This window comes from Pseudoxanthomonas sp. Root65, assembly GCF_001427635.1.
In the GTDB taxonomy this organism is placed as follows: domain Bacteria; phylum Pseudomonadota; class Gammaproteobacteria; order Xanthomonadales; family Xanthomonadaceae; genus Pseudoxanthomonas_A.
This window is the reverse complement of the sequence record NZ_LMHA01000002.1, coordinates 54,939-167,200: the sequence shown is the minus strand read 5'-3', so window position 1 is coordinate 167,200 and position 112,262 is coordinate 54,939. Positions and strand designations below refer to the sequence as shown.

Here is a 112,262-nt window from a genome sequence, read left to right as displayed (position 1 = left end):
GCGAACAGGTTCCAGCCGCCTTCCGACTTCGGATTCATGTGCAGGAAATAGACCATGTGCACGACCACCTGGACCATGGCGAAGGCCAGGATCACCAGCGTGGTGATGGCGGGCGTGGGCAGCACCTTCGCCATCACCAGCCAGAACGGGATCGCCGTCAGGATGACCGACAGCACGAAGCCGGTCACGTACTCCTTCATGCTGACGTGCGGAATGCCGTCCTCGAGGAAGTCGTCGTGGTCGGAGGGGGAAGAAGGATGGCCCATCACTGCACGCCCATCAGGTAGACGAAGGTGAAGACGCCGATCCAGACGACGTCAAGGAAATGCCAGAACATCGACAGGCAGGCGATGCGGCGCGTGGTGGTCCGGTTCAAGCCCCACTTGCGCACCTGTACGCACAGCACGACCAGCCAGATGACGCCGAACAGCACGTGCAGGCCGTGCGTGCCGACCAAGGTAAAGAACGCCGACAGGAACGCGCTGCGCTGCGGGCCCGCGCCGATGTGGATCAGATGGTGGAACTCGTAGACCTCGATCGACAGGAACGCCAGACCCAGCGCGCCGGTGACCAGCAGCCAGCCGATCGTGCCGCGGGCGTTGCGCTTGAGCATCGCCAGCATGGCGAAGCCGTAGGTGATCGACGAGACCAGCAGGATCGCGGTGTTGATCGCGATCAGGTGCAGGTTGGGGAAGAACAGGTCGCGCCCGGACGGACCGGCGGCGTAGCTGCCCGAGAACACGCCGAAGGTGGCGAACAGGCTGCCGAAGATCATCAGGTCGCTGAGCAGGTAGATCCAGAAGCCCAGCAGCGTGCCGTTCTCGGGATGGTGCCTGCCCTCGGTGTCCAGGAACACCGGCGAGCCGTCGGGTCGGTTCAGGGCGATGGACTCAGACATGGGCGTGCTTCGCAAGACCTTGGTTCAAGAGTGCGCTTTCCAGCTGTTCGGTGCGCGCCTGCTCGGTGCGGGCGACCTCGTCGGCCGGGATGTAGTAGTCGCGATCGCGGTCGAAGCTGTGCCAGATCGCGTAGACGACCGTCGCCAGCAGTGAAACGCCCGCCAGCCACCAGACATGCCAGATCATCGCGAAACCGCACAGCGTGCTCAGCACCGACAGGATCACGCCGGCGCCGGTATTGCGCGGCATGTGGATGGCCTTGAATCCCTCGCGCGGGCGCTGGAAACCGCGCTGCTTCATGTCCGTCCAGGCATCGGTGTCGTGCACGACCGGGGTGAAGGCGAAATTGTAGTCCGGCGGCGGCGACGACGTGGACCATTCCAGCGTACGGCCACCCCACGGATCGCCGGTGTGGTCGCGCAGCTGCTCGCGGCGACGGAAGCTGATGTAGATGCAGTACAGGAACGCGGCGATGCCGATGGCCACCAGCACCGCGCCGAAGGCGGCGATCTGGAACCAGATCTGCAGTGACGGATCCTCGAAGTGGCTCATGCGCCGCGTCACGCCCATCAGACCCAGCACGTACAGGGGGGTGAACGCGAACCAGTAGCCGGACAGCCAGAACCAGAACGAGACCTTGCCCCAGAAGTCGTCCAGCCGGAAGCCGAAGGCCTTCGGGAACCAGTGCGTCATCGCGGCGAACAGGCCGAACACCACGCCGCCGATGATGACGTTGTGGAAGTGCGCGACCAGGAACAGCGAGTTGTGCAGCACGAAGTCCGCCGGCGGCACCGCCAGCAGCACGCCGGTCATGCCGCCCACCACGAAGGTGACCATGAAGCCCATCGTCCACAGCATCGGCACTTCGAAGCGGATGCGGCCCCGGTACATGGTGAAGAGCCAGTTGAAGATCTTCGCGCCCGTCGGGATCGAGATGATCATCGTGGTGATGCCGAAGAACGAATTGACGCTGGCACCCGAGCCCATGGTGAAGAAATGGTGCAGCCACACCAGGTACGACAGCACGGTGATGCAGACCGTGGCGTACACCATCGACGAATAGCCGAACAGACGCTTGCCCGAATACGTGGACACGATCTCGGAGAACACACCGAACAGCGGCAGGATCAGGATGTAGACCTCCGGGTGACCCCAGATCCAGATCAGGTTGACGTACAGCATGGCGTTGCCGCCAAGGTCGGTGGTGAAGAAGTTGGTACCGACATAGCGGTCCAGCGTCATCAGCGCGAGCACCGCGGTCAGCACCGGAAACGACACCACGATCAGCACGTTGGTGCACAGCGCCGTCCAGGTGAACACCGGCATCTTCATCATGCCCATGCCGGGCGCGCGCATTTTCAGGATGGTCACCAGCAGGTTGACGCCCGATAACAACGTGCCGACGCCGGCTATCTGCAATGCCCAGATGTAGTAGTCCAGTCCCACCCCGGGATCCTGGTTGCCCAGGTTGGACAGCGCCAGCCAGCCCGAGGTCGAGAATTCGCCCAGGAACAGCGACAGCATGACCAGCACCGCACCGGCAGTGGTCATCCAGAAGCTGAAGTTGTTGAGGAACGGGAACGCCACGTCGCGCGCGCCGATCTGCAGCGGCACCAGGTAGTTCATCAGGCCGGTGACCAGCGGCATGGCCACGAAGAAGATCATGATCACGCCATGGGCGGTGAAGATCTGGTCGTAGTGGTGCGGCGGCAGGTACCCCATGTTGTCGCCGAAGGCCATCGCCTGGTGCAGGCGCATCATGATGGCGTCGGCGAAGCCGCGCAGCAGCATCACCAGGCCCAGCACCATGTACATGATGCCGATCTTCTTGTGGTCGATGCTGGTGAACCACTCGCGCCACAACCAGCCCCACCGCTTGTACTTCGTGATCACTGCGAGCAGCGCGAGGCCGCCGATGCAGGTGCCGATGAAGGTCGCGGCGATGATCGGGTCGTGCAGCATGGGAATGGCATCCCAGGCCAGGCGACCGGTGATCGGAGAGTGCGTGACGGTGCTGGTGTCGAAAGCCATCGGGCGAATCCGGTGAATCCAGTTGTGCGGCGGCGGGGCGCGTCAGGGCGCCTTCAGGCCGCCAGCGGTGGGAACAGGCGACGTCAGGGTCGCGGCCTGCGCGGTCTCGACGGTGCAGAGATCGGAACGGACGAAGGGGCCGGCGGCGAGGTTGCCGCGACGCGGGCGCTGCAGCGGATCGGCGCTGTCCAGCCCGCGCCCGCCCATCGCGTCGTAGGCCATCATCTGGTCCATGCACAGGCGGTCGGTATCGACGCAGCGATTGACCACGGCATCGAACAGGCCCGGATCGACGGACGCGTACAGGCGCGACGGCTCACGGGCACTGGGCACTTCCAGTTGCAGGTACTCGGCGCGGCTCAGCGCCTTGCCACCGGCGCGGGCTTCCGCGATCCAGCGGTCGAAGCCCTGATCGGACAGCGCATGGAAACGGAAGCGCATGTGCGAGAAACCTTCGCCGCTGTAATGCGACGAAAAGCCCTCGTAGTCGCCTTCCTTGTTCATCACCGCGTGGAGCTTGGTCTCCATCGCCGGCATCGTGTAGATCATGCCCGCCAGCGCCGGCACGTAGAACGCGTTCATCGTCGACGACGAGGTCAGGCGGAAGGTGATCGGGCGATCGACCGGCGCCGCCATCTGGTTGACCGAGGCCACGCCGTATTCCGGATAGACGAACAGCCACTTCCAGTCCAGCGCCACCACCTGCACTTCCAGCGGCTTGACCTCGGCGGGCACCGGGCGCCCTTCGGCGATGCGTCCCAGCGGACGGTACGGGTCCAGCAGGTGCGTGCCGATCCATGTCACCGCGCCCAGCGCGATGATGATCAGCAGCGGCACGCCCCAGATGACAAGTTCCAGCTGCGTGGAATGGTCCCAGTCGGGCTTGTAGGTGGCCTGCGTGTTCGACGCGCGGTAGCGCCAGGCGAACCAGAACGTCAGCGCGATCACCGGGACGATCACGATCAGCATCAGCGCCGTCGCCACCAGGATCAGGTTGCCCTGGCGGGCGGCGATGTCGCCGGCGGGATTGAGGACCTGCAGGTTGCAACCCGACAGCACGGCAGCGGCGGATATCGCCACGACGGCTTGCAGGGCTCTGCGCATGAGGGACATGGACATGGGCGCTTACGGATTGATCGGGATCAATGTAGTGCGCCCGCACGGGGCGGAGTATTGGACGTTTTGTCCTATCGCGACCGCGCGGCCAGTCTGCGACCCTATGGGCGTACCCTTCCCCTGGTCCGATCCGGCAGCCCCGTCCCCATGGCGTCCACCAGCCCCACGACTTCCACCCACGACCACGGCACCAAGGCGCACGCCGATGTCGCCCCGGGCGAAATCGCCGTGGGCGTGGTGATCGGGCGCGCGTCCGAATACTTCGACTTCTTCGTCTTTGGCATCGCCTCGGCGTTGATCTTCCCGGCGGTGTTCTTCCCGTTCGTGGACCGCCTGGAAGGCACGCTGTGGTCGTTCGCGCTGTTCGCGCTGGCGTTCGTCGCGCGGCCGTTCGGCACCATGCTGTCGATGAAGATCCAGGCGCGCTGGGGCCGCGGCCTCAAGCTGACCGTGGCGCTGTTCCTGCTGGGCACGGCCACGGCCGGCATCGCCTTCCTGCCCGGCTACGCCTCGCTGGGTGCGGCGTCGATCGTCCTGCTCGCCCTGCTGCGCGTGCTGCAGGGCCTGGCGCTGGGCGGTTCGTGGGACGGCCTGCCGTCGCTGCTCGCGCTCAATGCGCCGAAGGAGCGCCGCGGCTGGTACGCCATGCTGGGCCAGCTGGGCGCGCCGGTGGGTTTCATCGTCGCTGCCGGCGTGTTCGCGTTCCTGTACGCCAATCTGGAAGAGGCCGACCTGCTGACGTGGGGCTGGCGCTATCCGTTCTTCGTCGCCTTCGCCATCAACGTGGTGGCACTGTTCGCGCGCCTGCGCATCGTGGTGGCCGACGAATACCAGGACAAGATGGGCGAACTGGAACTGGAACCCACGCCGATCCGCGAGCTGTTCCAGGCCAAGGGCCGGCATGTGGTGATCGGCGCATTCGCCGCGCTGGCCAGCTATGCGCTGTTCCATATCGTCACGATCTTCCCGCTGTCGTGGATCCTGCTGTACTCGCAGCAGTCCATCGTCAGCTTCCTGCTGGTGCAGATCCTGGGCGCCTTCATCGCCGCCGGCGCGATCGTGGCGTCGGGCCTGATCGCCGACCGCGTGGGCCGTGCGCGCACGCTGGGCGGCCTGGCGGTCGGCATCGCGATGTTCAGCGGCTTCGCGCCCACGTTGATGGAAGGCGGCCCGGTCGGCCAGGGCGCCTTCATCCTGATCGGCTTCGCCCTGCTCGGCCTGTCGTACGGCCAGGCGGCGGGCGCGGTGACCGCCAACTTCGGCCGCCGTTACCGCTATACCGGTGCGGCGCTGACCTCCGACCTGGCGTGGCTGATCGGCGCCGGCTTCGCCCCGCTGGTGGCGCTGGGCCTGTGCGCCAACTTCGGACTGTCGTGGCTGGGCGCCTACCTGCTGTCCGGCGCGCTGGGCACGCTGGTCGCGCTGGGCATCAACCGCGCCAAGAACTACAAGAGCTGAGCCTCCGCGCCGGCGACCACCGCCTGCACGCGTGGCGCACTACAATCCGGGCATCCCGTCTCCTGGAATGCCGATGCGCCGTCTCCCGTTGCTGGTCGCCTGCCTGCTCGCCCTGCCCGTCGCCCACGCGGCCGAACCGCCGAAGCCGCTGACGTCAAAAGAGATCCTCGACGCGTCGCCCGACGCGGATTGGCGCACGCTGGATCCGGCCAACACGCTGTACATGGACGTGCCCGGTGGTCGGGTGGTGATCGAACTGGCGCCGGCGTTCGCGCCCGAGCACGTGGCCAACATCCGCACGCTGGCGCGCGAAGGCTTCTGGAACGGTTTGGGCATCTACCGCTCGCACGACAACTTCGTGGTGCAGTTCGGCGATGCCGATGCCGAGGACACTGCCAAGGCCAAGTCGCTCGGCACGGCGAAGACCAAGCTGCCGGCTGAGTTCGCACGCAAGAGCGCCGGGGTGACGTTCACCCGTCTGCCGGACGTCGATGGCTGGGCGCCGCAGGTGGGATTCGTCGATGGTTTTCCTGCCGCGCGCGACCCGAAGGCCGGCGAAACCTGGCTGACGCACTGCTACGGCGCGCTGGGCGCCGGCCGCGGCGGCCCGCCCGACAGCAGCAACGGCAGCGAGCTTTACGTGGTTACCGGGCAGTCGCCGCGCCAGCTAGACCGCAACATCACCCTGGTCGGCCGCGTGGTGAAGGGCATGGAACTGCTCAGCGCGATCCCGCGTGGTCCCGAGCCGATGGGCTTCTACGAGAAGCCCGAGCAGCGCACCCCCATCACCGCCGTCCGCCTGGCCAGCGACGTGCCGGAGAACGAGCGCATGCCGCTGCTGGTGCTGCGCACCGACTCGAAGACCTTCGCCGCCGCCACCGAAGCCCGCCGCAACCGCCGCGACGACTGGTACGTACGCACCGCCGGCCATATCGACCTGTGCAACGTGCCGCTGCCGGTGCGTGAGGCGAAGCCTTGAGTCGATGACCCCGCTGTGGGAGCGACGTCAGTCGCGATGGCGCTGTCCTGATCCTGTGATCGCGACTGACGTCGCTCCCACAACAGCCATCGCGCTCACGCCGCCCGCTGGCTCACTGCCACGCTGCCCAGGATCAACGCGCCGGCGGCGAGCATCGCCGGCGTGACCGGTTCGTTGAGGAACAGCCAGGCGAAGCCGGCGCCGAACAGCGGCACCAGGTAGGTCACCGTCGCGGCGCGGGCGGGACCGATGCGCTGGATCAGCCGGTAGTACAGCAGGAAGGCGTAGCCGGTGCAGACCACGCCGATGGCGATGGCGGCGCTCCACGGCCCGGCGCCGATGGCATGGCCGGGCCAGTGCGTCGCCGCGAACGGCAGCACCAGCAACGCCGCGCAGCTGAGCGTGGCAGCCGCGGCGGCCGCGGGCGGAATGCCGGCCAGGTGCTTGCGCACCAGGTTCACGCCCACGCCGTACAGCAGCGCCGCGGTCGCGCCGGCGACGACCGCACCGCCCACGCTCAGTCCGCCGGCCTTGCTGGTCGCCAGCACCACCACGCCGACGAAGCCGACCAGCAGCGCCAGCGAGCGGCGCAGGCCGATCTTCTGGCCGAAGAACAGGAAGCCCACCATCGCCGCGAACAGCACGGTCATCGCATTGCAGATCGCCCCGATGGCGGCCGGCGAGCGCTGCGCCGCCCACGCGAACAGCAGGAACGGTATGGCCGAATTGATCGCACCGATCAAAGCCAGCCGCGGCCACATGCCGGCGCTGAACTGCGCGCGCTCGCGCCATAGGAACGGCAGCAGAACCAGCGCGCCCAGCGCCAGCCGCACCTCGACCAGCGCGAACGGGCCGAACGGGTTGGCGGCGATGCGCATGAACAGGAACGAGCTGCCCCAGATCGCGCCCAGTACCAGCAGCTCCAGCGGCGTGCGCCAGTCGCGCACCACCACCGGCGGCGTCACGGCCATGCTGTCTCCCTGCGCCATCGCGGACTCCTCGTTCGTGCCTGCCGCCATTCTGGAACAAGCCCCCGCTGCCGCAAGCGCGTACGATGCGTGCGAGCCACAAATCTGGCTTGTGCCTGGAGACGCCGTGAGCCTGCGCCCTGCCCTGCTGCCCGCCCTGGGCGTGTTCGCCGCCGCCGCGCGCCACCAGAACTTCGCCCACGCGGCCGAGGAGCTGCACCTCACCGCCAGCGCGGTCAGCCACCACGTACGGAAACTGGAAGGCCTGCTGGGCGTGGTGCTGTTCCATCGCCATGCGCGCGGCGTACAGCTCACCACCGAAGGCAGGCAACTGGCCGACGCCGCCAATGCGGCGCTCGGCGACATCGATGCGGTCGCCTCGCATCTGCGCCTGGCCGGCAGGACCGCCACGCTGCGCATCACCACGCTGCACTCGCTGGCGTACTGCTGGCTGCTGCCGCGCCTGCCACGCTTCTGCGCGCGTCATCCGCATGTCCGCCTGCACGTGGACACCGGCATCGCGCTGACGCGCTTCGACGACGAAGGACCGGAACTCGGCATCCGCCATGGGCCCGGCCACTGGGCCGGGCTGACATCGCACCACCTGATGGACGACGAACTGTTCCCGGTCGCCTCGCCTGCGCTGCCCGGCATCGACGCCATCCAGGAACCGCGCCAGATCGCGCAGCTGCCGCTGGTGACGGACCTCGCCCTGCAGGGCTGGCGCGACTGGTTCCGCGCGGCCGGTGTGCGCGGCCTGCGACTGCCGCCGATGCACAGTTTCAACGACAGCACCGATGCGATGCGCGCCGCCGTCTACGGCGTGGGCGCGGCACTGGCGCGCCGGCATGTCGCCCAGCCTTACCTGCAACGGTACGAACTGGTGCGGTTGCCGGGGCCGGCGCTGAAGGCGCGTTTTTCTTACTACGCGGTGCATCCCGCGCACCGGCCCCCAAGCGCCGCCGCGCAGACCTTCATCGACTGGCTGAAGGAAGAAGCGCGCGACGAGCGGACGCCGTTGCCGCCCATGCCCGACGATTTCCTCGGGCGCGCCGCATTGGCCACGCCCACGACGCCACAACGCCGCGAAAGGCGCTGATCGCTCAGGCGCGGCGTCGCCGCAACCTGCGCCATGCGGCCACCAGCATCGCGAGCACGACCAGGACGGGAATCAGGAACGCCACGGCACGGATCGTCCAGGCGGTGCCGCTGGCGAGCGTCGAGAAGAAATCGCGCACCGCCTGGCGGATTTCGCCACGACCGCTCTCTCCGCCCGGCGTTTCGAAATGCAGCGTCAGCTTCTGCGTCTGGATCCTGCGCTGCTGCTGCGCGGCTTCCTGGTCCGACGCCTCCAACTGCGCCTCCAGCTTCGATACCTGTTGCGACAACGCGATCATGTCCGCCACCGACAGATCGCGGCGCTGCTGGAAGGCCTGCAGACCGGTCAACTCCTTCTGCAGCCGGGAGCGTGTCAGCGCATTGTCGCGCACCGCTTCTGCCAGATCCTCCGCGCGCGTAGTGCGGTCGCCCAGGTCGGCGCCCTCGCTGGCGGCCGCGATCAGCGGTTCGACGCCTGCCGGCACGATCCGGACCGTCAACATGCCGCGCGGTTCGTCGCCTCCGCGCTGGCTGACCTCCAGCACCGTGCAGTCGCCATGCTGCTTGCGCAGGCAAGCCTCCTGCAGCGCCTGCACGCGCGCCGGAATCCGCTCGGCGTCCAGCCGCAACGTGACATCGTGTTCGTAGGCCAGGAACTCGCCTGCGGAGGATTGGATGACCACCGCGGTGCGCGGCCGATGGCCACTTTCCTGCTTGGCACAGCCGGCCAATGCGCTGCCCGCAGCCAGCACCACCATGGCCACTCTCAGCATGCCTGTGAAACTCATGACGCGGCGCCATCGTAGGTGGCGACCTTCAGCGACGACAGGTCCACGCCAGGCAGGCAGCGCACGTTGATGGCCGCCATCTGCGCGCCGGTCGCCGGATGCGCGGCCTCGCCGAACGGGGCGATGCCGCAGGTCGCGCAGAAGCGATGCTGGATGTGGTGCTTGTTGAACGTGTAGGTGGACAGGTCGGCCTCCGGCGTCTTCAGCACCAGCGCTTCGCGCGGCGCGAACCACAGCAGGCCACCGCGACGCCGGCACAGCGAACAGTTGCAGTCGATGACCTCGGCGATGTCGCCCTCGACCTCGAATGCGATGCGGCCGCAATGGCAGCTTCCCTCGTGCTTCATGTCACGGTCCTCCGTCGTCCGGTGCGCCAGCGTATATCGAATGGCAGGGGCATGGGCATGACCTCCGGCCTATCCTGTGCGCTCCGACCCCCTTGCAACGCAACAGGATCCCCATGCGCAAGACCCTGCTCGCCGCCGCCCTGCTGGCTTCGATGACCGCCTGCCAGAAGAGCGAGGCCCCCACCGTCGCCCCCGGTACGGATGCCGCCGCCACCGCCGCGGATACCGCCAAGGCCGATGCCGCGTTCGCCGAGCTGTCCAAGCGGGCCCTGGAAGGCTGGCTGCAGCTGTCGCCGGTCAGCGCCACGCAGATCGGCGAACACGCGTACGACGGCGAACTCGACGACCTGAGCGCCGATGGTCGCCAGAAGAGCTTGGCCTTCAGCAAGAAGACCCTGGGCGAACTGGACGCGATGGACATCGCTGCGCTGTCGCGCGAGAACCAGGTCGACGCCGCCATCCTGCGCAACCAGCTGCAGTACGACATCTGGACCGCCGAGACGCTGCAGAGCTGGGCGTGGGATCCGCAGGTCTACAACAACGTGGCCGGTGGCGCCCTCTATGGCCTGATGGCGCGCGAGTTCGCGCCGCTGCCCGAGCGCCTGAAATCCGCGACCGCGCGCATGCAGAAGATCCCCACGCTGCTGGCGCAGGCGCGCGAAAACCTCGATCCCGCACGCGTGCCGAAGGTGCATGCCGAGACGGTCGCAAAGCAGAACGCCGGCCTCCTCAGCATCGTCGAGACCTTCATCACGCCGAACCTCAAGGACCTGCCCGAGGCCGACCGCGCGCAGGCGCAGGCCGCCATCGAAGGCTTGAAGAACGCCGTCGCCGAGCACCAGGCCTGGCTCGACAAGACCCTGGTGCCCAACGCCAAGGGCGACTTCCGCATCGGCCAGGCGCTGTACGACCAGAAGCTGCAGTTCGCGCTGCTGTCGTCGCTGTCGCGCGCCGACATCAAGCAGCGCGCCGAAGGCGAGCTCAAGCGCGTGCGCGAAGAGATGTACGGCATCGCCCGCACCGTGCTGAAGGACAAGCCCGGCGCGCCGGCGCTGCCGGAAGCACCGACCGCCGACGAGCAGCAGAAGGCGATCGAAGCCGCGCTGGAACTGGCCTATGCCGAGCGACCTGCGCGCGACAAGGTGGTGCCGGATGCCGAAGCCGCATTGGCGCAGGCCACCGAGTTCGTCCGCAAGCACGACCTGGTGACCCTGCCTGATGCGCCGGTCGAGATCATCGAGATGCCGGAGTTCCAGCGTGGCGTCGCCGTCGCCTACTGCGATTCGCCCGGCCCGCTCGACAAGCACCTGAAGACGTTCTACGCCGTCTCGCCGATCCCGGAAGAGTGGGACCAGACGCAGGTCGACTCCTTCCTGCGCGAGTACAACAGCCGGATGATCCACCTGCTGAGCATCCACGAAGGCACGCCGGGCCATTACCTGGAAGGCTGGCACTCGGCCAAGTTCCCGTCCACGCTGCGCGCCGTGCTGCGCTCGGGCATGTTCGCCGAAGGCTGGGCGGTCTACACCGAGAAGATGATGTCCGACGCCGGTTACCTGGACAACGATCCGCTGTTCCACCTGGTGCAGATGAAGTTCTACCTGCGCACGATCGCCAACGCGATCCTCGACCAGGGCGTGCAGGTCGACGGCTGGACGCGCGAACAGGCGATGGACCTGATGGTGCGCCAGACCTTCCAGCAGGAGCGCGAAGCCGCCGGCAAGTGGACGCGCGCGCAACTGACCTCGGCGCAGTTGCCCACCTACTTCGTCGGCGTGCAGGAGCACTTCGACCTGCGCAAGGCCGCCGAAGCCAAGCAGGGCGCGCAGTTCAACCTGAAGGCCTACCACGACCAGGTGCTGTCCTACGGCGCGCCGCCGGTCCGCTTCGTCCGTCAGCTGATGCTGGACGAACCGATCCGATAACCACTGCCGCACGCGGCGTTTGTAGGAGCGGGCCATGCCCGCGATGCTTTTGCCTCATTGATCGAAAAGCATCGCGCCCGAGGGCGCTCCTACAGAAGCGGCGTGTTCGCCACGATCACGCCGTTGGCATCGGCATAGATCCAGTCGCCCGGGGTGACCGAGACGCCCGCGAACGCCACCGGCACATCGACCTCGCCCAGGCCGCGCTTCTCGGTCTTCATCGGATGCGAGGCCAGGGCCTGCACGCCAAGCGGCAGGACGGCCAGCGCCTCCACATCGCGCACGCAGCCGAAGATCAGGAAACCGGCCCAGCCGTGCGTCACCGCGTTCGCCGCGATCTGGTCGCCCAGCAACGCGCGCCGCAGCGAACCGCCACCGTCGACCACGATGACCTGCCCTTCGCCCGGCGTGGCGGCCAGTTCGCGCACGCGCGAGTTGTCGTTGAGGCATTTCACCGTCACTGCCCGGCCGGCGAAGCGCGACTGGCCGCCGAAGCTGCGGAACACCGGCTCGGCCACCTGCACGTCGGGAAACTGGTCGCACAGGTCGGGCGTGGTCCAGGACATGCGGCATCTCCGAGGGCGCGGGTTGACCGCATGGTAACGCGGGCGCGACAGGCACCGGGCTATGCTTGCGGGCATGGACGATCTCTTCGCTGCCGCACCGCCCACCGCAACCGCCGGCATCCGCGTCGGCATCGGCGGCTGGACCTACGCGCCCTGGCGCACCAACTTCTATCCTGCCGGCCTGGTGCAACGGCGCGAGCTGGAATTCGCCAGCCGCCAGCTGACCGCCATCGAGATCAACGGCACCTATTACGGCGCGCAGAAGCCGGCCACCTACGCAAGCTGGCGCGACCAGACGCCGGACGGCTTCGTATTTTCGGCCAAGGCACCCAAGCGCATCATGCAGTCGCGCTCGCTGGCCTCGACGCAGGCGCAGGTGGAGGACTTCGTCGGCGGCATCGCCGAGCTCGGCGCGCGGCTGGGGCCGCTGGTCTGGCAGTTCGAGGCGGGGCGCCGCGTCGATGCGGAGGAACTGGACGCCTTCCTGTCGCTGCTGCCGCGCGAGATCGACGGACGGCCGTTGCGGCACGCGCTGGAGGTACGCGATCCGGCGGCGGTGGATGCCGGTCTGGTCGATCTCGCGCGCCGCCACCAGGTCGCCACCGTGTTCACCGATTCCACGGAGTATCCCTCCTTCGCCGACCTCACCGCCGACTTCGTCTACGCGCGGCTGATGCGTTCGCAGCCCATCGACACCGGCTACCCGCCGAAGGACCTGGCGCTGTGGGCCGAGCGTGCACGTGCGTGGTCGCGGGGCGAGGACATCGCCGCGCTGCCGCACGTGGGCGAACCCGCGCCGGCGCTGCCGCGGCGGGACGTCTTCGTCTACTTCATCAGCAGCGCCAAGGAACGCAATCCTGCCGCGGCAATGGAGCTGATCCGCCGGTTGGGCGGATGATCTCCGCCGTCAGTACCGCAGCGGCCGCTTGAGCAGAACGTAGGCCGCTGCACTCACGCCGATCAGGCAGGTGAAGGCGACATAGTGTGCCGGCGCCATCCGGCCCCACGATGCCGACAGCCAGGCGATCAGCGGCGGCGTCATGCCGCCGAATACCGCGTACGCGACGTTGTACGAGAACGACAGGCCGGAGAAGCGCACCTCGGGCGGGAATGCCGCGACCATCAGCGCCGGCGTCACGCCGGTCACGCCACAGCAGAAGCCGGCCAGCGCGTACCAGGCGACGAAATGATCGTGATGCCCCGACGCCAGCGCGCCATACAGGGCGTATGCCGCCATCCCCAGGCCCAGCGAGCCCAGCAGCAGCGCTAGACCCACGCCGATCCGATCCACCGCCCAGCCCGCCGCCAGGCAGCCGAACACCAACGCCAGCGTTGCCAGGCTGTTGCCACGGAAGGCCGTGGCGGCGTCGATGCCGAACCCCGTCTGCACCAGCGTTGGCGTCAGCAGCACGATCACCACGATGGCCGCGGTCAGCTGCCATGAGGCCAGCATCGACAGCACCACCGCGGGGCGGTGCGCGGCCAGGACCTGCTTCACCGGCAACTGTCGCGCCAGCTGTTTGCGCTCGCGCATCTCGACGAACACCGGCGTTTCCTCCAGCCAACGACGCAGCCACACCGCGACGAAACCGAACACGCCGCCGAGCAGGAACGGCGCGCGCCAGATCCCCGCCTGTACTTCCTCCGTCGTGTAATGCGCGTTGATCCACGCTGCCAGCAGCGAGCCGATCAGGATGCCGGCGGTGAGCCCCGCCGTCAGCGTGGCGCAGGCGATACCGACGCGATGCCGCGGCACGTGTTCGGCCACGAACACCCACGCACCCGGCACCTCGCCGCCCACCGCGATGCCCTGCACCAGCCGCATGGCCAGCAACAGCAGCGGCGCCAGCGCACCGACCTGCGCATGGGTGGGCAGCAGGCCGATCAGCAGGGTGGGCACCGACATCATGAAAACGCTGAGCGTGAACATCCGCTTGCGCCCCAGCCGGTCACCGAAATGCGCCATCACGATGCCGCCCAGCGGCCGTGCCACGTAACCGGCGGCGAAGATGCCGTACACCTGCAGCTGCGCCAGCCACGGCTCGGTCCCGGGCGGAAAGAACAGCGCACCGAGCGCCTTGACGAAGAACACGAACACGACGAAGTCGTAGAACTCCAGCGCGCCACCGAGCGCGGACAGCCCCAGCGTTCTCGCATCGCGACGGTCGAAGGGACGGTGGATCGAAGGGGATGTGCCTCCGGCGGTCATGCGGTGATCCTCCGGGCAGGCACCTGCGCGGCGCGCAGACATCGCATGCCACTCTGTGGCCGTCCAGCTGTCGCGACAGGCATCGTCGTGGGAGCGACGTGAGTCGCGAACGTGGGTCCGCCATGGCGAGACGCGCCTGGCTTCGCAACGACTGCGCCTGAGGCGGCGCTACCGGAACGGCAGGGCGTGCGATCGCGACTCACGTCGCTCCCACAGACGAGGCGCGGCGGCGGCCGAAGATGCGGTCCACACCCACGATGACAAACCCCATCACCACGAACACCGCCATGACGCCCAGCGCATTGAGCCCGACCTGCGACCAGCCCAACTGGCCGACATCGATGAAGGGATACGGGTACTCGCCCAGCCACGCCCCACGCACGAACACCCAGGCCACGTAGGCGAGCGGGAACAGCAACCAGCCGGCGACGTGGCGCCAACGCAAGCCGCCATGCGGCGCGAACGCCAGCCACCACGCCCAGTACGCCAGCGGCACCGCGTAGTGCAGGCCGGTATCGGCCCACCATTGCGCGCCCTGCGGCTGCCACAGGTGGCGCAGGATGAAGAAGTAGATGCTGCCGGTGACGCCGATGTACAACGCGACCGCACCACGCACGCGGGCCTGCGCAAGGAAACCCGTCCTGCCGGCGGCGGCGGTGAAGGCGACCAGCGCCACGGCGATGTTGCTGAGGATGGTGAAGTAGCTGAAGAACCGCACCGTGCCCAGCGCCATGCCGACGTTGTCGCGGGTCAGCTGAAGAATCAGCACGTATTGCAGCACCAGGGCCGACAGCGCCAACGCAGCGACCAGCGCGGCGACGGCTCGGGGTCCGCTGGACAGAGGTGTGGACGGCATCGTGGCATCCCCGGGCATGCGGCAGTGGCGCCAGCTTGCCACGATGGCCGCGTGGTCGGGAGTGGTCCCATCGCGGCGGTGCGACGCTTCGGCGACAATGCGCCCCATGCCGATGACCCCGACCGCCAAGGCCCAGCTGCAGATCCACCTGTGCGTGCTGCTGTGGGGTTTCACTCCGATCCTGGGCAAGCTGATCAGCCTGTCGGCGTTGCCGCTGGTGTGGTGGCGCATGCTGATCGTGGTGGTGGCGCTGGCCTTCCTGCCGCGGGTCTGGCGCGGCCTGCGCGCGATGTCGCCGAAGCTGGTGCTGGCCTACTGCGGCATCGGCGTGATCGTGGCGCTGCACTGGCTGACCTTCTACGGCGCCATCAAACTGTCCAATGCTTCGGTCGCGGTGACCTGCATCGCGCTGGCGCCCGCCTTCACCTCGGTGATCGAACCGTGGCTGACGCGGCGGCCGTTCTCCTGGCGCGAACTGCTGTTCGGGGTCGCCGTGCTGCCGGGCGTGGCGCTGGTGGTCGGTGGCATTCCCGATGGCATGCGGCTGGGCGTGCTGGTGGGCGCGCTGTCGGCGCTGCTGGTGGCGGTGTTCGGCCCGCTCAACAAGCGCCTGATCGACCATGGCGAACCGCTGACGATCACCGGCCTGGAACTCGGCGCGGGCACGCTCCTGCTGACCCTCCTCGCGCCGGTGATGCCGATGCTGTTCCCGGCCTTCGCCGGCGACCTGTTCGTGCTGCCGGGGCTGAAGGACGGCGCGCTGCTGGTGGTGCTGTCGCTGGCCTGCACGCTGCTGCCGTTCGCGCTGTCGCTGGTCGCGCTGAAGCACCTCAGCGCCTACGGCGTGCAACTGGTGACCAACCTGGAACCGGTCTACGCCATCGTGCTGGCCATCGTGCTGCTGGGCGAGCAGCGCGAACTCACGCCGCTGTTCTACCTGGGCGTCGGCATCATCCTCGCCGCGGTGTTCCTGCATCCGCTGGTGCAACGGCCGAAGCGCATCGAGCACCCGGAGATCCTGGGCACCTCCGAGGCCAAGAACGTCGTCGAATGAAACCACGCCTCGCCCTGTTCCCGTCCGTCGCCCTCTTAACGCTCGCACTGCCGTTGGCGTGCGCCGCGGCCACGCCGGTGTACCGCACGTTCGGCGACTGGGTGGTGGCCTGCGACAACGGTGCGCGGTGCGAGGCGATCGGCATGCAGGACGCCTATCCGCAACTCGTGCTCCGATTGGTGCTGGAAGGCGGGCCGACCGCCGAACCCGTCCTGACGCTGGAATCCGACGCGCCGGTGGATCCGCGCGGCCTGCGCCTGGACGGTGGGCGGTTCGCGGCCGCCGCGCTGGTGCGGCCCGGTGAGGGCGTGCAGTCGATCGGCCGCGATGGTGCGCAGGTTCGCGCCTTCCTCGATGCCATCCGCAACGGGGCGCACTTGCAGGCCGGCGCGGGCGAGGACGCACCCACGGCCTCGCTGTCCGGCCTCTCGGCGGCGCTGCTGCTGATCGACGAAACCCAGGGCCGGCTGGATACGGTCACGGCCCTGCGCCGGCGCGGTCCGCTGCCGGCCGCACGCGTGCCTGCGGCTCCCGTGTTGCCGGCGCCCGTACCGCCGGTGCCCGCACCCTCGCTGGGCGAGGACGAGGCACAGGCTCTGATCGCGCGCGTCCGCCTGCAGGCAGCGCCCGAGGTAGCGCGCGAGGACTGCTTCGTCGACGCGGCGGAGGCGTTCGATGCCGCCGGCGCCCTCGATGGGGACGAGGCGCTGGTGATGCTGGAGTGCTGGCGCGGTGCCTACCAGTCGTCCAGCCTGCTGTTCCGCACGCGCCGCGACGGCAGCGGCAAGGCCGTGCGCCTGCGCCTGCCGTTGCCGGTGCAGGTCGAGGGCGAGCGCCGGGTGGTGGACGCCTTCACCAACGTCGATTTCAGTGCCGGCCACCTGTCGCACATGGCGAAGGGGCGCGGCATCGCCGACTGTGGCGAGAGCGCGTCATGGACCTACGACGGCCGCGATTTCCGGCTGCAGCGCTTTCACCTGCTCGACCGCTGCCGCGGCGGCGCACCCGGCGAATGGCCGGCGCTGTGGCGCAGCCGCGGCGACTGAGCCGCACCCGGTTCAGCGCGCGACCAGCACCGGCACGGGGCTCAACGCGATGACCTTCAGCGCGACCGAGCCGACGAACAACTGCTTCAGCGCGCCACGGCCATGCGTGCCGACGACGATCAGATCGGCCTTCGCCGCCTTGGCCTGCTTGACGATGCTTTCGGCAGGCTCGCCCACCACGATCTTCTCCGCGAACGGCAGCTGCGCGCGCTTGAGGGCGGTGCGCGCCTTCTTCATGGCATAGACGCCGTTCTCGGCGTGGTAACGCTCCACGCCGTCGCTGCCCAGTTCCAGTGCGACCGAACGCAGCAGGGGCGGATCGACATACAGCAGGGTGAAGGTGGGCGTCTCCGCCAGCGACTTGCCGAACTCGACCAGGTGCCGCACGGCGGCCAGCCCGATCTCGCTTCCATCCACGGCCAACAGGATCTTCATCGTCGTGCTCCGCGTGCTGGGCGGACACACGATGCGCCGCCGACACGCCGAGCATGCGCCCGCCGGTGGCGGTGCGCATTGATCGGGATCAAGTCAGGCGGCGGCGACCACGCGGTCCCGGCCGCCGCGCTTGGCCTCGTACAGCGCCTGGTCCGCGCGTCGGAACAGGGTCTCCGCCGTATCGTCGCGTCCGCGCGCCGCCAGCCCGATGCTGACCGACACCGGCAGGCCGATCGGCAGCAGTCCCACGCTCTGGCGCATGAATTCGCACTGCAGGCGGGCCTCCTCCAGCGAGGCGCCCGGCATCAGGATGACGAACTCCTCACCGCCATGGCGCGCCGCCAGCCCGCGGCCGGCGGCCTGCGATTTGAGCATGTCCGCGAGCGCGACCAGCACGCGATCGCCTTCGTCGTGCCCATGGATATCGTTGACGGTCTTGAAGTGGTCGACGTCGAGCACCGCGACGGCGAGCGGATCACCGCTTTGCGACGCCTTCCGCAGGGCGGCGTCGAGCGCGGCGGTGAAGGCACGGCGGTTCGGCAGGCCGGTCAACGGATCAGTCTTCGTCTGTTCCGACAGATCGGCGTTCTGCTGCTCCAACTGGTCCTGGTAGTGCTGCATCTGCTGCTCGTACCACGCGCGTTCGTGCAACTGGTGGCGCAGCTGCTTGCTCACGCGGCGCAGCTCCAGCAACTGCACGATCTGCCGCGACAAGGCGTCCAGGGCCTGCAGCTGGAACGGCGCAAGCTCATGCGGCTTGTCGTCCACCACGCACAACGCCCCCAGCGCGAAGCCATCCTGCGTCACCAGCGGCGCACCCGCATAGAAGCGGATGCCGTTGGCCGTGGCCACCAGCGGGTTGTCGGCGAAGCGGTGGTCGCGGGTCGCATCGGGCACGACGGTCGCCGTCGTCGGATCGAGCACCGTGTGCGCGCAGAACGAGGTGTCCAGCGAGGGATCCGGGCTTTCCATGCCCACCTGCGCCTTGAACCATTGGCGGTCGCGGTCGATCAGGGTGACCGCCGCCATCGGCACGCCGCAGATGCCGGCGGCGATGCGCACCAGGTCGTCGAATGCCCGTTCGGGTTCGCTGTCGAGGATGTCGAAGCTGCGCAGCGCGGCGAGACGGGCTTCTTCGTTGTCCGGCTTGGACGGTCGGCTCATGCCATGGTTCAGGAGTCGGGACGGCGGCAGTATGCCCGCGTTCTTCCCGCAGGTAAGCCACGCGACCGCGAACGCCGTCACGCTATCGCCTCACCAGCTCTCCTGCTGCGGCAGCAGGCCGCGCAGTTCCTGATCGGTGAGATTGCGCCAGCGCCCGACCTTCAGGTCGCCCAGCTTGATGTTGTCGATGCGCACGCGGCGCAGTTGAGTGACGCGGTACTCGAACGCCGCCGCCATCAGGCGGATCTGCCGGTTCAGCCCCTGCGTGAGCGTCACGCGGAAGCCGAACTTGGCGATCCGGCTGGTCCTGCATGGCAGCGTCATCTGCCCGTGCACGCGCACGCCGCGCGCCATGCCGCGCAGGAATTCGTCGGTCACCGGCTTGTTCACCGCGACCAGGTACTCCTTCTCGTGCCGGTTTTCCGCACGCAGGATCTGGTTGACGATGTCGCCGTTGCTGGTCAGCAGGATCAGTCCTTCCGAATCCTTGTCGAGGCGGCCGATCGGGAAGATGCGCTGCTCGTGGCCGATGAAGTCGACGATGTTGTCCTTCACCGACGACTCGGTGGTGCAGGTCACGCCGACCGGCTTGTTGAGCACGATGTATACGTGCCTGCGCTTGCCGGCCTTGACCGCGCGTGCCTTGATCGCCTGGCCGTCGACGCGCACCTCGTCGCCCTCGCCCACCACCGCGCCGACGCCGGCGGCGATGCCGTTGACGGTCACGCGGCGCTCGGCGATCAGGCGGTCGGCCTCGCGGCGGGAACAGAAGCCGGTCTCGGCGATGTGCTTGTTGAGGCGGGTGGTCATGCCGCCATTATCCGGGATCGGCGCGGCGGCGTCGCCGTCCTCAGGCCGATTCGGCCAGGGCCGTGCCGGCATGGCCCCAGGTGGCGGTCAGTTCCGACAGCGGGCACGGGACGTGCACGGCATAGCCCTGCACATAGCCGATGCCGAGTTCGCGCAGCGGCGCCATCACCGATGCGCACTCCACCCATTCGGCGATGGTCACCTTGCCCAGTGCCTGGCCCATCTGGCTCATCGACCGCACCAGTGCCAGGTCGGCATCGCCCTGCGACAGGTCGCGGATGAAGGCACCGTCGATCTTCAGGATGTCCACCGCCAGCCGCTTGAGATAGCCGAACGAGGAGAGGCCGCTGCCGAAGTCGTCCAGCGCGATGCGGCACCCTCGTGCGCGGACGGCGCCGATGAAGCGGCAGGCATCGTCCATATTGGCGATCACCGCCGTTTCCGTGATCTCGAAGCACAGGCTGCGGGCCACGGCCGGGTACTGGTCCAGCAGCGCGGTGATGTGGTCCAGGAACGCAGGCTCGGCGATCGACTGCGCCGACACGTTCATGTGGCAGAGCTTCAGCGTGGCCAGGTGGGCCGGATGTTCGGCGAAGTGGCGGAACAGCGCGTCCGCCACATAGCCGTCCACCGCCATGCCCTGCCCGTAGCGCTCCATCGCCGGCAGGAACACGCCGGGCGCATGCAGCTCGCCATCGCGATCGCGCAGGCGCACCAGCACCTCGTATTGCAGGTGATCGGTGCCATCCAGCGCGACGATCCGTTGCGCGTACAGCAGCAGGCGGCCTTCGGCGATGGCCAGTTGCGTGTGCGCGACCCACTCCAGTTCGCGCCGCCGCCGCGACAGGCTGGGATCGGACTCGCGATAGCAGCGGATGCGGTTGCGCCCTTCTTCCTTGGCGACGTAGCACGCCGCGTCCGCCGCGCGCAGCAGCCAGTCCACGTCGACCGCGTCGTCGTTGATCCCGGCCACGCCGATGCTGCAGTTCAGGCCGAACGTGCGGCCACCCCACACGAAGCCGGCATGCGCGAGCGAGGCGTGGATGCGTCCCATCGCCACCTCGGCTTCCTCCAGCACGGTGTCGTGGAGCAGGATGGCGAATTCGTCGCCGCCCAGTCGCCCCAGCCAGTCGCCGCGGCGCAACTGCGTGGACACGGTGGTGGCGAAATGGCGCAGGAAGCGGTCGCCGGCCTCGTGGCCGCAGGTGTCGTTGACCAGCTTGAACTGGTCCAGGTCGATGTAGCACAGCGTGTGCCGCCCCTTCGCCTGCCCGAGCACGCAGTCCAGGCGGCGCGCGATCTCGCGCCGGTTGATCAACCCGGTCAGTTCGTCGTGGCTGGCCTGGTGGGCGATCTCGCAGGCCAGTTCGTGCGCTTCGGAGACATCCTCGGCCAGCACGAAGACCTGGTCTTCCGCCGGCGTGCGGCCGGCCACCATCGAGGCCGTCCAGCGTACCCACCGCACGTCGCCATCCGGACGCACCAGCCGACGTTCGCCCGGTTCCAGCATGCGCAGCCAGTCGATGCCGCCGGCCTCCGTGCGGTGCAGGTCATCGGCATGCATCACCTCGTGAAGGCGGCAGGCGCGCAGGCCGTGCAGCGGCAACGACAGGATCTGCGCCAGCGCTTCGTTGGCCTGGGTGAAGCGGCCGTCGCGGTCCAGCTTGAGCATGCCGACCACCGACTGGTGGAACGCCATGCGGAACTCGCTCTCGGTCTCGCGCACGCGATGCAGGGTGCTGCGCATCACGTGCAGCGCGTAGGCGCACAGCACCAGGAAGACCAGTGCGCTGAGCGCGAGCAGCGTGCGCCGCATGAAGTGCGCGCCATCGGCCAGCGAACGCGAGAAGGCCAGCTCCTTCGGCCGCAGGCGTGCATCGATCTCCAGCAACTGGCGCCGGTAGGCCAGCACGCTGGCGGTATCGAGCGGGCCTCGGGCGATCTCCGCCTCCAGCGTGTCGGCCAGCGCGACCAGTTGGTCGATCTCGATCTCGGCTTCGCGCCACAGGCGCACGGAATCGCGGAAGTACGGCGCCCGGGCCAGCGCGCGGTACATCCAGATCATCCGGTCGATGTCGGCCGGCGCGTTGCCCCCCTGCAGGAAGCCCGCCCGGGCGGTGGCGAGATCCACGGGGCGCTGCTCCAGCGCCAGGCGGCCGGCGCGGTCGCCGAGCGGCACGCGCAAGGCGTCGCGCGCGATATCCAGGTCGGCCTGGCGCCCATGGCCGGCATACCGGTAGAGGCCCAGCACGGCGCGCTGGTGCGCCTTCGACCAGTGGCTCTCGCCGATGATGTAGGCGGTGGCGCCCGCCTGCGTCTCCAGGACGGCGGCGGTCAGCGTGGCGCCCAGCGCGAACAGGACGATCAGCGCCAGCACCCGGGCCGGCAGCCGCCGCAGGCTACGGTCGTCTTGGTCGCGGCCGGAACCGTTCCGGACGCTGGCTTCCCCGTTGTGCACGCTCACTCCTGTCGATCCCGGAAGGAACGGCCCGACACCGGACTTCCCCCTGCTTCATCGGCCCGCCGGACGTCGGCTTGAGGCCGCTGGTCCGGTGTGGACGCGATCCGCCGTCTGCTGGCCGCGCTGCGTCAGTTATCGCCGCCCGGCGCAGCTTCGGCGTCGACCACACGGTCGCGGCCGGCGCGCTTGGCGCGGTACATGGCCTCGTCGGCACGGCGCAGCAGCGATGGCGCGTCGGCGTCTTCCTCCGCCAGCGTGGCCAGCCCGATGCTGGCGGTCACCACCAGGCCGTCGATGCCCAGTCCACTGCCGGCCGCGCTCACCTGCTTGCGCATGGCCTCCAGCCGCGTGCGCGCGGACGCGCCGCCGATGCCCGGCAGCAGCACCAGGAATTCCTCGCCGCCCATGCGGATCACGTCCGCCGGGTCGCGCACGGCGGCGGTCAGCGTCGCCGCCACCGCCACCAGCACGCGGTCGCCGGCTTCGTGCCCGTGCACGTCGTTGATGCGTTTGAACAGGTCGATGTCCAGGAAGCCCACCGCCAGCGTGTCCTCGCCGGCACGCGCATCGCGCATATGCTGCTCCAGCCGCTTCAGGCCGGCGCGACGGTTCGGCAGGCCGGTCAGTTCGTCGGTGTCGGCCAGCGCGCGCATCTCGTCGCGCTGGCGGCGCAGCTGCCCCAGCCGCAGGTTCAGCACGTAGGCGCTGACGGTGAGGAACCAGGTGATGGACAGCTGGATCGCTTCCACGCGGTATTCGATCAGCAGGCAGCTGTCGGCCAGGTCCATCGCCGCCATGGCCAGGAACGGCAGCACCGCGGCGAGCGCGGCCGTCGCGTCGGCGCGGTGGCGGCGCAGCAGCGCCAGGCCCAGCGCGAACACCAGGACGCAGCCGACCACGAAGCCGGTATCCATCGCGATGGCCAGCCGGGACAGGCCCGCAGGCGGCAGCCAGACCGTCGCCAGGCCCAGCGCGCACAGGCCGGCGGTGAGCCACGGCAGCCAGCGCCGGGTGGCGGGCCAGAAGCGCGCGCCGCCCACCAGCAGCCACATCACGTACAGCAGCACCGGCAGGCCCAGGCAGGAAAACGCCACCAGCCAGCGCGATTCCTGGCCGTCGACCGGCAGCCAGGGCTCCGGATAGCCGCTCAGTCCGCTGAGCACCGACTGCCCCAGCACGCTCAACGCGCACAGCAGGGTGTAGCCGAAGAAGGCGCGGTCGCGCGTGCTCAGGAATCCCATCAGCGCCATGAAGGCCAGCGCGATGGCGATGGCCACGCAGGCCGTGCGCACCAGCAGGCGCGCGGTGTCGAACTGCTGCACGGGACTCGGCGCGCCGATCCGCACGGTCGGGATCCAGCCCGGCTTCAGCGGCGTCTCCCAGCCGACCTGGATGGGTTCGCGGTTGCCGGCCGGCGGCACCACCACCATGCCCACGCCCGCGCGGAAGCGCGAATCGCGCGTGCGTGCGTCGTGCATGCGGCCGCAGATCTCGCGGTCGCCGTGGTGCACGCGCACCTCGCCGGCGAAGATGTTGAACACGTTGATGGCCTGCGGCGCGCCCGACCAGCCGCCGGGCGGCGCGGGAATCTCGACCCGTTGGGTCAGTCCGGCCTGCATCGCGGGCGTGCAGTGACGCTGCGGGGCCTGTTCCGACGTGGGGGCGCCGGTGACCAGGTAGTCACGGCCCGGCTGGGGGGTCGCCAGCGCCGGGCACGACAGGGCCACGAGCAGCAGCAGCCACCCCGCGATCCCGCCGATTCGTCCCCCATTCCCCTTCACAGACACTCCGGTACGTCGCCGCTTCCCGACCTCCGGTGTGCTGGCTTGCGTCTACGAAATGCAACTTCCGTGCCACGGCCGGCGCGCTGCCGCCGGAACCCGCATTACGTCCGTCGCCCGCACGCCGGAGCCCTCACTCGCGCGGCGGTCCCTTGCGGTGCGGCTTGCCGGCGGGCTTGCCCGCGCCGAACGGTTTGTCGCCGCGCGGCTTGCCCTTGCCCGCACCCGGCCCGCCGAAGCGGCGCGGCGGTGCGTCGCCACCGCCCTCGCCCGGCTTGTGGATGCGCAGCTGCTGGCCCGACACCCACACCTTCTTCAGGTGCATCAGCACCTCGCGCGGCATGCCTTCGGGCAGGTCCAGCGTGGTGTGGTCGTGCTGGATGTCGATGCGGCCGATGTACCGGCTTTCCAGCCCGGCCTCGTTGGCGATCGCGCCGACGATGTTGGCGGGCTTCACGCCATGGGCATGGCCCACCTCGATGCGGTAGGTCTCCATGCCCACCTCCGGCTTGTCGGTGCGCGGCGGCTTGTCGGCGCGCGGACGGTCGGTGTCGGGGCGCTCGATGCGCGAACGCTCGGGCTTGTCGACGCTGCGCGCCGGGCGCTCGCCGGGGCCGTCCTCGCGGCGGGGCCGCTCGTCGCGCTCGCGGCGCGGTGCGTTGCCGTAGGTTTCGCTGCGTACCGGACGCTGCTCGCGCGGCGTGCGCTCCTGCGACAGCAGCAGCGGCTGATCGCCCTGCAGCAGCTGCGCCAGCGCGGCGGCGATATCGACCGCCGGCACGTTCTGCTCGCGCTCGTAGCGCTCGATCAGCGCGCGGAACTCGCCCGCCTTGCCCGAGGCCAGCATGTCGGTGATGCGCGCCAGGAACTTCTCCACGCGGCGGTCGTTGACCGCTTCCACGCTGGGCAGCTGCATCTCTTCGATCGGCTGGCGGGTGGCGCGCTCGATCGACCGCAGCATGCCCTTCTCGCGCGGGGTGACGAACAGGATCGCGTCGCCGGTGCGGCCGGCACGGCCGGTGCGGCCGATGCGGTGCACGTAACTTTCGGTGTCGTACGGGATGTCGTAGTTCAGCACGTGGCTGATGCGCTCCACGTCGAGGCCGCGCGCGGCCACGTCGGTGGCGACGAGGATGTCGAGCTTGCCGTCCTTGAGCTGCTGGATGGTCTTCTCGCGCGCCGCCTGCTGCATGTCGCCATTGATCGCCGCCGCGGCCAGCCCGCGAGCCTGCAGCTTGTCGGCCAGTTCCTCGGTCGCCGCCTTGGTGCGGGCGAAGACGATCATGCCGTCGAACGGTTCCACTTCCAGGATGCGGGTCAGCGCGTCCAGCTTGTGCATGCCGCTGACCCACCAGTAGCGCTGGCGGATGTTGGCCGAGGTGGTGGTCTTGGAGGCGATGTTCACCTCCACCGGTTCCTTCAGATAGGTCTGCGCGATGCGGCGGATGGCCGGCGGCATGGTCGCGGAAAACAGCGCCACCTGGCGCGTCTCCGGGGTCTTCTTCAACACGGTTTCGACGTCGTCGATGAAGCCCATGCGCAGCATTTCGTCGGCTTCGTCCAGCACCAGCGTGGTCAGGCCGGACAGGTCCAGCGAACCGCGCTCGAGATGGTCGATGACGCGGCCGGGGGTACCCACCACCACATGCACGCCGCGCTTCAGCGCCTGCAGCTGCGGGTAGTAGCTCTGGCCACCGTAGATCGGCAGCACGTGGAAGCCGGGGATCTTGCCGGCGTACTTCTGGAACGCCTCGGCCACCTGGATGGCCAGCTCGCGCGTGGGCGCCAGCACCAGCGCCTGCGGGCCGCCGGCACCCGGCTTGAGGTTGGCCAGCACCGGCAGCGCGAACGCGGCGGTCTTGCCGGTGCCGGTCTGCGCCGTGCCCAGCACGTCGCGGCCGGCCAGCATGGCGGGGATGGTGGCCGCCTGGATCGGCGACGGCGTCTCGTAGCCCACCGCGGTGACGGCGGCCATGACCGTCTCCGGCAGGCCGAGATCGGCGAACAGGAGGGGGGCGGACGAGGGGGATTCGGTGGACATGCGGAGACTCCGGGGGCGTCGCGGAGCCGCACGCCGAGCCGCGTATTGTGCCCCTTCGGGGGCCTCCTGTCGCGTCGCAGCACGCCCGGGCGTTCACATGCAAGGGCGGTGTGATGGTTTCCCCGCGCCGGCGAATCACCTTGCAGACCGCACAATCGACCCGGTGCAGGAATGGAATCGAGCCTTGCCATGACATCCCAGACGGACACGGCCCGCCGTGACGGCTTCCAGACGCTGCTGCAGCACCATCGCGGCATCGTCGCCAAGGTCGCCGGCACCTACGCCTGGCACCCCGACGACCGCGACGACCTGATGCAGGACATCGCCACGCAGCTGTGGAAGGCCTGGCCTGGCTACGATCCCGCCCGCCCCTTCGCCACGTGGATGTACCGGATCGCGCTGAACGTGGCCATCTCGGACGTCCGCAGCCGCACGCGCGGGCCGTCGTCGGAGACCTGGAACGAAGACCACCACGACCTCGCCGACCCGCATGCGCACGATCACGAAGGGCGCCAGCAGGTCGACCTGCTGTACCGCTTCATCCATGCGCAGCCGCCGCTCGACCGCGCCCTGCTGCTGCTCTATCTGGACGACCGCAGTCACCGCGAGATGGCCGATGTGCTGGGCCTGAGCGAGACCAATGTCGCCACCAAGATCAGCCGGCTGAAGCAGCGGCTGCGCAACGAACTCTGACCCCCGACGCCCTCATACGGAACGACGACCATGGAACCCGATGACCTGAAACTCGCCTGGCAGACGCTGTCGCGCCGCCTGGAACGGCACGACGCGCTGCAGGCGCATGTCCTGCTGGAACAGCGCAAGCAGCGCGCCCTGTCCAGCCTGCGCCCGCTGGTGTGGGGGCAGGTGGCGCAGTTGCTGTTCGGCATCCCCTTCATCCTGCTCGCCGGCCTGCTGTGGATCCGCGGCGGGCAGTCGGCCGACGGCCTGCCCTGGACGGTGCTGGTGTCCGGCGTGGTGGTGCAGCTCTACGGCATCGCGACGGTCGCGATGGCGGGGGAAACCCTGCGCCGCATCCGCGAGCTCGACTACGCGCAGCCGATCGTCGAGATCCAGAAGCGGCTGGCCACCGTGCGCCGCACCTACATCCTCAACGGCACGCTGACCGGGCTGCCGTGGTGGTTCATGTGGGTGCCGGTACTTGTGGTGCTGACGGGCCTGGGCGGCGGCGACCTGCTGGCCAGGGCACCCGGCATCGCCTGGATCGGCTTGGGCGTGGGCGCGGTCGGCCTGGCGGCGACGGCCTGGTTCCACCGCTGGTCGCGCAACCCTGCCCGCCCGCGCCTGGCCAAGGCGATGGACGACAGCGTCACCGGCGGCAGCCTGCGGCGTGCGCAGGCGCGGATCGACGAGGTCGCGCGCTTCGAGGCCGAGTGAGCGGGCAGTACACTGCGCGCATGCAACGCATCGACTTCGACCTGGACGCCGGCCACGAGTACGTGGAACTCAACCAACTGCTCAAGCTGGTCGGCATCGCCGACAGCGGCGGCCAGGGCAAGGCCATCGTGGCCAGCGGCGCGGTGACGGTGGATGGCGCGGTGGAACTGCGCAAGACCGCGAAGATCCGCGCCGGCCAGGTGGTGCGCATCGACGACGCCGAGATCCGGATCATCGACGCGCACGGCTGAGCTCGTCCGCCGGCGTCCACCGCACGGCGCGCGACTCACCACCATACGGGCCAGAGCGCAAAAAAGCGTCTTCAGAGAGGCAGGACGCCTCTCTCATCAGACACCGGGCCTCTCCGAAGCGGCACAAAGCCTTTCCAGAGCAGGACAAAGTCTCTCCCGAGCGGGAAAAAGTCTCTCCAGAGCGGGACCCAAGCCTCTTTGAAGAGGCTCAACACCTCTCTGGAGCGGAGTAGAGCGTCTCTCGTGTGCCCCCAAGCCTCCCTGGAGCGGGAGAAAGCCTCTCAGGAGAGGCTGGCAGCGTCTCTCGACACACGCTGAGCCTCTCCAAAGAGGCTTGGCGCCTCTCTCGGCACCTCACGCGCGCGTCGGGCCAGGCCCGGCCGGCGATCCGCCTGCGTTGCCGGCTCACGGCAGCACGCACGTCCGTCGCCGCTTACGGCGACGTGCCGGCCGTCTCGGGCAACACCACCGGTGCCTCGTCACTGTCGGCCATGCGGTCGAACTCGGACAGCGGGCTGTCGGCCGGGCATTCGGCATCCGGGAATCCGAACCGCGTGCGCAGCGCCAGTCCGCAGGCCTGCATCTCGTCCAGCCCCGCGCCGGCGGTCTTGCACTCGCCATCGAAGCTGCGCATGAAGGCATCGCGACGCAGCACGAAATCCTCGCCGCAGCGACGCATCAGCCGCAGCCGGTCCAGGTCGTCCTGCGCGGCGTTGGTGCCGTCCAGCCCGTATTCCTGCAGTTCGTCCTTGCTCAGCAGGCGCAGGCGGCGGTTGGGCACGGTCATCATCAGGTCGGCGATGGCGACCGCCACGCCGTTGCGCTCCAGATAGTCCTTGACGCGTCCGTAGACACCGCGCAGTTCGTCGTTGAGCTCGGCGCGCGTGGTGGCGGTGGAACTCATGCGGATGATGCGGTGCACGCCCACCTTGCCGGAGATCAGACGGTTGTCGCCCGCCCCCAGCACGAACACGCAGGCGCTGTGGCAGATCGAACCCTCGCGTACCCAGATGGTCCAGCCATCCGCCCCGATGACGTCGCCGGCCTTGATCGCATCCTCGACCTGTCCGCCGGCCGAATCGAGGTCTAGGATGCGCTTGTGGATGCCCATGCGGCCGGCGATGTCGGCCACCCGAGCGACCAGGTCGGTGAAATCGGCCGCGATCTTGCCCTGGTAGCGCAAGCGCAGCACGCCGCCCTTCTGGCAGGGCGACAGCGCATCGACCACGCTGAAGAAGGCGAGCGACTCCAGCGGGGCGCCGTCGCCTTCGTCGGTGTTGTACTCGGCTTGGCAGCTGACCCGGGCCTCGCCGGACTGCACGGTTGCGGTCGGCCAGTCGGTCGGCAGCCCTTCCGCCGGCGCCCTGGCCGGCGAGGCCGGCGGACCGGACGACACCGCGCCATCGCCCCGCTCCGCCTGCTGCGCCGGCGTGTCCTGCGCCGGCGACGCGGCCGCCGGGGCTTCGGCCATGGCATCGGATGCGACATCCTGTTCCGACGGACGACAGGCGGCCAGCAGTACGGCGGTCAGCAACACGGCACAAGCGAGAAAAGGAGTGCGGGACAACATCCGGTCGATCACGTCACGACGCCCGGCCGCGAAGGCCGGGCATGAAGGGGAGCGGCCTAGTCTAGGGTCAAACCCGGCGCACGGCCCCACCGTGCGATGAATCCGCCGCGCGCGCCGCTTACAACAGCGCCCACAGCAGCTGCAGCAGGCCCCACAGCGACACGCCCCAGATCACCGTGCGCAGGTAGGGAATGCCGGCGGCATACACCGGCACATAGGCCAGCCTCGCCCAGAAGTAGCACTGCGCCCCCAGCGCCGTGGTGGCATCGCCGCGCTCCAGCACCACGACCGCGAGCGCGGCGGCGGCGAAGAACGGGAACGTCTCCAGGAAGTTGCGCAGCGCGCGGTCGACCCGCGCGGCCACGCCGGTCAGCGGGGGCAACGCGGCATCGCGTGCGCCGACATTCCAGCCGAGGCCGCGCTGCCGCGTCGTCAGGGCCGCGCCGAGCAGCACGTGGACCAGGCCCAGCGCGACGGACCACGCGAGCATCTTCAGTTCGATCGGCATGACGGCACTCCCGGGTGGTGGTGCCTCACTCTAGCGCGGACGTCCACGCATCGGCGGCCCCGCCCCTCCCCGGGACGGCACCAGGCGATCGCGCCGGGTATCGGCGCGGTGCTGGCCGACAGGTCCAGCGTCGTTGATCGCCCATGCCGCGCGCGACGCATCAGGACCGCGGCGTGCGTGTTCAGGCACATGCATGCGTAGCGACCCGCCGATGTGCGGGAAGAGCGACACCGGTCACAGCCCTGCGCAGTGGCGCTGCCGCGCCGGCGCACGCCAACACCGGTGCACCGACCTCGCGTGGCCATGCGCTATCGGTGGACGGGAACGCTTGTGCGGCGCGCGCACTACACGCATTTCGTCCACGCGCCATCGGCGGCCGCTGACGCGATGCCATCCTTGCGCGCGACATACCCACTGCGTTCGAAGAACAACACGACCGTGCTTGCGGCTTGCCGGTGATTTGGGTATCACAGTGCCACGGGGTGTCGGCTCCGCAGGGGAATGCATTGGCAATACACCAGGACCTTCGGCGTCCCGTCCAGTGGGCGCAGCGCTTCGCGGCTGCGTTCGCGTGGCTGCTGGCCGCCGCGTTCATCCTGGTGGACGCCGGCGACGGCCATGTCCTCGACGACAGCGTGCCGGTCGTGGGCGTGCTGGTGGCCATCGCGACCTGGCGCAGCACGCAGCGGCCGGTGCGGCTGGCGGTGGCCGGGCTGCTGAGCGCGCTGCTGCTGATCCACCTGTGGCAGTTCCACGCGTTGGGCACCTGCCTGGTCCTGGCCGCCGCCACGATCATCGCCTGGATGCGGGTCTGCCGCGGTTTCTGGCCCGAGTTCGTGATGCGCGTCTTCGCCGCCGCGCTACTGCTGCTGGCGATACAGCCGGTGCTGGGTGCCCTGCAGGCCGGCGGTGCGGCGGCCGAGATCAGCTGGTCGCTGTCGCTGTCGGCGCTGGCGATGTTCCTGCTGGTGTACACACCCTCGCTGCGTGCCGGCCGCTCGCTGGAGACCAGTACGGAACTGGTGGCCTTCGTGCTGGCGTTCGCGGTGATCGCCCTGGTCGGCTGGCATGTCCCGGGCAGCCTGGTCGGCAAGATGGGCGTGGACTTCCCGCCGATGCGTCCGATCTCGACGCTGTGCGTGGCGCTGGTGGCGCTGGCCCTGCTGCTGCGCCATCGCGGCGAAGAACGTGCGGCCTGGATCGTCCTGTCCGTGGTCACCGTGCCCATGCTGCTCACGTTGCTGCAGACCCTGGGCGACATCACCACGCCGGCCAATGCGCTGCTGCATCGGCTGGGCTGGCTGCCGCGCGCGACCACGCCGCTGATCGGCGGCTACACGGACTATGGCGTGCTGACCGCCTGGGTGGCGGTGGCCTTACTGCCGCAATCGCTGCAGCGCTGGGAGAACCTGCGCTGGGGCGCCACCCGTGGCCTTGGCATCGCGATCGCGTCCGTCGCCGGGATGGCGGCGCTGGGCCTGCTGATCCAGTTGCCGTACCACCGCGAAGGCCTGTCGATCTACCAGGTCTCACTGACAGCGTCGGCACAGCTGGTGGCGCTGGGGCTGGCGCTGGCCGTCGCCGGCGAGAACTCGCTGCGCGAGCGCCTGTTCGGCGTGCTGCCGATGGCGGCGGCGCTGGTGCTGGGCGGCCTGTACTGGAGCGCCGCCACCGCCGACCGCGATGCGATGGCGCGCAACATCATGAAGACGCAGGCCGCGACTGCGACACCGACCTTCGTGCGCGGCATCGAACTGCGCCGCGGCGCCCTGCGCCAGCTGTCGGCCTCGCTGGCCGCTGCGGAGCCTGCTGCCGCGCAAACGCTGTTCGACCACTACGTCGCCGACATGGTGCAGGCATTCGCGGCGTTCCGGGTGGTGCGCAGCGTCGGCGACGGCAGCGAGTTCCGCTGGGTGCTGCCGGGTTTCGAGGCGCCGGTGGCGCCCTCGCCGCCCGTGCCGGTCGCCGATGCCGGCCACCTGCAGGCGGTCGACGGGGGCTGGTGGCTGACCGTCGATACGCCCGGGCGGCGGACGCAGGCGTTCATCGCGCTGGACGATTTCGTGAGGACGCTGAGCAAGGCGGTGCTGTCCGACCGACCGGTGCGGGCCACCGCCGTCGGCATGCCGACGCTGGAACAGGGCGAGCCGCAGGGCGCGCCGCTGTCGATCGAGCGCGTCGTCCTGCCGGGCCACGAGGTGCAGCTCGAACTGTGGGCACCGCCGGCGCTGACCTCGTTCACGCTGCCGCGGGCGCTGATCGTCGGCGGCCTCAGCAGCGGCCTGCTGATCGCGTTCGTGCTGTTCCTGCTCGACATCTCGCGCCGGCGCTCGTCGGAAGCGGCCGAGACCGCGCGCTCGCTGCTGCTGGAAACCGAGCGCCGCCTGGACGCGCAGCGCCGTCTCAACGACGCCGCCGCCCTGGACAGCGCCACCGGCCTGCCCCGCTTCTCGGCGCAGGCCAACCAGATCAACGAGCGGATCGCCCTGCCAACGGCGTACGGCCACAGCCTGGCCATCGTCGACCTGGACGGTTTCGGCATGGTCAACGATTCGTTCGGCCACGACGGCGGCGACGAAGTGCTGCGGCGCATGGGCCAGCGCATCCTGGCGGCCTGCGACGGCCAGGGCAGCGTCTACCGTTACGGCGGCGAGGGCTTCCTCGCCCACTTCCCCGACGTCGACATCGACCAGCTCACGCGGCTGGCCGAAGACATCCGCCGCGCCGTGGGCCAGCCCATCGCGCTGTACTCCACGCATCCGTCGTTCACCGTCACCGCCAGCATCGGCCTGGCGCATGCGCCCGAACACGGCGCCGACCTGCAGACGCTGCTGCGCAGCGCCGACGACGCCCGCCACCTGGCCAAGCGTGCCGGCCGCAACCAGGTGCGGCTCCCATCGGCCAGCGCCCAGCAGGAAGCCAACGACCGCCTGAGCCGCGTCACCGCGCTGCGCGAGGCGGTGGCGCGCGGCCAGTTGCGGCTCGTCTACCAGCCGGTGGTGGCCGGCGATACCTCGCTGCTCAACGGTTTCGAGGCCCTCGCGCGCTGGCGGCATCCGGCATGGGGCGAGGTGCCGCCGTCGGTCTTCATTCCCCTGGCGGAAAGTGCGGGACTGATGGAGGACATCGGTCACTTCGTGCTTGAACAGGCCTGCCAGCAACTGGCGCACTGGCGCGGCATGGGCCTGCGCACGCTGGGGATGGCGGTCAACCTGTCGCCCAGCCAGCTGGGCCAGCCCACGCTCGCGCCGTGGATCGCCGATTGCCTGCAGCGTCACGACCTGCCCGCCGATGCGCTGACGCTGGAACTCACCGAAAGCGTGCTGGTGGAAGACATGGGCGCCGCGCAGCAGATGCTGCAGACCCTGCACGCGCTGGGCGTGCGGCTGGCGCTGGACGATTTCGGCACCGGTTACTCCAGCATGTCCTACCTGCAGCGCCTGCCGCTGGACATCATCAAGATCGACCGCAGCTTCGTGGACGGCATCGCAGCGGAAAGCACCGACCGTGCGATCGCGCGCACCATCCTCGTACTGGCGCACGAAATGGGCCTGCGCACCATCGCCGAGGGCGTGGAGACGGCCGAACAGATGCGCGCGCTGCAGCAGATGGGCTGCGACGAGATGCAGGGCTATTTCTTCGGCCGGCCGATGGAAGTCGACGAAGCCACCTCGCTGGCCCGCGGCGAACTGCGCCAGGCGGCGAGCTGACGCTCAGCCGCGCAGCAGGCCCGCCATCGCGATCGCACTGCCGCTGTCGGGGAACACCCGCGAATCCAGCACCGAGCCGGCAATGCCCAGGTGATCACCCAGCACGCCCTTGAACACGCTGCGCAGGTCCGTCGTCGCGCGCAGGTCGCGGCCTTCGTTGAGCTGCGACGGTGACAGGCCCGGCCAGTCGCCGGCAACGCGACCGCCGGCAACGGCGCCGCCGGCCAGCATCGCCAGCGTCCCGGTGCCGTGATCGGTGCCGCCGGTGCCGTTGACGGCGGCCGTGCGGCCGAACTCGGTCACCACCATCACCACTGTGCGCGACCACTGCGCACCGATGCCCTCGTGGAACTCGCGCAGGCCCTGGTCCAGTTCGGCCAGCTTGCGCGCCAGCACGGGGCCCTGCTGGGCATGCGTATCCCAGCCGCTGTTCTCGACGAAGCCGATGCGCGGGCCGTCGGCCTGCGCCATGAACCGTGCCGCCGCCGCCATCGCCTGCGGCAACCGCGCGACATTGCCGCCGCCCTGCATGCCCTGCGCGGCCACGGCCTGCTGGAACGGATGCGCCAGCTGCGCGTCGGCGGCATACAGCGGCTGCAGGCGCTGCAGCAGGATCGGGTTGACGTCCTCGGGCAGCGGCGGCGACCACGTAGTCGCCTCGGCGGGACCGCGCAGGATCAGCGGCATCACCGCACTGACCGACAGGGCGCGCGACGCCGGCAGCGCGGCCACGCAGCGGTTGAGCCAGCCGCTGGATGCACCACTGGTCGCGGTGCCGTTCTCCAGATTGTCCTGCGCCTCGAAGTGCGAACGCTGGCGATAGGGCGGCGCCACGGCGACGACCGGCAGCCATTCGCGGCGCGCGTGCAGTCCATGGCTGAACGCCAGCGCCGGATGCAGGGCGAAGTCGGCATCCAACCGGCGCGCATCTTTCACCGTCAGCGCGCCGCGCACGTCCGCCAGATGCGGATCGCCGACCGGGATGACGGCATGCATCCCGTCCAGACCGCCGCGCAGCAGCACGACAAGCAAGCGTGTGTCCTGCGCATCGGCGGCGCGCGCCAGCCGCGGCCACAGGCTGAGCGTGGTCGCGGCACCACCGGCCGCGAGGAAATGGCGTCGGGTCAGTTTCACTGTCAACTCCTCCACTGGAAGGCGGGACTGGCGAACAGCAGTGCCAGTCCTTCGCGCGGCGACTCGGCACGGCGCAGCGCCTGCGCGGTGTCCGCATCCAGGTGCGGGCCGAACAGGCCGTCGGCGATGCGCAGCGGATCGGGATCGGCACCGGCCGCGGTCTCGGCCAGCGCCTGCGCAGCCTGGATGCGCTTCCACACCGCGTCGGCGCCACTCCATTCCGCCGCATCGTCGGCGAAGCCGGCCGGCGAGCGCGGCGTGAACGGCGGCTGCCCCAGCCTGCCCAGCAATGCGATCAGGGCACGCGGCTGTTCGCCCGGCAACGTGCCGGTGCCGCGCAGCGCCGACACGACGAAGTCGTCCGGCGTTTTCAGCTTGCGCGCGTCGGCGGTCCAGGCTTCGGGGCTGTCGATCATCGCCGCGTATACGGGACGCAACGCGCCGCCGCTGCGCATCCACGCATCGGCCATGCGATCCACCAGCGCGCGCGGCGGTGCATCGCTGACGAAATGCCGCGCCAGCTTGCCGCAGACGTGGCGCGCGGTGGCAGGGTGCAGTGCCAGGTCGCGCAGGATGGCGCGGCCCTGGGCTTCCCCCGGTGCCGCATAGCGCTGCCCGAGCACCTGGCGTGCGCCGGCGTCGTGCGCATTCGCGCGGAACCGGAACGCCGTGGTGGCGCCCGCGTCCAGATCGCGCGGCAACGGCACGCTCCAGCCGGTGATCGCGCGCGCGAGTTCGCGCACATCGTCCTGCCTGTAGCCGCCGTCGACACCGAGCGTGTGCAGCTCCAGGATCTCGCGCGCCAGGTTCTCGTTGAGGCCCGGGCGCGACGTGTCGTCGTTTTCGCTGTTGCGACGCTGGCGCTGCGCCAGGCGCGACTGCTCGCCCACCGAGCGCACGTTGTCCAGGTAGCGCAGCATCGCGGGATGCTGTTCCACCGCGATCAGCAGGTCGGCGAAGTGGCCCGCCACGTGCGGGCGTATCGCCTCGCGTTCCATCGGCGCGGCGTACAGCGCCGCCGTCCGCTTGTCGGCGGAGACGGCGAAGTGGTTCGACCAGAACCGTACCAGCCGTTCGACGAAATCCTGCTCGGTGGCGGCCGCCTGCCGATAGCGCCAGCCGAGTTCGATCCACTGCGCTCGGCCGAAGCGCTCGCGGAATCCCATCGCGGCATCGCCGTCATTCCTGCGCGCTTCACGCCGCGCGCGCAGGTAGTCGTATTCCTGCCGAAGATAATCCGCACTGCCCGGCAAGCCCGGAGGCGGCACGACCGCGGGCGCATCGAGCTGGGCATGCAGCCAGCGCTGCGGATCGCCGATGCGGTCCAGCGTGCCGGGTCGTGCGCCCAGGCCGAAGCGGTGGGCGGCGCTGAGGGTTTCGCGGCGGATCATCGCGGGCTCCGAGAGACGACATCGGTTTCAACGCACGGCCCGTGCCTGCGTTGACACGCGCGCACGCATCGTCAGCGATGTCGACACGGCTTCATCCGCCTGAATACGCGGCGCTAGCCCTGATGCAGTTGCGCAATGAACGCACGCCCCGCCGGCCCCGGCGGCGCCTCCTTGCGCCATACCGCACGCATCGGCATCTGTGCGTAGCGTGGGTCGGCGTCGGCGAGGTGCACGCGGGCGAGTCGACCGGCCGCGAGGTCTTCTTCGACGATGTGCATCGGCATGTGGCCCCAGCCGAGGCCGGCGCGCAGGAACGCGTGCTTCGCGCCGAGGTCCGCGAGCCGCCACGTCAGCGGCGACTGCACCGCGAAGTCGCGCCCCGTCGTCAACGGCGTGCGGTCGGTGAGTACCAGTTGCACATGCTTGACCAGCGTCCTGGTCGGCACCGCACCGCGTACGCGCGCCATGGCGTGCGAGGGAGCGACCACTGTGACGAACGGCACCGGCGGCAGCGGCTCCACCGCCAGTTCGTCCGGCAGCTCCGGCAGCGAGCCGACCACGCCGATCCGGCAGGTGCCATCGAGCACCGGCTGGATCACGCCGCCCAGCACTTCCACGTACAGGCGCAGCGGCGTGTGCGGGAACGCGGTGCCGCTGTGCGCGGCGGCGCGGGTCAGCGCCTGCATCGGGAACATCACGTCCACCGCCACCGAGAGCTCCGGTTCAAGCCCTTCGGCCACGCTGCGGGCGCGCGCCTTGAAGGTGTCCATGTGCTCGGCCACCGCGCGCGCTTCCACCAGCAGGGCGCGGCCGGCGTCGGTGAGCTGCGGATAGCGGGTGCTGCGGTCGAACAGGCGTACGCCCAGTTGCAGCTCCAGGTTGGCCAGGGTCTGGCTGACCACCGATTGCGCGCGCCGCAGCTTGCGCCCGGCCGCGGAGAAGCTGCCCTGCTCGGCCGCCGCGATGAAGGTGCGCAGCTGGTCGAGGGTGACGGCGTCGAGCATGTATCGCCTCAAACGATGGATTTCATCGAAATATATAGGCTTCCGGGATGCATGGCGACGACCTAACCTGCGCCCCGTACCCGCTGCACCCACCCATTCCCAGGAGTCCACCATGTCCACTGTCACGGCCGTCCCGTCCACCACCCGCCTTCTCGCCCTGCGTGGCGCCGCCGATCTGGCCGGCCGCACGCTGCTCGCCTCGCTATTCGTCATCTCCGGCCTCGGCAAGCTGGCCGCCTACGCCGGCACCGCCGGCTACATGGCGTCCGTCGGCGTCCCCGGCGCGTTGCTGCCGCTGGTCATTGCGCTGGAAGTCCTCGGCGGCCTGGCCATCGTTGCCGGTTACCGCACCCGCATCGTCGCCAGCCTGCTGGCCGCGTTCTCGATCGCCAGTGCGGTGCTGTTCCACAGCAACCTGGGCGATCAGATCCAGCAGATCATGTTCCTGAAGAACATCGCGATCGCCGGCGGCTTCATCCTGCTGGCCGCGCGCGGCGCCGGCGGCTGGAGCGTCGACAACCGCTGATCGCGTTCGTCCTGCTGCACCACGGACGCCGGCCTCGCGCCGGCGTCTTCGTGTTCCGACTCGGCGTGGCCCCGCACGCCGGTACAAGCTCCGCCGTCGTCGCTATGCCAGCGTGCAGGCTGCCCTGCCGCTGGAGTTCCGCATGTCCGGTCGCCTCGTCCCCATCCTGTGCATCGCAGGCCTGCTCGCCTGCGCGGCCGCACCGGCGGCGGCAACGGACATGGCACGGCTGCCGACGACGCCCTTCGCGATGCTGCCTGTCGATGTGCGCCACCCGGAGAGCCTGGCCACCGATCCGGCCAGCGGCGAGGTCTATGCCGGCACCTTCGACGCGCGCGAGCCGGCCACGGTGCGAAAGAACCAGGTGCTGCGCTTCGATGCCGAAGGCCGGCTGCTGGCGCAACGCGATTTCGGCGCGACGCCCCTCACTGGCATCGCGTTCCGCGACGGCAAGCTGTACGTGCTGAACTTCGGCGCATCGAAACTGCAGCGCCTCGATGCGCGGTTCACGGCCGACACGCCGATCGAGGACCTCGCCACCTTCACCGCGTTGACGCCACCCGCACCGCCGGCGCGCCGCATCGACAATCCGGACGGCAGCCAGGACAGCATCCAGTTCGGATCGGCCGGCTTTCCCGCGATCAACGGACTGGTCTTCGACCGGGCCGGGACGCTGTACGTGTCGGACTCCTTCCAGGGCGCAATCTTGCGCATCGCCAGCGCGACGACGTGCCGACCGTGCCGCGTCGAGCTGTTCGCACGCGACCCGCTGCTCGCGACCACCGGTGCATTGCCCTTCGGTGCGAACGGAATGGCCTTCAACGCGGACGAATCGATCCTTTACATCAACAACGCCGGTGACGGCCGCGTACTGCGCTGGCGCATGCCGGCGGGCGCGATCGATGTGCTTGCGGATGGCGTGTACGGCGCCGACGGCCTGCTGTTCCATGACGGACTGCTGTGGGTGTCGGCCAACCAGATCGACACGCTCGTCGCGCTGGACGAACGGGGCCGCGTGCGCCATCGCGCCGGCGATTTCCTCGGCGTGGGCGATGACGGCGCGCCGCGCGGACTGCTGTTTCCCGCCGCGACCGTGGTGCAGGGACGTCGCATGATCGTCGCCAACCTCGCCCTGCCCCTCACCCCCGCGGTCGGCGATGAGTGGGAAGAAGACGTCACGCACTGGAATCTCATGCAGTTCGATCTCCCCGCTCCGCCGCCTATCCCCTGAGGAACATCGCATGCTCAACATCACGCCGTTCGGCTGGTTCCACACCGCCATCAGTCTCGTCTCGCTGTTCGGTGGCCTCTATGCGCTGCTGCGCTACCACGACATCCGCTATGCGACGCCCCTGGGCAAGGCCTACACCTGGTTCACCGTCGCCACCTGCATCACCAGCTTCTTCCTGATGCGCACCGGCAAGCTCAGCGAAGCGCACGGGCTGACCGTGCTGACCCTGATCGTGCTCGCCGTCGCCGTGCTGCTGGGCCGCAACGCCGTGCTCGGCTCGTGGCGGCATGTGGCGGCCTCGCTCGCGTTCACGCTGACCGTGTACTTCCACTTCATTCCGGGTTTCACCGAGACGCTGACCCGCGTGCCGATCGGCGCACCGCTGGTCTCCGGGCCGCAGGATCCGCTGCTGCAGACGCTGGTGGGCGCGACGTTCCTCCTGTTCCTGGTCGGCATGGTGTTGCAGGTGCGGGCATTGCGACGCGGCCGTCCGCCGCTGCCCCATCCCGCGACCTGAGACGGCGGCACCGCGCCGTGCTGGTGTCGCTGCCGACGCTGGATGCCCTGCTGCAAACCTACGCGCCGCACCTCGGCGCCGACGCCACCGGCTACCGGAACCATACGTACCGGGTGGCGAACTTCTACTGGCGACTCTTGCCCGGTGATACGGAGATGCTGCAGAAGCTCGGCATTGCACTGGCCTTCCATGACCTGGGCATCTGGACGGCCGGCACCTTCGACTACCTGCCGCCATCGCGCCAGTTGGCGCGGGAGCACCTGCAGGTCATCGGCCGGCCCGCATGGCAACCGGAAGTGGACGCGATGATCGACCACCATCACAAGATCACGCCCACGCCAGCGGGCATGCAGGCCAGCGTTGAAGCGTTCCGGCGTGCGGACTGGATCGACGTGAGCCTGGGCACGCTGCGCTTCGGTATGCCCTGGGAATTCGTACGCGAGGTGATGTCCGCCTTCCCCGACGCCGGCTTCCATCGCCGGCTGGCCTCGCTGACGCTGCGGCGCCTGTGGCGGCACCCGCTGTCGCCGCTGCCGATGATGCGATGGTGACCCTGCCCCCCGCTGCCGCACGGGCCGACGGGCGGTCATTGACTTATATAGTTAGGAGTCCTAACTTATTCGCCATGATCGATACTCCCTTCCAACGCAGGCAGGCCACACGCGGTCTGGAACAGCTCGCTTCGCTGGTCCGCGCGCAGTCCTGGCGCCAGGACGGCACACCCTCGCTGCCGCCGACCCAGGCCGCGGTGCTGCGCATGTTGCAGGGTATGCAGGACGGGATGCGGGCGCGCCAGATCGCCGAGCGCTTGGGGATCTCGGCCGCGAGCCTCAGCGACTCGCTGAAGGCGCTGGAAGGCAAGCAGTGGATCCGCCGCACGCCCGATCCCGACGATGCGCGCGCCGCACGCGTGAGGCTGACCTCGGCCGGGTCGCGCATGGCCACGCAGCTGCAGCGCCCCGACCAGGGCATGGGCCCGCTGGTGGAATCACTGGGCGACACGGATCTCGGCGCGCTGCTGCGCGTGACCCAGCTGCTGGTCAACGAAGCGCAGGAACAGGGCCTGGCCACCGGCCTGCGGACCTGCCTGGGCTGCGAATACTTCCGTCCCTTCGCCTCGGGCGAGCGCGATGCACCCCACGTCTGCGCGTTCCTCGACAAGGCGTTCGGCGATGCGGAACTGCGCGTGGACTGCGCGGAACAGCGGCCGGCCGCCGACGAACAACGCCACGGAAGCGTGCTGCGCTTCCGTCAACCGACTCCGCCCTAGGCGGAAAAAGATGGGCGGCGCCCGACTGCCATCGGACGCCGCCCGGTACCTCCCACCCACCCTACGAGAGCAAGCAAGAGGAATTCGATTATGCGCCAGAACACTACCCGACGTTTCGCGTTGGCCGCCGCACTCGCGCTGGCCATCGGCGGCGTGCACGCCCACGACGGCAAGGCCCACACCGGCGGCATCCCGTCCGCGGCCAACAAGGCGGTGACCGCCGATTTCGACATCGTGCACACCAAGATCACCACCGAGAAGAACATCGCGACCTTCCACATGGCCGTGTCCGGCAAGGCGGGCAAGAGCACACCCGCCGCGACCGGCAAACTGGCCGGCAGCGATGTCTTTTCCTACGTGTGGCCGACCACCATCGATCCGTACGAGGTCGGCTTCGAGAAAGGCGCCGGCATCCTTGCGATGGCGGTCACCGCGCATCCCGACTTCGACGACACGCCGCTGTACGACGAGAACGGCGACGGCAAGCTAGACAACGACGGCAACCTCTGGCACAGCCACTGGGTCGTGCTGAAGCCCAACGATGTCTGCGGCCCCGGCGCGCTGGCCGTGGTCGACATCCCCGAAGGCAGCAAGCCGCGTCTGCCGAAGACCTGGCCGGGTTTCCCGATCCTGCTCGACAGCCCCGGCTGGAGCCCCACGCTCAACGCCGAGACGGTGGAAGTGAAGGTGCCGTTCGACGACATCGGCGTGGTCACCGCAGGCAGCTTCGACGGCGTCACCGCCGGCCTGCGCGTCAACGCCAGCGTCCACGCGCCGCTGCTGTGCGTGGTCGACGTGTTCAAGGTCGCCTCCGGCAACCTCAGCCTGCCCGGCAAGCCCAACAAGTAGTCCCGCTCCTTCGCACCGGCCCGCTCTCGGGCCGGTCGCGCCCCACGAGAACATCCCCATGAACGCCATTGATCGCCCGGCGCCACCCTGGCAGGTGGACCGCTGGTTCAACACACCCCACGCCATCACCCTGGACGGCCTGCGCGGCAAGGTCGTGGTGCTGGAGGCCTTCCAGATGCTTTGCCCGGGCTGCGTCTCGCATGGCCTGCCCCAGGCCGCGCGCGTGCATGCCACATTCCCGCGCGAGCAGGTCGCCGTCATCGGCCTGCATACCGTGTTCGAACACCATGCGGCGATGACGCCGGTCGCGCTGGAGGCTTTCCTGCATGAATACCGCATCGGCTTTCCCGTCGGCGTGGACCGGCCCGGTACGCACGGCCCGATCCCGCAGACCATGCAGGCCTATGCCATGCGCGGCACGCCGACGCTGACCCTGATCGACGCGCACGGCCGGATCCGCCACCAGCACTTCGGCCAAGTCAGCGACCTGCTGCTGGGCGCGCAGATCGCCTCGCTGGTGCATGAAGCGCAGGCCATCGCAGCCATGGACGAGACGCAGCGCCAGCGCACTGGAGCCGCCGACTGCGACGCAACCGGCTGCGCGCTGCCTGCGTAATCCCGGTTGGCCGGTCCTTCCCGGTCGCGGCGTTCAATGAGAACAGGGGCTTCACGGCGCGTTCGCGCCGCTCAGGGTTGGATTGCACCATGCACCGCTCGACCGCCCCGTTCCCCTTCCTGCACCGCCTGGCCTTTATGGGTCTGGGCATGGCGCTGGCGCTGGTCGGCGGCTCGCTGTTTCCCTGACGCGGGCGACCTTGGGCCGGCTGTACAGGCGGCCGACGGACGAAGACCCGGATCATGCCGGGCGCTCCATCGAAAGCGGCGCCCGACCCTCATCCGCCCGCGCACGTTTCACGACACGGGATCGCGTGCGATGTCTCGCCCCATCATCATCTCGATGACGCGCGCGGAGCCGCCTTCGTGGAAGCCTGTCTGCGGCGCGAAACCGGGCGGGTTGTGGAACGTGCCGAACAGCAGATCGAATACCGGTAGTTCGGAATAGTTGTACCGGTGTGCGCCGCGCGCATGGTGCCAGGAGTGCATCTCGGGACGCTCGATGAACCACCCCAGCCAGCGTGGCGTGCGCACGTTGGTGTGGGTCAGCATCGCCAGCAGCGTCGCCGCCAGCAGGGCGGACGTGGTGGCCTCGGGGCTCAGGCCGACGACCAGCGTCAGGGCAAGGCTGCCGACCGCCGTCCAGCCCAGCGTGTCGGCCGGACTGAACCAGAAGGTGCTGAACGTATCCAGCCGCTCTGCGCTGTGATGCATCTGGTGGCCGAAGCGCCACAGCACGTCGCTGGCATGCAGCGCCCGGTGCCACGCATACGCGAGCGCCTGATAGACCAGCAGTCCGATCAGCCCGCCCAGCGGCCACGCCAGGTGGCTCAGGTCGAACAGGCGCAGGGGCAGCAGGTACTGTGTCCACAGCATCGGCAGGTAGGACGACAACAGGAAGTAGAACACCGCCGCCAGCAGGCCTCGCGTGCGCCAGCGCGCGATGCGCGGCAACGGGCGGGCGGGGGCGATCGCCTCCCACAGCATCAGCACGGCATACATGCCGAAGAAGGCGAACGACAGCGGATGAAGCAGGAGTTCCAGGGGCGATGGCATGGCGGTGATGGCTCTGTTCTACTACGGGGGAGGCGGCACGATACGGGCCGCCCGCGCCCTGCACCGCAGCCATTTCCGCCGCCAACCTGACATTTCCGTCATGCCGCGCCGCGCACGCCCCAGCATTGCCCTGCTCGCAACCCACGGCGCCGCCGCCTCGGTCCTGTACGGCATGTACGACCTGTTCAATTCCGCGGGACGGGACTGGCCCGCGATGGTCGGGCAGCCGCCGGGCGATTCGGTATTCCGTCCGATCGTGGCGGCGCGCGAGACCATGCCCATGCCCGTCGTCAACGGCATCGTGGTGACTCCGGAAGTCGCCCTGCGCGACCTGCCCGCGCCGGACTTCATCTGCATTCCGGACCTGGCGGTGTACCCCGGCGACATCACCCTGCACGACTACCACCAGGAAGCCACGTGGCTGCGGGAATGCCATGCCCGCGGATCGGTGATCGCGGCCGCCTGCACCGGTGCGCTGCTGCTGGCCGACACTGGCCTGCTGGACGGTCGCGATGCCACCACCCACTGGGCGTACTGCGACGCGATGGCCGAGCGGCATCCCAGCGTGAAGGTCCATCCGCAGCGCGTGGTCGTGACCGCCGGGCCCGACCAGCGGCTGGTCATGGGCGGCGGCGGCTCCAGTTGGCAGGACCTTGCCCTGTACCTCATCGCGCGCGTGGCCGGTATCGAATGCGCCATGCAGACCGCGCGCGTGTTCCTGATCGACTGGCACCAGACCGGCCAGCAGCCCTACGCCAGCCTGGCGCGCACGCGCACCAGCTCGGATACCGCGATCACCCATGCACAGGTCTGGATCGCACAGCACTACGACACGCCCGCACCCGTCGCCGGCATGCTGCAGGCCAGCGGACTGGCCGAGCGCACCTTCGCTCGCCGGTTCCAGCAGGCGACGGGCCTGTCGCCGCTCGAGTACGTGCATACGCTGCGGCTGGAAGAAGCCAAGCAGCATCTTGAAGCCGGCGACGATTCGGTCGAGGCCATCGCCCAGGCCGTGGGCTACGAGGATGCCGCGTACTTCAGCCGTCTGTTCCGGCGCAAGGTCGGCCTTTCGCCCGCACAGTACCGGCGGCGCTTCGGCGGCATGCGGCGCATGCTCCAGCAGGCGGGCGCCCCGCCTGCCGGGTGACGGCGAGACCGCGTGCGCCGCTCACGCGCGTCGCAACGACCAGAATCCGATATCGCGGCGCACGCGATAGCCCAGGTGCTCGTACAGCTGCAGCGCACGCGTGTTCTCGCGACTCACGTGCAGGAACGGCTGCACGCCATGGGCCAGCGTCTGGTTGGTCAGCCAGGCCGTCAGGTGTCGTGCGTAGCCGCGACCGGTGAAGTCAGGATGGGTGCAGATCGCACTCATCTCGCGGCTGTCGGCGCTGCCCAGGCGCTCGCCGATCATCGCGGCGAGCCGGCCGTCCTCATAGATGCCGTAATAGCGCCCCAGCTCCACCGTCCGTGAACGGAAGTAATGCGGGTACACGAGTGCCGTCAGTGCCAGTACCTCGTCGCGCTGCGCCGGGCCAAGCGGCACGATCTCCGGACCGCCCGCCGTCGGCAGCGGCGTGTCGCATACCATCTGCGCCAGCGGACGGAACGCCTGCAGCATCCAGCCCGGAGGCGCTGCGGGCGCTACGCCCAGCAGGTACACCGACTCGGCCGGGGCGACCAAGCGTTCGAGCGCCTCGGCGGGTAGCGCGTCGGGTAACGCGACGCCAAGGAAGGGCGCGAAGTCGGCGGGATAGCGCGCCACGTCGCCCACCCGCAGCGCGATGTCGCGGTGGATCGAATCCAGTGCCGACCAGAACGGGTTGTCGAGCGCGGTATGCATGGTGGTCGCAGCCGGAGGGAGTTCCGATTATCCACACCGGCGTCGGCTCGCACAGCACCGTCGTGCATCGGAACGGCGCGCTCCGTATGCTGCGCGCATGACACCATCTCTCGTCCACCGTTTGCCACGCCGCATCCTCGCGATGCTCGGCCTGCTGCTGCTCGCCGGCTGCGTGACCGCGCCGCCCGCACCGACCCGCCCGCCAGCCGACACCCGCGGCGAGATCGTCCGCAGGATGCCGGCCAAGGTCGCCGACCGCGAGCGCTGGGCGGCCGACATCGAAACCGCGTTCGCCGCGCAGCGGATCGAGCCGAACACCGAGAACATCTGCGCGGTGCTGGCCGTCACCGAACAGGAATCCGGCTACGTGGCGAACCCCGCCGTCGCCAACCTGCCGAAGATCGCACGTGGCGAGATCGACCGCCGCGCCGCCGCCCTGCACGTGCCGACGTTCGTCGTCGACGCCGCGCTGGCATTGCGTTCGTCCGATGGCCGCACGTATGCCGAGCGGCTGCGCACGGTGCGCACCGAGCGCGACCTCAGCGACCTCTACCAGGACATGATCGGCAGCGTGCCGCTGGGCAAGCGCCTGTTCGCCGACTTCAATCCGGTGCAGACCGGCGGGCCGATGCAGGTCGGCATTCCCTTCGCCGAATCGAAGGCCGCGGGATATCCGTATCCGATCGAAGGCAGCATCCGCGACGAGGTGTTCACCCGGCGCGGCGGCCTGTACTTCGGCATCGCCCACCTGTTGGGTTACGAAACGCCGTACACGCGCAAGGTGCATCGCTTCGCCGACTACAACGCCGGCTGGTACGCGAGCCGCAATGCGGCGTTCCAGAGCGCGGTCGGCATCGCCACGGGCACCACGCTCGCGCTCGACGGCGACCTGCTGACCCCGGGCGCGCCGCTGGACAAGCCCGGCCAGACCGAACGCGCCGTGCGACGCTTGGCCGATGCGCTGCGCATGGACGATCGCGCCATCCGTGAGGCGCTGGAGCGCGGCAACCGGCTGGACTTCGGCGATACCGATCTCTACGCACGCGTCTATGCATTGGCCGAAGCGCGTGCGGGCACGCCGTTGCCGCGCGCGTCGATCCCGGGCATCAAGCTGGAAAGCCCGAAGATCACCCGTGAACTCACCACCGCCTGGTTCGCCACGCGCGTGGACGAGCGCTACCGCAACTGCCTGCAGCGCTGAACGACCGTCAACCGCCCAGCCCGCCCCACCCGCGTGCGAACGCCTGCCACGGCTGCGTGCCCGGCACCACGTGCATGAGCACGAAGTTGACCACGAACACCAGCGTGACGAAACGGAACACGCCGCGTCCGCGCGCCGCGCCGCGCTCGCACCACATCAGCACCGCGAGCACCGCGAACGTCGCCGCGTAGCCGGCCCATGAAGGATTGAAAGGGATGCCCTCGGGCAGCAGTGCCAGCATCAGGCGCGCCATCGCCGGATCGATCATCACCAGTGCCGTCGCCACCATGTAGCGTGCATGCAACGCCGGATCGCGGCGATGGCGGATCGCAAGGCCCCAGAACACCGCCAGCATCAGCGAGGCGGCCATGCCCAGGTACAGCAGCATCGCCTGCAAGCCGAACATCTCCGGCGGCGCTGCCGCCATGCGCACCTGAGACAGCCACAGCGCCGTCACCAAAATGCCGGGCATCACGCCATAGGAGAGCTGCCCCACCTGGCGATGCAGCGCCATGCGTCGCGTGCGCACCAGCCACGGCTGCACCAGCAGCATCGCCATCCACGCCAGCATCAGGCCGGCATGCAGGTGGGTGACCGCATCGGCCAGGCCGAGCCGACTGAAATACGTCTTCCAGAATCCTGCGGCCGCCAGCGCCACCAGACTCCACATCCACACGCCGCTGCCAAGGCCCCACAGGCCCGGTCGGCGCGGCACCGCACCCGTTGCAGAAACCGCCATCACGCCACCTTCGTCCAGATCGTGGCAGGTTGAACGCCCCGGTCGGCGGCCACCGGCCAGCCGCTTGTCGAATTCCGCGACGCCCGCTCGTCGCGTTCAGGAAGGCGCCATTCCGGCGCCGCATCCCCCGGAGGATTTCCATGCCGTACATCGATGGTTTCGTCGCCGCCGTGCCTACCGCCAACAAGCAGAAGTTCATCGACCATGCGAACCACGGCGATCCCGTGTTCATCGAACAGGGCGCGACGCGCGTGGTCGAATGCTGGGGCGACGACGTGCCCGACGGCAAGGTCACCGACTTCCGCAAGGCCGTGCAGGCCAAGGACGACGAGTCGGTGGTATTCTCGTGGATAGAATGGCCCGACAAGGCCACGCGCGACGCCGGCATGCAGAAGATGATGGACGACCCGCGCATGTCGCCGGAGAACAATCCGATGCCGTTCGACGGCAAGCGGCTGATCTACGGGGGCTTCGTGCCGACGCTGGAACTCGGCGATGCCGCCACGGCGATGTCCTACGTTGACGGCTTCATCATTGCCGCTCCCTCCACAGGCAAGGCGGCCTTCACCGACTACGCCACCACCTTCGACACCATTTTCATGGGCTATGGCGCCACGCGCATCATCGAGGCGTGGGGCGACGACGTGCCCGATGGCAAGGTCACCGACTTCCGCAAGGCGGTGCAGGCGAAGGGCGACGAAACCCCCGCCTTCTCCTGGGTGGAGTGGCCCGACAAGGCCACGCGCGACGCCGGCATGCAGAAGATGATGGAGGACCCGCGCATGGATCCATCGAACAAGGACAACCCGCCGATGCCCTTCGACGGCCAGCGCATGGTGTTCGGCGGTTTCACCCCGGTGGTCGAGCTGCGCGCCTGACCCCTGCGCGCCGGAGGCCATGCGCGGTGGTCTCCGGCGCCGATGGGAAGACGTGTCTGCATCGTGTCTGCATCGTTCCGGACATCGACGCTCAAGATCCCACGCCACGGACGCTGCGCGTGTCCCCGACGCTCCGCGAAGACCTAGACCACGCGCGTTGCGATACGCACGCGCGTGTACATGCGTTTACGCGCGTCGGACGCGGCGCATGCACAATCATGGCGCATCGCGCACCACGCCTGTGCGCCACGGGAAAACCGTATGGAAACAGCGGTGTTCCGGACATAACGCCGATTACTTTTTCGCCACCGCACGTCGGCGTGTGATCGACGCCTCACTTCACGCACTTCGCCGCCGCCTAAGGTGGACGCGGTAACGCGACGCTGTTGCACAACGGCGTTACGCCGGTTACCGATGTGTTTGGGACAGCGCTTCCTTCATTGCGTCCCGCGCACGAGAAGACCCACCACTTCCAACGCACTATTCAGGGGCGAATCGCATGGGCAAGAGAGAGCAGAAGTACGCACGTGTTTCCCGGACGCCGCTGGCGTCCGCAGTAAGAGCCGCCCTGGTCGTCGCCGCGCTGGCCGGCAGTAGCACCGCGCTCGCACAGACCGCCGAGCCGGCCGCCGCACCGACGCCACCACCCGCTGACCAGGCCACCACGCTGGACACGGTGTCCGTGCTGGGCAGTCGCGGGCAGCCGCGCACGGTATCGTCGTCCGCGGTGCCGATCGACATCATCGGGGCGGAGGAATTCCGCAACCAGGGCGCGACCGATGCGCTCGACCAGCTGCGCGTGCTGGTGCCGTCGTTCAACGTCAGCACCATTCCGATCGATGACGCCGCCAGCCTGGTCCGTCCCGCCAACCTGCGCGGACTGCCGCCGGACAACACGCTGGTGCTGGTCAACGGCAAGCGCTTCCATCGTTCCGCGGTGATCACCTTCCTCGGCCATGGCCTGTCCGACGGCTCGCAAGGCCCCGACCTGTCGGTCTTCCCCTCGCTCGCGCTGGAACAGGTGGAAGTGCTGCGCGATGGCGCGGCGGCGCAATACGGATCGGATGCCATCGCCGGCGTGATCAACTTCGGCCTGAAGAAGATCAGCGAAGGCGGCGCGTTCGAGGCGTTCGCCGGCCAGTATTACGAGGGCGACGGCTTCACGACGCAGTATTCGGCGCAGATCGGCCTGCCGCTGACCGAGCGCGGCTACGCCACCCTGACCGCCGAATGGCGCCAGGCCGACGACACCTCGCGCAGCGTGCAGCGCGACGATGCCGCCGCCGCCATCGCCGCCGGCTATCCCGGCGTGCCGGTACCGGCGCAGATCTGGGGCTCGCCGAAGGTGGACGACGACCTCAAGTTCGTCGCCAACCTGGGCATCACCGGCGACAGCGTCGATGTCTACCTGTTCGGCAACTATGCGCAGCGCGAGGTCGACGGCGGCTTCTACTTCCGCGACCCCACCGCACGTTCGGGCGTCTACTCCAACGACGGCGGCGAAACGCTGCTGATCGGCAACACCACCGGCGTCGGCACCTGCCCGACCATCGCCCTGCGCGATGCCAACGGCAACCTGATCCCGTACAGCACGGTCAGTTCGGCCGTCGCGGCACTGCCCTCGAACTGCTTCACCTTCCTGTCGAGCCTGCCGGGCGGCTTCACCCCGCGCTTCGGCGGCAGCCTGGAAGACATGTCGGTGGTCGGTGGCGTCAAGGGCACCTGGGGCAACGACTGGCACTGGGACGCCAGCGTGACGTACGGCCGCAACGACATCGACTTCACCATCTACAACACCGTCAACGCATCGCTCGGTGCCGCGCAACCGGCCGGCCTGCGCTTCAGTCCCGGCGGCAACACGCAGACCGAGAAGGGCGTGAACTTCGACGTCGGCCGCGATATCGAGACGACCTTCACCGCACAGCCGCTGCGCCTGTCCGCCGGTGCGGAGTGGCGCGAGGAAAGCTTCGAGGTCAAGGCCGGCGACGCCGCCTCCACCGGCATCGGCCCGCTGACCCAGCAGGGCTTCGCGTTGGGCTCCAATGGCTTCAACGGCTTCAGTCCGCGCACCGCCGGCGAGTGGGACCGCAGGAACTGGGCAGTCTACCTGGACATGGAGGCGCAGTTCACCGAGCGGCTGCTGCTGGCCGCGGCCGTGCGCCACGAGGACTTCGACGATTTCGGCAGCACCACCAACGGCAAGCTCACCGCGCGCTTCGACGTCTCCGATACCTTCGCCCTGCGCGGCGCGTACAACACCGGCTTCCGTGCGCCCACCCCCGGCCAAGCCAACATCAGCCAGATCAGCACGGCGTTCAACGGCAGCGTGCTGGAAGACATCGCCACGCTGCCGCCGACCAATCCCATCGCCATCCTGAAGGGCGCGCAGGCATTGACGCCCGAAGAGTCGAAGAACCTCTCGCTGGGCATGGTGTGGAGCAGCGGCGACTGGCTGGTCACGCTGGACGGCTACCGCATCGAGGTGGAGGACCGCATCGCGCTGAGCACCAGCTTCGCGCTGACGGCCGCCGAACGCGATGCGCTGGTGGCGTCGGGCAATCCGGAAGCGGCATCGCTGAATTCGGTGACCTACTTCGGCAACGCGTTCGACACCACCACCACGGGCGTGGACCTGGTGACGAGCGTGGAGACCGACCACTTCGGCGGCACCACGACCTACTCGCTGGCGGCGAACTGGAACAAGACAGAAGTGGACCGCTACGACCCCAACTTCATCAACGATGCCCGCGTCTACAAGATCGAGGAATCGCTGCCGAAGACCAAGGGTTACTTCAGTATCAACCACAAGCGCGAGGTGTTCCACGCCAACCTGCGGATGGGTTACTACGGGTCGTGGTACGAGGACCACCTGGACAGCGGCGCCATCAGCATCGACGACGGCGGCCTGCCTATCTATGAGGACAGCCAGGTGATCGTGGATGCCGAGGTCGGCTGGACCTTCCCCTCGGGCCTGTACGTCAATGTCGGTGCGCAGAACCTGTTCGACGAAACCCCGGACGACAATCCCTGGGGTGCCTCGGTGGCCGGTGCCGCCTATCCGGTGCATTCGCCGTACGGCTTCAACGGCGGCTTCTATTACGCCCGCGTGGGCTGGAAGTTCTGACCGATCGATGGAGGCCGGTGTCCTGCCCGGACGCCGGCTTCCCGATCAACCCGGGGTCGCGCCCTGCGCGACCTCGTCCGACGTCTCCGCGACCCGCGCACACTTCTACGCGTAGCCGGAATGGTGGCGTTAGCGCACGTGCCGCGCCGTTCCCAGCGGACACGTGTCCAGGTCCATCGGTGCCGGCGGCATCTTCAGCCGCGGATCGCGCGAGCTCCGCGCAGATCAGGGTCGGCAGGCTGGCCCGGTAGCCTCTCGCCGCCACCCGTTCCGAGAGCGACAGCACTTGCGTCACTGACACGGCGACTCGCGCCGCGTCCCCTGCTTTTCAGGGACTGGAACAGGCCGGTGCGCAGCGTGCCTGGCGGGACCCGGACGGCGCCACGATGGCCGCACGCCGACTCGTCACGCCAACGCATCGCGCGCTCGGGTAAAACGCTCCCCAGAACCCGCCAGCACAGGAGTCCCCATGTCCCTCCACGACCTGCTCCCCGGCAAACTCGGCTTCGGTACCGCGCCGCTCGGCAACATGTTCCGCGACATCCCCGAAGCGGAGGCCCGCGCCACCGTCGACGCCGCTTGGAACGACGGCATCCGCTACTTCGACAACGCCCCCTTCTATGGCGCCGGCCTGGCGGAAATCCGCATGGGCGAGGCGCTCGCCGACAAGCCGCGCGATGCCTACGTCATCAGCACCAAGGTGGGCCGCCTGGTGCTGGACGAGGTGGAAGACGCCGACGCGCGCGATCTCGGCGAGAAGGGCGACGTGTTCAAGCACGGCCGCCCCAACAAGATCGTCAACGACTACACCTACGATGCCACGCTGCGCTCGATCGAGGACAGCCTGAAGCGCCTGAAGACCGACCGCATCGAGATCGCCTGGGTGCACGACGTGGCCCAGGATTTCTATGGCGATGCCTGGCTGTCGATGTTCGAGCAGGCGCGCACCGGCGCGTTCAGGGCGCTGGACCGGCTGCGCGACGAGGGCGTGATCAAGGCCTGGGGCCTGGGCGTGAACCGCGTCGAGCCGATCGAACTGCTGATGGAGCTGGAAGAACCGCGGCCGGATGGCTTCCTGCTCGCCGGCCGCTATACGCTGCTGGACCATGCGCGTGCGCTGCAGCGCCTGATGCCGACGGCGACCGCGCGCGGCCTGGGCATCGTGGTGGGCGGTCCCTACAGTTCCGGTGCGCTGGTCGGCGGGCCGAACTTCGAGTACGCGCCGGCCACGCCGCAGATCCTCGACAAGGTCGCGCGCATCAAGGCGCTTGCGGACCGTTACGGCACCAGCATGAAGGCTGCCGGCCTGCAGTTCGCGCTGGCGAATCCGGCCGTGGCCGCGGTCATTCCCGGCGCGAGCCGGCCCGAACGCATCGCCGAAGACCGCGCCGCGCTGCAGGAACACGTGCCTGTCGATTTCTGGCACGACCTGCGCCGGGAAAACCTGGTGCATCGCGACGCGCCCTTGCCGGGCCTGGACTGAGGCAGCGCGACGGCGCCGCCTTCATGGCGCAGGCGGCTTGCGTGCCGGGATGCGCCGCCGCGGCGCCTGCGCCTCGCGTTCGTCCATCTCGCGCACGCGGCGGCCGGCCTCGCGGATCAGGTCGGGCAGCAGGTGCGCTTCGGGCAGATGTTTCCAGTACTTCTGCGGCATCTCTTGCCGCATCATCCGCGTATTGAGGCGCGCGGGATTGAAGATGTTGGCGTAGTAGGTCCGCCACAGTGCGTCCTCGGCATCGTCGGCCGGCGCATCGGATCGTTGCGCGCCCTCGCCCGCCCACAGGTCGGTGCCGTCCCATTGCACGCTGCGATAGGGCGTGAGGATCGCCCAGCGCATGCCGGCGAAGCGGCGCATGAAGAACGGCGCGACGCGATCGACGATGTAGTGGTCCGGCTCGAACCAGGCGATGTAGGTATTGTCTTCGCCGTCCACCTGTCGGAAGCGCACGAACGCCTTCATCTTGTGCGTGTCGCGGCGCACCGCTTGCGCCCAGCGCGTGGCGCGGTGCACGTCGGCATCGGTGGCGCGGTCCAGCAACGCGCGCTCGCCGTTGCCGATCCGCCACAGCAACCGGTACAGCAAGGCATGCCGGCCAGCATCGCGATGGCATAGCACGGATCCCGCGAACGCCATGAACTCCGCGGGCACCGACAAACCCTGGCGACGGCCGGGTTGATCCGTGACGGCCGCAGCCGCGAGCAGTTCGCCCTGCGCATCGGCCTGCCATTCGACGGATTCCGGCGGCAGTTCCGCTTCCCAGGCATGACGTGCCTGCGCGCGCCAGGCATCGAGATCCCACCCCGGCGTCACCGTCGCGCGGAACATCCCGTGCCTCAGCCGAACAGGTCCGCCTGACGCGGCGCCGGCGCCAGCTCGCGCCGCAGCCGCTCCGTATCGTCCAGGCGCTGGCGAGGGTGGTGGTCGAGCAGCACGACGAACGGCAGCAGTTTCTGCAGCGGCGCCCGCAGGCGCACCAGATCGGCCACACGCAACCGCCCCTGACGCCGCGAATCGACGATACGCTGCACGTTGCGCGCACCCAGGCCCGGTACGCGCAGCAGCATCTCGCGCGGCGCGGTGTTGAGGTCGACCGGGAACCGGTCGGGATGCCGCAGCGCCCACGCCAGCTTCGGATCGATGTCCAGGTCCAGCATGCCGTCCTGCGACCCGCCCTCGTCGACGATTTCCTTCACGTCGAAGCCGTAGAAGCGCAGCAGCCAGTCGGCCTGGTACAGGCGGTGCTCGCGCTGCAGCGGCGGCGCGCGCAAGGGCAGCTGCGTCGAGGCGTCGGGGATGGGACTGAAGGCCGAGTAGTACACGCGCCGCATGCGGAACTGGCGGTACAGCGCGTCGCTGCTGGTCAGGATGGCGCGGTCGTCGGCGGCATCGGCACCGACGATCATCTGCGTGCTCTGCCCTGCCGGCGCGAACTTCGGCGGGCGCTTGCGCTTGGGCTGCTGGGCTTCCTTCTTCTCCGGCTTGGCCGCCTGGATACGCCAGCTCAGTTCGCCCATCGCATCGCGGATGCCCTGCGCCTGCTTCTGCGGCGCCAGCTGCTTCAGGCCGGCTTCCGTCGGAAGTTCGACATTGATGCTCAGGCGGTCGGCGTAGCGGCCGGCGGCGGCGAGCAGTTCCGGCGAGGCCTCGGGAATGGTCTTCAGGTGGATGTAGCCAGCGAAACGATGGTCCTCGCGCAGGCTGCGCGCGACCTCGACCATCTGCTCCATGGTGTAGTCGCCGTTGCGGATGATGCCGCTGGAGAGGAACAGGCCTTCGATGTAGTTGCGCTTGTAGAACTCCAGCGTCAGCCGCACGACTTCGGCGGTGGCGAAGCGGGCCCGCGGCACGTTGCTGGACACGCGGTTGACGCAGTAGGCGCAGTCGTAGATGCAGAAGTTGGTGAGCAGGATTTTCAGCAACGACACGCACCGCCCATCGGGCGTGTACGAATGGCAGATACCCATGCCCTCGGTACTGCCGATGCCGCCCTTGCCCAGCGAATGCCGCTTGCCCGCGCCACTGGACGCACACGAGGCGTCGTATTTGGCCGCATCGGCGAGGATGGCGAGCTTGTCTTTCAGTTGCATGGGGTCATCTTATCGGGCAGTCGCTCAGACGATGAGACGGACGCGTGAAGCCTTCGCCTGGACCAGCGCCGTTGCGGACATCAGGAAGGCAGGGCTGTCCTGATCGCGGCCGAAGAAAGCCATCGGGGACCCGAGTCTGGATGATCTGTCGAGCTTCTACGCCGACGCCAGCGGTTTGGATTCAGCCATTCCGGAGACCTTCACGACCCCTCCGCTGCCGAGCACAAGCCGGAAAGTCCTCAGGGCGCGCAGCCCGCCAGGGATGCGACGGCATGGGCGACCGCCTCATCTTCCGGCACCACCTCGTCGGGCACGACGGCGTCACCGTACGCCTGCCCCGTCCTGTCGACGAAACGCGCGTCGGTCAACTTGAGGCGTGCTCCGCCAGGCAACGGGTACATGCCGTTGCTGGTACTGACACCGAACGTGGGTTATCCGACGCTGCGCGCCTTCGGACGCCCGCGGAACGCAATCGCCACGGCCTCGCCGGAACTGGCCGTCTTTCCGCCCGTGACCACCACGACAGGGGCCGCGGACAGGTCGGGTATCGACACGCCGGGAGACGCGAGTTTCCACGCGTTCTGTCGGCCATCCCGATCGCGGAAGTAGCCGGGCGTCGCGTGACCCAGCAAGGGATACAAGCCGGACAGCATCGGCCACATGCTGCCACCCCGGTTGCCGCGCAGATCGACGACCCAACCGCAGGACGCCTGCCCCGCGCGGGCGGCAATCAGTCCGGCAAGCTCATTCGCGAACGCCGCGGCCGCCGTCTTTTCGGTCCCGGAGAACGCCGGAACCGACACGATGCCCACGCGCTCGCGCACCTCTACGACTGGCGTGAAAGACGGCTTGCCCTCCGAGGAAAACCGCTGGAAGTCCCGTGGCGGCAGCAGGCCGCTGTGGCGGTCACCCAGTTTGGCGAGCACCTGCCCGATCACCGCATAGGCGGCCTCGGCGGTGTGTACCTGCTCCATCTGCCGCGCGATGTCGGCCTGCTCCTCGTGCCATTCGATGCGTTCGGCATTCAGTGCGTGGGCCCGGATCAACCGGACCGCTTCATCCACGATACGGGTCGGCGGCACCTCGTCGTCGGGGGACGCAGGCGCCACGACCAGACGCAGGGCACGGACCGTCATGCGTCCCTTGCCAACCAACAGCGGGCCAACCAGCAACTTGTCGGCATGGGCGGGGACGTAGATCTCGATCTCGCGCAGCTGCGCGTCCGCATTGCCGGACACCGGCGTTCGCTGGCTGTTGGCGAACGACACCGAACCCGACGCAGCGTCTGCACGCAGCCACAGGCCCGCGCTGCCGGCGACGTCTTTCGTACTGATCATGCCCGACAGGCGGACCCGCTTCTGCCGGTAAGGCGCGGCCTCGATGACGGCAGCCGCCCCACCGAAGCCGCTGGTGTCGCCCGGTGTCGATTGCACCGTGAGCGATGCCCCTGCTTCCGAAAGCGCATCGCCGCCACCCTCGAGCACATAGTGCATACGGTCACCGATGCTCGACCATGGCGGCGCGGCCACTGCGGCCGCGGATGCGGTTATCCCGATCAGTACAACCACGCTACGCATCCACCCCCGCCATCCCTGCGCCTTCATCGCCCGCACTCCTTGCTTCGCTGTGCAGACGCTAGGCGATCAGGGCGATTCCGGCAAGACGCCGGCTCGTGCGCCTACAGCTTGAACAGCGGCTGCAGCTTGCGCGCGAACCACCCGGGGAAGCGCAGCGGCGCGTCGAGGGCCGACACGCAGATGCAGGCGGTACCTGGCACGGTGACCGGCTGGTGTTCGACGTCGCTGTCGAGGTCGGCGACGTCGCCCGGTGCGAAGTGGCCCAGCGCGTCGTGATAGGCGCCGCGCAGGATCTGGGTGAGCTCGGTGCCGCCATGGCTGTGCACGGGCATGCTGCGGCCCGGGCCGATCTTCAACAGCAGCAGCGTGCCGGCCTTGGTGTTGGGCGCGCGGATGCAATGCACGCCGGGTGCCATCCAGCGCCACTTGAGCGCGCGGTAGGAGGCGCCGAAGTAGGGATGCAGCGGCGCGGGCAGGCGGTCGTCGTCCTCGTACGGTGCGCCGCGCGGGAGAGGTGCCGACGCCGGTGCGGGCGCCTCGTCCAGACGGTCGAGGATGGATGCGCGCAAGCTGGCCTGCCGCGCCGGATCGGCGACGACGGGCTGCTGCTGTTCGACCAGTTGGCCGCCGAAGCGCTCGGCCTCGTCTACCCTCGCGCGGCAGTGCGCGCAGGTCTCCAGATGGGTGGCGGCCACGATCGCCACTTCGACCGCCAGCGCGCCGGCGGCGTAGCTGACCACGGTGGAAGGATCGAGATGATGGTGCGGGTTCACGATTGACCTCTTACTTGGCCCTGCAGCCGCAGGAAGGCGCGGCGCAGGTGCGACTTCACGGTGCCCAGCGGCATCTGCAGCTCGTCGGCGATTTCCTGGTGGCTCTTGGCTTCGAAGTACGACATGCGCATCAGCCGCGCCTGCACGGCAGGAAGATCCTCGATGCGGCGCTGCAGGTGGGCATGCTCGGCATGGTCCTCGGCCGAGGTGAACGGCCGCGCCAGTTCCTCGTCGCTCGCCGGGCCGCCGTCCTCCAGGATCTGCACCCAGCCCGGCTCGCGCCGCACGCGGTCGATATGCAGGTTGCGGCCGATGCGGAACAGCCAGGTGGACACCGCGCCCTGCTGCGGGTCGTACATGTCGGCCCGCTGCCACAGCCGCAGCAGCGCTTCCTGCGCCAGTTCCTCGGCCACCGCTTCGGGGCTGCCCAAGCCGCGCAGATACAGGCACAGCCGCGGCATGAAGTGGTCGTAGATACGCATGAAGCTGCCACGGCAGCGCTGCCGGGCGACCGCAAGCATGTCGCCGGTCCAGTCGTGGACGTCGCGCGTGACGGGGATGGGCGTGGACACGGGCCGGGCCGCCCGCAGGGGCGACGGTCTCCTTGTGAGGTCGGTGGGCATGGTAAGCCAGGTCCGGTTGCGGCTCGTGATGGCGGCCTCTACGAAGATGACCGGGCTTCGGATGCAGTGTCCCGCCCGGGTGCCGGCGCATCCGTCCGCGGCCGGGCCGCGTATGCCTGCCGGTCTAAATGAATGCGTCCACGCCATGACCGACCGCACGCCGTCCACCCTGCTCCTGTCGGCCGTCCTGACCCTGGCCAGCCCCCTCGCGCTGGCGAACGCGGACATCCTGCGTCAGGAGGCCACGGCCTACGCACGCAAGAGCGAGGCCGTGGTGTACCGCGAGTCGCACTGGCGGTACCGGCAGGATGGCGCGGCCCGGCGCCTGGTGCTCTACCGCTGCCCGGATGGCCGCGCGTTCGCGCGCAAGACCGTGGTGGAACGTGGCGCCGCGCAAGCCCCGGATTTCGACTTCGAGGATGCCCGCGACGGTTACCGGGAAGGCGTCCGCAGCAGCGAGCGGGGACGCGTGGTGTACGTCAGGGAAACGTCCGATGCCCGCACCCGGGAACAGGTGGTGCCGATGCCGGCAGGCGCGGTGATCGATGCCGGCTTCGACGCCAGCGTGCGCCTGCACTGGGACGCGTTGCGTGCAGGGCGCGACGTGACCCAGCCGTTCCTGCTGCCCAGCCGCTTCGCGTTCGTCCCGGTGAAGCTGGACCCCGGGCCGGTGGTGCGCTGGAACGGTACTCCCGCCCAGCGCATGTCGATGAAGCTGGACCGTTGGTACGGCTTCGTCGCCCCGACCATGCAGCTGACCTACGCCAACGCCGACCAGCGCCTGCTGGAATTCGCCGGCATCGCCACGATCCGCGACAGCAAGGGCCGGCACCAGGATGTGCGCATCGTGTTTCCGCAGCCGGCGGCACCCGCCACGACGCAGGCGCTGCAGGCCGCGTTGGCGACGCCGCTGGTACGCGCATGCGCGGGATGACCGGCCGTCACGCATCCAATGCACGACTTGGTCCGTAGTATGGGTCGACGCAATCGAGACCCCCGTGATGCCGGCAAGCGACTCCCCCACCCCTCCGCCGGCGCGGCGCGGCTTTGCCGCGATTCGCCGCTGGTTCGACACGGAGGACGTACAGGACGATGACGCGCAGGCGGCCCGCATCGACTGGTTGCGGGCCTTGCCCTTCATCGGCATGCACCTGGCCTGCGTGGCGGTGCTGTGGGTGGGCGTGTCGCCCATCGCGCTGATCGTCGCACTGGCGCTGTACGCCGTGCGCATGTTCGCCATCACCGGCTTCTACCATCGCTACTTCTCGCACCGCACCTTCCGCACCTCGCGCGTGCTGCAGTTCGTGTTCGCGCTGATCGGCGCGTCCAGCGTGCAGCGCGGACCGCTGTGGTGGGCCGCCCACCACCGCAACCACCATCGCCACGCCGACACGGCGGCCGACCCGCACTCCCCCGGCGTGCATGGCTTCTGGTGGAGCCATGCGGGCTGGTTCCTCACCCGCGGTGGCTTCCGCACGGACTGGTCGCGCATCCCCGACCTGGCACGCTACCCGGAGCTGCGCTGGCTGGACCGCTACGACACCGTGGTGCCGGTGCTGCTGGCCTCCGCCTTGTTCGGCGTAGGCGCGCTGCTGGAACGCGTGGCCCCGCACCTGGGCACCAGCGGTCCGCAACTGCTGGTGTGGGGCTTCTTCGTGTCGACCGTCGTGCTGTTCCATGCGACGGTCACCATCAATTCGCTGGCCCACCGCTTCGGCCGCCGCCGCTTCGACACGCGCGACGACAGCCGCAACAACCTGTGGCTGGCGCTGCTGACCTTCGGCGAGGGCTGGCACAACAACCACCACTTCTTCCCCGGCACCGCACGCCAGGGCTTCCGCTGGTGGGAGATCGACCTCACCTGGTACGGCCTGCGCGCGATGGCGCTGCTGGGGCTGGTGCGCGACCTCAAGCCGGTGCCCGCGTGGGTGTTGGCCAAGGCGAGGCGCTGAGCATGCGCATCGCGGTCATCGGATCGGGCATCGCCGGACTCGCGTCGGCGTGGTGGCTGTCGCAGCGGCACGAGGTGGTGCTGTTCGAGGCGAACGACTACCTCGGCGGGCACACGCATACGCACACGGTCGAACAGGCGGGGCGCGAGTACCGGATCGACAGCGGTTTCATCGTCTTCAATCCGCACCACTATCCGCTGCTGTGCGGGTTGTTCGACGAACTCGGGGTGGCCTCGCAGTCGACCACGATGAGCTTCGCCGTGCACAGCGAGCGCAGCGGCAGGGAGTACAACGCGACCTCGCTGGACACGTTGTTCTGCCAGCGCCGCAACCTGGTGTCGCCGCGCTTCTGGGGCATGTTGCGCGACCTGGCCCGCTTCTACCGCGAGGCGCCCGCCCTGCTGGAGGGCGACGACACCGGTCCGACGCTGGGCGACTACCTGCAGCAGGGCGGCTACGGTGCCGCATTCCGCGACGAGCATCTGGTGCCGATGGCGTCCGCCCTGTGGTCGTCGCCGCCGCAGGGCATCCTGGCGTTTCCGGCGCGCTATCTGGTGCAGTTCATGGCCAACCACCACATGCTGACGCTGGGCGAGCGCTCGCCGTGGCGCGTGGTGACCGGGGGCTCGGCGACCTACGTGGAGGCCTTGCGGCGCCGGTGGCGCGTGCAGGAGCGCGTGGCCACGCCGGTCAGTGCGGTGCTGCGCCAGGCGGAGCAGGTAGAGGTGGTGACGGCCGCCGGCACAGAGCGCTTCGACCAGGTGGTGATGGCCTGCCACAGCGACGACGCGCTGCGCCTGCTGCACGATGCCGACGGCCGCGAACGCGACATCCTCGGCGCGATCCGCTACCAGTCCAACGACACCGTGCTGCATACCGATGCGCGCCTGCTGCCGCGCCGCCGCAAGGCGTGGGCCGCATGGAACGCGCATGTGCCGCGTGACCCATCGGCGCCGTGTACGGTCAGCTACTGCATGAACCTGCTGCAGGGCATCGCGTCGCCGGAGCCGTTCGTGGTAACGCTCAACCGCAGCGACGCAATCGACCCGGCCCGCATCCTGCGCCGCATGCACTACCGCCATCCCGTCTACGACCACGCCATGGTCGCCGCGCAACACCGCAAGGCGGAGATCCAGGGACAGCGGCGCACGTGGTTCGCCGGCGCCTACTGGGGCTGGGGCTTCCATGAGGACGGGATCCGCAGTGCGCATGAACTGGTGAATGAGTTAGAGGCACGGCATGCGGCGATGTCCTTGCGCGAAGACGCGCTGGTGCTGGCATGAGCGCACCGCTCGCCAGCGCCTTGTACGAAGGCTGGGTGCGCCACCGCCGGCACACGCCGCGGCCGCATGCGTTCCGCTACCGCATGGCGCAGCTGTACCTGGACCTGGACGAACTCGACCGCGTGTTCGACCGGCGCTGGCTGTGGTCGGTGGACCGCCGCAACCTGGCCGAATTCCGCCGCAGCGATTACCTGGCGCCGCACGACCGGCCGCTGGCCGAGGCCGTGCGCGACCGCGTCGAGCGCCAGCTCGGTCATCGCCCGCAGGGGCCCGTGCGCCTGCTCACGCACCTGCGCTACGGCGGCTACGTCTTCAACCCGGTGAGTTTCTACTACTGCTTCCGGCCCGACGGCACCACGCTGGACGCGGTGCTCGCCGAAATCACCAACACGCCCTGGCGCGAACGCCACAGCTACGTCTTGCCGGTACGCGATGGCGTGCCGCAGGGCGACGGCTGGGAATGGGGGTTCGACAAGGCCTTCCACGTGTCGCCGTTCCTGCCGATGGACTGCGCTTACCGCTGGCGTTTCGGCACGCCCGACGAGGCGCTGCGTGTGCACATGCAGGTGGATCGCGAGGGACAGCGCGCCTTCGACGCCACGCTGACGCTGCTCAGACGACCCTTGGATGGCGCGTCGCTGGCACGCGTGCTGTGGCGCTATCCGTTGATGACCGCGCAGGTGATCGGCGGCATCCACTGGCAGGCGCTGCGCCTCTGGCTGAAGCGGACACCCGTACACGACCACTCCCCCCTTGCCCGCGAGACCCCATGAACCAGATCGTCGACATTTCCACTGCACCGTCCTACGGCGCGCTCGACCGACTGCTGCGCTCGCAGCTGCTGGCGCGCCTGGATGCGCTGGACCATGGCGTCCTGGTGGTCAGTGATGCGCTGGGCGAGCACCGGTTCGGCAAGTCCGGCGACGGAGCGCTGCCGACCGTCCACCTGTGGATCGACGAGCCGGCGTTCTACCGCGCCGTGGCCGCGCAGGGCAGCGTTGGCGCCGGCGAGGCCTACATCGCCGGTCACTGGCGCTGTGACGACCTGGTCGGCCTGGTACGCCTGCTGGTACGCAACCGTGCCCTGTTGGACGGCATGGAGACCGGCCTGGCGCGGCTGGGTGGCTGGGCGTTGCGCAGCTGGCATGCATTGCGCCGCAATACGCGTGAAGGCAGCCGGCGCAACATCGCCGCGCACTACGATCTGGGCAACGACTTCTTCGCCCTGTTCCTGTCGCCGGACCTGATGTATTCGTCGGCGATGTTCGCCTCGCCGGACGACGACCTGGACACCGCCTCGTACCGCAAGCTGGACGCGGTCTGCCGCAAGCTGGGGCTGTCGCCGGGCGATCGGGTGGTCGAGATCGGTACCGGCTGGGGCGGGTTCGCCCTGCACGCGGCGCGCCATTACGGCGCCCACGTCACCACCACCACGATCTCGCGCGAGCAGCATGCGCTGGCCAGCGCACGCGTGGCCGCCGCCGGCCTGGAGGACCGGGTGACCTTGCTGCTGCAGGACTACCGCGATCTGCAGGGCACGTACGACAAGCTGGTCTCGATCGAGATGATCGAGGCGATCGGCGCGCGGTACCTGGAGACGTTCTTCGGCAAGCTCGGCACGCTGCTGCGTCCGGGCGGACAGGCGCTGCTGCAGGCCATCACCATCGAGGACCACCGCTATGTGCAGGCGCGCGATGCGGTGGACTACATCAAGCGCTTCGTCTTCCCGGGCAGCTTCATTCCCTCGCTCAACGCCATGTACGCCGCCAAGACCCGCGCCAGCGATCTGCAGGTGGTGCACCAGGAAGACTTCGGCCTGTCGTACGCGTACACGCTGCGCGCGTGGCGGCGCCGCTTCATGACCCGCCTGCCCGAGGTGCGCGCACAGGGGTTCGACGAGCGCTTCATCCGCCTGTGGGAGTTCTATCTGGCTTACTGCGAAGGCGGCTTCCTCGAGCGATCCATCGGCGTATCGCACCTGCTGATGGCGCGTCCCGGCCACCCGGAGGCCGCATGAGCGCGCTGCATTCGCTCGGCCTGGTCGCCGTGCTCGCCGCCGCAGTGATGACGCTCGGCTGGTGGTGGCAGCGACGCCACGACAATGCCGGCATCGTCGACGTGCTGTGGTCGGCCTGCGTCGGTGGCAGTGCGGTGCTGCTGGCGGCGCTGGGCGACGGCGCATGGCAGGCGCGGGCGACGCTGGCGGTGCTCGGCGGCGTGTGGGGTGCACGATTGGCCCTGCACCTTTGGCATCGCGTACGCAGCGAGCCGGAAGATGGCCGCTACCGCTACCTGCGCGAGCATTGGCAGGGGCACCAGGGCAAGTTCTTCCTGTTCTTCATGGCGCAGGCGCTGCTGGTGGTGCTATTCGCCCTGCCCTTCGCTGCGGTCGCGCGCAGCCCGGTGGACACGGCGTGGCCGTGGATCGTATTGGCGGTGGCGATCTGGATCGGCAGCGTCGCCGGCGAAGCGATCGCCGACGCCCAACTGGCGCGCTTCCGCGCCAACCCGGCCAACCGCGGCAAGACCTGCCGTGACGGGTTGTGGCGCTATTCGCGCCATCCCAACTACTTCTTCGAGTGGCTGCACTGGTTCGCGTACATCGCGCTCGCGGTCGGCTCGCCCTGGGCGTGGCTGTCGTGGTGCGGACCGGTGGTGATGTACGTGTTCCTGCGCTGGATCAGCGGCATCCCCTATACCGAGGCGCAGGCCCTGCGCACGCGCGGCGAGGAGTACCGCGAGTACCAGCGCACCACGCCGATGCTGTTCCCCTGGTTTCCCAAACCCGCCACCAAGGAGGCGACACGATGAACGCAATGGTGGACGAACTGGCGGCCGATCGCGCCGCTCCCGGCCTGCTCGGCCTGGCCGAACGCGGCCTGTTGCCCGATGCGGCGATCCGCGCCGGCATCCGCCAGTTGTGCGCGCAGCGCCTGCGCGACGAGAGCGTGGGCGGCCAGGAAGCGCAGTCGGCCCTGCTCGCGCATCGGCTGCGTGCGCTAAAGCAGGGCGCGCTGGCGGTGCACACGGACGCGGCCAACCGCCAGCACTACGAACTGCCGGCGGACTTCTTCCGCCACTGCCTCGGCCATCGGCTGAAGTACAGCAGTTGCTACTACCCGACCGGCGACGAGACGCTGGACCAGGCCGAAGAGGCGATGCTGGCGCTGTACGGCGAACGCGCCGCGCTGGCCGACGGCCAGGACATCCTGGAACTGGGCTGCGGCTGGGGCTCGCTGACCCTGTGGATGGCCGAGCGTTATCCGAACGCGCGCATCACCGCCGTGTCCAACTCGCACTCGCAGCGCCAGTTCATCGAGGCGCGCTGCAACGAACGCGGCCTGGGCAACGTGCGCGCCATCACCTGCGACGTCAACCAGCTGCAGCTGGAACAGCAGGCCTTCGACCGCTGCGTGTCGGTGGAGATGTTCGAGCATGTCAGCAACCACGCCGCGCTGATGCGGCGCATCCACGACGCGCTGCGGCCGGGCGGCGCGCTGTTCGTGCACATCTTCGTGCATCGCCACCTGATGTATCCGTTCGAGACGCAGGGTGAGGACAACTGGATGGGCCGGCATTTCTTCACCGGCGGCATGATGCCGTCGGCCGACCTGCTGCTGTTCTTCCAGGACCACCTGCACCTGCAGGAGCGCTGGCTGCTGGATGGCACGCACTACCAGCGCACCGCCAACCACTGGCTGGCCCTGCACGATGCCAACCGCGACGCGGTGATGGCCGTGCTGCGCGAGGCCTACGGCGATGCCGCCGCGCTGTGGAACCAGCGCTGGCGCATGTTCTGGATGGCCTGCGCCGAACTGTTCGGCTATCGCAACGGCCAGGAATGGCTGGTGGCGCATTACCGCTTCCAGCGTCCGGCCCGGGAGCACTGACATGCGTACCCTGCCTCTCCTTGCGCTAGCGCTGGTCATCGCGACCACCGCCGCCTGTCGTTCCGGCAACGTCAAACCCTCCATCCCTACCGCGGCGCCGGTGGACGTGGACCGCTTCATGGGCGACTGGTACGTCATCGCGCACATCCCGTCCTTCCCGGAGCGCGAGGCCTACAAGGCGGTGGAGTCCTACGCCAGGCTGCCGGATGGCCGCATCCAGACCACGTTCCGCTTCCGCAAGGGCGCGCTGGACGGGCCGGAGAAGACCATGCACCCGGTCGGTACGGTCAAGCCCGATGGCGGCGGCGCGGTGTGGGACATGCAGTTCGTCTGGCCGATCCAGGCCGAGTACGTGATCGCCTGGATCGATGCCGACTACCAGCAAACCATCGTCGGCCGCAGCAAGCGCGACTACGTGTGGCTGATGGCGCGCACGCCGCAGATCCCCGAAGCCGACTACCAGGCGCGCGTGCGCCAGATCCAGGCGCTGGGTTACGACGTGTCGAAGATCCGCCGCGTGCCGCACTGAGGGCGCGCGGGCGCGGTCAGGGTTTCGCGGGCGCCGCAGGTTTCGACGCGTCGCCCGCGACCACGGGATACCCCAGGCTGACCCAGCCCTGGATGCCTTCCCACAGCACGGCGGTGTTTTCGAAGCCTCCTTCCTCGCGCAGCCGCTTCACCACCGAATCGGCCGCCGCGCGCGGGCACTCGCAGTAGGCGACGATCCACGTGCCATCGCGCGGCAGCGCCGCGAAAGCCTCCTCCCGGCTGTAGTACGGCACCGGCACCGCGCCTTCGATGTGCGCCATCTGCCACATCGAGGCCACGCGTGTGTCCAGCAGCACCATGCGGCGCCCGGCCTTCAATTCGCGATCGAGCACCGCTGCGCTGACGTAGCGGTCATCCTTCAGCGCACCGAAGTCCGGTGCGCTGCCCTTCTTGTTGATGACGTAGTCACCGGCAGCGGGCGGTGTGCGCAGCGCCTGCTTGCCGGCCGTCCAGCCGGTGCTGCGGCTGCGCAGGAACGCGGTGACGTCATCGATCTGCGCCTCGCTGAGTACGTTGCCGAACGCCGGCATGGGCGTGCCCTGCCGCCCCTGCACGATGGCGTGCCGCAGGAAGCGGTCCGGCGTCAGCGCCAGCATGGTGGGGTTGGCCAGCGCCGTGCCGGTGCCGCCTTCGCCTTTCGCGCCGTGGCAGCTCGCGCAGTTCCGCTGGTAGACCACCGCACCGTTGGCGACGTCGCCGGCCACGCGATCGAAGGCCGCGCCGCGTTCACTGGCCAGTGGCTGCACACCCGCTTCCCGGCGCAGCCAGCGCACCATGTCGACGATCTGCGCACGCGTCATCGGCCCGCCGACTTCATCGACATAGCCGCCCATCGGCGTGCCGGGCCGGCCGTAGGCGATGGCTTCACCGATGATCACCGGCATGCCGGACTCCAGCAGCGAACGCGAACGCAGCGACGGCGCATGGTCGTTGGCGTGGCCCTCGCGATCGCGGCCATGGCACAGCGCGCAATAGCGCTGGTAGTGATCGCCGGCCTGTTTCGCCGCCTGCTCGCTGAGGGCCTGCGCCGGTCGTGGCGTCGCCGGTGCGGGCGCCTGCGCGGCGCTCGCACCGGCAAATCCGCCCAGCAGCAAGAGGGTCATCCAGGCGAAGCGGCGTGGCGTCATGGCGATTCCTCGGCGGAGCGGGCGGGCGGGCTGGATCAACGATACCCGCGCGAGAGCCTGCCCGCACGGGACCGTCATCGATGGAAGGCATCGCGCAGGACGAGGCGCTGCTGCGCGAAGCAGGCTTCGTCGACATCGAGATGTTCTATGCCGCCTTCACGTTCCGCGGCGGGGTGATGCGCAACCCGCGCTGATCCTGCGGCCCGGCGGGCGAGGACGCTTACGGCGCCGAAAGCATCCCGGGTTCGCTCGGCTCACCCGGGATTTGCCGGCACTACAATCCCGCCTGCTCAGGTCGGCGCGAAACCGCGCGTCGCCTTCTTCTCGCTCTTCTCCGCCCGCTTTTCCTTCATGGTCTTCGCGGGTTTCTTCTTCGTCTCTTTCTTCTTGTCCAGGCCCTTGGCCATCACATGCACTCCCATGGTCGTTGCGACCGCGGGCAGCATGACACATCCCGGGCCGCCGCTCCGCCACAAGCTCCCCCAGCCCGTGGGCCGGCGCGTCTCAGGTGCCGGGCTCTACAATGCGCGGCACGTGTTCGAAACACTCGATCAGCAGTTCGGTCAGCACGCGCACCTTCCCGAACGGGTGCTGGCCGGGTGGACGGACCACGTAGATGCCGGCCGGCGCAGGCGGATGACGCAGCAAGACCGGCACGAGCGCGCCCGACGCAACGTGCTCGTGGATCAGGCCATCCGGCAGCATCGCGATGCCAAGACCCGCCAGCGCGGCCGCCACCAGTGCGGTGCCGTTGTCGGCCTTGAAGCGGCCACGCGGGTGCACGCTGACGACCTGCTCGCCGTCCATCAACCGCCAGGATTCCGTGCCCTGCATGACGGCCTCGTGCGCCAGCAGTTGCTGCAGCGTTTCCGGAGCGCCGTGCGCCTCGATGTAGTCGGGGCTGGCGACGAGGGCGCCATGGATCGGTCCCACCCGCCGCGCCAGCAGGCTGGAGTCCTGCAGATAGCCAAGCCGGATTGCGCAGTCGAAGCCTTCCGCGATCAGGTCGACGAAGCGGTCGCTGTAGACGGTGTGGATATGCAGTCGCGGGTGACGCTTGGCCATCTTCGCGAGTACCGGTGCGAAATGCGTCGGACCGAAGGACAGCGGCACCGAGACCCGCAGCCGGCCACGCAGGTCGTCGGCCGGCAGGATCGCCTCCTTGGCCAGATCGATTTCGGCACAGGCGCGGGCGGCATGGTCGCGCAACGTGGCGCCGGCTTCGGTCAGCATCGCGCCCCGGGTGTTGCGCGCGAGCAACTGGACGCCGAGTTCCGCCTCCAGCCGGGCCAGGCGTCGGCTGACGATCGACTTGGAGACGCCCAGCCTGCGGGCGGCGGGCGACACCCCGCCGGCAACGGCGACCTCGACGAATGTCCGCAGCTCTTCGATATCCACGATGGCGTTCCCGGTTGCGCGACATAGCGTGCCACAGGGCGGTTCAAGCACGCGTTCCCCGTTCGGCGACACAGCGTGGCACGTCCGGCCGCTACCGCGGCCCGCGGACGGATGACAAGGTGGCCTTTCCCGCGAGGCACCGCCCGGTGCCGCTGCGCCCGAACCCTTCTCCACCGCAAAGGAAACACCGATGACCTTCCGTAACGGCCTCGCGTCCCTGCTTCGTCCCGAAGACTCCGTGCTCGTCCTGATCGACCACCAGCCGTACCAGCTGACCAACCTCAACAGCCACGACCCGCAAGCGGTGGTCAACAATGCGACGGCGCTGGCGAAGCTGGGCAAGGCCTTCGAGGTACCGACCATCCTGACCAGCGTGATCGCCGAGCGCGGCGGGCTGATCTTCCCTCAGATCACCGATGTGTTCCCGGACCAGGAGGTGATCGACCGCACCCTCATCAACACCTGGGAAGACCCGAAGGTGGTGGACGTGGTGAAGGCGACCGGGCGCAAGCAGCTGATCATCGCCGGCCTGTGGACGGAGGTGTGCGTGGCGATGCCGACGATCCAGGCGCTGGGCGAAGGCTGGGACGCCACCGTGATCACCGACGCCTGCGGCGCAGTCTCGGTCGAAGCGCATCAGGTCGCGATCCAGCGCATGATCGCGGCAGGCGCCAACATGATGACGTGGATGGCGCTGGGCGCCGAGTGGCAGCGCGACTGGGCGCGCACTGCGCATGCGGGTCAGCTGACGGAGATCCTGAAGCAGCACGCCGCCGGCAGCGGCATCGCCTATCTGTGGGAGCAGCAACTGCTCAACACGCCGGTGCCCGCCAGCGCAGGCTGACCGACGCGGCGCATCATGGTGTCGCGGTGCATGGCAACGCGCCGCGATGCGGCTTCCCCTTCCTCGCAAGAACGCTTTCCGCACCGGCGGTAACGCTGGCGCGGGCAGCGCCACACCTTCAAGACAGGATCCGATCGATGACGCTGGATGAGTTTCCCGTGGGCCTGGCGATGGACGTTTCCTATCCGGAGTTCCGCGTCAGCCTGACGCTGCTGTCCACCACGCGCCTGAGGTTCGAGATCGGGGAAGGACCGTTCGCCCGGACCGAGGAGGTCGACACGCACGTGGTTCCACTGGGCAACGGCCTGTTCGCGGTCAGCTGGCAGGAGCAGAGCGGTGCCACGGTCACCAACGTGCAGGACTACGATCGCGGCCTGGTCCATTCCAGCGCCACATTGCCCGATGGCCGCTTCCTGCGGATGACCGGCACCTGCGTGGTCACCCGGCCGGCGGACCGTACGTCCGACGAGCGTCCGCATCGCAACAAGGCGCTGGTGACGGATGCGATGACCTCGCTGTTCCAGCGGCACGATGCGTCTTCGGTGGATCGCCTGTACGCGGAGAACTACATCCAGCACAACCCCGGCATCCCGCAGGGACGCGACGCATTGCGCGTGCTCGTCGAAGGGCTGTCACCGGACGTCCGTTACGAGCCCGGCCTGGTCATCGCCGAGGGCGCCTTCGTCGCCATCCACGGACGCATCCATGGCTGGGCGGAAAAACCGCAGGTGGTGGTCGACCTCTTCCGCATCGAGCACGGCAGGCTCGCCGAGCATTGGGACGTGCTGCAGGATGAAGCGCTTCCAGACAGCGTCATGGGCGGCGTCTCGATGTTCGATCCGGAGGAACGCGCGCGGAAGGTCTGAGGCCGAGACGGACGCCGCGCGGCGGTGCGAAACGCGGATGCCGGCGTTTCTTGGTTCGAGTGGCACGCACGATGCAGCATGGCTGATAGGGCACCCCGCGCGAGGTCTTCCCGCGGGGATGCGCCAGCGCCTGACGTATCGCCGCCGGGGGCCGCGCGGGCCACATCCTCAACGCACGCAGTAGCGCTCGTGCCGGGAAAGCGAACGCTGGTTCCCCATGGAACCACCCGCATGGCCCCACTCCACAGGATCGATCAGCACGTCGGCGGCTGCGCGAGCACTGGCAACGCCGCGCGCGGGCTGGTCGTCCGGGGCGGCACGCCAGGCGCGACGCACCGCTTGGAACAGCCACTGAGCGCGCACGAGAGCATTGAGGTTCACAGCCCAGCTACGCAGGCGGTTCAGCGTGCGCGTGACACCTGCCGTTACATTAGGCGTCGGTACGGAAACCGGGCTGCCTGTTGCCTGCGCAATGGCCGGGATAGCGGCGGGTCCTACCACGGTGGGCACGCGTGGCTGGCTTCCGTTCACCCTGACGCGGCAGTTCTTGCCCTTGTAGATCACCAGCCCGACCTTCCAGATGGGCGTCACAACATCGAAGCAGCCATCGCCATTGATGTCGGCGACGGCCAAGGGCCCCGGGCGACCAAGATTGGTCGCCGGAAGAGGAAACTTCACTTCAGGCTCCAATCCGGAACCCGAGCCTACCGACAAGCCCACCGCCTTGCCGTAACTAGTCACGACATCGTTGCGACCATCATTGTTCATGTCGATGATCAGCGAATCGAAGCCGTTCGAGTAGGCGAGATGATTCTTCGACGGTAGCGCCAACGTCGAGGAACGTTGCAGCAGCAGCTTCATGCCGACCGTATAAAGCACGCTGACAACCGCGTCAGCACGCCCATCCTGATCTAGATCGCCCGTCGCCACGCCTGCCAAGCGGTCATCCAGTAAAAGGCTTGGTGGGAGCACTCCACCCTGCCCATCGTTGACCAGCATGTACAGTGAGAAGCCTGCATCCAGGATGTCGGGCCAACCATCTCCGGTGACATCGGCGACCGCAAGCGTCCGCCGTTCGCTGGTCCTGAGCGGTGCCAGATCGATCTCCTGGCGTCTCACGCTTCCACCGATACCGTCGCCATAAGCGATCGTCAGCATCTCGCGTCCCCCGCCGGCATCATGTACGGCCAGGACATCGTGCTTACCATCGCGGTTGAGATCGGCCGTAACCATCGCCTGGTCGGCCTTCAGGGCGCCGCCGGATGCGAACGGCAACAGCGCGAAACTCGATGCGCGATTCCCGCGGATCCAGCTGGTGCCTTCGGCATGCCCCAACACCGCGTCATCAACGCCGTCGCTGTTGAGGTCCGCCAACGCCAACCAGCCGCCCTTGTCCGCAGGTCCACGTGGGTAATCGAACTCGATGGAAGCGGCGAACGAACGATCAGGGTTCTGCATCTGGATCCTGAGCTTGAACTCGTTTCCTGCATCCGGTTCGTACCATGGGCTGGCAGACGTCGTGGAAATGATGTCGCGTCGTCCATCGCCGTTGATGTCGGCCACGAGCACGCCCGCGGACGGTCCCGGCAGTGGGAGACTGTATGACTCCTCCAGCATCGAGACCGCGGTCGGCGCGATGATCGGCGGCTGCGGCGAGACCTTCCTAACACGATGGTTCAACTGGTCGCTGATGTACTGGTTCCCGTCGGCATCGATCGCTATGTCGACAGGTTGCTGCAGACCCGCCTCGTCGGCCGGTCCGCCATCGCCGGCGCTCCCCCAATCCCCGGAGGTGCTTCCGTAAAGTCCGGCCACTTTCCGCACGTATCCCTCCGGACTGTACATCCGAACCAGGTGTTCCAACTCGACGACGTAGAGGTTGCCCGCCTTGTCTAAGGCGAGGCCGGAGGCGCGAGTGAAACGGACGCGGGGTGCGACCGGATCATGGGAAAAATCTCCACCTCCAAGGTGCAACCTGATTCGACCGTCCGGATGGATCTTCATGACCTGCCCGAACGAGATGACGTAGACGTTGCCGTGATTATCCGCGACCGCCGCACCCGGGTTGCCCAACCCGGTACTGAGGGCGGCCGCACCATCCACGAAATCGAATGTGCCGTTGCCCGCAATGGTCGAGATGATCCCCTGCGGCGTGATCCTGCGCAGGCGCCTGTTTTGGTAGTCAGTGACCAGCAGGTTGCCGCCGTTATCCACCGCAAGCGCGGTGGGCGTGTAAAGTTGCGCAAGCTTGGCGTCACCGCCATCACCGCTGAAACCGGGATTGTAGGCGAGGCCTGCAATGACGCTGATGGTGCCATTGGGCACGACCTTGTAGATCCTGTGCGCTCCCGTATCCGAGATGTACAGATTGCCCGCCTTGTCCAGCGCGATGCCGCCGATGAGCATGCCGCTCTGGGATGCCTGCGAGCCGTCCCCGGTGTAGACCGAACCACCGGTGCCGGCGTAGGTCGAAATGATCCCGGCGGGCGTCACCCGGCGGACACTATTGGCTGCGACCACATAGAGATTGCCCTGCTCGTCCAGGGCGACATCGCCCGGGCGACTCAGTCTCGCCAACGTGGCGGGACCGCCATTGCCATAGGGGTCGGACGGCCTGTCATAACCTGTGCCGGCGTAGGTTGTGATGATGGGGATGGCCGGTACCGTCGCGCTGGCAATGCTGGCACCCACCAGAAGCAGCGTTGACTGAAGCAGGCGCTTCACCCACCGCCGTCCATGCCGGCGCATGCCGGCCCCCTTCCCTGCTGTCATGTCGCCCCCTGGGTGGATCGGCCCCATGACGTTGCATCATGGCCGTTAGGCCGAGCTTAGACCAGAAGGTCACAGGGGAACAATCGACTGGAATCCCTCACACCATCGGCAGCTTCAACCCCTGCTCCTTGGCGCACTGCACGGCGATGTCGTAGCCGGCGTCGGCATGGCGCATGACGCCGGTGCCGGGGTCGTTCCACAGCACACGGGCGATGCGCTGGTCGGCTTGCTCGGTGCCGTCGCAGACGATGACCACGCCGGAGTGCTGCGAATAGCCCATGCCCACGCCGCCACCGTGGTGCAACGACACCCAGGTGGCGCCGCCGGCGACGTTCAACATCGCGTTGAGCAGCGGCCAGTCGCTGACCGCGTCGCTGCCGTCCTTCATCGCTTCGGTCTCGCGGTTCGGCGAAGCCACGCTGCCGGAATCGAGGTGATCGCGACCGATCACCACCGGTGCCTTCAGTTCGCCGTTGCGGACCATCTCGTTGAATGCCAGGCCGAGTTTGTGGCGCAGGCCCAGGCCGACCCAGCAGATGCGTGCCGGCAGGCCCTGGAAGCTGATGCGCTCGCGCGCCATGTCCAACCAGCGGTGCAGGTGCGCGTCGTCGGGAATCAGTTCCTTGACCTTGGCATCGGTCTTGTAGATGTCCTCGGGATCGCCGCTCAGCGCGACCCAGCGGAACGGGCCCACGCCGCGGCAGAACAGCGGACGCACGTAGGCGGGCACGAAGCCGGGGAAGTCGAACGCGTTCTTCAACCCCTGGTCGAACGCCATCTGGCGGATGTTGTTACCGTAGTCGAACGTCGGCACGCCGCTCTGCTGGAACGCGAGCATCGCCTCCACGTGCACGCGCATGGACTGCTTGGCGGCGTCGCGCACGCGCTCGGGTTCGACTTTCTGTTCGGCCAGCCACTGTTCCACCGTCCAGCCGATCGGCAGGTAGCCGTGCACCGGGTCGTGCGCGCTGGTCTGGTCGGTGACGGCATCGGGACGCACGCCGCGCTTCACCAGTTCCGGCAGGATCTCGGCCGCGTTGCCGAGCAGCGCGATGGATTTGGCTTCACCCGCCGCGGTGTACTTCGCGATGCGCGCGAGCGCGTCGTCGAGGTCGGTGGCCTGTTCGTCCACGTAGCGCGTGCGCAGGCGCATGTCGATGCTGGACTGGCGGCATTCGATGTTGAGCGAACTGGCACCGGCCAGCGCAGCCGCCAGGGGCTGCGCGCCACCCATGCCGCCGAGGCCGGCGGTGAGGATCCACTTGCCAGTCAGGTTGCCGCCGTAGTGCTGGCGGCCCATCTCGACGAAGGTTTCGTACGTACCCTGCACGATGCCCTGGCTGCCGATGTAGATCCACGAGCCGGCGGTCATCTGGCCGTACATCGCCAGGCCTTTCTTGTCGAGCTCGTTGAAGTGTTCCCATGTGGCCCAGTGCGGCACCAGGTTGGAGTTGGCGATCAGCACGCGTGGCGCATCGGGATGCGTGGGGAACACGCCGACCGGCTTGCCGGACTGCACCAGCAGCGTCTCGTTGTCGTCGAGCTCGCGCAGCGATTCGAGGATGGCGTCGTAGCAGGCCCAATCGCGCGCGGCGCGGCCAATGCCGCCGTAGACCACCAGCGAGGTGGGATCTTCCGCCACTTCCGCGTCCAGGTTGTTCTGCAGCATCCGGTACGGCGCCTCGCTGAGCCAGGACTTGCAGGAGAGCGTGGCACCGCGCGGGGCGCGGATGACGCGGGACGGGTCGTGGCGGGGATCGGACATGGCGGATTCCAGATGCAGATGTGCCGCCATTATCGACGGCGGCGGCAGTCCGGTGCGAGCCGGGGCGATGCTGCAGTGCGCGATGGCGTGCGTGGCAGAATCCGGGCATGAATGCCTTCCGCACTGCCGTTGTCGCCCTGGTCCTGGCCAGCTTGCCGCTCGCGTCGCCGGCGCGTGCCGAATCGCCCGACCGCGTACTGATCTTCACCAAGACCGCCGGCTTCCGGCACGACGCCATTCCCACCGCCGTGGCGACGCTAAAGACGCTGGCGGCCGACGCCGGCATGGTCGCCGACCACACCGAGGACGCGCAGGCGTTCACCGCCGACAATCTGGCGCGCTACCGCGTGGTGATATTCGCCAGCACCACCGGCGACGTGCTGGACGCAACCCAGCAGGCGGCCATGGAAACGTTCGTGCGCGAGGGCGGCGGCTTCGTCGGCGTGCATGCCGCGGCCGACACCGAATACGACTGGCCGTGGTACGGGCGCCTGGTGGGCGCCTACTTCAGGAATCATCCGCCGGGCCTGCAGTCCACGCACGTCCAGCCCGAACGCGATGGCAAACCGGCGGGCGAACGCTGGCCGGTCACCGACGAACTGTACAACTACCGCGCCAACCCGCGCCCGTGGGTGCGCGTCGTTGCGACGGTGGACGAGCGGGAATACGAGGGCGGACAGATGGGCGACGACCACCCGATCGCGTGGTGCCATGCCTTCGATGGTGGCCGCAGCTGGTACACCGGGCTGGGTCACGACGCGACGGTTTACGACGACGCGAACGTCATCGCGCATCTCCGCCGCGGCCTGGCGTATGCGGCAGGCCGCGCCGATGGGTGCTGAAGGCCCGGCGCCGCTGCGTGCGGCGACCGGGCATGGTTCAGCGGATCAGTAGACCGCCGGATCCAGGGCGCGCAGGGCGTCGCCGATATTGGTGTGGCCGGTGCGGTCGAGATCTTCCTTGCTGTACGAACGGCCGGGCTGACCGGTGCAACGCGACTTGCCGTCGCGCTTGGCGATGCGGCTGCCGGTCTCGCGCACGCAGTTGGCGTCCGACAGGCGCTTTTTCTTGCCTTCCGCGGTGGGCATCTGCGCTTCATCGGCGGGGGTCGCCTGCGGCTCGGCAGCGGGCGGCGTGGCCGGTGCCTGTTCCACGGGGCTTTGGGCCTGCGCGGTAGCCGCGGCCAAGCTGACGGCCAGCGCCAGCATCAGGGAAAGACGTTTCATGGGCGGGCTCCCGGCGGCGAATGTGACCTCACAATACGCCTCCGCCACGCGAGGCGGCACCCCGGGCAAGCCCCGCATTTAGTCCGAACTCAGGCGGCGGGACAGCTGGCGCGATGCCCGTCGTGGAAGCGCTGCACCGCGGCGGCGTCGGCCGGCTGCGGCGTGATGCCGTCGTCGAACAGCACGCGCCAGACGCCGTCGTCACCGCGCTGCCAGACCGAGCCGAAGCGGCCGAGCCGCGCCGCCCCTGTCTTGGGATCCTCGTACAGCGCGGGACCGCTGGAATACGCCGTGCGGCCGTCACCCCCGAGCGTCACGACGGTCGGGTACCAGCGCAGCACCAGGGCGGAGCCGTCGATCAGGCCGGCCCATTCGCGGGTGATCGCCTCGCGGCCCCGGGTGGGCTTGCCGCTGACGCCGAAGACCGCCTGCGGATGCAGGTGCTCGGCGAAGGCCGCCGCGTCATGGTCGGCGACCGAGCGGGCGAAGCTCAGTTCGCGCTGCCAGACCGCGCATTCGGCCTGATGCGGTGTCTGCGCAGGTGCGGCCTGCAGGCTTCCGGCGAACAGCGCCAGGAGCAGTAGAGACGAACGTCGGAAGGAGGCTGTCATGCGGATTGTCCCGGAGTCTGCCAAGCTGTCGCCGTTCTAGAGCGATTCCGTACCCCATGCACCTGCCACTCGTCAGGGGGGCCTGGCTGGCGATGCTGCTGTGCCTGGCCGCCTGCAGTTCCCCCGCGCGGCGCCCCGATGCGGCCACCGCCCCCACCGCCGCACCCACCCTGCTGCTGGTCTCGATCGACGGCCTGCGTGCCGACATTCCGGGCAGCGGCCGCATGCCCACGCTCGATGCGCTGTTCGCGCAGGGCACGCGCGCGGCCTGGGTCAACCCGTCATACCCCACGCTCACCTTCCCCAACCACTACACGCTGGTGACCGGGCTGCGCCCGGACCGGCACGGGATCGTCCACAACGACCTGCACGATCCGCTGCTCGGCCGGTTCGAGTCGAAGAAGGCGTCCGGCCGCGACGGCCGCTTCTGGGGCGGCGAGCCGATCTGGGTGGGCGCGCAGCGCGCGGGCCTGAAGACGGCCACCATGTTCTGGCCGGGCTCCGAGGCGGAAATCGCCGGCCGGCGTCCCGACCACTGGCGCCCGTTCGATGGCGCCATGACGCCTGCGCAACGCGTGGCCGACGTGCTGGCCTGGCTGGACCTGCCGCCGGCGGAACGGCCCCGCTTCATCACCCTGTACCTGGAGCAGTACGACGTGGCCGCGCATGCCGCAGGTACCTTCTCGCCGCAGGCCGAGGAGGCCATGCGGGGGATCGATGCCGCCCTGGCGACCTTGCTGCGAGGCCTGGACGCGCGCGGTATGCGGGCGACGACCAACCTGGTGGTGCTGTCCGACCACGGCATGGCCGATGTGCGCACGTCCGACACCGTCTATCTGGACGACGTGCTGCCCGAAGCGATGTTCTCGTGGTCGTCGCTCGGCCCCGTGGCCCACATCACGCCACGCAGCGGGCACGAAGCTGAGGTTGCGCGGCGCCTGATCGGCCGCCATGACCATTACGCCTGCTGGAACCGTGATGCCCTGCCTGCCGCCTGGCACTACGGCCGCAGCCCGCGCGTGGCGCCCATCGTCTGCCAGTCCGACACCGGCTGGCGCCTGCAGCTGCGTCGCCATCCGTTGCCGAAGCAGGCCCTGAAGGGCGAACACGGCTTCGCGCCGGAGGATCCGCAGATGCGCGCGTTCTTCGTGGCCTCGGGACCGGATTTCGTGGCGGGCGCGCGACTGCCCGCCTTCGACAACGTCGATGTCTACCCGCTGCTGGCCCACCTGCTGCGCATCCCAGCCGCGCCGAACGACGGCACGCTGGACACGTTCAGGCCCGCGCTGACGCCACGGACAGACACCGCGCATTGATGTCCGGAAACGGCGAGTCGGCATGCGGGCCCGGTGCTAGCCTGCGCGCATGTCCCTCGCCGATGCCACCGCCCTGCCCGATCCGCGCATCTGCGAACAGGCGCGGCTGAGTCGCGACGCGCGCTTCGACGGCCTGTTCTTCACCGCCGTCACCAGCACACGTATCTATTGCCGGCCGGTCTGCCCGGCCCCTGCGCCGAAACCGGCCAACATCGTCTATTACCGCCATGCCGCGGCGGCCGAAGCGGCGGGCTTCCGTCCCTGCCTGCGCTGCCGGCCGGAACTGGCGCCCGGCGACGGCGCGTGGCGGCGCGGCGACGACACGGTGGCCCGCGCCTTGAAGCTGATCGAACAGGGCGCGCTGGTCGATGCGCCACTCGCGGCGCTGGCCGACAAGGTGGGCCTGGGCGAACGGCAGCTGCGCCGGCTCTTCAGCGAACGCCTGGGCGCCACGCCGAACGACGTGCACGGTACGCGCCGGTTGCTGTTCGCCAAGCAGTTGCTGACCGAAACCACGCTGCCGATCACGCAGGTGGCGCTGGCCGCCGGCTTCGGCAGCCTGACCCGCTTCAACACCGCCTTCCGCGACGAGTACCGCATGGCGCCGCGCGAACTGCGCAAGCGCGACGTGCCGCCCGCGCACGACGGCGTGACGCTGCGGCTGGGTTACCGGCCGCCGTACGACCTTGCCGCGATGCTGGATTTCCTGCGCGGGCGAGCGCTGCCCGGCGTGGAAGTGGTGGACGAGCGCAGCTACCGGCGCGTGATCGGCACTGCCGAGGCGCCGGGCTGGCTGCGCGTCAGCGCGTGGGGCGACGGCACGCATGCGTTGCGGCTGGAGCTGCAGGGCGCGGCGCCCGTGCAGTTGCTGGGCATCGTGCAACGGCTGCGGCGCATGTTCGACCTGGATGCGGATCCGCATGTCATCGCGCAGGCACTGGGCCACGACGCACGCCTGCGTCCCTTGCTGGACGCGCGCCCTGGGCTGCGGCTGCCGAGCGGCTGGGATGGTTTCGAGATCGCGGTGCGCGCGGTGATCGGCCAGCAGGTGAGCGTGGCCGCCGCGCGCACGCTGACCGCGCGGCTGGCGCAGCGGTACGGAACGCCGCTGGCGATTCCGTTCGATGGACTGACCCATCTGTTCCCGACACCGGACCGGCTGATCGATGTCGACCTCACCACGATCGGCCTGACCCGCGCGCGCGCCGACACGATCCGCGGCCTGTCGCGTGCGCTGCTCGAAGGTCGCGTCGACTTCAACCCCGAACGCACGCTGGAGGATTTCACCGCACGCTGGGTCGCGTTGCCCGGCATAGGCCCATGGACCGCGCACTACATGGCCCTGCGTGCGCTCGGGCATCCGGATGCCTTCCCCGCCGACGACCTGGTGCTGCAGAAAGCCGTGCCGACCGATGGCGTGCGCATGACCGCGAAGGCGCTGACCGCGCGCGCGCAAGCGTGGCGCCCGTGGCGCGCGTACGCCGTGATCCATGTGTGGAAGGGCAGCATGGCGGCAGCCAAACCGCCTGCGGCTGTTGTGGGAGCGACGTAAGTCGCGATGGGCGACCGGTAAGGCTTCATCGCGACTCACGTCGCTGCCACAAGACACATCGCGCACGAATCACCGGTCACCTTCTCCTATCCTTACCCCATGATCCTCTACCGCCACCTCGACAGCCCGGTCGGCACGCTCACGATCGCCGCGACCGACGCCGGCCTGCATGCGATCGAATTCCCGCGCAACCGCCATCCCGCCAAGCGCGATGCGTGGCGGGAGGGCGACCACGCGCTGATCGATCTCGCCGCGCACCAGTTGCGCGAATACTTCGCGGCGCAGCGCCGCACGTTCGACCTGCCACTGGCACCGCGCGGCACCGATTTCCAGCGTTCCGTGTGGATGACGCTGGCCGATATCGGCTACGGCGACACGATCAGCTACGCACAACTGGCGCAACGCGTCGGCAAGCCCACCGCGATGCGCGCGGTCGGCGCGGCGAACGGGCGCAATCCGCTGCCGATCGTGCTGCCCTGCCACCGGGTGATCGGCGCGGATGGCTCGCTGACCGGCTTCGGCGGCGGATTGCCGACCAAGCAGTTCCTGCTTCAGCTGGAAGGCGCGCTGCCGCCATCCCGCGACCTGTTCGGTTGACGCGGCTACATGCCGCGGAAGCGCTGCTGGAACGCAGCGCTGACCGGCAGCACGTCGCTGCGGCCCTTGACGCTGAGCTGGTGGCGGCCGAGCTCGTCCTTGCGCACGCGGTCGATCGCCCGCACCCGTACCAGCACGCCGCGGTGCACCTGCCAGAACACGTCCGGATCCAGCCCGGCCAGCAATTCCTTCAACGGCATGCGGATGATCGCTTCGTCATCGGCGGTCACCACGCGCACGTACTTGTCCTGGGCCTGGAAGAACAGCACATCGTCGATGGAGAGCATGCGCACACTGTCGCCGACACTGGCGGTGATCCAGCGGATCAGGCGGTCGCCCTGCGGCCGAAGGCGCGCTTCCAGATCGTCGACCAGGGCACGCAGGTCCGGCGTGCGCGCATCGGCGAGCCGCGCCTGCACGCGCGCCACCGCCTGTTCCAGCCGCGCATCCTGCACCGGCTTGAGCAGGTAGTCGGCCGCACCTTCCTCGAAGGCGCGGATCGCGTAGTCCTCGTAGGCGGTGGTGAACACGACCAGGCCGCCATGCGCGACCACCTGGCGTGCCACGTCCAGCCCGCTGACGCCGGGCATGCGGATGTCGAGGAAGGCCACCCGCGGCCGATGCCGGGCGACGGCCTCCAGCGCGGACACGCCGTCCTCGCAGACCGCCACCACGTCCAGCGCCGGCCAGGCGGCGCGCAACTGCTGTTGCAGCGCGCGCCGCTGCGGGGCTTCGTCTTCGGCGATCAGCGCGGTGACCGGATTCATGCCGGCGACCCTAGCGGCACCTGGATCTCGGCGCAAACGCCACGACCCTCGGCGCGTGCCGACAGCGAGAACGTCGCCTGTGTTCCATAACGCGCCGCCAGCTGTTCGCGGACGTTCGCCAGGCCGACACCGGTACTCAGGCCCGGGTGCAGGCCGGCGCCGTCGTCGCTGACGCGCACACGCAAGCGCTCGTCGTCCTGCGTGGCCACCACGTCGATGCGCCCGGGGCCGGGCCGCGGCTCGATGCCGTGCTTGATGGCGTTCTCCACCAGCGTGATCAGCAGCGACGGCGGGAAGGACAATGCCCGCACTGCATCGTCGGCCTGCACCGTGTACGCCAGCCGTCCGCCCATCCGTACCTGCATCAACGCCAGGTAGCTCGCGCAGATGTCCATCTGCTGGCCCAGCGTGGCATGCAGACCGCGGTCATCGCGGAGTTTGGGAATGGTGGCGCGCAGGAAATCGACCAGCGCGTCCAGCGTGGCTTCCGCCTGCGCCGGGTCCTGCCGCACCAGCGCCCGCACCGATGCCAGCGTGTTGAACAGGAAGTGTGGCTCCACCTGCGCCTGCAGCACGCCCAGGCGGAGGTCGGCTTCGTGGACACGGCTTTCCAGTGCGCCGAGCGCCAGCACGTGCTGGTGATGGTCCCAGCGCTGGCGTTCGCTGAAATAGGCGCGCAGCGCCAGGCCGCCACCGAACAGGCCATAGACGACCACCAGCCCCGCGAGATTCAGCGCCAGGCCGATCGCCTGAATCAACGGAGCGGGCGTGGGCATCGTGGGCTTCAGCCCCATCGTGGCCAGGCCCGGCGCCACCAGTTGCTGGATGTAGGCCGATGCCATCCGGTCGATGAAGAAGCTCAGAATCATGCCCGCCAGCACGGCCACCACCACCGCCTTGCGTTCGCGCGACACGGGCCAGCCGCGATGGCGCACGGCCGTGGCCAGCGCCGGCCCCAGGGTGGCCATCAGGCTGAAGGCGACGAACTGCGTGGCCGCGACTTTCACTGCGACGCCGGCGTCGTGCACGGCGATGCCGGTGCCCGTACCGATGAAGCCGGCGACCACGGCGATGATGGTGCAGAACAATAGGCTGCGCCCCATCAACCAGCGCCGGCCGAACACCGGGTAGCGGCGATAGCGGCTCAGCACCGAGGTGCCGCCCACCAGCACGTCGGCGGGCAAGGGCTGCGTCAGCCGGTAGTCCGGGGGCATCGTCACTTGCGCTCGCCCCGCAACGTCTGTCCGCCCTGCACCAGCGTCAGCGCGGTCACCTTGCCGGCGGTGTCGCGCTCGAAACGGATCTCCGCGCCCACTGCGTCCATGACGAACACGTCAGGCGCCACCGCCTGCACCGGTAGCGCCGGCTGCCCCGTACCCTGCAGCGTGAGCGCATCGCCCTGCACCTTCACCGTCAGGCCGAAGCCCGGCAGCAACGGATATTCGCCCTCATAGTCGCGCAAGGTCGCGGCATCGACCTCCAGCACAGGCTTGCTGGCGGCGGCATCGATGCGGGTGGCCGGCAACGCCGCGCCCATCTGCATCCACACGAAGGATGTGCCGGCCGCATTGCGCTGCGGCCGCAGCACGGCATCGAAGTCGCGCGGATAGAAATCGCCGGCGCTGTCGTGGCCCATCGCATGCGCACCCTGCCCGGTCGCCTGGATCTCCAGCGCATCGCCGTGGCGGCGCAGCGTCATTTTCATTCCGCTGGCGAGCCGGTACTCGCCCACCAGGTCATCGAGCAATCCAGCCTGCGGCGTGGTCTCGCGGCGTGGCTGGCCAAGCGGAAAACTGGCATCGACCAGATGCAGGCCCAGCGAACCGAGACTGCCGATCGAATTCCACGTGGTATCGGACAGGATCACCACACCACGCCGCTTCTCCTTGTCGAACGACACGAACGACGAGAAGCCACCCGTGCCGCCTTCGTGGACGTGCACCGTGCGATCGCCCACCGGCATCAGCATCCAGTTCATCGCCATCGGCGGTGCGTCGGAGATCTTCTGCTGCGACGCCTGCAAGGCCGGTGAAATGGTGGTCTTCTCCGCGCCGAGCTGGCCCTGTACGTAGCGCACCATATCGTCGAGCGTAGCGCGCACGCCGCCCACGCCCGCAAGGTTGGCCTGGAAATGCCAGGCGGATGCCGGCTGCCTGTTCGGGGTGTGTCCCACCGCGGCGCGCACGCCTGCCGGTGCGTCATCGACATAGGCATGGCGCATGCCGAGCGGTGCGAACAGGCGCTGCTTCAGCAGCGTCTCCATGCCGGTGGCGGCGCGGCGCGCGACCGCATACGACAGAACCATCGAGGCGAAGTTGGAGTACTCGAACGTCGTGCCCGGTGCGGCGGTGAGCGTGACGTCCCCGAGTGAGGCGAGCAGTGCGGCCTCGTCGAGCTTCGCGTAGGGATCGGTCATGTCCGCCGCGCCCATGCGCGAGGGCAACGCAGGCAGGCCGGAGGTGTGCGTGACCACGTGGCGCAACAGGATCGGCTTGCCCTGGTAGTCCGGCAGCGTCGTGCCCGGCGGCAACCAGGCCGACAGGGGATCGTCGAGCGAGCCCTTGCCCTGCACGATCAGGTCTGCCAGCAACGCGGCGGTCATGGTCTTGCTGACCGAGCCGATCTCGAACGCACTGTCGGGGCCGATGCGTGCGGCGTCGCTCGCGTCCGCGCACTGGAAGGTGCGGGCGACCGCGCCGTTCTCGACCACGGCCACGGCCATGCAGGCGCCTGTGCGGTCGCCGTGCAGGCGCTGGCCGACGATGTCGGCGAGCGCGGCGTCGCTCATCGCATGGGCGGAACTGCTGGCGATCGCCAGCGCCAAGGCAAGCGTGTGTGCGTAGGGCATGAGGGTGCTCCGGGTGGGATGGCGAGCAGGCTGCCCCGCTTCGCCAGGCACCGGGCGGGCATCGGATGGAGCCCGCCCGGGCCGCGATGGAACCCCCGATCCGGCCGATGATCCGTCCTGCGGCGGCGGCATCATCCCGGCCCGATCTCAGTCGCGCAGCAGGCGCCGGAGCGTGTCGCCATAGCGGCGCGCGATGGCCTCGCGCTGTACATGCCGTCCGTCGACGACGACCTCGCGACCCGCCACGCGCACCTGCTTGACCAGTGGCCGGTTGCCGGCGAACAGCCAGCGGTCCACCAGGTCCTCCGGCATCGCCCCGGCCAGGGCAGGCGCATCCGCATCCAGCAGCACGCTGTCGTCCGCCGCATGCCGGAAACCGGTGGCGTCCGCTGCGCTGTCCTGCACGCCGCGCAGCAGCGTGTCGCCCACGCTGGGCGAGGACGCCGCCACCGCGATGTTGCGGTGGCGCGTGACCAGGCGCTGCCCGTATTCCAGCCAGCGCAGTTCCTCCACCGGCGACACCGAAACGTGCGAATCCGACCCGATGCCCCAGCGCCCGCCGGCCTGCAGGTGGTCGCGCAACGGGAAAAGACCGTCGCCGAGGTTGGCTTCGGTGGTCGGGCAGATCGCCACGGTCGCACCGCGGGACGCGATGCCATGCGTCTCTTCCCGCGTCAGGTGGGTGGCGTGCACCAGTGTCCAGCGCGCGTCGACGGCGAATTCCCGCAGCAACCACTCGACCGGCCGCGCGTCGCGCACCGCCAGGCAGTCCTGCACTTCGCCCACCTGCTCGGCGATATGGATATGGACAGGCGCATCGGACGGCAGCGCCGCCAGTACCTCGCGCATCGCCGCTTCCGGCACGGCGCGCAGGCTGTGGAACGCGCAGCCGACGCGCAGCGATTCGTCCTGCAACGCACGCAGGCCCTCGAACAGACGGAGGAAATCCTCGACGCCGTGGCCGAAGCGCTGCTGGCGCGCCGACAGTTCGCGCCCGTCAAATCCGCCGGTCATGTACAGCACCGGCAACAGCGTCATGCGGATGCCGGTGTCGCGCGCGGCCGCGATCAACGCCTTCGACATGGCGGCCGGATCGGCGTATGGCGTGCCGTCCGGCTGATGGTGGACGTAATGGAATTCGCAGACCGTGGTGTAACCGGCCTCCAGCATCTCGGCGTAAAGCTGCGTCGCCACGGCGTAGGTGCTGTCCGGATCCATGCGCGCGGCGAAGCGGTACATGATTTCGCGCCAGGTCCAGAAGCTGTCTTCCGGATGCGTCTGCCGTTCCGCCAGGCCGGCCATGGCGCGCTGGAAGGCGTGCGAATGCAGGTTGGCGACGCCCGGTACGGACCAGCCGCCGTCGACAGCGGTGGCCAGGCCTGCGGTGGAATCGGGATTCGACATGGCGATGCTTACGGCCGGCGACAGGGGTGCGTTAGGCTACCGCGTCGCCCTCGCCAAGACACGCCCATGGAAATCTCCAGCACGCCCTTCATCGCGATCGCGATTGCGCTGCTCGCTGTCGCCGTTTCGTTGGCGGTCGTGGCCATCGCCGTGCGGGCGCAGGGGAAGAAGACGCGCTCGGCGGACGGTGGAACGGGCGGCGGCGAAGGAGGCGCCGGCCATCACGGCGATGCGGGCTGCAGTGTGGACAGCGGCGGTTGCGGGGATGGAGGCGGTGGCGGCGGTGGCGGCGGTGGCGACTGACCCGATGGACCGCGGCTGGGACGGCGTGCTGGTGAATGCACGCCTGGCCACCCTGACGGGCGATGCAGGCTATGGCGCCATCGAGGATGGCGCACTCGGCTGGCGCGACGGCGTACTGGTCTTCGCCGGTCCGCGCGATGCGTTGCCGGCGCCGCCCGAAACACTGGCGAGCGAGGTCGTCGACGCCCAGGGCGAATGGGTCACGCCGGGCCTGATCGACTGCCATACGCATGTAGTGTTCGGCGGCGACCGTGCCGGTGAGTTCGAACAGCGCCTGCAGGGCGCCAGTTACGAAGACATCGCACGGTCCGGCGGCGGCATCGTGTCGACGGTGCGCGCCACCCGTGCCGCCAGCGAGGACGACCTGCTCGCGCAATCGCTGCCGCGCGCGCGCGCGCTGCGCGATGACGGCGTAACTACGCTGGAAATCAAGTCCGGCTACGGCCTGAACCTGGACAACGAACGCAAGATGCTGCGCGTGGCGCGCAGGATCGGGGACGTCCTCGGCATCACGGTGCGCACGACGTTCCTCGGTGCACACGCATTACCGCCGGAGTATGCCGGCCGCGCGGACGACTACATTTCCGCCGTCTGCGACTGGCTGCCGATCCTGCACGCGGAAGGCCTGGTGGACGCGGTGGACGCGTTCTGCGAGCGCATCGGCTTCACGGCTACGCAGACACGGCGCGTGTTCGAGACCGCCGGCTCGCTCGCGTTGCCGGTGAAGCTGCACGCGGACCAGCTGAGCGATGGCGGCGGCGCTGCGCTGGTGGCCGGCTTCGGCGGCCTGTCCGCCGACCATGTCGAGTACACCTCGGACACCGGGGTGGCCGCCATGAAGCAGGCCGGAAGCGTGGCGGTGCTGCTGCCGGGCGCATTCCATGTGCTGCGCGAAACGACGCTGCCGCCGCTGAACGCGTTCCGCGCGCACGGCGTGCCGATGGCGGTGGCCACCGACTGCAATCCCGGCACCTCGCCGTTGCAGTCGCTGCGGCTGGCGATGTCGCTGGCCTGCACGCATTTCCGCCTGACCCCGGAGGAAGCGCTGCGCGGCGCCACCGTGCACGCGGCGCAGGCGCTCGGCTTTGCCGATCGCGGGCGCCTGGTCGCGGGACAGCGCGCGGACTTCGTGCGTTGGCGGATCGCCCAGCCCGCCCAGCTGGCGTACTGGCTGGGCGGAGATTTGGTGTCGGCCGTGCACGTGGGCGGGCGCGCGGTCACAACGGCCTAGAAAAACGAAAACCCCGGCCAGAGCCGGGGCTTCGTATTCGCTGCCGGACCGGCCGGCGCGGCTGTCTTACGCCTTGGCGACGGCCTTCTTGGCCACGGCCTTCTTGACCGGCGCCTTCACCACGGCCTTCTTGGCGGTGGCGGTAGCGGCCACGGCAGCCTTGGCGACCGTGCTCTTGCGCGCATTGCCGTAGCTGGACGAATAGCGCTTGCCCTTGGCCGTCTTGCGATCACCCTTGCCCATCGTTGTTCTCCTGATTCAATGAATAATCCGCCCGGATCGGGGCGGTTGCGCGGTGACCTCCGGGTACCGGGGGCTGCTCGCGAGGCCGCAAAGCCTATCACAGCGGGGCCTTGCCGGCTCCTGCCGCGCCGGTTCAGTGGGCGCAGCTGGCGTCGTGGACGTGCCAGTGGTTCAGGCGCAGGTTCAGCAGATGGGCCAGGCCCACCAGCATGCCGCCGACCGACATCACGATGGCGTGGGGTACGACCGATGTGTGCAACGGCGGGTACAGCACGCCCACCCACAACGCCGCCAGCCCGACCAGCAGCATGCCCAGCGCGCGGAACACGCGGTGCCGGCGGTATCCCCAGACCAGACTGAAGGCGCCGAGGATGGTCACGAACACCACGAAGACTTCCTCCAGGCTCTCGCCCAACCAGAGCGACAGACCCAGCGAAGGCGCGAGCGCCAGCAACAGCGGCACGATCGCGCAGTGCACGGCGCAGACCAGGGAGCCGACGGCGCCGAGACGATCGAGGAAATGGCGGAAGGAGCGCTTCATGGGGGCCAAGTATGACTTCCGGGAGGGTTATATTGTCACTGTTGGTATAATATAACATCATTCGTTATCTCCCCATGAGTGACCGCAGCCCCATGCCATCCCCCCGTCGCCCCGCCCCCCGCCTGCTCGCCACCGCACTCGCCCTGGCGCTCGCCTCGCCTGCCGCCTTCGCCCAGACCGACGGCGAAGTGAAAGCCAAGGACCTCGACGCCGTCGTGGTCACCGCCTCGCCCTTGAAGGGCAACGCCGAATCCGTGGCGACCCCGGTGGACGTGCTGTACGGCGAAGACCTGGACAAGGCCAAGGCCGGCACCCTGGGCGAGACCGTCGCCAAGCTGCCAGGCGTGCAGACCACCTACTTCGGGACCGGCGTGGGCCGCCCGATCATCCGTGGCCAGGAAGGCCCGCGCGTGCAGGTGCTCTCCGGCGGCCTTGGTTCGATGGACGCCTCCACCGTCAGCGCCGACCATGCGGTCAGCATCGAACCCTTCCTCGCCGACCAGATCGAAGTGCTGAAGGGCCCGGCGACGCTGCTGTTCGGCAGCGGCGCCATCGGCGGCGCGGTCAACGTGGTGGACGGGCGTCTGGCCGAGTCCATTCCCGACCAGCCGCTGAGCGGGCGCGCGGAAGTGCGCGGCAACACGGTCAACGACGAGCGCACCGGCATGTTCCGCCTCGATGGCGTGAACGGGAACTGGGTGCTGCATGTCGACGGCCTGGTGCGCGACACCGACGACTACGACATCCCCGGCGTCGCCATCCTGCACGACCACGAGGAAGGCGAAGAACACGAGGAGGAACCGCAGCCCGAGGGCACCCTGCCCAACAGTTCGGTGAAGACGCGTGCCGGCGCCGTTGGCGCGACGTATCTCGGCGACCGCGGTTACTTCGGCCTGGCCGCCAGCACCTACCGCAGCAACTACGGCATTCCCGCCGGCGCGCATGAGCATGGCGAGGAAGACCACGATCACGACCACGACGGCGAAGAAGACCACGACCACGAAGCGCACGAGGAAGGTCCCGTGCGCATCGACATGGTGCAGAACCGCCTGGACATGAAGGCGGGCGTGTACAACCCGGTCTCCTTCCTGGAAAGCATCAATCTGCGCGCCGCCTGGAACGATTACGAGCACCTCGAACTGGAAGGCGACGAGGTCGGCACGCGCTTCACCAACGAGGGCTACGACGCACGCCTGGAAGCGGTGCAGAAGACCTGGAACGGCTGGCGCGGCGCGTTCGGCCTGCAGTTCGGCAGCACCGACTTCACCGCCGTCGGCGAAGAAGCCTTCGTGCCCTCCACCGTCACCGACACGCAGGGCCTGTTCGTGCTGCAGCAGAAGGACTTCGGCCCGTGGAAGCTGGAGCTGGGCGGGCGCTATGACCAGGTCAAGCTGAAGCCCGAGGATCGCGCGTCCACCGATTTCGATGCGATCAACCTGTCGGCGGCGGCCATCTGGCGCCTGAGCGACGGCTTCGACCTGCGTTTCGGCCTGGACCGCTCCGAGCGCGCGCCGACCAACGAGGAACTGTTCGCCGGCGGCACGCACGTGGCGACCCAATCCATCGAGATCGGCGACACCACGCTCGACACCGAGAAGGGCGTGCGTGCGGAGATCGGCGCGCACTGGCATACCGACCGCGTGGACCTGAAGCTTGCCGTGTACCAGACCAAGTTCAAGGACTTCATCTACCTCACCGATACCGGCGTGGAAGAAGAGGGTTATCCGGTGCGCCTTTGGACGCAGGACGACGCCACCTTCACCGGCGCCGAGGCCGAAGCGAAGATCCAGCTTGCCGACACCGCCGCCGGCGCATGGGACCTGCGCGTGTATGGCGACTACGTGCGCGCGGAGCTCGATGGCGACGGCATGCGGACGGTCGCGTTCGAGGTACCGCACGGCGACCACACCCACGGCTACGAAGTGGAGATCGCGCAGGGCGGCTACCTGCCGCGCATCTCGCCGATGCGCGTGGGCGCGGACTTGGGCTGGTCGCTGGGCGGCTGGCGCGCCTCGCTGGGCGCGGTGCGCTACAGCAAGCAGGACGACGTGGCGCAGAACGAGGAGTCGAGCGACGGCTACACGCTGGTCGATGCGCACCTGGCCTATCGCTGGGATCGTCCGGCGTCGAGCTGGGAGGTGTTCCTGGACGGCAGCAACCTGACCGACGAGGAAGCGCGCCCGCACACCTCGCTGCTGCGCGACTACGCGCCGCTGCCCGGACGGGGCGTGGCGTTCGGCATCCGCGCCTACTTCTGATCCGGCACTGACGTTCCTCCCCCGGGCGGCTGGCCGGCATGGCAGCCGCCCTTCTTGACAGCCATTATGTGCATATACACATAATTAACCGTATTTCCTTTGCGGCGCGCGCGATGACGCCTTCCTCTTCCACCGCCAGGCCCAGTCTGTGCACCTGCTTCCGCCTCAGGCGCGCCAGCCGTCGGGTGACGCAGGTATACGACCACGAACTCGCGGCCGTGGGACTGAGCCTCAACCAGTACTCGATCCTGCGCCGCAGCGAGCGCGAACTGCGCGTGCTGGGCGAACTGGCCGACGAACTGGGCATGGACCGCACTACGCTCACCCGCAATCTGTCGCCGCTGGTGGACGCGGGCCTGCTGGAAACCGTCCGTGGCCGCGACGCGCGTCGGCGCATGATCGGCCTCACGCCGCCCGGTCGCGACCGCTTGGCCGCCGCGAAACCGTGCTGGCAGCGCGCGCAGGCGACCCTCGATGCAATGCTGGGCCAAGCGGGCATCCAGCGCCTGCACCGCGATCTGGATCATCTCGACGATCTGCTGCGGCAACACCTGGGAGAAGCCGCATGAGCGCCACCGCCTCGGGTTCCGCGCCGCGCATGCACTGGGGCCTGCTGATCGCAGCAGCAGCGACGTTGATGATCACCATGGGCGCGCGCCAGACCACCGGCCTGTTCGTTGCGCCGATCCACCGTGACACCGGCATCGGCATCGCCGCGATCAGTTTCGCGCTGGCGATCGGCCAGTTCACCTGGGGTGCGGTGCAGCCGGTATTCGGCGCCATCGCCGACAAGCGTGGTTCCACCGGCGTGCTCGTGCTCGGCGCGTTGCTGCTGTCGCTGGGCCTGGCGCTGACCCCGCACCTGACCTCGCCGTGGGGCCTGATGTTCACGCTGGGGCTGTTGACGGCGGCCGGTGCGGGCGCCGGCAGCTTCTCCATCCTGATCGGCGCCACCGCACAACAGCTTGCACCGGAAAAGCGCTCGTTCGCGGCCGGCTTCATCAACGCGGGCGGATCGCTGGGACAGTTCGTGTTCGCGCCGCTGGTGCAGGCCGTCATCGCGTTCGCGGGCTGGGCCAGCGCGATGTACACGCTGGCGGTCGCCTCGCTGCTGGCCATTCCGCTGGCTTTCCCGTTGCGCAGGAAGAAAGCGGCAGACGCCACCGCGACCACGGCGACCGCCATCGGCGATATCACCCTGAAGCAGCAGATCGCCGTCGCTCTGCGCGACCGCAGCTACTGGATGCTGCATGTGGGCTTCTTCACCTGCGGCGTGCACATCGCCTTCCTGGTGACGCACCTGCCGGGCGAGATCGCGCTGTGCGGCCTGTCGCCCAGCGTGTCCGCGGCATCGATCGCGCTGATCGGCCTGTTCAACGTGGCGGGCAGTCTGGTCGCCGGCGCGCTGGGACAGCGGATGCGGATGAAGTGGATCCTGGCGGCGATGTACGCCAGCCGCGCGGTGATGATCGCGCTGTACCTGATGGCGCCGCCGACGCCCTTGACGTTCTACGTGTTCGCCGCCGCGCTCGGCTTCACCTGGCTGGCGACGGTGCCGCCAACCGCCGGCCTGGTCGGCAAGCTGTTCGGCCCGCGTTACCTGGGCACGCTGTTCGGACTGACCCTGCTGTCGCACCAGATCGGCGGCTTCTTCGGCGCCTGGCTCGGTGGACTGGCACTGGAGCGCTTCGGCGACTACACATGGATGTGGTACGCCGACATGGCATTGGCGCTGATTGCCGCACTGGCCAACCTGCCGATCAGAGAGTCTTCGCCAAAGGCGCTGCCTGCGGCAGCGTAATGCGAGACTTCGTGGGAGCGACGTAAGTCGCGATGGGCCACCGCGGCCCGTCATCGCGACTTACGTCGCTCCCACATTCAATTCGCCACTCCTCACGCCGCCGCGCAGCGCGCGCACAGTCCATGCACTTCCAGCGTCTGCGCCTGCGGCTGGAAGCCGAGCGCCTTGGCGCGTGCATCGAGTGCGGCGACCACGTCGCGATCCTCCAGCTCCACCGCGCTGTGGCAGCGGTCGCAGATGAGGAACGGCACCGAGTGCTGGGCGCTATTGGGATGGTGGCAGGCGACGAAGGCGTTGACCGATTCGAGTTTGTGCACGAAGCCGTTGGCCATCAGGAAGTCGAGCGCCCGGTACACCGTCGGCGGCGCATCGGCGCCGACGCCCTTGGTGGCGCGTACCCATTCCAGCAGTTCGTAGGCCTTCACCGGCTTGCCGGCTTCGGCGATCAGCTGCAGCACGCGCGCGCGGATCGGCGTCAGCCGCAGACCGCGCTCCTGGCACGCATGTTCCACCGCCGCGACGAACGCCTGCGCGTCGTGGACGTGATGGTGCGGGTCGGTGCAGGCGTGGGCGTTCGACATGGGGCGATCCGGAATCAGGCGGTCGTACTACTCTTGATGAGTGCGGCATCGATGCGTTTCAAGGCTTCGTCACGACCGGCCAGGTAGACGGTCTGCGAAATATCGGGGCTGACCTGCGTGCCGGTGATGGCCACGCGCAGCGGCTGCGCCACCTTGCCCATGCCCAGTTCCAGCGCCGCGGCGGCCTCGTGCAGCGCCGTCGATACGCTTTCGGCACTCCATTCCGCCAGCGCCGCCAGAGACTCGCGAGCTTTCGCCAGCGGGGCCTGGGCCGCCGCGACCAGATGCTTGGCCACGGCCGCATCGTCGTAGGTCGTCAGCGGCTGGTACCAGACCACCGCCTTCTCGGCCATGTCCTTCAGCGTCTGCACGCGGTCACGCAGCGCGACCACCACATCGGCCGGCGCAGGACCTGCGGCGAGATCGACGCCCAGCCTTTCCAACTGGTAGACCAGGTGCGGGGCGATGTCCGTCGGCGCATCGGTCTTGAGGTAATGCTGGTTGACCCAGCCCAGCTTGGCCATGTCCAGGCGCGCTGCCTTGGAGTTCACGTCCTTCACGTCGAACAGGTCGATCAGTTCCTGTCGCGAGAACAGTTCCTGGTCGCCATGCGACCAACCGAGGCGCGCCAGGTAGTTGATCAGCGCATGCGGCAGGTAGCCGGCGTCCTTGTACTGCATCACATCGGCCGCGCCGGTGCGCTTGGACAACTTGGCGCCCTCCTCGTCCAGGATCATCGGCATGTGCGCGAACTTCGGCACCGGCGCGCCTAGCGCTTCGTAGATGTTGATCTGGCGCGGCGTGTTGTTGATGTGGTCGTCGCCGCGGATCACCTCGGTGATGCCCATGTCCCAGTCGTCGACGACCACGGCGAAGTTGTAGGTCGGGTAGCCATCGGGGCGGAAGATCACCATGTCGTCGAGTTCGCTGTTGGCGATCTCGATGCGGCCCTTGATCAGGTCGTCGAAGGCCACCACGCCGTCGAGCGGATTCTTGAAGCGGATGACCCGGTTCGGATCGTCGCGGTGCGGCAGGTTCTGCTCGCGCGCGGCGCCGTTGTAGCGCGGCTTCTCCTGCTTCGCCATGGCGGCTTCGCGCATGGCATCGAGCTCCTCGCGCGTCTCGTAGGCGTAGTAGGCCTTGCCGGCGGCGACGAGCTGCTCGGCGACCTCGCGGTAGCGGTCGACGCGATGGGTCTGGTAGATCGGGCCTTCGTCGTAGTCCAGGCCCAGCCAGGCCATGGCATCGAGGATGGCGTCGATGGCCGCCTGCGTGCTGCGCTCGCGGTCGGTGTCCTCGATGCGCAGGATGAAATCGCCGCCGCGATGGCGCGCTTCCAGCCAGCAGTACAGCGCCGTGCGGGCGCCGCCGATGTGCAGATAGCCGGTGGGACTGGGAGCGAAGCGAGTACGGCAGGTCATGGAGAAGCTCACATGCGGAATCCCGCAATTTTACCCTGCGCGCGACGCATTTCCCCCTTCCCCTTCAAGGGGAAGGCTGGGTGGGGATGGCGTTGCGTCTCGTGAACGATCACACCGACACCATCCCCACCCAGCCCTCCCCTTGAAGGGCAGGGCTTAGAATCCGCCCATGACCACGCTCTTCATCTCCGACCTGCACCTGGACGCCGAACGCCCGGCCGTGACCGAGCTGTTCGGCGCGTTCATGCAGCGGGAAGCCCGCACGGCCGACGCGCTGTACATCCTCGGCGACCTGTTCGAGGCCTGGGTCGGCGACGACGATCCCGCGGACACCGGCGCCTACGTCGCCGCCCGCATCCGCGAGGTGGCCGATGCCGGCGTGCCGGTGTTCTTCATCCGCGGCAACCGGGATTTCCTCCTGGGCGATGCCTTCGCCCTGCGCGCCGGCATGCGCATCCTGCCCGACCCGGCCGTCGTCACGCTATACGGCAAGCCGGCGCTGCTGATGCATGGCGATCTGCTGTGCACCGGCGACACCGCCTACCAGGCCTTCCGCGCGCAGACCCGCAATCCGGCCTGGCAGGCGCAGTTCCTGTCGCAGCCGCTGGCCGCGCGACTTGCGTTCGCGGCGCAGGCGCGTGCCGCCAGTGCGGCCCACCAGGGCGGCATGAAGCAGAACGACAAGGTGCAGTTCGAAACCCTCACCGACGTGACGCCGGCGGCAGTGGACGCGGCGCTGGCGCAGTTCGGTATCGACACCCTGATCCATGGCCACACGCACCGCCCGGCGATCCATGACCTCACCGTCGACGGTCGCGCCTGCCGCCGCATCGTGCTGGGCGACTGGTACGAACAAGGTTCGGTGCTGCGGGTGGAGCCGGATGGGATGGCACTGGACTCGCTCTGAGAAGCGACGCCGAACAGGCCTTGCCCATGGGGGGAGCGACGTAAGTCGCGATGACGGCACCGCGGCAGTTCATCGCGACTTACGTCGCTCCCGTACCAGCCCCACCATCGACGTTATGGCGCTTCCAGCGCCGCCAGCTCATCCTCATCGAAACCCGCCAGCAGGCGCGCCTCGATGTTGAACGGCCCATGCAGGTAACCGCCGGCGTATTCCTTCAGCAGTTCGCGGAAACGCGCGCGTGGTTCGATGCCGCGCTGCGTGCAGTACCAGCGGTACCAGCGCGAACCGGCGGCGACATGCGCGACCTCTTCGCGCAGGATCAGGTCGAGGATCGCCACCGTGGTCGCGTCGCCGAGTTCGCGCAGCTTGACGATCATCCCCGGCGTGACGTCCAGGCCGCGCGCCTCCAGCACGCGCGGCACCAGCGCCATCCGCGCCAGACCGTCGTCGGCCGTCTTCTCGGTCATTTCCCACAGGCCGTTGTGCGCATCGAAGTCGCCGTAGTCATGGCCAAGCTCGCGCAGGCGGTCGCGCAGCAGTACGAAATGGCGCGACTCGTCGTGGGCCACGCCTACCCAGTCCGCGTAGAAGTCGTGCGGTAGCCCACGGAAACGGTAGGCCGCGTCCCAGGCCAGGTCGATGGCGTTGAGTTCGATGTGCGCGATGGCATGGATGAAGGCAGCCCTGCCCTGCACGCTGCCCAGTCCGCGCCGTGGCAGATCGCGCGGATGCACCAGCCTCGGTTGCGGCGGACGACCCGGCATGCGGATGGGCTCCGGCGGGGGTGCGTCCTCGGGGATCGCGAGTTCGCCGCGCGCGAAGGCCTGGGCGTACTGCTGCGTCAGCGCGACCTTCGCATCGACGTCCGCCGCATCCAGGCAGACGCGGGCGGCCTCGAACAGCGTGGTCATGCTCGTAACTGCCGCGTCAGCCGACGCGGCGCTTGCGCTTGGCTTCGTCGGAGCGCGCCTGCTCGATGCGCTCGAAGTAGCCCGGCTCGATGCCGGTGACGTACTTGCCGTCGAAGCACGACGAATCGAAGGCGGTCAGGTTCGGGTTGCCCTCGCGCACGGCGGCTTCCAGATCCTCGAGATCCTGGTAGATCAGCCAGTCGCAGCCCAGCTCGTGCTCGATATCCTCGACACTGCGGTCATGCGCCACCAGTTCGTCGGCGGCCGGCATATCGATGCCGTAGATGTTGGGATGGCGCACCGGCGGCGCGGCGCTGGCCAGGTAGACCTTGCGCGCACCGGCATCGCGGGCCATCTGCACGATCTGCTTGGAGGTGGTGCCGCGCACGATGGAGTCGTCGACCAGCAGCACCACGCGGTTGCGGAACTCCAGGTTGATCGGGTTGAGCTTGCGGCGCACCGATTTCACCCGCTCGCCCTGCCCCGGCATGATGAACGTGCGGCCGACGTAGCGGTTCTTGATGAATCCCTCGCGGTACTTCACGCCCAGCACGTTGGAGATTTCCAGTGCGGCGTCGCGCGAGGTGTCCGGGATGGGGATGATGGTGTCGATGTCGTGGTCGGGACGCAGGCGCAGGATCTTCTCGCCCAGCTTCACGCCCATGCGCATGCGTGCCTTGTGCACCGACACGTTGTCGATCATCGAGTCCGGGCGGGCGAAGTACACGTACTCGAAGATGCACGGCGCGTGCTGCGGCGCATCGGCGACGATCTCGCTGAACAGCTCGCCGCGCGCGGTGATGACGATCGCTTCGCCCGGCTGCACGTCGCGCATGCGCACGAAACCCAGGATGTCGAGCGCGGCGGACTCCGACGCGATGATGTATTCCGTGCCCTCGCCGTGCTCGCGCTTGCCCAGCACCAGCGGACGGATGCCGTGCGGATCGCGGAACGCCACCAGGCCCAGGCCCAGCACCACGCTGACCACGGCATAGCCGCCCTTGACCCGGCGATGCACGCCGGCGACGGCGCGGATGGCGGCCTCCGGGCTCAGCGTGCGCTGCAGGTCAAGCTCGTGCGCGAATACGTTCAGCAGCACTTCGCTGTCCGAATCGGTGTTGATGTTGCGGCGGTCCTGCGCGAACACGTCCTGGCGCAGCGACTCGGTATTGATCAGGTTGCCGTTGTGCGCCAGCGCGATGCCGTATGGCGAATTGACGTAGAACGGCTGTGCCTCGTCCATGCCCTCGGAGCCGGCGGTCGGATAGCGGCAGTGCGCGATGCCCACGCGGCCTTCCAGCACGCTCATGGCCTTGGGACTGAAGACGTCCCGCACCAGCCCGTTGTCCTTGTGCACGCGCAGGCGCGTGCCGTCGGCGGTGGCGATGCCGGCGGCGTCCTGTCCGCGATGCTGGAGGACGGTCAGCCCGTCATAAAGCTGGCCGGCGACATTCTGGTTGCCGACGATTCCGACGATGCCGCACATGGTGGATCTACTCCGGTTTCGACGCGGGCGAGGCGGTCGGTGGGGCGCGCTCCTGCGGTGCGCCGATCTCTTCCAGCGGCAGGGGCAACAGGTTTTGCAGGCGCGCATTATCGCCCGCCGGGCGCCCGTTGCCAAAGTCCAGTTCCTGCACAGTCCATTCCGGCAACCATTGCGACAGCCACTGCGCACCGGGCAGCAGCACCGGCACCACCGACGAGCGATGCCATTCAGGTTCGCTCGGCAGATCGGTGAAGGCGGTCAGCAGCAGCACGATGCAGGCGACGAAGGCACCGCGCGCCAGTCCGAGCGCAAGTCCCAGCGCGCGATCCAGGCCGGACAGGCCGACCGACTTGACCAGGTGGCGGATGGCCCATCCGGTCAGCCCGACGAAGATCATCACCCCGACGAAGCTGAGGACGTAGCCGCCAAGGAGTTCGCTTGCCGACGGCTGGCCATCGCTCGAGAGCAGATGGGCGACGTCGGCACCGTAATGGAACGCCACCCAGCCGGACAGCAGCCAGGCGACCATCGAAGCGAGCGCGCTGATGAAACCGCGCATCAGCCCGAACAGGGTCGACACGCCGACGATGGCCAGCAGAGTCAGGTCGAGTGCGCTCACGTGGCTCGCCCGTGGCGTTCACCCATCGGGCGCGCTGATGCCATCAAGGATGCGGGCGGACCATGCCGTCGACGCCGATCTTCGCGGCCACCTGTGTCTTCAGGCGATCCGCATCGGCACGGTTGGCGACAGGTCCGACGCGCACGCGGCTCAGCGTGCCCTTGTCGGTGCGGACCTGTTCGACGAAGGCGCTGAACCCGGCGCCGCGCGCGCGGTCGCGCAGCGCATTGGCATCGGCTGCATTCGAGAACGCACCCAACTGCACGGCGAAACCGGTGCCGGAGGCGGCCGGCGTGGGCAGTTCGGCAGGCTTGGGAGCGGGCGCGGCCGGCGTCGGGGTGGCCGGCGCGGGTTTCGGGTTCGGCGGCGTGGTGGCCACCGGCTTCGTTGCGGCCGCGGCCGGCTTCGGCGTGGGCTTGGCCGGTTCGGGCGGCAGTGCCTGGGTGGTGACGGCAGGCGAGGCGGGAGCGGCGGTCGCCATCGGGGCAGCAGGGGGGGGCGACGGTGCCGTCGGCGTGGCCGCCGGTGCGTCCAGCGTCACCACCTGCGCATTGACGTCGCTACGGATCTTGATGGCATCCAATCGTGCGGCTTCGGCCTGCGGGCGATCCGGATACGGCCCCACGCGCACGCGGAAGGCCGGCTTGCCGTTGATGGTCGCCGGCTCGACGAACCCGGGCAGCTTGGCCTGCGTCACGCGCGCCAGCACGGCATCGGCATCGGCCTGCGTGGCGTAGGCACCGAAGCTGACGGCGAAGTTGCCGCCCGCCGTCGCCGCAGACTGCAACGCGCCTGCGGCCGGTGCCGGCTCCGCGCCGGGCGCAGCGACCTGGCCCTGCAGACCGACGGCACCGGTGGCGGGGGCATTGCCCGGCGTCACCAGCGGCAATTCACGCGTCTCGAATTCGCCACCTGCGGCCGGCGGCACGTCCAGCGGCACGTCGGACACGCCGCTGTCGGGCGCGGGGCCCTTCACCAGCATCGGCAGGAAGATGACGGCCAGCGCCACCAGCACGACGGCACCGATCAGGCGCTGTTTCAGGGCAGTATCCATCCAGGTCCACGTCAGCTGCGGCGGGAATGCCGCGGCGATTATACGGCGCGCCTCGGCGCGCTCCCCGTCATCGACCTGAATGCAGGACCTGCATCGCATCGGCCACGGTGTGGAACGAGCCGAACACCAGCACGCGGTCTCCGGGTATCGAGGCGGCGAGCGCGGCATGCAGTGCGTCGTCGACGTCGTCATGCAGACGTGGCGCATCCAGCCGGGCATCGCCCAGACGGGCCGCGAGCTGTTGGGCCGTCTGCGAGCGCGGGCCCGACACCAGCCCTGCGAGGAACCACTGCAGGGGCATGCCCGCGAACGCGTCGACCACGCCGTGCACGTCCTTGTCGGCCAGCGCGGCGAACACCACGCGGGTGACGCCCGCGATCGGACGCGCCTGTAGCCACGCCGCCAGTTCGCGCGCCGCCTGCGGGTTGTGGCCGACATCCAGCACCACCTCCACGCCATCGCGCTGGAACGACTGCAAGCGGCCCGGCAGCACCGCCTTGGCCACGCCTTCCGCGAAGGCTGCGTCCGGCACGGGCTCGCCCGGCAAGGCGCGCAGTGCGGCGATGGCGGTCGCCGCATTCGCACGCTGCGAAGGTGCGGACAAGGCGGGCGAAGGCAGTTCCAGTTCGGCGCCGACTTCGCGCCAGCGCCAGCGCTGGCTGTCGATCGGTTCGTGGAAGAAGTCGCTGCCCAGCCGCAATGCATTCGCCCCGATCGCATAGGCATGCCGCAGCACGCTGGACGGCGAATCCACCTCGCCCAGCACCAGCGGCTTCCACGCGCGCGCGATGCCCGCCTTTTCGGCGCCGATGGCTTCGCGGTCATGGCCAAGCCAGTCGGTGTGGTCGATGTCGACCGTGGTGATGACGGCGACATCGGGATCGACGATGTTCACCGCATCCAGTCGCCCGCCCAGCCCGATTTCCAACACGGCCAGATCAAGCCCCGCGCGCTCGAACAGCCACAGCGCGGCCAGCGTGCCGAACTCGAAATAGGTCAGTGGAATGCCGGAGCCCTCCCCTTCAAGGGGAGGGTTGGGTGGGGATGGTGTTGCGTCGTTATCGGAAACACGCGCGCTTCGTTCGATCCTCACCCCAACCCCTCTCTCCCACGGGGACTTCCGTTGGTCGCCGGCGGGAGAGGGGCTCACGCGCGCCGCTTCGACGGCTTCGAACGCTTCGACCAGCGAGGCGTCATCCACGTCCACGCCATCGATGCGCACGCGCTCGTTGTAGTGCAGCAGGTGGGGCGAGGTGTACGCACCCACCTTCCAGCCGGCGGCACGCGCGATGGCCTCGACGAAGGCCACGGTCGAGCCCTTGCCGTTGGTGCCGCCGACCGTGATGACGCGAACGGCGGGCGTGCCCAGCGACAGGCGTGCGGCGACCTCGCGCACGCGTTCCAGGCCCATCTCGATGGACTTCGGGTGCTGCTGTTCGATGTACGACAGCCAGTCATGCAAAGACTTCATGGGACCTCAGGGAGCTTTCGCTACAGGCACCTGGAATGAGCACGATGGACGCTCCCTCTCGCAGTCGCGCGCCCGAATCCCGGCACCCTGCCCGAATCGCACGGGAAAGACTGCCATTGCCTCGATCTTCCGCGACCCTTCGATGCGAGGACAAAAACGCCAGCCCTGCACTGCATGGACCGCTGACTGATCGAGCGCACGGTCACCCGACGAAGCAGCAATGCGCGCGTGATGGGCATTCCCATGCGCATCCACCCGCACCAGCACCCACGCCTCGCCCACCACGCCCTTGACTGCTTGCGCGTCGGGGTAAGCGGGCGCTGGACCGCATCGGTACATCGCGTCATGGAACGCCCCCAGGTCGAGGGCATGACCCATCACGGGGAGCATGGCCGGCAGGCACAGCATCGGCGCCACCAGGACCGCATGACGACGACGCGACGCCATCTACAGCGCCCGATGCTTCGCTTCGCCGAAGAACGGCGTGTGGTGCGCGCAATCGTTGAGACGCACCACTTCGAGCTGATCGACGGAGGGGCCTTCCAGCAGGTTGAGCGTGGTCGGGGCCTGGCGGAAGGTCCATAGCTTGGCGATCGGCAGGCCGAGGATGCGGCACAACAGGACGCGGTTGACCGCGTCGTGCGCCACGATCAGCAGCGTGTCGTCATCACCCAGGCCCTCGGCGGCGCGCGCGAGCCCGCGCCACGAGCGGTCGAGCACCTGGCGCAGCGACTCGCCGCCGGGCATCAGCACAGTATCGGGCTCCTCGCGCCAGGCGAGCAGGCGCGCCGGGTCCTTGTCCTGGATTTCGCTGGCGAGCAGGCCTTCCCATTCGCCATGGGCGATTTCCTGCAGTTCGGGATCGGTGAGCAGCATGTCCGCACGCGCATCGCCCAACGCCAGTTGCGCCGTGCGCTGCGCACGCGACAGCGGCGACGCCACCGCGCGATCGATGCGCACGTCCTTCAACCGCTGGCCCAGCGCTTTCGCCTGGCCTTCACCGACCGGCGAGAGCGGGATATCGATCTGGCCCTGGTAACGGCCTTCGGCGTTCCACGGCGTTTCGCCGTGGCGGGCAAGCAGGATGCGCATGCGTCGGTGTGTCCATTCGGAAAATTCGGTTCGTTTCCTGAAGCCGGAAACGAAGACGGGAGCGGATGATAACCGCTCCCGTCCCGTGTCTGCCGACCGTTGCAGCTGTTACTTGCCGACGCCCATTTCCGTCAGCAGCTGCGGCGCCGGATAGACCTCCTGCATGATCCAGCGCAGGTAACGCCCGTCCACGGCGATCATGCGAGTCATCTTCGGATCGAACACCCAGTTGGAGCTCACCGACTCCCAGTTGCCGTCGAAGGCCAAGCCGATCAGCTTGCCGTGCGCATCCAGCACCGGCGAGCCGGAATTGCCGCCGGTGATGTCCAGGTCCGACAGGTAGTTCACCGGCACCGACCCCAGGCGCTTGTCTTCCAGTCCGCCATAGCGCTTGGCCGCCACCGCGTCGAGCAGCGCCTTCGGCGAGTCGAACGGATCCTCGCCGGTCTCCTTGGCGACCACACCTTCCAGCGTGGTGAACGGCGTGTACTCCACGCCGTCCTTCGGCGCGTAGCCCATCACGTTGCCGAAGGTGATGCGCAGCGACAGGTTGGCGTCCGGATAGACGAACTCGCCCTGGCTCTTCTTGTAGTCCGCCAGTGCCTGCAGGTAGACCGGGCGCGCGGCCAGGTTCTCGCCGGCACGCGTCTTGCGCTCCTGCTCCAGTTGCAGCAGCGTCGGCATCACCGCCACGGCGTACTGGATGGCCGGGTCCTTGCTTGCCTCGAAGGCCTTGCGGTCGGCGGCGAACCACTTCAGACGCTCGTCGGTGCTGCCGAGCTGGGTACCGGCAAGGCGATCCAGCGCACGCTTCACCGCGGCGGCATCGTTGCCGCCCAGCCACGTGTCGACGGCGGCGACACGCTGGTTGGCGGGCAGCGTGATGTACTGGTTCAACCAGTACTCCTGCAGCTGACGATCCATCGCCGCCACGTAGCGACGCTCGAGCTGCTTCTGCGCGCCCTCGATGGCGGGCAGGTCGCGCTCCTGGTAACCGGATTCGCGTTCGGCATTCGGCTTCTCGCGCTCGATCGCCAGGCGGTACAGCTGCGTGGCCGAGCCCACCATCGCGGTGTTGTTGAACATCGCCAGGGTCAGGTCGCGCTCGCGCGTGGTCTTGTTCTGTTCGAGCAGCGCCAGCAGCTTGGCGTGGGCGTCCAGCGCCGGCTGGCCCTTGGCGCCCTGCCCCTTCAACCATGCCAGCACGGCAGCTTCCTCGCGCTGCTTCTGGCCTGCGGCGTCGATGCGCTTGAAGCCCTCCAGCTGCCCGTCGTAGTTCTTGCTGGTGTTGTTCCAACTCGCCATGGTCGCGGCGTACTTCACCTGGATGTCGGCGTTCTTCTTGCCGGCCTCCTGCACCATCGCGATCTGCTGCTTGTAGTGGCGTGCGATGGTCGGATACGTCCACGCGGCGGTGTTGTCGAATTCGGCCGCCAGCGCATAGCGGTTGGTCGAGCCCGGGTAGCCGGCGACCATCACGAAATCACCCTCGCCCAGCGGCTTGTCGGCGAACTGCAGCCAGTGCTTGGGCCGGTACGGCACGTTGTCCTTCGAGAAGGCGGCCGGCTTGCCGTCCTTGCCGACGTACGCGCGGTAGAACGCGAAATCGCCGGTGTGGCGCGGCCACATCCAGTTGTCGATGTCGCCACCGTACTTGCCCACGCTGCCCGGCGGGGCGTACGCCAGGCGCACGTCCTTGATCTCCAGGTTCTTGAACAGGCGGTAGGTGTTGCCGCCGGAGAAGCTGTAGAGGCGGCAGCGGAAGCCCGCATCGGCCTCGCAGTCGGCGATCAGCTTCTTCTCGAAGGCCTCCAGTGCCTTCGTGCGCGCGAGTGGGTCATTGCCGGCCGAGGCGATGGCCGCCTGCGCGTCCTTGGTGACGTCGGTGATCTCGTCCAGCACGAACACGCGCGCATTCGGCCCGGCACTGACTTCATCGGTCGTGGCCGGCGCGTTGAAGCCGTTCTTGATGAGGTTGTTCTCGGCGGTCGAATTCAGCTGGATCGCCCCGTAGGCGCAGTGATGGTTGGTGACCACCAGGCCGTTCGGCGAGACGAAGCTGGCCGTGCAGCCGCCCAGCGCCACCACCGCGCCCATCGGGTTGCCGGTCAGGTCCGACAGCTGCTGCGGCGACAGTTTCAGGCCGGCCTTCTTCAGCGGTCCGGCGATTTCGGGAAGCTGTTGCGGCACCCACATGCCCTCGCCGGCATGAGCGATCTGGGCGGCGAGCAGGGACAACGGAACCGCGATGGCGGCGGCGAGCAGGTTCGGACGCATGGAAACCCCGGGACTGGCAGGAAAGTTCCGATTGTAATGAACCCGTCATCCGGGCCACCCATGACTTATGTCCTACCCGACCGCGCCCGGACCGTCGCGGGAGCTCGCCACAGGGGGCCATGGGGCAGGGGCGTATAATCCGCGCCCTCATTCCCTGGATTCACGCCCGATGGCACAGACGATGAAGGCGCTGGTGAAGCGCGAGGCCGGCAAAGGCATCTGGATGGAGGAACTGCCCGTCCCGCAGCCCGGCCCCAACGAGGTGCTGGTCAAGCTGGAGAAAACCGCCATCTGCGGCACCGACCTGCACATCTACCTGTGGGACGAGTGGAGCCAGCGCACCATCACGCCCGGTCTGACCATCGGCCACGAGTTCGTCGGCCGCATCGCCCAGTTGGGCTCGGCGGTGACCGGTTACGACGTGGGCCAGCGCGTTTCCGCCGAAGGCCATATCGTTTGCGGCCATTGCCGCAACTGCCGTGGCGGTCGCCAGCACCTGTGCCCCAATACCGTGGGCATCGGCGTGAACCGCAACGGCGCCTTCGCCGAGTACATGGTGATGCCGGCCAGCAACCTGTGGCCGATCCCGGACCAGATCCCGTCCGAACTGGCCGCGTTCTTCGACCCGTACGGCAATGCGACGCACTGCGCCCTGGAGTTCGATGTGGTCGGCGAGGACGTGCTGATCACCGGCGCCGGCCCCATCGGCATCATCGCCGCCGGCATCTGCAAGCACATCGGTGCGCGGAACGTGGTGGTCACCGACGTCAACGACTTCCGCCTGAAGCTGGCCGCCGACATGGGCGCCACCCGCGTGGTCAACGTGGCCAACACGTCGCTGAAGGACGTGATGGCCGACCTGCACATGGAAGGTTTCGACGTGGGCCTGGAAATGAGCGGCAACCCGCGCGCGTTCAACGACATGCTCGACTGCATGTACCACGGCGGCAAGATCGCGATGCTCGGCATCATGCCCAGGGGCGCCGGCTGCGACTGGGACAAGATCATCTTCAAGGGTCTCACCGTGCAGGGCATCTACGGCCGCAAGATGTACGAGACCTGGTACAAGATGACGCAACTGGTGCTGGGCGGTTTCCCGCTGGGCAAGGTACTGACCCACCAGCTGCCGATCGACGACTTCCAGAAGGGCTTCGACCTGATGGAACAGGGCAAGGCCGGCAAGGTGGTGTTGAGCTGGAACTGAGGCCGCCGACCGTTGGGTGAAACAGAAAGGGCGCCTTGCGGCGCCCTTTTTGCTTTTCTTGCGGAAACGGGTCGATCAGTTGCCGACGCTGAGCGAGAACACCACGCGGTCCTCGGCCCAGTTGCCGAAATTCGTCTCACCGTGGCTGTCGGTACCGACATAACCGAGGGAGGCCGTCACCGCGCCGAACGACTTGCTGAACGTGACGCCGTAGTCGGTGTAGTCGTCGTACGCCAGCTTCTCGCTGATGGTGGTGTGGCCCACGTTGAGCGCCACGGAGAAATCCCTCGGCAGGTCGTACGACGCACCCAACGCGTAATAGAAGCTCTCTTCGTCCAGCCCGAAGAAATCGTCCGTGTAGGCGACCGTGGCGCTGTAGTTGTCGAAGAACGAGGTCTTGGTGATCAGTTCGACGAAGTTGCCGCCGGCCGCATCCGGATAGGTGTAGCGATTGAGCATCACGTCGAAGTTGACCTGCTCGCTCAGGTCGACGTTGTAGCCGACGAAGTAGTCGACTTCGAAATCCGGCTTGTTGGTACCGAAGTCGACACCCGATCCCCAGATGCCCGCGTACAAGCCAATGGGCGAGGTGTAGGTGATGCCGGCCTGTGCGGTGGGATCCTCGTCGCTCTGCGACACGCCGCGGAACACGTAATCGGACGTGGCGGTCAATGACCAGCTGATGGGGGACTCTTCTTCCTCGGCGTCCTGCGCGAAGGCGGACATGGGCAGGGCCAGCAGCAGGGCGGTGGCGAGGGCGGTGGCGAGTTTGACGGGCTTCATCCGGAGTCTCCTGATCGATGGGCGGACGGGGCGGCGGCCGTGATCCGGTAGCGGACCGTAATCACAGCTTCACGGTTTTTTAACTGCAGCCCGATAGTGCGCCGCACCAATCGCTGGCGTCAAGTGCTGGATGAAACCTCCGGAAATTGGTTTCTTTTTCAATCAATTCAGCGGCTTATGCCGCATCATGCTGGTGCCGGCGCACCGTTGCGGGGAAACCATCCGAACCGTTTTGGTGCCAAGCGTACCGGCTGTCCGGGTAGCGTCGCGGGCCCCTCGCGGTCGGCGGGGAGGTCCACGTCGACCTCTGCCCCACTGTCCGCCAGCCGGGCGCGCAACCGCAGGCGCGGCCCCGTCCGCTGCGCATCGATGATCGTGGCCGGCCACGCGGGCAGACCCGACGCGTCCACCAGATGCAGATCCTCGGGCCGCACGTAGACCTCCGCCTCGCCATCGCCCGCGTCGCCACGCGGCTGCAAGGGCAGGCCCGCGACATGCAGCGCCCCGGCTTCCCACCGGCCGGGCACCCGGTTCACCGCGCCCACGAACGAATAGACGAACGGTGATGCGGGCGCATCGTAGGCATCGGCGGGACTGGCCAGCTGCTCGATGCGTCCGCGGTTGAGGATGGCCACGCGGTCGGCGAGTTCCAGCGCTTCTTCCTGGTCGTGGGTGACGAAGACCGTGGTCAGGCCGGTACGGTCGTGCAACTCGCGCAGCCAGCGGCGCAGGTCGCGGCGTACCTGCGCGTCGAGCGCGCCGAAGGGTTCGTCCAGCAGCAGCACGCGCGGCTCGATGGCCAGGGCGCGTGCCAGCGCCACGCGCTGGCGCTGGCCGCCGGACAGTTGCGCCGGATAGCGCGCACCGAAGCCCTCCAGCTGCACCAGCGAAAGCAGTTCCGTCACGCGTGCACGGATCGTCGCATCGGGCACGCGATCGCGGCCCCTGCGTACACGCAGGCCGAAGGCGATGTTCTCCTCCACCGTCAGATGGCGGAACAACGCATAGTGCTGGAACACGAAACCGGCGCGCCGCGCTTGCACGCTGAGGCGGGTCGCGTCCTCGCCATCGAACAGCACGCGTCCGCGGTCGGCATGTTCCAGGCCGGCGATCACGCGCAGCAGCGTGGTCTTGCCCGAGCCCGAGGGCCCTAGCAGGGCCATCAGTTCGCCCTGGCGGATCTCCAGCGAAACGTCATCCAGCGCCGCGAAGTCGCCAAACCGCTTGCCGAGATGTTCAATCCTGATCGTCATGTCCTGCACTCCTGCTTGTTCTTTTTTCGCCACGGATAAGGGCAAAAGGACCGGATGAAAACGATGTGGCTCCCTCTCCGGTACGCTTCCTGGCATCTTCGCCTTATCCGCTTCTTTCGCTCTGATCCGTGTCGAAAAATCTTGTCGCCTCAGTGCCGATGGTTGGCGGCCAGCGCTTCACCGTGGCGCCATTCCAGCCAGGTCTTCAGCACCAGCGTGACCAGCGCGGTCAGCGCCAGCAGCGAAGCCGCCGCGAAGGCCGCGCTGTACGCGTACTCGTTGTAGAGGATCTCCACGTGCAACGGCAGCGTGTTGGTGCGGCCGCGGATGTGGCCCGACACCACCGACACTGCGCCGAACTCGCCGAGTGCGCGCGCACTGCACAGCAGTACACCGTACAGCAGCGCCCAGCGGATGTTCGGCAGCGTCACCCGCCAGAACGTCTGCCAGCCGCTGGCGCCCAGACTGAGCGCTGCCAGCTCCTCGTCCGTCCCCTGCTGCTCCATCAGCGGCATCAACTCGCGCGCGATGAACGGGAAGGTCACGAAGATCGTCGCCAGCACGATGCCCGGCAGCGCGAAGATGATCTTAGGCAACTGCAGGTGCAGATCACCCAGCAGTGGCAAGGTGAGATGCCAGCCTTCGTCGATCAGCGAGTACGCCCAGCCCTGCGCGCCGAAGATCAGCACGTAGATCAGGCCCGCCACCACCGGCGACACTGCGAACGGCAGGTCGATCAGCGTGACCAGCCAGCGCTTGCCGCGGAACGTGTGCTTGCTGACCGCCCACGCCGCCGCCACGCCGAAGACGAGGTTGAGCGGCACGACGATCGCGGTCACCAGCAACGTCAGCTGCACCGCCGCCAGCGCGTCCGTTTCGCTCACCGCGGCCACGAACGCCGTCCAGCCGCCACGCAGCGCTTCGACGAACACCAGCGCCAGCGGCAGCAGGAGGAACGACAGCAGGAAGCCCAGCGCACCCAGCACCAACAGCACCTGTACCCAGACGGGTTCGGTGGTGGCGGCATGCCGGCGGACGGGACGGACGGGCGCTTCCACGGCGGACGACTCCGGAGGAATGGCGATGACGGCGGAGATAGCGTCGCCCATGTTAGCCCCCCGCCCGCTTGCCGGTGCGCTGCAATCGCGCCTGCAGGGTGTTGATCAGCAGCAGCAGCGCGAACGACAGCAGCAGCATCGCCGCCGCGATCGCCGTGGCGCCTTCGTAATCGAATTCCTCCAGCTTGATCGTGATCAGCAGCGGCGCGATCTCGGACACGCCCGGCAGGTTGCCGGCGATGAAGATCACCGACCCGTACTCGCCCACGCCGCGCGCAAAGGCCAGCGCGAAGCCGGCCAGCACCGCCGGCCATAGCGTCGGCAGCACGACATGGCGCACGGTCTGCCATCGGCTCGCGCCGAGCGTCGCGGCCGCTTCTTCCAGTTCGCTCTCGATCTCCGCCAGCACGGGCTGGACCACGCGCACCACGAACGGCAGGCCGATGAACACCAGCGCCACGGTGATGCCGAGCGGCGTGTACGCAACCTTGATGCCGGCCGTTTCAAGCCATTGCCCGATCCAGCCAGTCGGTCCGTACAGCGCCGTCAACGCGATACCGGCCACGGCCGTGGGCAAGGCGAACGGCAGGTCGATCATCGCGTCGAACACGCGCTTGCCCGGGAAGCGGTAACGCACGAACACCCACGCCACCAATGTGCCCATCACGGCATTGAACGCGGCGGCGGCAAGCGCGGTACCGAAGCTGATCCGCAGCGCCGCCAGCACGCGCGGCTCGCTCCAGATAGCCCAGATGCCGGCCAGCCCCAGTCCACTGGCCTTGACGAAGACGCCGACCAGCGGAATCAACACGATCAGTCCCAGCCAGGCCAGCGTATAGCCCAGGCTGAGGCCGAAACCGGGAAGGACGCGTCTTGCACGCGTCCTTCCCGCCCACGGTTGCACTGCCGCCACCTTACTTCGCCTGGATCTGATCGAACACGCCGCCGTCGGCGAAGTGCGTGGCCTGCGCCTTTGCCCACGAACCGAAGATGCCGTCGATCGTCACCAGTTCCAGCTTGGGAAAGCGCGCGATGTCTTCCGCCGCCGCGTGTTGCGGATAGCGCGGGCGGTAGTAGTGCTTGGCCGCCAAGCGCTGGCCTGTCGGTGAGTACAGGTACTTCAGGTAGGCCTGCGCCGCCTCGCGCGTGCCGTGCTTGTCCACGTTGCGGTCCACCAGCGCCACCGGCGGCTCGGCCAGGATCGACAGCGAGGGCACCACGATGTCGAACTTGTCCGGTCCCAGTTCCTCGATCGACAGGAAGGCCTCGTTCTCCCACGCCAGCAGCACGTCGCCGATGCCACGCTGGACGAACGTCGTGGTCGAGCCGCGCGCCCCCGTATCGAGCACCGGCACGTTGCGGAACAGTCCACGCACGAAGTTGCGCGTCTTCGCCTCGTCGCCCTTGAAGATCTTCAGGCCATAGGCCCAGGCCGCCAGATAGTTCCAGCGCGCGCCGCCCGAGGTCTTGGGATTCGGCGTGATGACCGAGATGCCCGGCTTCACCAGATCGTGCCAGTCGCGGATTTTCTTCGGATTGCCCTTGCGCACCAGGAAGACGATGGTCGAGGTGTACGGCGCGCTGTTCTCCGGCAGGCGCGACTGCCAGTTGGCCGGGAACAGCTTGGCGCGCTGGGCGATCGAATCGACATCGTAGGCCAGCGCAAGCGTCACCACATCGGCTTCCAGGCCATCGATGACCGAGCGCGCCTGCTTGCCGGAACCGCCGTGCGAGGTTTCGATGCTGGCCTTCTGCCCCTTGGTCTTCTGCCAATCGGCGGCGAACGCGGCATTGAACTCGCGGTAGAACTCGCGTGTCGGATCGTACGACACGTTGAGCAGCTTGATGTCCTTGGCGCCCGCGGCCGTGGCCAAGGTCAGGCCGAAGGCGAGAAGTGTGTTGCGGATGTGACGTCGGATAGTGGGTTTCATCGCTTGTCTCCGGGAATCAGAAGGCGACCTGCAGTCGCGAGAACACGGCCTTTTCGTCTTCGCGATCCGCGCCGGCGGCGGCACCGCCCTCGAACTGCGTGTCGAGGTAGTTGACGACCAGCTTCAGGTTGCTGGTGAGGTACCAGTTGACGCCCAGCGTCCAGGCCTTGGCGCGCCGCGCGGCGACCACCGGATCGGCGAACAGCGGGAAGGCATCGTCGTCGATTTCCAGTTCGCCGTACCGCCCCACCAGTTCCCACGCACCCCAGCCACTGCCGGGACTGAACGGCTTCGACGGCTTCACCACGCCGCGGTAGCTGGCATCTTCGCCGGTCAGCACCCAGCTCGCCGTCGCCTGCCAGGCGGTGTTCTCGAGATCTGCCCGCGTGCCTGCCGCGGCGCCGCTGGTGATCAACAGTTCCTGCTTCGACGCGATGTATTCGGCCAGCAGGCCGAACCGGCCGCGATACAGATAGCCCTGCGGCGAAATGCGGCTGTGTTCGCCATCGGCCGCCACCGCCGTGCGGTAGTTGAAGAACTGCGCCTGGCCTTGGGTGCGATAGCGCGGCAGGAAATTGTTGCCCGTTCCCTGCTTGTCGCCGAGGCTGCCGGCGATGCCGAAGCCGAGCCCCGACCACGAACTGCTGGTGTTCTTGAAGGGCTCGAAAAACAGGCGACCGGCGTATTCGAACTCGTCGTCCGGATTGGTGGTCGCAGCGTCGCGTCCGTCCGGTGCGCCGTTGTAGACGCCCGCCACATAACTGACGCGCCCCTCCGCGAATTCGCCCTGCGCCTGCACGCCAAGGTCGCGGTTGGGCGCCAGTTCGGTGGGGAAGCTGCGCTCGATCAGTCCGATCGCACTGCCGGATTGCAAGCGTTCCAGGCCGATGGGGCCCTTGACCTTGCCGGCGCGCAGGGTGAAGGCCGGGTCCAGCTTCACATCGACGTAGGCGTCGACGATCGTCGCGCTGTCGCCGGCGAACTCGGGTGTCAGCCGGAACGCCACCAGCTTGCCCAGCGATCCCTCGATGGTCGGGCGGATGCGACGGAACAGGAACGTGTCGTTCTGTGGCACCGCGTCGTCGTCCAGGAAGAAGCGTGCGTCGCCCTGCACCAGGCCGCGCAGCCTGAATTCGAAGTCGCCGTTCCCGGACTTGAGCGAGGCGCCCTTGTCGTTCACTGCGATGACAGGAGCGTCCTTGGCCTTGGCGGCGGCTTCTTCCTGCTGCAGTTCGAGGCGACGCTCGAGGATGCGCAGGCGCTGGTCCAGATCACCCAGGGTCGCCGGGCCCGATTCGTCCTCCGCGGCCACGGCGGTCGGCGCGTCGCCGACACGGCGTTCCAGGGCTTCCAGTCGCTGCAGCAGTTCTTGCACGGTGGGCTGGCTCTGCGCGGACACGGGGAGCGCCAGCGAACAGGCCAGTGCGCCCAGGATGGCGACGCCGCTGCCTTTTCGCTTGCGTAAGTCCGAGTGTCTCCGCATGACCGCTTTTCCCCGCGTGAAGACCCGTGATGGGCCGGAGAGGCGATGCTGCGGGCGCACATCCGGGCAGGGAAATGACGAAACGGGGGGCGCTTATGCCGTACGTGCATGACGTGGCCGGGCGCCGCGCGGGCGACGGGTAGAATGGTGGCTCTCCCGCCCATCTTCCCGCCATGTCCAACGCGCTGACCGCCCACTACGCCACCACCCTCGACGAGATCCGCGCCCAGGGCCTGTTCAAGGCCGAGCGCATCATCACCAGCCCGCAGGCGGCGGAGATCACCTTGGCCGACGGGCGGACGGTGCTGAACTTCTGCGCCAACAACTACCTGGGGCTGGCCGATCATCCGGACATCATCCAGGCCGCGAAGGACGCCCTGGATACGCATGGCTTCGGCATGGCGTCGGTGCGCTTCATCTGCGGCACGCAGGATCTGCACAAGCAACTGGAGAAGACGATCGCCGAGTTCTTCGGCACCGAGGACACCATCCTCTACGCCGCCTGCTTCGATGCGAATGGCGGCCTGTTCGAGCCGTTGCTGGGCGAGGACGACGCGATCATCTCCGACGCACTGAACCACGCCTCCATCATCGACGGCGTGCGCCTGTGCAAGGCCAAGCGCTTCCGCTATGCCAACTGCGACATGGCGGATCTGGAAGCGCAGTTGCAGGCGGCCGATGCCGCCGGCTGCAAGACCAAACTCATCACCACCGACGGCGTGTTCTCGATGGACGGCTTCATCGCCCCGCTGGACGAGATCACCGCGCTGGCGAAGAAGTACGACGCGCTGGTGCACATCGACGAATGCCACGCCACCGGCTTCCTCGGCGCGACGGGCCGTGGCTCGGCCGAGGTGAAGGGCGTGCTGGACCGGATCGACATCGTCACCGGCACGCTGGGCAAGGCGATGGGCGGCGCGCTGGGTGGCTTCACCACGGCGCGGAAGGAAGTGATCGAACTGCTGCGCCAGCGTTCGCGCCCTTACCTGTTTTCCAACTCGCTGCCGCCGCATGTGGTGGCCGCCGGCATCACGGCGTTCGAGATGCTCGATGCCGCCGGCGACCTGCGCGAGACGCTGGCCGCCAACACCGCCTACTTCCGCGAAAAGATGACCGCCGCCGGTTTCGACATCAAGCCGGGCGTGCACCCGATCAGCCCGGTGATGCTGTACGACGCACCGCTGGCGCAGCGCTTCGCCGAACGCCTGCTGGAGGAAGGCATCTATGCGATCGGCTTCTTCTTCCCGGTGGTGCCGAAGGGACAGGCGCGCATCCGTACGCAGATCAGCGCCGCGCACACGCGCGACCACCTGGACCGCGCCATCGATGCCTTCATCCGCATCGGCCGCGAACTGGGCGTGCTGAAGGTCTGATCGAGGGAGCGGCGCGCCCGCGCGTCAGCGCGCGCGCCTGGCGGCGCTGGCCGTCGTCTTCGGCTTGGCCGGCGCGCCCTTGGCCACGCGGATGCCGCGGGCCTTCATCCACGCATCGAATTCCTCGGCCGTCATGCTGCGGCCGTTCTGCTGCATGTCGAAGCGATGTCCGTGCGGACCGGCCTTGACCGTGACGATCTGGTCGGGAGCCGTCTTCTTCGTGGCGGTGGCCGGCGATGTCGAGGCGCAGCCTGAGGACAGGCCGAAAGCGAGCAGCAAGGCGCCGCACAGCGGCAAGCGCGAGGTCGAACGGTACATGGCGATTTCCCCAAGGTCGGCGTGAGCGAGTGTAGGCAGCTGCCTGGCCGCGAACCCGGACCGCCGTCGCGCAATCAGCGCCCGGCGGTCGGCGCGAGCGCGTCGCGCTCATGCGGCTCCAGCCTGCGCCAGGCGCCCTTGGCCAGTTCGCCCAGCGCCAGCGATCCCACCGCGACGCGCACCAGCCGCAGCACGCCGACATCGAACGCGGCCAGCAGGCGACGGATCTGCCGGTTGCGCCCTTCCTCCAGCACGATCTCCAGCCAGGCATTGCGCTCGCCGCTGCGCAGCACGCGAACGTCACGGGCGGACAGATGCTCGCCATCGACGTCCACGCCGGTTTTCAGGCCTTGCAGCAGCAGGTCGTCCGGCAGTCTGTCGACCTGCACGTGGTACGTCTTGTCCGGGCCCGTCGCGGGATCGGTGATGCGCGCGGCCCATTCGGGGTCGTTGGTGAACAGCAGCAGGCCTTCGCTGGCCTTGTCGAGCCG

105 protein-coding genes and 2 pseudogenes (2 of these 107 cut by a window edge) are annotated in these 112,262 nt (G+C 68.6%); 46 read left to right on the top strand and 61 right to left on the bottom strand.

Features of this window, described 5'->3' with window-relative positions; translation table 11 throughout:
• The 4 genes in view from cyoD to cyoA are tightly spaced (at most 42 nt apart) and all read right to left on the bottom strand, a layout consistent with a single transcriptional unit that may run on beyond the window.
• A protein-coding gene (cyoD, locus tag ASD77_RS11215) for a cytochrome o ubiquinol oxidase subunit IV (protein WP_055941549.1) crosses the window boundary here: on the bottom strand, nt 1–266 show its 5' portion. It extends 136 nt beyond the left edge of the window; only the first 266 of its 402 coding nucleotides appear in the window; it begins with the start codon at nt 264–266; its stop codon lies off the left edge, out of view.
• Nucleotides 266–898: a cytochrome o ubiquinol oxidase subunit III gene (gene cyoC, locus ASD77_RS11210; RefSeq protein ID WP_055941547.1), complete on the bottom strand. Its 633-nt coding sequence runs from the start codon at nt 896–898 to the stop codon at nt 266–268. The genes cyoD and cyoC overlap by 1 nt, the downstream gene beginning before the upstream one ends.
• Nucleotides 891–2,930 (bottom strand): cytochrome o ubiquinol oxidase subunit I, encoded by a 2,040-nt coding sequence (gene cyoB / locus ASD77_RS11205; RefSeq protein ID WP_082563260.1) that lies wholly within the window; start codon nt 2,928–2,930, stop codon nt 891–893. The genes cyoC and cyoB overlap by 8 nt, the downstream gene beginning before the upstream one ends.
• Nucleotides 2,931–2,972: 42 nt before the next feature.
• Nucleotides 2,973–4,034, bottom strand: a complete 1,062-nt coding sequence (gene cyoA / locus ASD77_RS11200) for a ubiquinol oxidase subunit II (protein ID WP_082563259.1) — start codon at nt 4,032–4,034, stop codon at nt 2,973–2,975.
• A 159-nt stretch (nt 4,035–4,193) separates the two neighbouring features.
• Here cyoA and ASD77_RS11195 point away from each other — a divergent pair, with 159 nt between their 5' ends.
• Together ASD77_RS11195 and ASD77_RS11190 are read left to right on the top strand one after the other, a co-directional pair.
• Nucleotides 4,194–5,504, top strand: a complete 1,311-nt coding sequence (locus ASD77_RS11195; protein ID WP_055941545.1) for an MFS transporter — start codon at nt 4,194–4,196, stop codon at nt 5,502–5,504.
• 67 nt (nt 5,505–5,571) lie between these two features.
• On the top strand, nt 5,572–6,483 hold the full coding sequence (locus ASD77_RS11190; protein ID WP_055941544.1) for a peptidylprolyl isomerase: 912 nt from the start codon (nt 5,572–5,574) through the stop codon (nt 6,481–6,483).
• 95 nt (nt 6,484–6,578) lie between these two features.
• On the opposite strand, the gene ASD77_RS11185 is transcribed toward ASD77_RS11190, so the two are convergent.
• Nucleotides 6,579–7,454 (bottom strand): DMT family transporter, encoded by an 876-nt coding sequence (locus tag ASD77_RS11185; protein ID WP_055943328.1) that lies wholly within the window; start codon nt 7,452–7,454, stop codon nt 6,579–6,581.
• Nucleotides 7,455–7,578: 124 nt separating this feature from the next.
• Here ASD77_RS11185 and ASD77_RS11180 point away from each other — a divergent pair, with 124 nt between their 5' ends.
• A complete protein-coding gene (locus tag ASD77_RS11180) occupies nt 7,579–8,550 on the top strand; it encodes a LysR substrate-binding domain-containing protein (RefSeq protein ID WP_055941542.1) in 972 nt (323 codons plus the stop codon).
• Nucleotides 8,551–8,554: 4 nt separating this feature from the next.
• Here the strand turns inward: ASD77_RS11180 and ASD77_RS11175 are convergent, their stop codons facing one another.
• Together ASD77_RS11175 and ASD77_RS11170 are read right to left on the bottom strand one after the other, a co-directional pair.
• Nucleotides 8,555–9,337, bottom strand: a complete 783-nt coding sequence (locus ASD77_RS11175) for a DUF4349 domain-containing protein (protein WP_156383605.1) — start codon at nt 9,335–9,337, stop codon at nt 8,555–8,557.
• The gene (locus ASD77_RS11170; RefSeq protein ID WP_055941537.1) at nt 9,334–9,684 is read right to left on the bottom strand and encodes a GFA family protein; all 351 of its coding nucleotides are present in this window, start codon (nt 9,682–9,684) and stop codon (nt 9,334–9,336) included. The genes ASD77_RS11175 and ASD77_RS11170 overlap by 4 nt, the downstream gene beginning before the upstream one ends.
• A gap of 113 nt (nt 9,685–9,797) precedes the next feature.
• Between ASD77_RS11170 and ASD77_RS11165 the strand changes: the two genes are divergently transcribed.
• On the top strand, nt 9,798–11,609 hold the full coding sequence (locus tag ASD77_RS11165; RefSeq protein WP_055941536.1) for a DUF885 domain-containing protein: 1,812 nt from the start codon (nt 9,798–9,800) through the stop codon (nt 11,607–11,609).
• Nucleotides 11,610–11,698: 89 nt separating this feature from the next.
• Here the strand turns inward: ASD77_RS11165 and rraA are convergent, their stop codons facing one another.
• Complete coding sequence (rraA, locus tag ASD77_RS11160) at nt 11,699–12,175, bottom strand: ribonuclease E activity regulator RraA (RefSeq protein WP_055941534.1); 477 nt, start codon at nt 12,173–12,175, stop codon at nt 11,699–11,701.
• Nucleotides 12,176–12,248: 73 nt separating this feature from the next.
• Here rraA and ASD77_RS11155 point away from each other — a divergent pair, with 73 nt between their 5' ends.
• On the top strand, nt 12,249–13,073 hold the full coding sequence (locus tag ASD77_RS11155; protein ID WP_055943325.1) for a DUF72 domain-containing protein: 825 nt from the start codon (nt 12,249–12,251) through the stop codon (nt 13,071–13,073).
• 9 nt (nt 13,074–13,082) lie between these two features.
• On the opposite strand, the gene ASD77_RS11150 is transcribed toward ASD77_RS11155, so the two are convergent.
• Nucleotides 13,083–14,384, bottom strand: coding sequence for an MFS transporter (locus ASD77_RS11150; RefSeq protein ID WP_055941532.1), 1,302 nt, complete (start codon nt 14,382–14,384; stop codon nt 13,083–13,085).
• A gap of 199 nt (nt 14,385–14,583) precedes the next feature.
• On the bottom strand, nt 14,584–15,240 hold the full coding sequence (locus ASD77_RS11145; protein ID WP_156383604.1) for a Pr6Pr family membrane protein: 657 nt from the start codon (nt 15,238–15,240) through the stop codon (nt 14,584–14,586).
• Nucleotides 15,241–15,346: 106 nt separating this feature from the next.
• Here ASD77_RS11145 and ASD77_RS11140 point away from each other — a divergent pair, with 106 nt between their 5' ends.
• Together ASD77_RS11140 and ASD77_RS11135 are read left to right on the top strand one after the other, a co-directional pair.
• On the top strand, nt 15,347–16,294 hold the full coding sequence (locus ASD77_RS11140) for a DMT family transporter (protein WP_055943322.1): 948 nt from the start codon (nt 15,347–15,349) through the stop codon (nt 16,292–16,294).
• Nucleotides 16,291–17,340, top strand: a complete 1,050-nt coding sequence (locus ASD77_RS11135; RefSeq protein WP_082563257.1) for a DUF1176 domain-containing protein — start codon at nt 16,291–16,293, stop codon at nt 17,338–17,340. Before ASD77_RS11140 ends, ASD77_RS11135 begins: the two co-directional genes overlap by 4 nt.
• Nucleotides 17,341–17,352: 12 nt before the next feature.
• Here the strand turns inward: ASD77_RS11135 and ASD77_RS11130 are convergent, their stop codons facing one another.
• The 6 genes from ASD77_RS11130 to ASD77_RS11105 form a co-directional block, all read right to left on the bottom strand.
• Nucleotides 17,353–17,775 carry a universal stress protein gene (locus ASD77_RS11130; protein ID WP_055941526.1) on the bottom strand — a complete coding sequence of 141 codons (423 nt, stop codon included), beginning with the start codon at nt 17,773–17,775 and terminating at the stop codon, nt 17,353–17,355.
• Nucleotides 17,776–17,868: 93 nt separating this feature from the next.
• Nucleotides 17,869–18,939, bottom strand: a complete 1,071-nt coding sequence (locus tag ASD77_RS11125; RefSeq protein ID WP_055941524.1) for a sensor domain-containing diguanylate cyclase — start codon at nt 18,937–18,939, stop codon at nt 17,869–17,871.
• Between the two features lie 90 nt (nt 18,940–19,029).
• On the bottom strand, nt 19,030–19,749 hold the full coding sequence (locus ASD77_RS11120) for a pseudouridine synthase (protein ID WP_055941523.1): 720 nt from the start codon (nt 19,747–19,749) through the stop codon (nt 19,030–19,032).
• Between the two features lie 40 nt (nt 19,750–19,789).
• Nucleotides 19,790–22,207 carry an EAL domain-containing protein gene (locus ASD77_RS11115; RefSeq protein ID WP_162247630.1) on the bottom strand — a complete coding sequence of 806 codons (2,418 nt, stop codon included), beginning with the start codon at nt 22,205–22,207 and terminating at the stop codon, nt 19,790–19,792.
• Between the two features lie 131 nt (nt 22,208–22,338).
• Nucleotides 22,339–23,937: a GGDEF domain-containing protein gene (locus ASD77_RS11110; protein WP_235578524.1), complete on the bottom strand. Its 1,599-nt coding sequence runs from the start codon at nt 23,935–23,937 to the stop codon at nt 22,339–22,341.
• A gap of 187 nt (nt 23,938–24,124) precedes the next feature.
• A complete protein-coding gene (locus tag ASD77_RS11105; RefSeq protein WP_055941519.1) occupies nt 24,125–26,032 on the bottom strand; it encodes a DEAD/DEAH box helicase in 1,908 nt (635 codons plus the stop codon).
• Between the two features lie 189 nt (nt 26,033–26,221).
• Here ASD77_RS11105 and ASD77_RS11100 point away from each other — a divergent pair, with 189 nt between their 5' ends.
• Genes ASD77_RS11100 through ASD77_RS11090 form a run of 3 tightly spaced genes read left to right on the top strand, consistent with a single transcriptional unit; the run spans nt 26,222 to nt 27,678 of the window.
• On the top strand, nt 26,222–26,725 hold the full coding sequence (locus ASD77_RS11100) for a sigma-70 family RNA polymerase sigma factor (protein ID WP_055943315.1): 504 nt from the start codon (nt 26,222–26,224) through the stop codon (nt 26,723–26,725).
• A 30-nt stretch (nt 26,726–26,755) separates the two neighbouring features.
• A complete protein-coding gene (locus tag ASD77_RS11095; protein WP_055941517.1) occupies nt 26,756–27,427 on the top strand; it encodes a hypothetical protein in 672 nt (223 codons plus the stop codon).
• Between the two features lie 20 nt (nt 27,428–27,447).
• On the top strand, nt 27,448–27,678 hold the full coding sequence (locus ASD77_RS11090; protein WP_055941515.1) for an RNA-binding S4 domain-containing protein: 231 nt from the start codon (nt 27,448–27,450) through the stop codon (nt 27,676–27,678).
• A 433-nt stretch (nt 27,679–28,111) separates the two neighbouring features.
• On the opposite strand, the gene ASD77_RS11085 is transcribed toward ASD77_RS11090, so the two are convergent.
• Complete coding sequence (locus tag ASD77_RS11085; protein WP_156383603.1) at nt 28,112–29,215, bottom strand: hypothetical protein; 1,104 nt, start codon at nt 29,213–29,215, stop codon at nt 28,112–28,114.
• Nucleotides 29,216–29,366: 151 nt separating this feature from the next.
• Nucleotides 29,367–29,756, bottom strand: a complete 390-nt coding sequence (locus tag ASD77_RS11080; RefSeq protein ID WP_055941513.1) for an MAPEG family protein — start codon at nt 29,754–29,756, stop codon at nt 29,367–29,369.
• 506 nt (nt 29,757–30,262) lie between these two features.
• On the opposite strand from ASD77_RS11080, the gene ASD77_RS11075 reads away from it, so the two are divergent.
• Nucleotides 30,263–33,466, top strand: coding sequence for a bifunctional diguanylate cyclase/phosphodiesterase (locus ASD77_RS11075; RefSeq protein WP_055941511.1), 3,204 nt, complete (start codon nt 30,263–30,265; stop codon nt 33,464–33,466).
• A gap of 3 nt (nt 33,467–33,469) precedes the next feature.
• On the opposite strand, the gene ASD77_RS11070 is transcribed toward ASD77_RS11075, so the two are convergent.
• The 3 genes from ASD77_RS11070 to ASD77_RS11060 all read right to left on the bottom strand — a co-directional run bounded on the left by ASD77_RS11070 (nt 33,470) and on the right by ASD77_RS11060 (nt 36,995).
• Nucleotides 33,470–34,600 carry a DUF1501 domain-containing protein gene (locus tag ASD77_RS11070; protein ID WP_055941509.1) on the bottom strand — a complete coding sequence of 377 codons (1,131 nt, stop codon included), beginning with the start codon at nt 34,598–34,600 and terminating at the stop codon, nt 33,470–33,472.
• 2 nt (nt 34,601–34,602) lie between these two features.
• The gene (locus tag ASD77_RS11065; RefSeq protein WP_055941507.1) at nt 34,603–35,991 is read right to left on the bottom strand and encodes a DUF1800 domain-containing protein; all 1,389 of its coding nucleotides are present in this window, start codon (nt 35,989–35,991) and stop codon (nt 34,603–34,605) included.
• Nucleotides 35,992–36,104: 113 nt separating this feature from the next.
• Complete coding sequence (locus ASD77_RS11060) at nt 36,105–36,995, bottom strand: LysR family transcriptional regulator (protein ID WP_055941505.1); 891 nt, start codon at nt 36,993–36,995, stop codon at nt 36,105–36,107.
• Nucleotides 36,996–37,107: 112 nt separating this feature from the next.
• Between ASD77_RS11060 and ASD77_RS11055 the strand changes: the two genes are divergently transcribed.
• The 7 genes from ASD77_RS11055 (at nt 37,108) to ASD77_RS11025 (ending at nt 42,004) form a co-directional block, all read left to right on the top strand.
• Nucleotides 37,108–37,521 carry a DoxX family protein gene (locus tag ASD77_RS11055; RefSeq protein WP_055941503.1) on the top strand — a complete coding sequence of 138 codons (414 nt, stop codon included), beginning with the start codon at nt 37,108–37,110 and terminating at the stop codon, nt 37,519–37,521.
• A 142-nt stretch (nt 37,522–37,663) separates the two neighbouring features.
• Complete coding sequence (locus ASD77_RS11050) at nt 37,664–38,752, top strand: hypothetical protein (protein ID WP_156383602.1); 1,089 nt, start codon at nt 37,664–37,666, stop codon at nt 38,750–38,752.
• A 10-nt stretch (nt 38,753–38,762) separates the two neighbouring features.
• A complete protein-coding gene (locus tag ASD77_RS11045; RefSeq protein WP_055941499.1) occupies nt 38,763–39,269 on the top strand; it encodes a hypothetical protein in 507 nt (168 codons plus the stop codon).
• A gap of 17 nt (nt 39,270–39,286) precedes the next feature.
• Complete coding sequence (locus ASD77_RS11040; RefSeq protein ID WP_055941497.1) at nt 39,287–39,820, top strand: hypothetical protein; 534 nt, start codon at nt 39,287–39,289, stop codon at nt 39,818–39,820.
• A gap of 74 nt (nt 39,821–39,894) precedes the next feature.
• Nucleotides 39,895–40,539 (top strand): MarR family transcriptional regulator, encoded by a 645-nt coding sequence (locus ASD77_RS11035; RefSeq protein WP_055941495.1) that lies wholly within the window; start codon nt 39,895–39,897, stop codon nt 40,537–40,539.
• Between the two features lie 90 nt (nt 40,540–40,629).
• On the top strand, nt 40,630–41,388 hold the full coding sequence (locus ASD77_RS11030) for a hypothetical protein (RefSeq protein ID WP_055941493.1): 759 nt from the start codon (nt 40,630–40,632) through the stop codon (nt 41,386–41,388).
• Between the two features lie 58 nt (nt 41,389–41,446).
• On the top strand, nt 41,447–42,004 hold the full coding sequence (locus ASD77_RS11025) for a redoxin domain-containing protein (protein ID WP_055941491.1): 558 nt from the start codon (nt 41,447–41,449) through the stop codon (nt 42,002–42,004).
• 296 nt (nt 42,005–42,300) lie between these two features.
• Here the strand turns inward: ASD77_RS11025 and ASD77_RS11020 are convergent, their stop codons facing one another.
• Complete coding sequence (locus ASD77_RS11020; protein WP_055941488.1) at nt 42,301–43,059, bottom strand: sterol desaturase family protein; 759 nt, start codon at nt 43,057–43,059, stop codon at nt 42,301–42,303.
• Here ASD77_RS11020 and ASD77_RS11015 point away from each other — a divergent pair.
• Complete coding sequence (locus ASD77_RS11015; RefSeq protein WP_200947391.1) at nt 43,058–44,206, top strand: helix-turn-helix domain-containing protein; 1,149 nt, start codon at nt 43,058–43,060, stop codon at nt 44,204–44,206. The genes ASD77_RS11020 and ASD77_RS11015 overlap by 2 nt on opposite strands.
• A 21-nt stretch (nt 44,207–44,227) precedes the next feature.
• Here ASD77_RS11015 and ASD77_RS11010 read toward each other — a convergent pair whose 3' ends face one another.
• Nucleotides 44,228–44,902: a GNAT family N-acetyltransferase gene (locus tag ASD77_RS11010; protein WP_055941485.1), complete on the bottom strand. Its 675-nt coding sequence runs from the start codon at nt 44,900–44,902 to the stop codon at nt 44,228–44,230.
• 97 nt (nt 44,903–44,999) lie between these two features.
• Between ASD77_RS11010 and ASD77_RS11005 the strand changes: the two genes are divergently transcribed.
• A complete protein-coding gene (locus tag ASD77_RS11005; protein ID WP_055941484.1) occupies nt 45,000–46,103 on the top strand; it encodes a DUF1615 domain-containing protein in 1,104 nt (367 codons plus the stop codon).
• Between the two features lie 7 nt (nt 46,104–46,110).
• Here the strand turns inward: ASD77_RS11005 and ASD77_RS11000 are convergent, their stop codons facing one another.
• Nucleotides 46,111–46,842, bottom strand: a complete 732-nt coding sequence (locus ASD77_RS11000) for a hypothetical protein (protein ID WP_156383601.1) — start codon at nt 46,840–46,842, stop codon at nt 46,111–46,113.
• 140 nt (nt 46,843–46,982) lie between these two features.
• Between ASD77_RS11000 and ASD77_RS18385 the strand changes: the two are divergent.
• From ASD77_RS18385 to ASD77_RS10985, 4 genes and pseudogenes are all read left to right on the top strand, one after another.
• A pseudogene (locus ASD77_RS18385) lies at nt 46,983–47,345 on the top strand (DUF1428 domain-containing protein); the annotation flags it as partial.
• 6 nt (nt 47,346–47,351) lie between these two features.
• A complete protein-coding gene (locus ASD77_RS18380) occupies nt 47,352–47,720 on the top strand; it encodes a DUF1428 domain-containing protein (protein ID WP_200947406.1) in 369 nt (122 codons plus the stop codon).
• 499 nt (nt 47,721–48,219) lie between these two features.
• On the top strand, nt 48,220–50,844 hold the full coding sequence (locus ASD77_RS10990; protein WP_055941478.1) for a TonB-dependent receptor: 2,625 nt from the start codon (nt 48,220–48,222) through the stop codon (nt 50,842–50,844).
• 469 nt (nt 50,845–51,313) lie between these two features.
• Nucleotides 51,314–52,327 carry an aldo/keto reductase gene (locus ASD77_RS10985; RefSeq protein ID WP_055941476.1) on the top strand — a complete coding sequence of 338 codons (1,014 nt, stop codon included), beginning with the start codon at nt 51,314–51,316 and terminating at the stop codon, nt 52,325–52,327.
• Between the two features lie 42 nt (nt 52,328–52,369).
• Here ASD77_RS10985 and ASD77_RS10980 read toward each other — a convergent pair.
• From ASD77_RS10980 to ASD77_RS10960, 6 genes and pseudogenes are all read right to left on the bottom strand, one after another.
• Nucleotides 52,370–53,170: pseudogene (locus ASD77_RS10980) on the bottom strand (TIGR03915 family putative DNA repair protein); the annotation flags it as partial.
• Between the two features lie 8 nt (nt 53,171–53,178).
• Nucleotides 53,179–54,432 carry a putative DNA modification/repair radical SAM protein gene (locus ASD77_RS10975; RefSeq protein WP_055941473.1) on the bottom strand — a complete coding sequence of 418 codons (1,254 nt, stop codon included), beginning with the start codon at nt 54,430–54,432 and terminating at the stop codon, nt 53,179–53,181.
• Nucleotides 54,433–54,671: 239 nt separating this feature from the next.
• Nucleotides 54,672–54,800, bottom strand: a complete 129-nt coding sequence (locus ASD77_RS18625; protein WP_268793378.1) for a hypothetical protein — start codon at nt 54,798–54,800, stop codon at nt 54,672–54,674.
• 63 nt (nt 54,801–54,863) lie between these two features.
• Nucleotides 54,864–56,036 (bottom strand): S41 family peptidase, encoded by a 1,173-nt coding sequence (locus ASD77_RS10970; protein WP_082563255.1) that lies wholly within the window; start codon nt 56,034–56,036, stop codon nt 54,864–54,866.
• A gap of 74 nt (nt 56,037–56,110) precedes the next feature.
• Nucleotides 56,111–56,782 carry a ChrR family anti-sigma-E factor gene (locus ASD77_RS10965; RefSeq protein WP_055941469.1) on the bottom strand — a complete coding sequence of 224 codons (672 nt, stop codon included), beginning with the start codon at nt 56,780–56,782 and terminating at the stop codon, nt 56,111–56,113.
• Nucleotides 56,779–57,303, bottom strand: a complete 525-nt coding sequence (locus ASD77_RS10960) for a sigma-70 family RNA polymerase sigma factor (RefSeq protein WP_235578548.1) — start codon at nt 57,301–57,303, stop codon at nt 56,779–56,781. Before ASD77_RS10960 ends, ASD77_RS10965 begins: the two co-directional genes overlap by 4 nt.
• Nucleotides 57,304–57,550: 247 nt before the next feature.
• Here ASD77_RS10960 and ASD77_RS10955 point away from each other — a divergent pair, with 247 nt between their 5' ends.
• From ASD77_RS10955 to ASD77_RS10920, 8 genes are all read left to right on the top strand, one after another.
• Entirely contained in the window at nt 57,551–58,339 is a 789-nt protein-coding gene (locus tag ASD77_RS10955) for a hypothetical protein (protein WP_055941465.1), read from the top strand.
• Nucleotides 58,340–58,406: 67 nt separating this feature from the next.
• Entirely contained in the window at nt 58,407–59,357 is a 951-nt protein-coding gene (locus ASD77_RS10950; RefSeq protein WP_055941463.1) for an acyl-CoA desaturase, read from the top strand.
• Nucleotides 59,358–59,359: 2 nt separating this feature from the next.
• Nucleotides 59,360–60,640 carry an FAD-dependent oxidoreductase gene (locus ASD77_RS10945; protein WP_055941460.1) on the top strand — a complete coding sequence of 427 codons (1,281 nt, stop codon included), beginning with the start codon at nt 59,360–59,362 and terminating at the stop codon, nt 60,638–60,640.
• Entirely contained in the window at nt 60,637–61,413 is a 777-nt protein-coding gene (locus ASD77_RS10940) for a DUF1365 domain-containing protein (protein ID WP_055941458.1), read from the top strand. The genes ASD77_RS10945 and ASD77_RS10940 overlap by 4 nt, the downstream gene beginning before the upstream one ends.
• A complete protein-coding gene (locus ASD77_RS10935) occupies nt 61,410–62,657 on the top strand; it encodes a cyclopropane-fatty-acyl-phospholipid synthase family protein (RefSeq protein WP_055941456.1) in 1,248 nt (415 codons plus the stop codon). Before ASD77_RS10940 ends, ASD77_RS10935 begins: the two co-directional genes overlap by 4 nt.
• Nucleotides 62,654–63,451, top strand: a complete 798-nt coding sequence (locus ASD77_RS10930) for a DUF1295 domain-containing protein (protein ID WP_156383600.1) — start codon at nt 62,654–62,656, stop codon at nt 63,449–63,451. Before ASD77_RS10935 ends, ASD77_RS10930 begins: the two co-directional genes overlap by 4 nt.
• Entirely contained in the window at nt 63,448–64,530 is a 1,083-nt protein-coding gene (locus ASD77_RS10925) for a cyclopropane-fatty-acyl-phospholipid synthase family protein (RefSeq protein ID WP_055941454.1), read from the top strand. Before ASD77_RS10930 ends, ASD77_RS10925 begins: the two co-directional genes overlap by 4 nt.
• 1 nt (nt 64,531) lies before the next feature.
• The gene (locus ASD77_RS10920; protein ID WP_055941451.1) at nt 64,532–65,059 is read left to right on the top strand and encodes a lipocalin family protein; all 528 of its coding nucleotides are present in this window, start codon (nt 64,532–64,534) and stop codon (nt 65,057–65,059) included.
• A gap of 16 nt (nt 65,060–65,075) precedes the next feature.
• Here the strand turns inward: ASD77_RS10920 and ASD77_RS10915 are convergent, their stop codons facing one another.
• From ASD77_RS10915 to ASD77_RS10910, 3 genes are all read right to left on the bottom strand, one after another.
• The gene (locus tag ASD77_RS10915; protein ID WP_055941449.1) at nt 65,076–66,206 is read right to left on the bottom strand and encodes a c-type cytochrome; all 1,131 of its coding nucleotides are present in this window, start codon (nt 66,204–66,206) and stop codon (nt 65,076–65,078) included.
• A gap of 290 nt (nt 66,207–66,496) precedes the next feature.
• The gene (locus ASD77_RS18115; protein ID WP_156383599.1) at nt 66,497–66,652 is read right to left on the bottom strand and encodes a hypothetical protein; all 156 of its coding nucleotides are present in this window, start codon (nt 66,650–66,652) and stop codon (nt 66,497–66,499) included.
• A 58-nt stretch (nt 66,653–66,710) separates the two neighbouring features.
• Nucleotides 66,711–67,604, bottom strand: coding sequence for a LysR family transcriptional regulator (locus ASD77_RS10910; RefSeq protein WP_055941448.1), 894 nt, complete (start codon nt 67,602–67,604; stop codon nt 66,711–66,713).
• A gap of 190 nt (nt 67,605–67,794) precedes the next feature.
• On the opposite strand from ASD77_RS10910, the gene ASD77_RS10905 reads away from it, so the two are divergent.
• Both ASD77_RS10905 and ASD77_RS10900 read left to right on the top strand, forming a co-directional pair.
• Nucleotides 67,795–68,448 (top strand): hydrolase, encoded by a 654-nt coding sequence (locus tag ASD77_RS10905; RefSeq protein ID WP_055941446.1) that lies wholly within the window; start codon nt 67,795–67,797, stop codon nt 68,446–68,448.
• Between the two features lie 137 nt (nt 68,449–68,585).
• Nucleotides 68,586–69,314 carry a nuclear transport factor 2 family protein gene (locus ASD77_RS10900; RefSeq protein WP_055941444.1) on the top strand — a complete coding sequence of 243 codons (729 nt, stop codon included), beginning with the start codon at nt 68,586–68,588 and terminating at the stop codon, nt 69,312–69,314.
• Nucleotides 69,315–69,482: 168 nt separating this feature from the next.
• Here ASD77_RS10900 and ASD77_RS10895 read toward each other — a convergent pair whose 3' ends face one another.
• Together ASD77_RS10895 and hutU are read right to left on the bottom strand one after the other, a co-directional pair.
• On the bottom strand, nt 69,483–72,038 hold the full coding sequence (locus tag ASD77_RS10895; protein WP_162247629.1) for an FG-GAP-like repeat-containing protein: 2,556 nt from the start codon (nt 72,036–72,038) through the stop codon (nt 69,483–69,485).
• Between the two features lie 145 nt (nt 72,039–72,183).
• Nucleotides 72,184–73,851: a urocanate hydratase gene (gene hutU, locus ASD77_RS10890; protein ID WP_055943308.1), complete on the bottom strand. Its 1,668-nt coding sequence runs from the start codon at nt 73,849–73,851 to the stop codon at nt 72,184–72,186.
• A 107-nt stretch (nt 73,852–73,958) separates the two neighbouring features.
• On the opposite strand from hutU, the gene ASD77_RS10885 reads away from it, so the two are divergent.
• Entirely contained in the window at nt 73,959–74,693 is a 735-nt protein-coding gene (locus tag ASD77_RS10885; RefSeq protein ID WP_055941440.1) for a ThuA domain-containing protein, read from the top strand.
• Nucleotides 74,694–74,738: 45 nt separating this feature from the next.
• On the opposite strand, the gene ASD77_RS10880 is transcribed toward ASD77_RS10885, so the two are convergent.
• Entirely contained in the window at nt 74,739–75,077 is a 339-nt protein-coding gene (locus ASD77_RS10880) for a hypothetical protein (protein WP_156383598.1), read from the bottom strand.
• Between the two features lie 89 nt (nt 75,078–75,166).
• Nucleotides 75,167–75,688: a nuclear transport factor 2 family protein gene (locus ASD77_RS10875; protein ID WP_055941436.1), complete on the bottom strand. Its 522-nt coding sequence runs from the start codon at nt 75,686–75,688 to the stop codon at nt 75,167–75,169.
• 56 nt (nt 75,689–75,744) lie between these two features.
• Here ASD77_RS10875 and ASD77_RS10870 point away from each other — a divergent pair, with 56 nt between their 5' ends.
• The 3 genes from ASD77_RS10870 (at nt 75,745) to ASD77_RS10860 (ending at nt 79,153) form a co-directional block, all read left to right on the top strand.
• Nucleotides 75,745–77,004, top strand: coding sequence for an ectonucleotide pyrophosphatase/phosphodiesterase (locus tag ASD77_RS10870; protein WP_055941434.1), 1,260 nt, complete (start codon nt 75,745–75,747; stop codon nt 77,002–77,004).
• Nucleotides 77,005–77,053: 49 nt separating this feature from the next.
• A complete protein-coding gene (locus tag ASD77_RS10865; protein WP_055941432.1) occupies nt 77,054–78,556 on the top strand; it encodes a DNA-3-methyladenine glycosylase 2 in 1,503 nt (500 codons plus the stop codon).
• 99 nt (nt 78,557–78,655) lie between these two features.
• Nucleotides 78,656–79,153: a methylated-DNA--[protein]-cysteine S-methyltransferase gene (locus ASD77_RS10860; protein ID WP_055941430.1), complete on the top strand. Its 498-nt coding sequence runs from the start codon at nt 78,656–78,658 to the stop codon at nt 79,151–79,153.
• Between the two features lie 5 nt (nt 79,154–79,158).
• Here ASD77_RS10860 and ASD77_RS10855 read toward each other — a convergent pair whose 3' ends face one another.
• From ASD77_RS10855 to ASD77_RS10840, 4 genes are all read right to left on the bottom strand, one after another.
• Complete coding sequence (locus ASD77_RS10855) at nt 79,159–79,920, bottom strand: LytTR family DNA-binding domain-containing protein (RefSeq protein WP_055941428.1); 762 nt, start codon at nt 79,918–79,920, stop codon at nt 79,159–79,161.
• Complete coding sequence (locus tag ASD77_RS10850) at nt 79,917–81,134, bottom strand: histidine kinase (RefSeq protein ID WP_055941426.1); 1,218 nt, start codon at nt 81,132–81,134, stop codon at nt 79,917–79,919. Before ASD77_RS10850 ends, ASD77_RS10855 begins: the two co-directional genes overlap by 4 nt.
• Nucleotides 81,135–81,136: 2 nt before the next feature.
• Nucleotides 81,137–82,768 (bottom strand): serine hydrolase, encoded by a 1,632-nt coding sequence (locus tag ASD77_RS10845; RefSeq protein ID WP_055941424.1) that lies wholly within the window; start codon nt 82,766–82,768, stop codon nt 81,137–81,139.
• A gap of 147 nt (nt 82,769–82,915) precedes the next feature.
• Entirely contained in the window at nt 82,916–84,172 is a 1,257-nt protein-coding gene (locus tag ASD77_RS10840) for a formimidoylglutamate deiminase (protein WP_055941422.1), read from the bottom strand.
• A 66-nt stretch (nt 84,173–84,238) separates the two neighbouring features.
• Here ASD77_RS10840 and ASD77_RS10835 point away from each other — a divergent pair, with 66 nt between their 5' ends.
• Nucleotides 84,239–84,475 (top strand): hypothetical protein, encoded by a 237-nt coding sequence (locus ASD77_RS10835; RefSeq protein ID WP_055941421.1) that lies wholly within the window; start codon nt 84,239–84,241, stop codon nt 84,473–84,475.
• Between the two features lie 4 nt (nt 84,476–84,479).
• Nucleotides 84,480–85,706 carry an imidazolonepropionase gene (hutI, locus tag ASD77_RS10830; protein ID WP_055943305.1) on the top strand — a complete coding sequence of 409 codons (1,227 nt, stop codon included), beginning with the start codon at nt 84,480–84,482 and terminating at the stop codon, nt 85,704–85,706.
• A 66-nt stretch (nt 85,707–85,772) separates the two neighbouring features.
• Here hutI and ASD77_RS10825 read toward each other — a convergent pair whose 3' ends face one another.
• Together ASD77_RS10825 and ASD77_RS10820 are read right to left on the bottom strand one after the other, a co-directional pair.
• Nucleotides 85,773–85,949 carry a 30S ribosomal protein THX gene (locus tag ASD77_RS10825; protein ID WP_055941418.1) on the bottom strand — a complete coding sequence of 59 codons (177 nt, stop codon included), beginning with the start codon at nt 85,947–85,949 and terminating at the stop codon, nt 85,773–85,775.
• A gap of 133 nt (nt 85,950–86,082) precedes the next feature.
• Entirely contained in the window at nt 86,083–86,490 is a 408-nt protein-coding gene (locus tag ASD77_RS10820; protein ID WP_055941416.1) for a MerC domain-containing protein, read from the bottom strand.
• Between the two features lie 92 nt (nt 86,491–86,582).
• Between ASD77_RS10820 and ASD77_RS10815 the strand changes: the two genes are divergently transcribed.
• From ASD77_RS10815 to ASD77_RS10805, 3 genes are all read left to right on the top strand, one after another.
• Nucleotides 86,583–88,748 (top strand): TonB-dependent receptor, encoded by a 2,166-nt coding sequence (locus ASD77_RS10815; protein WP_055941414.1) that lies wholly within the window; start codon nt 86,583–86,585, stop codon nt 88,746–88,748.
• Between the two features lie 113 nt (nt 88,749–88,861).
• Complete coding sequence (locus ASD77_RS10810; RefSeq protein ID WP_055941412.1) at nt 88,862–89,317, top strand: MarR family winged helix-turn-helix transcriptional regulator; 456 nt, start codon at nt 88,862–88,864, stop codon at nt 89,315–89,317.
• Nucleotides 89,314–90,549 (top strand): MFS transporter, encoded by a 1,236-nt coding sequence (locus ASD77_RS10805; protein ID WP_055941410.1) that lies wholly within the window; start codon nt 89,314–89,316, stop codon nt 90,547–90,549. Before ASD77_RS10810 ends, ASD77_RS10805 begins: the two co-directional genes overlap by 4 nt.
• Nucleotides 90,550–90,641: 92 nt before the next feature.
• On the opposite strand, the gene ASD77_RS10800 is transcribed toward ASD77_RS10805, so the two are convergent.
• Together ASD77_RS10800 and gltX are read right to left on the bottom strand one after the other, a co-directional pair.
• Nucleotides 90,642–91,130: a Fur family transcriptional regulator gene (locus ASD77_RS10800; protein ID WP_055941408.1), complete on the bottom strand. Its 489-nt coding sequence runs from the start codon at nt 91,128–91,130 to the stop codon at nt 90,642–90,644.
• A 14-nt stretch (nt 91,131–91,144) separates the two neighbouring features.
• Nucleotides 91,145–92,551 carry a glutamate--tRNA ligase gene (gene gltX / locus ASD77_RS10795; protein WP_055941405.1) on the bottom strand — a complete coding sequence of 469 codons (1,407 nt, stop codon included), beginning with the start codon at nt 92,549–92,551 and terminating at the stop codon, nt 91,145–91,147.
• A gap of 169 nt (nt 92,552–92,720) precedes the next feature.
• On the opposite strand from gltX, the gene lpxH reads away from it, so the two are divergent.
• Nucleotides 92,721–93,458 carry a UDP-2,3-diacylglucosamine diphosphatase gene (gene lpxH / locus ASD77_RS10790; protein WP_055941403.1) on the top strand — a complete coding sequence of 246 codons (738 nt, stop codon included), beginning with the start codon at nt 92,721–92,723 and terminating at the stop codon, nt 93,456–93,458.
• 113 nt (nt 93,459–93,571) lie between these two features.
• On the opposite strand, the gene ASD77_RS10785 is transcribed toward lpxH, so the two are convergent.
• From ASD77_RS10785 to ASD77_RS10755, 8 genes are all read right to left on the bottom strand, one after another.
• On the bottom strand, nt 93,572–94,369 hold the full coding sequence (locus ASD77_RS10785; protein WP_055941401.1) for a ferritin-like domain-containing protein: 798 nt from the start codon (nt 94,367–94,369) through the stop codon (nt 93,572–93,574).
• A gap of 16 nt (nt 94,370–94,385) precedes the next feature.
• Entirely contained in the window at nt 94,386–95,855 is a 1,470-nt protein-coding gene (purF, locus tag ASD77_RS10780) for an amidophosphoribosyltransferase (protein ID WP_055941400.1), read from the bottom strand.
• 7 nt (nt 95,856–95,862) lie between these two features.
• Entirely contained in the window at nt 95,863–96,474 is a 612-nt protein-coding gene (locus ASD77_RS10775) for a CvpA family protein (RefSeq protein ID WP_055941398.1), read from the bottom strand.
• A 43-nt stretch (nt 96,475–96,517) separates the two neighbouring features.
• The gene (locus ASD77_RS10770; protein WP_055941396.1) at nt 96,518–97,528 is read right to left on the bottom strand and encodes an SPOR domain-containing protein; all 1,011 of its coding nucleotides are present in this window, start codon (nt 97,526–97,528) and stop codon (nt 96,518–96,520) included.
• A gap of 67 nt (nt 97,529–97,595) precedes the next feature.
• Nucleotides 97,596–98,939, bottom strand: a complete 1,344-nt coding sequence (locus tag ASD77_RS10765) for a folylpolyglutamate synthase/dihydrofolate synthase family protein (RefSeq protein WP_082563325.1) — start codon at nt 98,937–98,939, stop codon at nt 97,596–97,598.
• Nucleotides 98,940–99,005: 66 nt separating this feature from the next.
• Nucleotides 99,006–99,446 carry an energy transducer TonB gene (locus ASD77_RS17760; protein ID WP_082563253.1) on the bottom strand — a complete coding sequence of 147 codons (441 nt, stop codon included), beginning with the start codon at nt 99,444–99,446 and terminating at the stop codon, nt 99,006–99,008.
• A complete protein-coding gene (locus ASD77_RS10760) occupies nt 99,447–100,091 on the bottom strand; it encodes a histidine phosphatase family protein (RefSeq protein ID WP_055941392.1) in 645 nt (214 codons plus the stop codon).
• 108 nt (nt 100,092–100,199) lie between these two features.
• Nucleotides 100,200–102,368: a S46 family peptidase gene (locus ASD77_RS10755; protein ID WP_055941390.1), complete on the bottom strand. Its 2,169-nt coding sequence runs from the start codon at nt 102,366–102,368 to the stop codon at nt 100,200–100,202.
• A 169-nt stretch (nt 102,369–102,537) separates the two neighbouring features.
• Here ASD77_RS10755 and tdh point away from each other — a divergent pair, with 169 nt between their 5' ends.
• A complete protein-coding gene (tdh, locus tag ASD77_RS10750; RefSeq protein ID WP_055941388.1) occupies nt 102,538–103,572 on the top strand; it encodes an L-threonine 3-dehydrogenase in 1,035 nt (344 codons plus the stop codon).
• 75 nt (nt 103,573–103,647) lie between these two features.
• Here the strand turns inward: tdh and ASD77_RS10745 are convergent, their stop codons facing one another.
• The 6 genes from ASD77_RS10745 to ASD77_RS10720 form a co-directional block, all read right to left on the bottom strand.
• Entirely contained in the window at nt 103,648–104,355 is a 708-nt protein-coding gene (locus tag ASD77_RS10745; RefSeq protein WP_055941386.1) for a TorF family putative porin, read from the bottom strand.
• A gap of 185 nt (nt 104,356–104,540) precedes the next feature.
• Nucleotides 104,541–105,608, bottom strand: a complete 1,068-nt coding sequence (locus ASD77_RS10740; protein WP_055941384.1) for a sulfate/molybdate ABC transporter ATP-binding protein — start codon at nt 105,606–105,608, stop codon at nt 104,541–104,543.
• A gap of 149 nt (nt 105,609–105,757) precedes the next feature.
• A complete protein-coding gene (gene cysW, locus ASD77_RS10735) occupies nt 105,758–106,717 on the bottom strand; it encodes a sulfate ABC transporter permease subunit CysW (protein ID WP_055941382.1) in 960 nt (319 codons plus the stop codon).
• A 1-nt stretch (nt 106,718) separates the two neighbouring features.
• Nucleotides 106,719–107,579 carry a sulfate ABC transporter permease subunit CysT gene (cysT, locus tag ASD77_RS10730; protein WP_055941380.1) on the bottom strand — a complete coding sequence of 287 codons (861 nt, stop codon included), beginning with the start codon at nt 107,577–107,579 and terminating at the stop codon, nt 106,719–106,721.
• 1 nt (nt 107,580) lies between these two features.
• Nucleotides 107,581–108,597 (bottom strand): sulfate ABC transporter substrate-binding protein, encoded by a 1,017-nt coding sequence (locus ASD77_RS10725; RefSeq protein ID WP_055941378.1) that lies wholly within the window; start codon nt 108,595–108,597, stop codon nt 107,581–107,583.
• 16 nt (nt 108,598–108,613) lie between these two features.
• Complete coding sequence (locus tag ASD77_RS10720) at nt 108,614–110,080, bottom strand: porin (protein WP_055941375.1); 1,467 nt, start codon at nt 110,078–110,080, stop codon at nt 108,614–108,616.
• A gap of 173 nt (nt 110,081–110,253) precedes the next feature.
• Here ASD77_RS10720 and kbl point away from each other — a divergent pair, with 173 nt between their 5' ends.
• A complete protein-coding gene (gene kbl / locus ASD77_RS10715) occupies nt 110,254–111,453 on the top strand; it encodes a glycine C-acetyltransferase (protein WP_055941374.1) in 1,200 nt (399 codons plus the stop codon).
• A gap of 24 nt (nt 111,454–111,477) precedes the next feature.
• On the opposite strand, the gene ASD77_RS10710 is transcribed toward kbl, so the two are convergent.
• Both ASD77_RS10710 and ASD77_RS10705 read right to left on the bottom strand, forming a co-directional pair.
• Nucleotides 111,478–111,771: a hypothetical protein gene (locus ASD77_RS10710; RefSeq protein WP_055941372.1), complete on the bottom strand. Its 294-nt coding sequence runs from the start codon at nt 111,769–111,771 to the stop codon at nt 111,478–111,480.
• 74 nt (nt 111,772–111,845) lie between these two features.
• Nucleotides 111,846–112,262, bottom strand: partial view of a pseudouridine synthase gene (locus tag ASD77_RS10705; RefSeq protein ID WP_055941370.1) — the 3' portion only. It continues 378 nt past the right edge of the window; the window shows 417 of its 795 coding nt (coding positions 379–795); its start codon lies off the right edge, out of view; it ends in the stop codon at nt 111,846–111,848.

What these genes read in the sequence shown, in the direction of transcription:
- cyoC (WP_055941547.1), bottom strand. Translation starts at nt 898, where the DNA reads ATGTCTGAGTCCATCGCCCTGAACCGACCCGACGGCTCGCCGGTGTTC.
- cyoB (WP_082563260.1), bottom strand. Translation starts at nt 2,930, where the DNA reads ATGGCTTTCGACACCAGCACCGTCACGCACTCTCCGATCACCGGTCGC.
- cyoA (WP_082563259.1), bottom strand. Translation starts at nt 4,034, where the DNA reads ATGCGCAGAGCCCTGCAAGCCGTCGTGGCGATATCCGCCGCTGCCGTG.
- ASD77_RS11195 (WP_055941545.1), top strand. Translation starts at nt 4,194, where the DNA reads ATGGCGTCCACCAGCCCCACGACTTCCACCCACGACCACGGCACCAAG.
- ASD77_RS11190 (WP_055941544.1), top strand. Translation starts at nt 5,572, where the DNA reads ATGCCGATGCGCCGTCTCCCGTTGCTGGTCGCCTGCCTGCTCGCCCTG.
- ASD77_RS11185 (WP_055943328.1), bottom strand. Translation starts at nt 7,454, where the DNA reads ATGGCCGTGACGCCGCCGGTGGTGGTGCGCGACTGGCGCACGCCGCTG.
- ASD77_RS11175 (WP_156383605.1), bottom strand. Translation starts at nt 9,337, where the DNA reads ATGAGTTTCACAGGCATGCTGAGAGTGGCCATGGTGGTGCTGGCTGCG.
- ASD77_RS11170 (WP_055941537.1), bottom strand. Translation starts at nt 9,684, where the DNA reads ATGAAGCACGAGGGAAGCTGCCATTGCGGCCGCATCGCATTCGAGGTC.
- ASD77_RS11165 (WP_055941536.1), top strand. Translation starts at nt 9,798, where the DNA reads ATGCGCAAGACCCTGCTCGCCGCCGCCCTGCTGGCTTCGATGACCGCC.
- rraA (WP_055941534.1), bottom strand. Translation starts at nt 12,175, where the DNA reads ATGTCCTGGACCACGCCCGACCTGTGCGACCAGTTTCCCGACGTGCAG.
- ASD77_RS11155 (WP_055943325.1), top strand. Translation starts at nt 12,249, where the DNA reads ATGGACGATCTCTTCGCTGCCGCACCGCCCACCGCAACCGCCGGCATC.
- ASD77_RS11150 (WP_055941532.1), bottom strand. Translation starts at nt 14,384, where the DNA reads ATGACCGCCGGAGGCACATCCCCTTCGATCCACCGTCCCTTCGACCGT.
- ASD77_RS11145 (WP_156383604.1), bottom strand. Translation starts at nt 15,240, where the DNA reads ATGCCGTCCACACCTCTGTCCAGCGGACCCCGAGCCGTCGCCGCGCTG.
- ASD77_RS11140 (WP_055943322.1), top strand. Translation starts at nt 15,347, where the DNA reads ATGCCGATGACCCCGACCGCCAAGGCCCAGCTGCAGATCCACCTGTGC.
- ASD77_RS11135 (WP_082563257.1), top strand. Translation starts at nt 16,291, where the DNA reads ATGAAACCACGCCTCGCCCTGTTCCCGTCCGTCGCCCTCTTAACGCTC.
- ASD77_RS11130 (WP_055941526.1), bottom strand. Translation starts at nt 17,775, where the DNA reads ATGAAGATCCTGTTGGCCGTGGATGGAAGCGAGATCGGGCTGGCCGCC.
- ASD77_RS11125 (WP_055941524.1), bottom strand. Translation starts at nt 18,939, where the DNA reads ATGAGCCGACCGTCCAAGCCGGACAACGAAGAAGCCCGTCTCGCCGCG.
- ASD77_RS11120 (WP_055941523.1), bottom strand. Translation starts at nt 19,749, where the DNA reads ATGACCACCCGCCTCAACAAGCACATCGCCGAGACCGGCTTCTGTTCC.
- ASD77_RS11105 (WP_055941519.1), bottom strand. Translation starts at nt 26,032, where the DNA reads ATGTCCACCGAATCCCCCTCGTCCGCCCCCCTCCTGTTCGCCGATCTC.
- ASD77_RS11100 (WP_055943315.1), top strand. Translation starts at nt 26,222, where the DNA reads ATGACATCCCAGACGGACACGGCCCGCCGTGACGGCTTCCAGACGCTG.
- ASD77_RS11095 (WP_055941517.1), top strand. Translation starts at nt 26,756, where the DNA reads ATGGAACCCGATGACCTGAAACTCGCCTGGCAGACGCTGTCGCGCCGC.
- ASD77_RS11090 (WP_055941515.1), top strand. Translation starts at nt 27,448, where the DNA reads ATGCAACGCATCGACTTCGACCTGGACGCCGGCCACGAGTACGTGGAA.
- ASD77_RS11080 (WP_055941513.1), bottom strand. Translation starts at nt 29,756, where the DNA reads ATGCCGATCGAACTGAAGATGCTCGCGTGGTCCGTCGCGCTGGGCCTG.
- ASD77_RS11065 (WP_055941507.1), bottom strand. Translation starts at nt 35,991, where the DNA reads ATGATCCGCCGCGAAACCCTCAGCGCCGCCCACCGCTTCGGCCTGGGC.
- ASD77_RS11060 (WP_055941505.1), bottom strand. Translation starts at nt 36,995, where the DNA reads ATGCTCGACGCCGTCACCCTCGACCAGCTGCGCACCTTCATCGCGGCG.
- ASD77_RS11055 (WP_055941503.1), top strand. Translation starts at nt 37,108, where the DNA reads ATGTCCACTGTCACGGCCGTCCCGTCCACCACCCGCCTTCTCGCCCTG.
- ASD77_RS11050 (WP_156383602.1), top strand. Translation starts at nt 37,664, where the DNA reads ATGTCCGGTCGCCTCGTCCCCATCCTGTGCATCGCAGGCCTGCTCGCC.
- ASD77_RS11045 (WP_055941499.1), top strand. Translation starts at nt 38,763, where the DNA reads ATGCTCAACATCACGCCGTTCGGCTGGTTCCACACCGCCATCAGTCTC.
- ASD77_RS11035 (WP_055941495.1), top strand. Translation starts at nt 39,895, where the DNA reads ATGATCGATACTCCCTTCCAACGCAGGCAGGCCACACGCGGTCTGGAA.
- ASD77_RS11030 (WP_055941493.1), top strand. Translation starts at nt 40,630, where the DNA reads ATGCGCCAGAACACTACCCGACGTTTCGCGTTGGCCGCCGCACTCGCG.
- ASD77_RS11025 (WP_055941491.1), top strand. Translation starts at nt 41,447, where the DNA reads ATGAACGCCATTGATCGCCCGGCGCCACCCTGGCAGGTGGACCGCTGG.
- ASD77_RS11015 (WP_200947391.1), top strand. Translation starts at nt 43,058, where the DNA reads ATGGCGGTGATGGCTCTGTTCTACTACGGGGGAGGCGGCACGATACGG.
- ASD77_RS11020 (WP_055941488.1), bottom strand. Translation starts at nt 43,059, where the DNA reads ATGCCATCGCCCCTGGAACTCCTGCTTCATCCGCTGTCGTTCGCCTTC.
- ASD77_RS11010 (WP_055941485.1), bottom strand. Translation starts at nt 44,902, where the DNA reads ATGCATACCGCGCTCGACAACCCGTTCTGGTCGGCACTGGATTCGATC.
- ASD77_RS11005 (WP_055941484.1), top strand. Translation starts at nt 45,000, where the DNA reads ATGACACCATCTCTCGTCCACCGTTTGCCACGCCGCATCCTCGCGATG.
- ASD77_RS11000 (WP_156383601.1), bottom strand. Translation starts at nt 46,842, where the DNA reads ATGGCGGTTTCTGCAACGGGTGCGGTGCCGCGCCGACCGGGCCTGTGG.
- ASD77_RS18380 (WP_200947406.1), top strand. Translation starts at nt 47,352, where the DNA reads ATGTCCTACGTTGACGGCTTCATCATTGCCGCTCCCTCCACAGGCAAG.
- ASD77_RS10990 (WP_055941478.1), top strand. Translation starts at nt 48,220, where the DNA reads ATGGGCAAGAGAGAGCAGAAGTACGCACGTGTTTCCCGGACGCCGCTG.
- ASD77_RS10985 (WP_055941476.1), top strand. Translation starts at nt 51,314, where the DNA reads ATGTCCCTCCACGACCTGCTCCCCGGCAAACTCGGCTTCGGTACCGCG.
- ASD77_RS10975 (WP_055941473.1), bottom strand. Translation starts at nt 54,432, where the DNA reads ATGCAACTGAAAGACAAGCTCGCCATCCTCGCCGATGCGGCCAAATAC.
- ASD77_RS10970 (WP_082563255.1), bottom strand. Translation starts at nt 56,036, where the DNA reads ATGAAGGCGCAGGGATGGCGGGGGTGGATGCGTAGCGTGGTTGTACTG.
- ASD77_RS10960 (WP_235578548.1), bottom strand. Translation starts at nt 57,303, where the DNA reads ATGCTTGCGGTCGCCCGGCAGCGCTGCCGTGGCAGCTTCATGCGTATC.
- ASD77_RS10955 (WP_055941465.1), top strand. Translation starts at nt 57,551, where the DNA reads ATGACCGACCGCACGCCGTCCACCCTGCTCCTGTCGGCCGTCCTGACC.
- ASD77_RS10950 (WP_055941463.1), top strand. Translation starts at nt 58,407, where the DNA reads ATGCCGGCAAGCGACTCCCCCACCCCTCCGCCGGCGCGGCGCGGCTTT.
- ASD77_RS10945 (WP_055941460.1), top strand. Translation starts at nt 59,360, where the DNA reads ATGCGCATCGCGGTCATCGGATCGGGCATCGCCGGACTCGCGTCGGCG.
- ASD77_RS10940 (WP_055941458.1), top strand. Translation starts at nt 60,637, where the DNA reads ATGAGCGCACCGCTCGCCAGCGCCTTGTACGAAGGCTGGGTGCGCCAC.
- ASD77_RS10935 (WP_055941456.1), top strand. Translation starts at nt 61,410, where the DNA reads ATGAACCAGATCGTCGACATTTCCACTGCACCGTCCTACGGCGCGCTC.
- ASD77_RS10930 (WP_156383600.1), top strand. Translation starts at nt 62,654, where the DNA reads ATGAGCGCGCTGCATTCGCTCGGCCTGGTCGCCGTGCTCGCCGCCGCA.
- ASD77_RS10925 (WP_055941454.1), top strand. Translation starts at nt 63,448, where the DNA reads ATGAACGCAATGGTGGACGAACTGGCGGCCGATCGCGCCGCTCCCGGC.
- ASD77_RS10920 (WP_055941451.1), top strand. Translation starts at nt 64,532, where the DNA reads ATGCGTACCCTGCCTCTCCTTGCGCTAGCGCTGGTCATCGCGACCACC.
- ASD77_RS10915 (WP_055941449.1), bottom strand. Translation starts at nt 66,206, where the DNA reads ATGACGCCACGCCGCTTCGCCTGGATGACCCTCTTGCTGCTGGGCGGA.
- ASD77_RS18115 (WP_156383599.1), bottom strand. Translation starts at nt 66,652, where the DNA reads ATGCTGCCCGCGGTCGCAACGACCATGGGAGTGCATGTGATGGCCAAG.
- ASD77_RS10905 (WP_055941446.1), top strand. Translation starts at nt 67,795, where the DNA reads ATGACCTTCCGTAACGGCCTCGCGTCCCTGCTTCGTCCCGAAGACTCC.
- ASD77_RS10900 (WP_055941444.1), top strand. Translation starts at nt 68,586, where the DNA reads ATGACGCTGGATGAGTTTCCCGTGGGCCTGGCGATGGACGTTTCCTAT.
- hutU (WP_055943308.1), bottom strand. Translation starts at nt 73,851, where the DNA reads ATGTCCGATCCCCGCCACGACCCGTCCCGCGTCATCCGCGCCCCGCGC.
- ASD77_RS10885 (WP_055941440.1), top strand. Translation starts at nt 73,959, where the DNA reads ATGAATGCCTTCCGCACTGCCGTTGTCGCCCTGGTCCTGGCCAGCTTG.
- ASD77_RS10880 (WP_156383598.1), bottom strand. Translation starts at nt 75,077, where the DNA reads ATGAAACGTCTTTCCCTGATGCTGGCGCTGGCCGTCAGCTTGGCCGCG.
- ASD77_RS10875 (WP_055941436.1), bottom strand. Translation starts at nt 75,688, where the DNA reads ATGACAGCCTCCTTCCGACGTTCGTCTCTACTGCTCCTGGCGCTGTTC.
- ASD77_RS10870 (WP_055941434.1), top strand. Translation starts at nt 75,745, where the DNA reads ATGCACCTGCCACTCGTCAGGGGGGCCTGGCTGGCGATGCTGCTGTGC.
- ASD77_RS10865 (WP_055941432.1), top strand. Translation starts at nt 77,054, where the DNA reads ATGTCCCTCGCCGATGCCACCGCCCTGCCCGATCCGCGCATCTGCGAA.
- ASD77_RS10860 (WP_055941430.1), top strand. Translation starts at nt 78,656, where the DNA reads ATGATCCTCTACCGCCACCTCGACAGCCCGGTCGGCACGCTCACGATC.
- ASD77_RS10855 (WP_055941428.1), bottom strand. Translation starts at nt 79,920, where the DNA reads ATGAATCCGGTCACCGCGCTGATCGCCGAAGACGAAGCCCCGCAGCGG.
- ASD77_RS10850 (WP_055941426.1), bottom strand. Translation starts at nt 81,134, where the DNA reads ATGCCCCCGGACTACCGGCTGACGCAGCCCTTGCCCGCCGACGTGCTG.
- ASD77_RS10845 (WP_055941424.1), bottom strand. Translation starts at nt 82,768, where the DNA reads ATGCCCTACGCACACACGCTTGCCTTGGCGCTGGCGATCGCCAGCAGT.
- ASD77_RS10840 (WP_055941422.1), bottom strand. Translation starts at nt 84,172, where the DNA reads ATGTCGAATCCCGATTCCACCGCAGGCCTGGCCACCGCTGTCGACGGC.
- ASD77_RS10835 (WP_055941421.1), top strand. Translation starts at nt 84,239, where the DNA reads ATGGAAATCTCCAGCACGCCCTTCATCGCGATCGCGATTGCGCTGCTC.
- hutI (WP_055943305.1), top strand. Translation starts at nt 84,480, where the DNA reads ATGGACCGCGGCTGGGACGGCGTGCTGGTGAATGCACGCCTGGCCACC.
- ASD77_RS10825 (WP_055941418.1), bottom strand. Translation starts at nt 85,949, where the DNA reads ATGGGCAAGGGTGATCGCAAGACGGCCAAGGGCAAGCGCTATTCGTCC.
- ASD77_RS10820 (WP_055941416.1), bottom strand. Translation starts at nt 86,490, where the DNA reads ATGAAGCGCTCCTTCCGCCATTTCCTCGATCGTCTCGGCGCCGTCGGC.
- ASD77_RS10815 (WP_055941414.1), top strand. Translation starts at nt 86,583, where the DNA reads ATGCCATCCCCCCGTCGCCCCGCCCCCCGCCTGCTCGCCACCGCACTC.
- ASD77_RS10810 (WP_055941412.1), top strand. Translation starts at nt 88,862, where the DNA reads ATGACGCCTTCCTCTTCCACCGCCAGGCCCAGTCTGTGCACCTGCTTC.
- ASD77_RS10805 (WP_055941410.1), top strand. Translation starts at nt 89,314, where the DNA reads ATGAGCGCCACCGCCTCGGGTTCCGCGCCGCGCATGCACTGGGGCCTG.
- ASD77_RS10800 (WP_055941408.1), bottom strand. Translation starts at nt 91,130, where the DNA reads ATGTCGAACGCCCACGCCTGCACCGACCCGCACCATCACGTCCACGAC.
- gltX (WP_055941405.1), bottom strand. Translation starts at nt 92,551, where the DNA reads ATGACCTGCCGTACTCGCTTCGCTCCCAGTCCCACCGGCTATCTGCAC.
- lpxH (WP_055941403.1), top strand. Translation starts at nt 92,721, where the DNA reads ATGACCACGCTCTTCATCTCCGACCTGCACCTGGACGCCGAACGCCCG.
- ASD77_RS10785 (WP_055941401.1), bottom strand. Translation starts at nt 94,369, where the DNA reads ATGACCACGCTGTTCGAGGCCGCCCGCGTCTGCCTGGATGCGGCGGAC.
- purF (WP_055941400.1), bottom strand. Translation starts at nt 95,855, where the DNA reads ATGTGCGGCATCGTCGGAATCGTCGGCAACCAGAATGTCGCCGGCCAG.
- ASD77_RS10770 (WP_055941396.1), bottom strand. Translation starts at nt 97,528, where the DNA reads ATGGATACTGCCCTGAAACAGCGCCTGATCGGTGCCGTCGTGCTGGTG.
- ASD77_RS10765 (WP_082563325.1), bottom strand. Translation starts at nt 98,939, where the DNA reads ATGGGCCTGGAACGCGTGCGCGAGGTCGCCGCACGCCTGTCGCTGGGC.
- ASD77_RS17760 (WP_082563253.1), bottom strand. Translation starts at nt 99,446, where the DNA reads ATGGCGTCGCGTCGTCGTCATGCGGTCCTGGTGGCGCCGATGCTGTGC.
- ASD77_RS10760 (WP_055941392.1), bottom strand. Translation starts at nt 100,091, where the DNA reads ATGCGCATCCTGCTTGCCCGCCACGGCGAAACGCCGTGGAACGCCGAA.
- ASD77_RS10755 (WP_055941390.1), bottom strand. Translation starts at nt 102,368, where the DNA reads ATGCGTCCGAACCTGCTCGCCGCCGCCATCGCGGTTCCGTTGTCCCTG.
- tdh (WP_055941388.1), top strand. Translation starts at nt 102,538, where the DNA reads ATGGCACAGACGATGAAGGCGCTGGTGAAGCGCGAGGCCGGCAAAGGC.
- ASD77_RS10745 (WP_055941386.1), bottom strand. Translation starts at nt 104,355, where the DNA reads ATGAAGCCCGTCAAACTCGCCACCGCCCTCGCCACCGCCCTGCTGCTG.
- ASD77_RS10740 (WP_055941384.1), bottom strand. Translation starts at nt 105,608, where the DNA reads ATGACGATCAGGATTGAACATCTCGGCAAGCGGTTTGGCGACTTCGCG.
- cysW (WP_055941382.1), bottom strand. Translation starts at nt 106,717, where the DNA reads ATGGGCGACGCTATCTCCGCCGTCATCGCCATTCCTCCGGAGTCGTCC.
- ASD77_RS10725 (WP_055941378.1), bottom strand. Translation starts at nt 108,597, where the DNA reads ATGAAACCCACTATCCGACGTCACATCCGCAACACACTTCTCGCCTTC.
- ASD77_RS10720 (WP_055941375.1), bottom strand. Translation starts at nt 110,080, where the DNA reads ATGCGGAGACACTCGGACTTACGCAAGCGAAAAGGCAGCGGCGTCGCC.
- kbl (WP_055941374.1), top strand. Translation starts at nt 110,254, where the DNA reads ATGTCCAACGCGCTGACCGCCCACTACGCCACCACCCTCGACGAGATC.
- ASD77_RS10710 (WP_055941372.1), bottom strand. Translation starts at nt 111,771, where the DNA reads ATGTACCGTTCGACCTCGCGCTTGCCGCTGTGCGGCGCCTTGCTGCTC.